The sequence below is a fragment of the Prevotella sp. RM4 genome, assembly GCF_000701965.1.
GTDB lineage: Bacteria > Bacteroidota > Bacteroidia > Bacteroidales > Bacteroidaceae > Prevotella > Prevotella ruminicola.
Genome location: NZ_KL370843.1, coordinates 1 through 115,343, shown reverse-complemented (window position 1 = coordinate 115,343; position 115,343 = coordinate 1). Strand labels below are relative to the sequence as shown.

The window sequence follows — 115,343 nt, the reverse complement described above, 5'->3', positions numbered from 1 at the left end:
CGGTTTGCTGAGCGGTATCTACAAGAGTCAGGGCGAAGGCTTTATCGATGCCAACTTTACGATGACGCGCCTGCCTCTGTCGCTGGTAAATGGATTTGTGCCCGACCAGTTGGTTGGCTTAGAGGGCTATGGCGAGGGTAGTGTAACCATTCGTGGCACCACCAGTCATCCCGAGGTGAATGGTGAGATGTACGTAGATTCGGCCTATCTGGTCAGCATCCCCTATGGCATCCGCATGCGTTTTGATAACGACCCCGTGCGTATCGTGGGCTCTAAGCTGCTGCTGGAGAACTTCGGACTCTACTCGAGCAATAACGACCTGCTGAACCTGATGGGTAACATCGACTTCTCGGATACCGAGCATATCATGATGGATATGCGTATGCGTGCCAACAACTTCCTGCTTATCAACTCTAAGCGTCAGGCCAAGAGTGTGGCATGGGGTAAGGCCTACGTTAACTTTATGAGTCGTATGCAGGGTCCGCTCGAGGCGCTGAATATGCGTGGCCGTCTGGATGTGCTGGGTTCTACCGATATGACCTATATGCTGCTCGATTCGCCTCTCTCAACTGATAACCGTTTGGAAGAGCTGGTTAAGTTTACCGACTTCAGCGATTCTACCACCACGGTAGTTACGCGTCCTGCACCATCGGGCTTGAATGTAGATCTTACCATCAACGTATCGCAAGGTGCTCACGTGGTGTGCGACCTGAATGTAGATGAGAGCAACTACGTAGATTTGATGGGTGGTGGCGACCTGCGTATGAAGTACAACGCCGAGGGTATCCACCTCACGGGTCGTTATACCTTGTCGAGTGGCGAGATGAAATACTCGTTGCCTGTAATCCCGCTCAAGACGTTTACCGTTAAGGAGGGCAGCTATGTAGAGTTTACGGGCGATCCGATGAATCCAAAACTGAACATCACGGCTACCGAGCGTACCAAGGCTAATGTAACCAACGAGGGTGGTGGCACCCGTTCGGTACTGTTTGATTGTGGTGTGATTATCACCAAGACGCTGAACGATATGGGTCTGGAGTTTATCATCGATGCCCCAGAGGATCAGACGGTGAGTGGCGAGTTGACCACCATGTCGAAGGAGGAACGTGGAAAAATGGCTGTGGCGATGCTTACCACCGGTATGTATCTGGCCGATACCAACACCAGTGCCTTCTCGATGAACTCGGCCTTGAGCTCGTTCCTGCAGAGCGAGATTAACACGATAGCAGGTTCGGCCTTGAAGACACTCGACCTGAGCTTGGGTATCGATAACACTACCGATGCTTCAGGAGCGATGCATACCGACTACTCGTTTAAGTTTGCCAAGCGATTCTTCAACAATCGTCTGCGCATAGAGTTGGGTGGAAAAGTATCGTCGGGTGCTAATGATGCGATGGGTGGTCAGAACCAGTCGTTCTTCGATAATGTCACGATGGAGTATCGCCTGAATCAGGATGCCACCAAGAACCTGAAGCTGTTCTATAACCAGAACGTTTACGATTGGCTGGAGGGCTACACAGGCGAATATGGTATAGGTTTTGTTTGGCGCCGTAAGCTGAACTCGCTGAAGGAAGTGTTTAGCTTCTGGAAGAAGGAGCAGCCCATGCTGATGCCACGAACCACCACGCCTCGCGATACCATCCGTAGGGATAGTGTTCCATCCACAAACAGAGAACGCCATGCTAAATAATATCAAGTATATACCCCTAGTGCTTTGTCTGGCTTCGTGCTCAATGACAAAGAATATCCCTGAAGGCGAGCAGCTCTTTACGGGACTTACCAAGATAGCCTACGACGATGCGAAGGAATACGATGTTGAGGCTTACGACACCCACTTGGAGAATACCAAGGTTGAGCTCGAGGCCGCCCTGGCTACCGAACCCAACGGATCGCTGTTTGGCAGTAGCTATTACACCGTGCCCTGGTCGTGGCACCTGTGGGTATATAATAAGTACGCGGGTAAGGATTCGGGCTTTGCACGCTGGATGACCAAGACGTTTGGTAAGCCACCCGTTCTGATGAGTCAGGTTAACCCCGAGCTTCGCAGTAGTGTGGCACGATCGGTATTGCGCAATAACGGCTATTTTCGTGGCGATGTAACTTACGAGCTGGTGCCACAGAAGAATGCCAAGAAGTGTAAGATTGGCTATACCGTACATCTCGACTCGCTGTTTACACTCGACTCTGTGAGCTATGTTAACTTCCCGGTTCCCATCCAGGCATTGATTGATTCAACCCGCGACGAGAGTCTCATCAAGAGCCAGTCGCCCTTCAGTATCAATAACCTCGATGCCGAGCGCACCCGTATCAGCACGCTGCTGCGTAACAATGGCTACTATTATTACAGTCCTAGCTATGCCTCGTACCTGGCTGATACCTTTGCTGTAGATAACAAGGCCCAGCTCAGGTTCCAGCTGGCACACGGCCTGCCCGATGTGGCCCTGCGCAAGTGGTATATCGGCAAGCTGGATGTTAACTTCCGCAAGTCGGCCCGCGAGGTGCTTACCGATTCGGTTCAGCGCCGTTATCTCACCATTCATTTCAATGGTAAGAAGTCGCCCATCATGCCTCGCGTGGTGTTGCGTAACCTCAGTCTGCGCCCACGCCAGGAGTATAGCTACGAGAAATATATGGAGTCGGCCAGCAGGATTAACGCCACAGGTGTGTTCAGTAGTACCGACTTCCAGTTCACGCCCCGTCCCGATTCTGATACCCTCGACCTGCGCCTGAACTGCACCTTTGATAAACCCTACGATTTCTATATCGAGTGTAATGCCATCGGACGTACCAGTGGCCGATATGGTCCTCAGGCCCGAATTGGTCTTACCCGTCGTAATGCTTTCCATGCCGGCGAGAAACTTGATTTGAACCTGCATGGTGCCTACGAGTGGCAGAAGAGTGCCGATGCTGATATGAACAGCTATCAGTATGGTGCCGATGTGTCGATTGAGTTCCCACGTATCATTGCACCTTTTGTTCATAGCGATCGTGTGCGCCGCGATAAGAATGGTCGTGTCATCCGTCGCCATTTCTATTCTACACCTACCACCTATGCCAAGGTGTCGAGCGATGTGATTCGTCGCCCCGATTATTATAAGATGCATATCGTAAGTGGCGAGTGGACCTATCGCTGGCAGTCGTCGGCCAATAGTCGCCACGAGTTCTCGCCCCTCACGCTCAAGTATCAGTTCGTAAACAGCCATACCGATAAGTTCGACTCGGTGATTGTTGAGAATCCCTATCTGGCAGCCTCGATGGAGGACTGCTTTATGCCCAAGATGCGCTATACCTATATGTACACCAGTCCGTCGTCGTTGCGCCATCCCATCCGTTGGGAGGTAACAGTCGAAGAGTCGGGCAATCTGGTGTCGCTTTGGGATTATGCGTTCGGGCGCTCTTTCAGCGAGAAGGATAAGGAGCTGTTTAAAACCCCATATTCGCAGTTTCTGCGTTTAGAGGCCGATTTCTCAAAAACGTGGAATCTCACCCCAACCTCACAGCTGATAGGTCATTTCAATGGTGGCATTATCTACTGTTATGGCAATAGCAGCGAGGCACCTTACAGCGAGTACTTCTATGTGGGAGGTGCCAATACCATCCGTGCCTTTGGCGTACGCTCCATTGGTCCTGGTCGCTTTGATGGTCGCGGGTTAGGTCGCCAGCTCGACTATCTGATACAGAACGGCGAGACAAAGCTGGTGGGTAACCTGGAGTATCGCACCAAGCTGTTTGGCGATTTGAATGGTGCCGTGTTCCTGGATGCTGGTAACGTATGGGACTTTACCGACGAGTATGTCGAGGGTGGCAAATTCCCCACATCGCTCAAGCAGTTGGTAAAGACCACGGCGCTTGGCACAGGTGTGGGCTTGCGATACGATCTGGGCTTCCTGGTTATCCGCTTAGACTGGGGCTTGGCCATCCACTGTCCGTACGATACGGGTAAGTCGGGCTATTTTAATGTGCCCAGCTTTAGTGGTGCCCATACTTTGCATTTTGCAGTTGGTTATCCGTTCTAACGTATTTTTTTTCGATTCTTTTGTGCTTAAGTCCAAAATATTTTGTACCTTTGCACGCAAAAAATTGATATAACTCAAAAAATTTTAGAAAAAAAATGAAACCGACTTTGTTTTTGCTCGCAGCTGGTATGGGTAGCCGTTACGGCGGTTTGAAGCAGCTCGACGGTCTGGGCCCAAATGGCGAGACCATTATGGATTATAGTATTTACGATGCCATCCAGGCTGGCTTTGGCAAAATTGTATGGGTTATCCGTAAGGATTTCGAGGAGCAGTTCCGCACCCAGATTCTCGCTAAGTACGAGGGTAAGGTAAAGTGCGAGCTCTGTTTCCAGGCACTCGACGCACTGCCCGAGGGCTTCAGCGTTCCCGAAGGCCGTCAGAAGCCATGGGGTACCAACCACGCTGTACTCATGGGTAAGGACGTTATCAAGGAGCCTTTCTGTGTAATTAACTGCGACGATTTCTATAATCGCGATGCCTTCATGGTTATTGGTAAGTACCTGGCAAATCTGCCCGAGGGTGCTAAGAACCAGTATGCTATGGTAGGTTTCCGTGTAGGCAATACCCTCTCTGAGAATGGTACTGTAGCACGTGGTATCTGCTCAAAGAACGAAAAGGGCCACCTGACAACTGTAGTAGAGCGTACCGAGATTGTACGTTGCGCTGAGGATGGTTCGAACGCAGGTGCCGCTAACGAGCCTGTTCGTTATAAGGACGAGGACGGCAAGTGGGTAGCTGTCGAGGATAACACTCCTGTATCAATGAATATGTGGGGCTTCACACCCGATTACTTCCAGTATTCTGAGGAGTACTTCAAGGAGTTCCTGAGCGATCCAAAGAACCTCGAGAACCTTAAGGCCGAGTTCTTTATCCCCCTCATGGTTAACAAGCTCATCAACGACGGTACTGCTACTGTCGAGGTTCTCGATACCACCAGCAAGTGGTTCGGCGTAACCTATGCAGCCGATCGCGACGCTACTGTTGCTCGTATCAAGCAGCTGGTCGACGAGGGTGTATATCCTAACAAATTGTTCTAAATGAATATAAACATTTTAGATACTAATCAGCTGGCCCTGATGGACCAGCTGATTTCTGATGCAAATACGGTACTTGTGGTTTGCCACAAGAGTCCTGATGGCGATGCTATAGGCTCGTCGTTAGGATGGGCCGAGTATATGCGCTTACGCGGAAAGGATGTTACCGTGATTGTGCCCGATCAGTATCCCGACTTCCTGATGTGGTTGCCCAATACTGATAAGATTGTGCGTTACGATAAGCATCGCGAAAAGTGCGATATGCTGTTTAAGATTGCCGACCTGGTTTTCTGTCTTGACTTCAATACCCCAAGTCGTGTCGACCAGATGGAGCAGGCCTTGGTAAGCACTAAGGCCAAGAAGGTGCTTATCGATCACCACCTGAAGCCCGATGTACCTGCCGACCTGGTAGTGTCGCAGCCCGAGGCTTCGAGCACTTGCGAACTGGTGTTCCGCATTGTATGGCAGATGGGCGCTTTTGCCCAGCTGGATAAGGCATTTGCCGTACCCGTGTATTGTGGAATGATGACCGATACAGGTGGCTTTACCTTCAACAGCACCCGTCCCGAGATTTTCCAGATTATCAGCGAGCTGCTCACCAAGCGCATCGATAAGGATCGTATCTATCGCAACGTGTATCATAACTATTCCGAGGATCGTATCCGCTTGATGGGTTATGTGATGTACGAGAAGCTGGTTTATATGCCCGAGTATCATGCCGCCTACTATTCGATTACTCGCGACGAGCTGAAGCGTTTCAACTATATCAAGGGCGATACCGAGGGCTTGGTAAACATGCCCCAGCAGATTAAGGGGCTTAAGCTGTCGATCTCGTTGCGCGAGGATACCGAGAAGAATATGGTTTGGGTTAGTCTGCGCTCTGTCGACGACTTCCCCTGCAACCTGATGGCCGAGGAGTTCTTTAATGGTGGCGGACACCTGAATGCATCGGGCGGAAAGGTTGAAGGAACCATCGAAGAGGCGATTGAAATTACCAAAAAGGCAATTTCTGCCTATGAAAACAAGTTAAAGTAGCCTAATATTGTTGGTGTTTACGAAAATATTCGTATTTTTGCACCATCAAATAGTAAATGCAAGATGAAGAAGATACTGTTTATCATGATAGCCATGGCCGCTGTTCTCAGCAGTTGTAACGACTATGAGACCTACGGCGATAAGAAGGAAAAGGAACGTAATGCTATTGCAAAGTTCATTTCCGACCGCTCGATTGTTGTTATTAGCGAGGATCAGTTTAACCAGCAGGGTTTCACCACCGATACGGTTAAGAACCAGTATGTAAAGCTTGATAAGAGTGGTGTGTACATGCAGATTGTTCGCCCAGGCTGTGGCACCCAGCTGCAGGATGGCGAGAGCACTCGTCTGGTAGCCCGATTCGCTGAGTATAATATCCTTGAGGATACCACAACTATCTGCAACAACAATCCGCGCTTGTCGTATAGTGGCATTTCGGTGGTAACACTGCCCGACATTATATCAGTATCTCGCTCAGGCAGCTCTTTCACTGCATCGTTTGAGAGCGGACTAATGTATAAGGCTTATTCGAGTGCGTCGGTACCTTCAGGCTGGTTGGTTCCCCTTACTTATGTAAAGGTGGGCCGCCCTCAGTCGCTTACCGACGAGTGCGCCAAGGTGCGCCTGATTGTGCCTCATTCTCAGGGTCATGCTACAGCTTCGAGCTATGTAACACCCTATTATTATGAGCTCACATTCCAACGTGAATCTTAAGAGAATTATAAACATATTATGACATTAATCAAATCTATTTCCGGCATCCGTGGTACAATCGGCGGACGCACAGGTGACACGCTTAATCCTTTAGACATAGTAAAGTTTACCACTGCTTATGCCCAGTTTATTGGTGGCAAAAAGATAGTAGTGGGTCGCGATGGTCGTATTTCAGGCCTGATGGTTCGTAACGTAGTAGTTGGAACCTTGATGGGTATGGGCTACGATGTAATCGATATTGGTTATGCCACTACACCAACCACCGAGTTGGCTGTACGTATGGCAGGTGCCGATGGCGGTATTATCATTACCGCCTCGCATAATCCCCGTCAGTGGAATGCCCTGAAGCTGCTCAACAGCGAGGGTGAGTTCCTTACAGCAGCCGATGGCGCCGAGGTGCTCCGTCTGGCCGAGGCCGAGGATTTTGATTATGCCGAAGTTGATCAGTTGGGTTCTTGCACCATCGACGATAGCTTCAACCAGCGTCATATCGACTCAGTGCTGGCACTTAAGTTGGTTGATCGCGAGGCCATCAGCAAGCGTAAGTTCCGTGTGTGCGTAGATACCATCAACTCTGTAGGTGGTATTATCCTGCCCGACCTGTTTAAGGCGCTTGATGTAGATTACGAGATTCTGAATGGCGAGTGCACAGGCGACTTTGCCCACAACCCCGAGCCATTGGAGAAGAACCTGCATGGTATCATGGATAAGATGAAGAAGGGTGGTTTCGACCTGGGTATCGTAGTTGATCCCGATGTCGACCGTCTGGCCTTTATCTGCGAGGATGGCACCATGTTTGGCGAGGAGTACACACTGGTATCAGTAGCCGATTATGTGCTGAGCCACACAGTAGGTAATACCGTTTCAAACCTCAGCTCAACCCGCGCTCTGCGCGACGTTACCGAGCAGCACGGTGGCCAGTACACCGCTGCAGCCGTAGGCGAGGTTAACGTAACTACCAAGATGAAAGAGGTAGGCGCCGTGATTGGTGGCGAGGGTAATGGTGGAGTAATCTATCCCGAGAGCCACTATGGTCGTGATGCCCTCGTAGGTATCGCCCTGTTCCTGTCAAGTCTGGCTCAGAAGGGTTGCAAGGTAAGCGAGCTTCGTGCCACCTTCCCCGACTATCAGATTGCCAAGAACCGCATCGACCTTACTCCTGAGACTGATGTTGACGCCATCCTGGTAAAGGTTAAGGAGATGTTTGCTAAGGATAGCAGCGCTGTAGTTAACGATATCGACGGTGTGAAGATCGACTTCCCCGATCGTTGGGTACATTTGCGCAAGTCTAACACCGAGCCTATCATCCGCGTGTATAGCGAGGCCCAGACCATGGAGCAGGCCGACGACCTTGGTAAGCAGCTCATGCAGGTGGTTTACGATATGCAATAATACATTATTAAATATGATTTAGAATCCTCGCCAGTCAGTGGCGGGGATTCTTCTATTAACCGAACTTTCAACTGCAAATATATGGATATGGTATTATATCAAACTGTACTTTACGCAGCATGCCTGGTAAATTTTCTGTTAGCACTTTTGCTGTTGTTTAATAACTACGAGTATCGTAAGTACGATATCTATCATCGTAGTTGTAAGATTACAGCCATCAACTATATCAACTTTGCCATAGGTTTCTTTATTCATGGCTATCTTACGTTGCGTTTTCAGAATCCGGTAGCAGCCTCGGCTCTCAGCGTGTCGTATTTTCACGTTGGTGCTGTTATGTTCAGCTGGAGCCACACCCCGTTGATGTGCCCCAATTATCTTACCCGCCGGATTGCCATTCGCGATATCTGTATCTTAGGCGTTGGCATCATTACCTATTGGCTGCCAATTGTTATCCCTGTGCTCAGGCCCTATAGCGAGTGGCCGTTTGCCATCTTCTTCCTGCATGGCGTGTATCTGTCGTATATGTTCCTGAGCAATTATTTTAAAACGCAGAACAGCATTGAGCAGACCACTGTCGAGGCTAACGCTCCCAGTTGGTGGACGCCCGAAACCAAGCGCCGTTTGCTTAGCAAGCACCACTCGTTTATCACAGGTTGCGTTCTCATCGTTATTTTTGGTTTGGGCAGTATCGTCATTACAGCAGCCTTTCCTACTCAGGTTTGGCCTTACACGCTGCTGTCGGGTAGCGGCATGCTGGTGTTCTGGTTCCTCTACTATGCCGTCAGCGAGTATGGTGGTGTCATCGAGATAGCCTCTTATGCCATGAAGATTAATAGCCTCGACGGTTCGCGCCGCCAGAAATAGGTGTTCTTTTCTGCCAATGTGTCACATTATCCGTGCCGTTACCCGTATTTGGCACGGTTTTGGCAGCTATCATGGCAGAAATAAAAAAGTTTAAACATAAAAAATAAAGTAGTATTATGAACATCAAACCATTAGCAGACCGTGTGTTGGTATTGCCAGCACCTGCAGAAGAGAAGATTGGCGGTATTATCATTCCCGACACCGCAAAAGAGAAGCCACTCCACGGAACCATCAAGGCCGTAGGTCAGGGCACAAAGGATGAGGCTATGATTCTGAAAGAGGGCGACGAGGTGCTCTATGGTAAGTATAGTGGCACAGAGCTTGAGTTCGAGGGAACCAAGTATCTGATGATGCGCCAGAGCGACGTCTTGGCGATTATTGAAAAATAATCGCATTTGACGATTGGACAATTTCACGATTTCACAATTTAATAGTCAAATAGTAAATAGTCAAATAGTAAAATAAAACCATGGCAAAAGATATCAAATTCAATATTGAGGCCCGCGATGCTATGAAGCAGGGCGTGGACCAGTTGGCAAATGCAGTAAAGGTAACACTTGGTCCTAAGGGCCGCAACGTGGTTATCGAGAAGAAGTTCGGTGCTCCTCAGATCACTAAGGACGGTGTATCTGTAGCTAAGGAGATTGAACTCGAGGATAAGTTCGAGAACACAGGTGCTCAGCTCGTTAAGAGCGTAGCTTCAAAGACTGGCGACGACGCTGGTGACGGTACAACTACAGCTACCATCCTGGCTCAGGCCATCGTGTCAGAGGGCTTGAAGAACGTTACCGCTGGTGCTAACCCCATGGACCTGAAGCGTGGTATCGACAAGGCTGTTAAGGCTGTTACTGAGCACATTGCTAAGAGCGCCGAGCAGGTTGGCGACAACTACGATAAGATCGAGCAGGTAGCTACCGTATCTGCCAACAACGATAAGGAGATTGGTGAGCTGCTGGCCGAGGCTATGCGTAAGGTATCCAAGGATGGTGTGATCACTATCGAGGAGAGCAAGAGCCGCGACACACACATTGGTGTAGTTGAGGGTATGCAGTTCGATCGTGGTTACCTGTCAGCTTACTTCATCACCGATAGCGAGAAGATGGAGTGCGTGATGGAGAACCCATACATCCTGATTTACGATAAGAAGATTTCAAACATCAAGGATTTCCTGCCTATTTTGCAGCCAGCTGCCGAGAGCGGACGCCCCTTGCTGGTAATCGCCGAGGATGTTGATTCTGAGGCTCTTACCACACTGGTAGTAAACCGTCTGCGTGGTGGTCTGAAGATCTGTGCTGTTAAGGCTCCTGGCTTTGGCGATCGCCGTAAGGCCATGCTCGAGGATATCGCTACACTTACTGGTGGCGTAGTTATCAGCGAGGAGAAGGGCTTGAAGCTTGAGCAGGCTACACTCGAGATGCTGGGTACTTGCGATAAGGTAACCGTAAGCAAGGATAACACCACTATCGTTAACGGTGCTGGCGACAAGCAGGCCATTCAGGATCGTATCGCTCAGATTAAGAAGGAGATCGAGAATACAACCTCGTCTTACGATAAGGAGAAGCTGCAGGAGCGCCTGGCTAAACTGGCTGGTGGCGTAGCAGTACTCTACGTAGGTGCTAACTCAGAGGTTGAGATGAAGGAGAAGAAGGATCGTGTTGACGATGCTCTCTGCGCTACCCGTGCTGCCATCGAGGAAGGTGTTGTAGCTGGTGGTGGTACAACCTACATCCGCGCTCAGGAGGCTCTGAAGAACGTGAAGGGCGACAATGCCGACGAGCAGACAGGTATCAACATCATCTGCCGTGCTATTGAGGAGCCTCTGCGCCAGATTGTTACCAACGCTGGTGGCGAGGGTGCCGTAGTAGTTCAGAAGGTTCGCGAGGGTAAGGGCGACTTCGGTTACAATGCCCGTCTCGACAAGTACGAGGATTTGCGCGAGGCAGGAGTTATCGATCCTGCTAAGGTGGCTCGTGTTGCACTCGAGAATGCCGCTTCAATCGCCGGTATGTTCCTTACTACCGAGTGCATTATTTGCGACAAACCCGAGAAGGAGCCCGCTATGCCAATGGCAGGTGCACCAGGCATGGGTGGCATGATGTAATTTTGCAAACTTTGCATAACAATTTAGGGGATGGATTCTGCAATCCGTCCCCTTTTTTAGGTATTTTAGCCAAAAAATGCGGTTTTTAATCACAAAATTTTTGTGGGTTACATAAAAACACGCTAATTTTGCAACCGCAAATAATAATTTTTTTGATTTGTTTTAGTAGATTAGTTTTTAAGTAGTTTGTTTTTCGAGAACCGGGTGTCGTGATGACAGCCGGTTTTTTGTGTTATTTTTCGTTTATTTGTTGGCTGTATGCAAAAAAGTTGCTATCTTTGCAAACTGTTACGTAACCAATAAAAGACATTTTATGAAGCAATTCCTGAAAATGACATTGGCCACTATCTGTGGTATTGTTATCCTCAGTCTGATTACCGGACTGTTCTTCGTTATTTCTTTGGTAGGCATGGTTGCCAGCGATTCGGCTGCAACTAAGGTCAAGGAAAACTCTGTGTTTGTGCTTAAACTCAGTGGTTCTGTCAACGAGCGTTCTGAAGAGGGTACACCGTTCGACGATTTCTTAGGCTTAGGCGATACAGGCTCTATGGGTCTCGACGATCTCATTGCCAGCATCCGCAAGGCTAAGGACAACGATGATATCAAGGGTATCTATATCCAGGGTGGTTCGGCTGGCTTCGATAGTCCTGCCACAGCCCAGCAGCTGCGCGATGCACTCAAGGACTTCAAGACCAGTGGCAAGTGGATTGTGGCTTATGCCAATAACTACTCACAGGCCTCGTATTATGTAGCTACCGTTGCCGATAAGATCTACCTTAATGGTCAGGGCTCGGTCGATCTGCGCGGTCTGGGTGGTAAGAGCGAGTATTATAAGGGATTGTACGATAAGCTTGGCATCAAGTACCAGGTGGCCAAGGTTGGAAAATATAAGAGCTATGTAGAGAGCAACACCCTTACTGGCATGAGCGATTACGATCGCGAGCAGCGCCAGGCTTACCTGGGTGGTATCTGGAAATACTGGCTCAAGGAGATGGCCGAGGGCCGCAAGGTAAAGGCCGACGAGCTCGACAAGCTGGTTAACGATAGCCTGCTGGCATTCACTCCTGCCGAGCAGCTCATCAAGAGCAAGCTGGTTGATAAGGTGCTCTTCCCCGAGGAGATAAAGGCCGAGATTAAAAACCGCCTCAAGCTGGGTAAGAATGATGAGATTAACCAGCTTACCCTGAGCGACATGCTCAACGTAAAGAGCAAGCAGAAGGAGAATGGCGGTAAGATTGCTGTTTACTATGCCTATGGTAGCATTGTAGATAGCGAGGCCATGAACATGCTCGAAGGCGGTGGTCACTGCATTGTAGGTAAGACCGTAGCCGACGACCTGCGCAAGCTGGCCGACGACGATGATGTGAAAGCCGTTGTGTTCCGTGTAAACTCAGGTGGTGGTAGCGCTGTGGCTTCCGAGTATATCCGCCATGCCGTTAAGCTCATCAAGGCCAAGAAGCCCGTTGTAGTATCTATGGGTGGTGCAGCCGCCTCGGGTGGTTACTGGATTAGCTCACCTGCCAACTATATCATTGCCGAGCCTACCACTATCACTGGTAGTATTGGTATCTTCGGCCTGATTCCTAACGTCAGCGGCCTGGTTACCGATAAGTTGGGCATTACCTTCGATGGTGTGAAGACCCACCAGTTTGCCGGTTACGAAACCGAGCTGGTAGCAGGTAAGGATACCCAGGAGATTATGCGCCAGATGCAGAACTACATCAATCGTGGTTATCAGAATTTCCTGAATGTAGTAGCCGAGGGTCGTGGTCTTAAGCCCGAGCAGGTTAACGAGATAGGTCAGGGCCGTGTATGGCTGGCCAGCGATGCCCTTGGCATCAAGCTGGTTGACAAGCTGGGTAGCTTGGACGATGCTGTTAAGAAGGCAGCCGAGCTGGCTAAGCTTCAGGAGTATCACACCGCCGCTTATCCTGCCGAGCCAGGATGGTTCGAGAAGCTCATGAACAAGGAGCCTAAGGGTTCATACCTCGATGGTCAGATTCGCGAGCTGTTGGGCGATGCCTATCTGCCACTCATGCAGATTCGCAACGATCTCAAGAACAATAGTCGTATGCAGGCACGTATGCTCGACGACATTCGTGTGAAGTAAAAAAGAAAATAAAGTTTTGGAAGGCGATTTCATCAAAATCAATAATAAGCTGCTGGGCCTGGCCTGGTTCTATGGTCTGGGCGTGGGTATCAGGAATCTGCTGTTCGAGATGGGCATCTTGAAGAGCCGTTCCTTCAGTACCCCCGTTATCTCTGTGGGCAATATCACTGTGGGTGGAACAGGCAAGACCCCACATGTTGAGTATCTTATCCGATTGCTGAAGGGCAAGCATAATGTGGCTGTGCTCAGTCGTGGCTACAAGCGTAAAAGCAGCGGGTTTGTGCTTTCCGATAAGGATACCCCCATGCCTATGATAGGCGACGAGCCATTCCAGATGAAACAGAAGTTCCCTGATATCACCGTGGCTGTCGATCGCAAGCGCACCCGTGGTATCAGCAAGCTCACTGCCGACGAGAGCGGGTTGGATATCGATGTGGTGCTGCTCGACGATGCTTTCCAGCACCGTTATGTCAAGCCCGGTATCAACATCCTGCTGGTAGATTACCATCGCCTGGTTATCTACGATCGCCTGCTGCCTGCCGGTCGTTTGCGCGAACCCGTCAAGGCTAAGGACAGAGCCGACATCGTGATTATCACCAAGTGCCCCAAGGACCTCAAACCCATGGAGTTCCGTGTCATCACCAAGGCCATGAATCTGTATCCCTATCAGCAGCTGTTCTTCTCAACCTTAGAGTACGATGCCCCGCGCCCCGTATTTACCAACGAGCCCAATATGGCTCCCGTGGACAGCTTAGAGGCGCTAGCAGGCAAGAATATTCTGCTCCTTACAGGCATTGCCTCGCCCGAGCAGTTGATGCACGATCTGCAGCAGTATCACTCGCAGATTACACCTCTCACCTTTGGCGATCATCACGACTTCAAACGTAAGGATATCCTGGCCATCAACGAGGCCTTTGCCCAGCTGCCCGAACCGCGACTGGTGCTTACCACCGAAAAGGATGCCACGCGCCTGATGGTGGTTGATGGACTTACCGACGACGTGAAGCGCCATCTTTATGCGTTACCGCTGCGTATTGCTATCATGCAAGGCCAGCAAAAAGAGTTTAATCAAAAAATTTTAGGATATGTATACAAAAATTCAAGAAACAGCATCCTGGCTAAAAGAAAGGATGACCACAAGTCCCAAAACAGCGATAGTACTGGGGACAGGCCTCGGACAATTAGCTTCAGAAATAACTGATACTTACGAGTTTCCTTATCAAGATATACCCAACTTCCCTGTGTCAACCGTCGAGGGTCACAAGGGTAAGCTCATTTTTGGTAAGTTAGGTGGTGTCGACATCATGGCCATGCAGGGCCGTTTCCACTTCTACGAGGGCTACTCTATGAAGGATGTCACCTTCCCCGTTCGTGTTATGTACGAGCTGGGCATCACCACCCTGTATGTGTCGAACGCAGCAGGCGGTATGAACCCCCAGTTTAAGATTGGCGACCTGATGATTATCACCGATCACATCAATCTCTTCCCCGAGCATCCGCTGCGTGGTAAGAACTTCCCCACAGGTCCCCGATTCCCAGATATGCACGAAACCTACGATCACAACCTCATTGCCGAGGCCGACAGCATCGCCAAGGATCTTAATATCCCCGTGCAGCATGGTGTGTATGTAGGCGTTCAGGGCCCCACCTTCGAGACCCCTGCCGAATATAAGATGTATCGCATCTTTGGTGGCGATGCCGTAGGTATGAGTACCGTACCCGAGGTAATCGTAGCCCACCACTGTGGCATCAAAACCTTTGGTATCTCGGTCATCACCGACCTGGGTGGCTTCGACGTGCCCGTCGAGGTAAGTCACGAGGAGGTGCAGGAGGCTGCCAACATGGCACAGCCCAAGATGACTGCCATTATGCGCGAGATGATTATCCGAGCCGAGCGTATCCAGGCTCACAACCAAGACAAGTTTAATACCGATCACCCAACTGAAGGATGGAAATAGCAAAATTAGGAGAATTCGGTCTTATCGACCGTTTAACAAAGGATATCGAAATCAAGAACGCCAGCACCGTAAAAGGTGTTGGCGATGATTGCGCCGTACTCAGCTACCCCGATAAGCAGGTACTCGTTACCACCGATATGCTGATGGAGGGCGTACATTTCGACCTTACTTATATCGACCTCAAGCACCTGGGCTACAAGTCGGCCATGGTAAACATCAGCGATATCTTCGCCATGAACGGCACACCCCGTCAGCTCACCGTTTCGCTCGCCATCAGCAAGCGTTTCAGTGTCGAGGATATCGAGGAGTTCTACAGCGGACTGCGCCTGGCCTGCGATAAGTGGAATGTAGATGTGGTTGGTGGCGACACCACCTCATCCTATACCGGCATGGCCATCAGCATCACCTGTATTGGCGAGGCTGCCAAGGAGGAGATTGTGTACCGCAATGGTGCCAAGGATACCGACCTGGTATGCGTAAGTGGCGACCTGGGTGCAGCCTATATGGGCCTGCAGCTCCTCGAGCGCGAAAAGAACGTTTACTACGGTCAGATAAACGATCTGCAAAAGAAGATAGCTGAAGCCAAAGCCGCCGGCAACGATGCAAAACTGTCAACTCTCAACTCTCAGCTGTCAGCTCTCAAGGATTTCCAGCCCGATTTCAGTGGTAAGGAGTATCTGTTGCAGCGCCAGTTGCAGACCGAGGCCCGTGGCGATATCATTCAGAAGCTGCGCGAGGCAGGCATCCGTCCTACCGCTATGATGGACATCAGCGATGGCCTCTCAAGCGAACTCATGCACATCTGTAAGCAGAGTGGGGTAGGCTGCCGTATCTACGAAAAGAATATTCCTATCGACTATCAGACAGCCGTAATGGCCGAAGAAATGAACATGAACGTTACTACTTGCGCCATGAATGGTGGCGAAGATTACGAATTATTGTTCACCGTTCCCATCGGCGATCACGAGAAGATTCAGCAGATTGATGGCATTAAGCTCATTGGTCACATTACCGATGCAAAATTCGGTCAAATACTCGTAACCCGTGATAATCAGGAGTTTGCGTTAAAAGCACAAGGCTGGAACCCTTTGGCATGAAAAAATAAAGTGTTAAAAGGTGTTTAAAAGTTTGGCGGGTTCGAAAAATAGTCGTACCTTTGCACCCGCAAAACAACGGAAGGATGTTTGCAAAACGAATTTGAAATGTTGGTGCCTTAGCTCAGTTGGTAGAGCATCGGACTGAAAATCCGTGTGTCCCCGGTTCGATTCCTGGAGGTACCACTCCTCCTTTCATTAGCCCGGTCTTGTAGTTATCTACAGCCGGGTTTTTTCGTATATATACCTAAAATGTTAATGTTTAATGTTTAATCTTTAATGTTTAATGTAACATGGGCATAGTTATTGGTATCGATGTTGGTATTTCAACTACAAAGATTGTTGGAATCAAGAATGGCAAGGTGTCAGCTCCAATCAGTATCACCGCTGCCGATCCTATCACGTCACTTTTCGGAGCCTTTGGCAAGTATCTGCACGATAATGATATCAATCTGCAGGATGTCGATCAGGTGATGCTCACAGGCGTAGGTGCTGCTTATATCGATCAGCCCATCTACGGATTGCCCACCGCCAAGAGTCAGGAGTTCGTTGCTGATGGCCTGGGCGCCCGTTTCGAGTCAAAGCTCGATCACACCATCGTTGTGTCAATGGGTACTGGTACCTCGTTTGTGCGCTGCGATGGCAACGATATGCGCCATATAGGCGGTATTGGTGTGGGTGGTGGTACCTTGGCAGGCTTAGCCCGCATTATGCTCAACACCAGCGATATCAAGCAGGTGGCCACCATGGCCAAGCACGGTAACATTCGTAATATCGACCTTACCATTGGCGATATCAGCGCCATCCCCGTGCCAGGACTCACCATGGATACCACTGCCAGTAACTTTGCCAACGCCCAGAGCGATGCCTCAAAGGAGGATATTGCAGCAGGATTGATCCATATGGTACTGCAGTCGATAGGCTCAGCCGCCTGGCTCGCCTCCATAGGCAGCGATATACGCGATTTCGTGCTCATAGGCAACCTCTCGCTGCTTCCCCAGTGTAAAGAGGTGTTCCCCGCCTTAGAAACGCTTTACAATATCCGTTTCCACATCCCCAAGTACTCGCAGTACTGCACCGCCATCGGCGCCGCCCTCGATTACACCGCCAACCACAAATAAGTAATTAGTGCATATCACAAGGAGCAGTACTGATTATCAGGTGTTTCATGGGGTGACCGCCCCATAGATTGTCGTCAAGGTACTCGAATCCCACTTTGGTATAGAGTGCCTCACCGTCGGGATTGCCTTTATCAACCAGCAGTCCCACTCTGGGCAGGTGCAACTGGTAGCCTCGTTCCCTGGTGGCCATCAGTAACTGCTGGGCTATACCCTGCCTACGATAGGCTGGTAGCACGGCCAGCGAGTCGAGATAGAGTTCGCCAGCCTGTGTTTCATCGTCCATACCAGTATGATCCTTACCGATGTACGTCTTGGCGGCCTCGATAAACGCACATCGCAACTCGTGCAGGTGGCTTCCATCGTAGCTTACCGATACGCCCACCACCTGCTGTCCGTCCATCGCCACCAGCGTGTTCTTGTAACTGTACTGCGAGTCATCACGTTCTACGAGGTGGCACATCATCCGGTAAAAGTCGTCCAATCCGTAGCCCTCACCACAGAAAAACTTACAACACTCGTCTGTCATTGCCATCATTATCAGTCGGGCAATATCCTTGTTCTGTTCCTTTATTGCGTTCTTAATCTCTATCATCTTAACCATCAATTTAGAAATAGCGCATGATATTCTTTTTGAACTCTTCGAGACTGAAAGGCTGCTCCTCTATCTCGAAGGTAAGACCTATATGCTTGAGCAAGGCATCAATCTTCTCGGGCATGATCTGCGACAGTTCGGTCATGGTGTGAGGGTGGTCGGTGCTGGCGGCATCGAGCAACCGATAGGCAATCCAGGCTCCTGTGGCAGTCTCCCAGCATACGGCATTGGTGCCGTAGCGTTTCCAGGTGGTCTGGTTGGCCACCACACTCTTCACCCAGTAGAGCCTTTCTTTTGTGTCCCAGAAAAGTATGCCCGCCTGATCCTCGCCTTTCAGGCAATGGGGCACGGGGATAGAAAGCAACTCTTCATCGGTGATGTCGGCGCCCCGTTCCAGAAAATGCTGCTGCATGCCTCGTGGGGCCTGATAGATATTAGCCGTGCCCAGCAGGTTCTCGTCGCTGTGCAGCATGGAGAGCAGTTCCTCATGGGGTACGGGCAGATAATGGCGCTCGCTGCCGTGATAGGTGAGGCGTATGGTGCCACCTTCGTCATTCAGTTGCTGCGTCACATCAATAACGTCCTGTCTGGTTCCAAACACCAACTCGGCGCGGCAACTCTCCTCGGCATACATGAATGGCGACCAGGTGCCAAATACCTCATATTCATCACTTACAGAATCGTCGTGTTCCAGTTCGAAGGCATAGTGCGGCCCCTGTGGCTTGTATCGCTGATAAACGTGTTCGAGTATGCCTGGATTGATGCCAAAGCCGAACATGATACGGCTGTGCGTAGGCCAGCACAATATCCGCTTCATTTCCTCTATATAGACGGGCGTAGATACGGTATCATCCGTTTCTATGCCGTCAGCGAAGCCAGCCACGTCGATACAGTCAAGGCCGTAGTCTATGCACATACGGGCAATCTCTATGCTGTTGGCCACCGATGTATTGACCACCACATCGAACTCATCGTGGTGACGGGGCAGAAAGTCGAAAATGTCTTGTCCTTCTTTCAAGTCGCAGATAGTCAGTTTAAAACTGTCTTGTGGCTCCTGCTCATACATTATTTTCTCAAAGGCATGGGCGATATTACCATAGCCTGCTAATAAAATTCGTTTCATAGCGTGATAATTTTTAAGACGTGAAATTAAAAATAGCGCATGATATTCTTTTTGAACTCTTCGACGCTGAAAGGCTGCTCCTCTACCTCGAAGGTAAGACCTATCTGGTTGAGCAAGGCATCAATCTTCTCTGGCATGAGCAGCGACAGCTCCGTCATGGTGTGAGGATGGTTGGTGCTGACGACATCGAGCAGCCGATAGGCTATCCAGGCTCCAGTGGCCGTCTGCCAGCAAACAGCATTGGTGCCGTATCGCTTCCAGGTGGTCTGGTTGGCCATCACGTTCTTCACCCAGTACATCCTATCGCGTGTGTCCCAGAAGAGCATTCCCACATGATCATCACCCTTGAGGCAGTGAGGCACGGGAATCTTGAGGAACTCCTCAACCGTCATTTCAGTGCCATGGTCCAGAAAGCATTGCTGCATTCCTCGTGGGGCCTGAAAGAGATAGGCCGATCCGAGCAGATTCTCGTCGCTGTGCAGCATCGACATCAGTTCTTCGTGAGGTATGGGTAGATACTTGCGTTGTTCGCCGTGATAGGTAAGGTGCATGGCGCCACCATCATCCTTCAGCTGCTGTGTAATGTAATTGATCTTATCTTTGTTTATCACGACCAACTCAGCACGGCAACTCTCCTCGGCATACATGTACGGTGACCAGGTGCCAAATACCTCATATTCATCACTCACAGCATTGTCGTGTTCCAACTCGAAGGCATAGTGCGGCCCCTGTGGCTTGTACTTCTGATAGACGTGTTCGAGGATACCGGGATTGATGCCAAAGCCACACATGATGCGGCTGCGGGTCGGACATTTCAGCAGCGGATCCAAAGCGAACAAGAAGTCCACAGACGTCGTACCATCACCCATACCTTCATCTACACCCATATCAATATAGTCCAGGCCGTAGTCGATGCACATCTGTGTAACATCACAGGTCTCGGCCTGCGACGTGTTTAATACGATATCAAATTCGTTATGATGCTCTGGCAGATAACTGAGAATCTCTTGTCCATCCTTCAAGTCGCAGGTAGTAAATGTATAACTTCCACTCGGTTCCTGCTCTTTCATGATTTGTACAAAGGCATGGGCGACATTGCCATAGCCCGCTAATAAAATTCGTTTCATTTATTATAGAATATAATATTACTTATAGTTTCTTCTTGGTTGCCTACAAGTCGGAGTGCCATCTGGCCGGTTATTTCCGACAAGGTGTCGATCTGTTGTTGAGTATATAGGGCACTGCTACAATCAGTAAATACCTCGTATAGATCGTCACGACGTGTGACGTAGGTAGATGAGTGCTCGCCTGTGAGCGATGGATCTATATGATAGGTGTTCCACAGTTTGCCGTCGATATTGATATATTCTGAGATAGTGCTGGCATTATACCCCATCTCCGCACCATCGTCGAGACCAATTTCGCGCAGCAGATGATATTCAGGGTAGATGCGGTAGCGCATGGAACAGAATATCTCACTGCGTGTCTGGCTAAGCAGTTCGGCCACAGTCTGATTTGGATCCGTATCGATGACGATAGGCAGACTGGTTAAGTAGTGACCATAGACATGGTCGGTGAGTCGCCGGTCGCCGCGCCCATGATTAAAGGTGTAGAAAGCCACACGCCTCTCGCCCGACATATAGGCTAATGCCAAGGCATAGGCGGCATAGAAAACAGTGGTGGGCGTTTGACTAATACGTCGACAGCCTTCATCGATGATAGTGGCCGACACCATGGGGTGCGAACTAATGGCAGGTCCCAATGGGTTGTCGGTCTCACGACAATAGTCAGTCACTTGCAGGCCCTCGAACTTCTTCAAATAGTATTCCCTGGCACGGCGATAGGCATCGCTGTCGTAGCTGGCGATTTCCTGACGTGTTATTTCTGCGGCAATGTCTCCCTGCTGATAGAGGGGCTTGCCCTGCAGCGCTTCTTCAAAAGCATTCCACAGTGCTCTTTGAGATATGCCGTCGAAGAAAAGGTGATGGTTTTCCATGACAACGTAGCACTTACTGTCGGTCTCTACCAGAGAGAGATGAACGCAGGCCTCGTTGAATATGTCGAAGGGTTTTGTAAACGTGGGTTCTGCAGCCTCCCATTCCGCATCGCTCATGCGATAGTAATGCACCTTGTTAGGCATCTGCCAGTCCTCACAAATCATGATGTCGTCACCCTGGCGAACTAGATGTATATGCAGGTAACGCTGCTCATCCAGCATCTGCTGCATGGCACGCTGAAAACGCTGTGCTGACGAGCGTTCGAAGGGCATACATAATGTAACGTTGTGCTGCGTCAACTCTGGGGCTTGCATAAATTCCTCATAGCACTCCCACTGTATGGCGTTCAATGGGTAAGTAATATTTTCTTTCATAATCTTTGTTTTAGGGTTATATTATTTGTTGTTTCACTTCATTTTGCTGTCCATACCACCTCCCAGTGCTTTATATAGCTGAATGTGTGCAGCTATCATTTCATAGCGGTGGGCCAGTAGTTGCAGACGGGCTTCGAGCAACGACTGGCGGGCCAGCAGCACCTGCAGGTAGTTCACGTCTTCATCGTACTGCATACGAACCTTCGAGGCATCGGCAATGCGCTGCAGCTTCTCAACTTGTTGCTCGCCCAGGCTGATGGCCCGGCGTGCGTACTGCTCTGTAGCCAGGATGTCGTTCACTTCCTGACCAGCCTCTAACACCGTCTGACGGAAGGCTACTTTTGCCGCCTCCTGTTCAGCTTTGGCACGCTGCACCTCGGCACGCAGTCGGCCTCCTTGGAAGATAGGTTGTGTAAGCGAGCCTAAGGCGCTCATCAGCACACCTGCAGGACTGACAATCTCTCCAACATCATTCGTCCACCCGATGCTACCAGAGAGCGACAGCGATGGATAGAGCGCTGCGCGTGCCTCGTTGGTGGCATAGAATGCAGCCTTCAGCTCAGCCTCGGCCTGACGAACGTCGGGACGCCGGGCCAGGGCACGGATGCTGATCGACGGCATACTGCTGATGGCGATGCACGATGAGCCCAGCGAGTCGCGGTCGATATGCTGACAGGGACGCCCCAGCACGGTACACAGGGCATTCTCGGCCTGACGTAGTTGCATGCATAGTTCCTCGAGGGTGGTCTCAGCTTCGAGCTTGGCAGCCTCCGACTGGTCGACATCGTCGCTGGTAGCCTCGCCTACAGCCAGTAGCACTTTTTGGGTGGCGATACCCTCCTCCCAACTCTGGATGATGGAGCGGGTATCGGCTATCTGTGCATCGTACATCTCCAGTTGGTAGTAGGCCGCAGCCACAGTAGCAATAAGTTCGGTGCGAACAGCCTGCTCGTAGGCCATCTGCTGTTCTACAGTGGCAGCAGCACCTCGCTTGGCATTGCGCACTCGTCCGAATGCATCAATCTCCCAACTGGCCTCTAAACCTACGTTATAGCCAGAGGATGTAGCAGTAAAATCGCTGTTTTTAAATCGCGAATTGCTCTTCTCGGCCGTCAGCCCTATGGCGGGAAACAGTTCGCCTTTTGCACCACGGAGCAAGGCTTTGGCAGCCTGTACTTGCAAGTGGGCCTGCTGAAGGTCGCTGTTGTGCAGAAGTGCTTCGTCGATTAGTGCGGCCAGACGCGGTTCGGTAAAAGCCTCGCGCCAGTCGGCAGGCAGATTGCCATCCACGCTGTCGGCAGTAGAAACACCCGCTGCATTGAGTTGCGCTTTCAGTACATCATTGGCTGTAGAGTCAGAGTGATAAGATGAGTAGGTTTTACAGCCCGACAGCATACAGATGGCGGTAAGCACAGCTAAGGTTGTCATGGCCTGACGCGGTCGTAGCCTTTCTTCCATCGTTTGGAAGAGAATGAAGAACACAGGCACAAAGAGCAGCAGGGCCAGCGTACCTACCAGCATACCGCCTACCACACATAAGCCCAGCGTAACGTTACCCATGGCACCGGCGCCCCGCTCAAAGATCATTGGCATCAGACCTACGATGAGTGTGAGGGCGGTCATCAGGATGGGGCGCAATCGTGCTTTGGCTGCATCGAGTGCTGCTGCAACGATGGTCATCCCCTCACGGCGACGTTCGCAGGCATATTCTGTAATCAGGATGGCAGTCTTGGCCAGCAGGCCGATAAGCATGATGATACCCACCTGCATATAGATATTGTTCTCCAGCTCCGCGAGATTGATGAGCAGGAAGCTGCCAACCAGTCCGAAAGGCACGCTGAACATGACGGCCATAGGAATGAGCAGACTCTCGTATAGGCAACAGAGCACAATGAAAACGAGCAACAGGCTGATGGCAAACACCCAGGCTGTGGATGATGAGGAAGCGGCTTCCTCGCGAGCCGTACCAGTGTACTCATAGCCATAGCCCTGTGGCAGGGTGGCAGCCGACACCTCGCTCACCACATCAATCACATCGCCCGAGGTGTAGCCCTCGGCAGGCGTCAGTTCTACGCTGATGCCCTGGAATAGGTTGAAGCGATTAATCGACTGAAGGCCATAGGTCTTCTTCAGCGTGATAAGTTCGGTGATAGGCGTATAGGCACCGTTCGCTGTGACGACCAGAATGTTGTTAAGGTCGTCCTTGTCCATACGCAGTCCAGGATCGGCCTGCAGCATCACGTGGTAGAGTTTTCCAAAACTGTTAAACTGCGAGGCATAGTTACCGCCGATATAACCGTTGAGCACACTGAGCACGCTGGCAGGCTCGATGCCATAGCGCTTACACAGCGAGGCATTCACCGTGACGGTATATTGCGGATAATTCACCTCGTAAGGGGAGTAAACCTCTTCTATCTCAGGTCGTGCTTCCAGTGCCTTCATAAAGCTGTCAGACACTTCCTTGAGTTTGGTAATGGAACCGCCGCCGTAGTCTTCAACATACAGTTCCACACTGTTGCTATAGCTATAGCCAAAGACGGTAGGGAGCAGGAATACAAACATCGAACCACTCTTCACTTGATGGGTGGCTGCCTCTATACGGTCGTAGATGCTGAAGATGTCGTGGCCATCGTCCTGACGGTCGTCCCAGTGCTTCAGACGTCCCATCACCAGGCCGGTGTTGGGGCCCTCGCCGCCAAGGATATTCCAGCCGGCTACCGAACCTGTGGCTCGCACATCGGGGTCGTTCTCTATGATTTCCGACATCTCTTTCACCGTCTTTTGTGTTTGTGCTAAGGTAGAACCAGAGGGTGTGGTGATATCTACAAAGACAATGCCTGTGTCCTCATCGGGTACCAGACCCGTGGGGGTGCAATAGAGCATCCATGCCAACAGGACTATGCTGACAGCCGTCAGCACACCTACGAACCAGCGGCGACGGATGAAACAGCCCATGGCCCGACTATATTTCCCTAATAGCGCATTGAAGGCCTTGTTGTAGGCATGGCGGAAGCGTACTGACCATGTTTGAGCCTGTTGTTCAGTCTCTGGGGAGCGTGGCTTCATCAACAGCGCACACAAAGCAGGGCAGAGCGTCAATGCACAGAATGTAGATATGGCTACAGCCACAGCCATCGTCAGTCCGAACTGTCGGTAATAGGCTCCGCTGAGTCCACCCATAAATGCGGCGGGAATAAACACACACATGAAGACAATGGTGGTGGTGATAATGGCAGTCGAGATGTTATGCATCGCCTGGATAGTGGCATTCTTGGCTGTTGCAGCCGGATCTTCCAGTTTCTCCTGCACCGCCTCCACCACCACGATGGCATCGTCTACCACCGTACCGATGACCAGTACCAAAGCAAAGAGGGTAATGAGGTTGAGTGTGAAACCCACCATATACATAAAGGCAAAGGTGCCCACAAGCGAGACGATGATGCTTATGGACGGAATGATGGTGGCGCGCCAGTTCTGCAGGAACAGCAACACCACGAGAATGACGAGCAGGAGGGCCTCAAACAACGTCTTGTAAACCGCATTCATCGAGGCATCGAGGAAGTCGTTGGTGTCTAAGAGCACCTTGAACTCAAACCCTGCCGGCAATTTCGGCTCCAACTCGGTCATGAGCCGGTCTATTTCATGGTTCACCTGTTGGGCGTTGGCCCCGGTAGCTGGGGTGATGATGGCAATGGTACCATTGTGAGAGTTCACCCAACTATCGCAGGCATAGGTTACCGTACCCAATTCTACGCGAGCCACATCTTTCAGGTGCAGGTAGTTAAAGCCATCGGTCTTTAAGACAATATCCTCAAACTCTGGCGGGGTTTCCAAGCGGCCGCGATATACCAGCGTATATTGATAGGTACCTTTTGAATCCTCACCCAACGTACCGATGGCAGCTTCCACGTTTTGACCTTCCAGGGCTTTGACAATATCTTCCGGATTCAGTTGGTACTGAGCCATCTTCTTCGGGTCCATCCAGATGCGCATGCCATAGACATTGCCCATCAGCTGGATGTTGCCCACACCATTAATGCGCTGCAGGCGCGGCTGCACGTTGATGTTGAAATAGTTGGTGATAAAGGCATTATCGTAGCGGTTGTCGGGACACTCCAGGGCGATGATGCGCAGCATGCCCTGTTCTTCCTTCTCCACCTGCACACCAATGTTCAGCACCTCGGCGGGCAGATAGCCTTTAGCCTCCTCTACACGGTTCTTGACACGGATCTGTGCCAGGTCGGGGTCGGTGCCAGGTCGGAAGGTAACACTGACGGTAGCCATGCCACTACTGGTTGACGATGAAGTAATATACTCCATGCCCTCCACACCATTGACAGCCTCCTCAATAGGCGTAACCACACTTTTCATCACAGCCTCGGCGCTGGCTCCAGTGTACTCCGTATTGATAGTGACCACGGGTGGTGCCACATTCGGGAACTGCTCAACAGGCAGATTGATATATCCTACAATGCCCGCCAAAAGGACAAGCACTGAAAGGGCGCAGGCAAAGATAGGACGATTGATAAAGAAACGACTAATCATGATTGTTTTCCTCCTTTCTTGACTTTCTTTTCTGTTACCTCTATTCCGTCGGTTACAAATCCGGCTCCCTCGGCAATGATAGAATCGCCTTGCTCAAGACCGGCCGTCACAACAAAGTTTTGTCCGTCATTATAAGGCAAAATTGTCACCTCCGTTTCCACTGCCTTCCCATCGACCACTTTATAGACGAGATATTTATTGTGGATATCAACGACCGCTTCCTGTGGAATGACAACGACATGGTGCTGGATGTAGGGTAATTCGATATAGCCGTTACTGCCATTACGCAATCTCTCCGTGGGATTATAGAAGGAAGCACGTATATAAGTGGCACCATTGTTCAGATCAATGGTTCCACTGATGACATCAATATGTCCCTTTTCCTCTAACTTATAGCCCCAATTGCTATAAAACGTGACAGGTGGCAGCTTTTCAAGAAGCTCGTCGGCAGAGTTACAGTTGAAGTCCTTAAGAAGTTCAGAGAGTGTCTCCTCAGAGAGGGCACCATATGCATGGAGATTGTTGTTGTCTGAAACGATTACCATGTGTAGATCACCGTCGGTTTCAACAAGATCACCCACACGGTATTCAATCATGCCAATGACACCATCGGCAGGACTACAGATCGTGGTGTAGTCCAATTGGGTACGCGCAGATTCTAATTCAGCCAGTGCCGCTTCCAACTGTGAATAGGCTTCTTCCTTAGCATGACGGGCACGAAGCAGGTCGGACTCCCCCACCATTTTTTGTGCATATAGCTGCTCCTTGCCATCTAAGTTCAACTGGGCAGAGGAGAGTGCAACGCGAGCAGTGGACACCTGAGCTTTGGCGGCATCAACAGCAGCAATATAAGGGCTTTGGTCGATAACGAATAGCGGCTGCCCCTTCTTTACATGAGCACCTTCCTTTACTAAAATCTTAACAAGTCGTCCACTGACAATTGGGCGAACATATATACTATGTAAAGATTCCATCTTCACAATAAAGTTGCGAGTCAGGGTGATGTCTTGCCGCTGCACACGCAACAGGCGGTAACAATCCTTCACCGTGGGTGTGGCCTCTTCACCACAGTTGCTGCAGAGTATCGACAGAGTCAGCACGGCAACTACAGATATAACATGGTATAATCTATGATGCATAACAGATTGTATTTAAAGTTCTTTCTTTCCTGTTTCCTGGGCAACAGCCATTCCCTCAGTCACCATTCCGGCATTCTCGGCTATGATGACATCGCCGTCATTCAGCCCACTGCTCACCACATAGTCCTCATCGTTGGCAGAAATGCCCTTCACCTCTGTAGAGACGGCTCTGCCATCGACGATACGATAAACAAAACATTTGTCCTGAATGTGGATGGTGGCATCCTGCGGTATAACAAAGACCCCATGCTTTGTGGTTGGCAGCACTACATATCCATTACTACCGTTGCGGAACATCTCCGAAGGGTTGTCAAACGACGCCCGGATAAGGACGGATCCTGTCGAGATGTCTGCTTCACCGCTAACGGCATCAATGTGTCCCTCCTGCGGAAGTTTTTCACCCCAGATGGTATAGAGCGAGATGGGAGGCAACTTTTTTAGCAGTTCGTCGGAAGTACTGCAGCCGTACTCATCGAACAAGTTCACGAGCAATTCCTCTGACAACGTGACATAAGCATAGATATGCTTGTTGGTCGCTACGGTGGCAATAGGCTGACTGCTGGTAGGGAACACGACATTATCTTCGAGAAAATTCAGAATACTAATGGTTCCGTCAACAGGGCTGTAGATGGTAGTGTAATTCAGGTTGGAACGCGCAGATGCCAGTTCCGCCTGGGCAGCCTCGAGTTGGGCCGCAGCATCTTCTTTGGCATAACGCGCCCGGAGTAGGTCATTCTCACCCACCATCTGCTGTGCATAGAGCTTCTCTTTACCATCTAAGTTCAGTTGCGCCGTGGAGAGTGCAGCACGGGCTGTCCTCACCTTGGCTTTTGCGGCATTGGCAGCAGCGATGTAGGGAGCTTGGTCGATGATGAAGAGCGGCTGCCCTTTCTTCACGCGACTACCTTCCTTCACGCAAACCTTCTTCAATGTCCCTCCAATAAGAGCACACACATCCACATTCTCTTTGCCCTCTATCTTTGCCACAAACCGGCGCTCTAACGTGTAGTTCTGTTTCTCTACGCGCAACGTCTTATATGTGTTGGCGGGGCTGGATGCTGTTTCCCCGCAGCCGGTCACCAATGTCTGTATGCACAAAAGCATCAGAAAGCTCCATAAAGTGTATCGTGAAAATCTTTTCATACTTTATTATTTTGAATGTTCTTGTAATTCTGAAGTGATTTGAATAGGATGATCACTGTTACAGTTCCAACCACGACATCGGTCACAGGCTGTGCCAGGAATACACCCATATCGGCATGATTCGTCAGGAGGCGAGGCAGGAGCCAAACAAAAGGTACAAGCAGAAGCAATGTACGGGAGATGCCTATCCAGAAAGTGAGGACGGGACGGTTCATGGCCTGCAGCGTACACTGGCTCGCAAACTGCAACGTGGCCACGAAGAACACCACGAACGAGAGGCGAACCATCGGTACGGCGTAGTCCACCATAGGACCATCGCCTACGACCAAGCGAACCACGGGCTCTGTCTGGATTATCATCAACAGGCACACCATCATGGACCATACGAATGTAAATGCGAGCAACAACTTGACATTGTCCCATACCCGCTGCCATTTTCCAGCCCCCAGATTATAACTCGTTATTGGTTGGGAACCATAAGCCATGCCACGGACAGGAAAGAAAAGGAAGTCGTGAAGCATGATGACGAGTGCCATCGTGCCAACGCCCCAATCGCCAGCCAGATGGTAGAGTGTCTGGTTGTAAACGCCCATCTGCACCGTCTCGGCCAGCATCATCGCCATGGGTGCTGTTCCCAAAGCCAGGCAAGGCACTATATGCCGCCAGTCCAGACTCAGAAGCTTCATCCGGATCCGCAGATTGCCCACACGTGCAAGCATCACAATAGCGACGACGGCAGAAGTTACCTCAGCCACAGTGGTAGCCCATGCTGCTCCGGCTATACCCCAACCAAACAGGAATATAAAGATGGGGTCGAGTATCATGTTAATCACGATACCAGACCCGATTACAAAGAGTGCTTCGTTGGAGTATCCCTGAACGAGCAGAAACGGTGCCAGCATGCTTGATATGATGCATGCCGCATTGCCGGGGGTGGAAATACGCAGATAGCACTCGGCCATGGCAGCTGTCTGTGGACTACCGCCAAAAATACGTATAAGTTCGGGGCAGAATACTTCTACTAAAAGCAAGGTGAGTATAGCTAACAAAATACTGAACGCCATCATGCTGCCAAGTGTGCGTTCGGCCTGATCGTGATGGCCCTGGCCAAGCAGCAAGCCTACACGCGATGAGATGCCCGTACCCGTCAGTTCGGCTAGCGCAATAATCATATATACAATAGGTACGCAAACCCCCGATGCCGTGAAAGCCAACTGCCCCACGTCGGGTATATGGGCTATCCAGATACGGTCCACAACATTATTCAGCAACATCAATAGTTGCTGTAACACCACTGGCACCGTCATTGATACAAACAGCCTGCGGATGGGTTCCGTGCCTAATCTCTGGTCAGTCAAAATCGTCAATCAATTAGAGCCCCTATTTGGGCGTTTTTGGTTTTGATAACAAATATAAGCAAAATAATCCAAACCTCCAAGTCAAAAGGGCATGACAGATTGTATTTTACAGTATTTAAGATAATTTTGCAAAATTTGGTGTTTTAAACGGCTGAATGTAAGGGATTATACCTTATATTTGCAAAAAATATAAATATTATGAGAAAGGTTTTTAATTGGCTGATGGCTGCCATCCTTACATTATGCGGTATGGGTGCGTTGGTGTCGTGTGGCAATAGTGATAATCGTACCACGCCCAATGTAACACCGCTCACAAAGTGGCAGGCCGGTAAAATCGTAAGTGCTGAGGCTATAGAAGCCTACGGTGGTATCGACAAGTGTTTTGCTGCAGAACCGATACCCGACGACGTTTGGGAGCGCATGCAGGGCAAAACCTACAAGGAGAACCCCTATATCGGACGCGACGACCTGCGCCATGTACGTGCCCTGCATTGGGACTACGACAACCGTATGCACGTGGGCGAGATGGTGTGCAACAAGCAGATAGCCGACTGCGTGGCTGGTATTCTGCGAAAGCTGTTCGATGCAAAGTATCCCATCCAGCGTATGCTGTTGCCCGATGTGTATGATGCCGACGACGAGACGCAGATGCGCGACAACAACTCGTCGTGTTTCTGTTATCGAAGTATCGCTGGCTCTGCCAATCTGTCGAAGCATGCCCGCGGTTTGGCCATCGACATCAATACGTTCTACAACCCCTATTATAAGGTGCGCCAGGATGGCACATTGTTTGTCCAGCCCGCCACGGCAGAGGCCTATTGCAATCGCGACTGGGACTTCCCCTACAAGATAGACCACGACGATCTCTGCTTCAAGCTCTTCACCGAGGCTGGTTTCGAGTGGGGTGGCGACTGGACCACGTGTAAGGACTATCAACATTTTGAATTAGTAGAATAACAATTCGTCCCACCATCACCAACGGCCTCGTGGCCTGCTTCGTAACCGAAACGGAGAAGTGAAAAATCCAAAAGTAGGGGCAAAAAATCGCCATTTTTATCCAAAAGTAGGGGCAAAAACACTATTTCAATAACCACTTCCAAACAGGTATGACCTCGATGGTACCGTGCTGATCGGTGATGGTTTCTTCTTCATCGTAGGTAAGTATAATACGACGGTTGCATGTCAGACGGCGAGGGAGCTTCTGGAGAGCTTCCGTCTCGCGTTTTCGGGTGTCTTCATCGTGCAGGGAGTAACTTACTTGGATAGCCAGCTCGGCTTCAGGAACATAAAAGTCAACTTCAAAGCTATCGTTATAAAAGAACACACGCTCGTTTTCTGGATCGTGGCCATAAATGCGGAACAATTGGAGGGCTACAAGATTCTCGAGCTGCATGGCGTCTTTGTCGATAAGGAACAAACCGAGTATGCCGGTGTCGATGAAATAGTATTTGCAGTTACTTTCCTTATCTGCTAATGCCGATGAGTAGTTACGCAGTCGTAGTAACAACCAGGCATCTTCGCAGTATTCTACATATTTGATAGTAGTGGCAAGGCTGAGCTTACCGCCAACACTTGAAAGCAGGTTGTTTATGCGGTTATAGGAGATTGGACGGCATACGCTCTCTGCCATTTTCCTTACCAATACACGGATACCAGAAACGTTGGTAATCTTGTTACGGGCGATGATGTCACCCATGTATATCTTTTGATATACACTGCTCAGATAGTTGCGCTTGGCTGGTAGCAGTGCAGCTGCGGGCAATCCGCCATCGTGAAGATAGTCATCGAAACAACGTATAATTTTAGCGCGTCCTTCGGTAGAGAGAATGTCTAATTCGGCAGTAGGCACCTGATGTACAGCCAAGAACTCCTTGAAACTGTAGGGATAGACTTCGGCTATTAGAAAACGCCCACCAAGGGTGGTGTTTATCTCACCCGAAAGCATCTTTGCGTTTGAACCAGTGATAAAGATGGTATATTGGCTGTCGGCCATTCTTCGTGCAAATTTGTGCCAACAATCAATGTTTTGAATCTCGTCGAGAAAAAGCATGGGGCGTTTGCCATACATCTCCTGATGACATTCCAACAGACGGTTGAAGTCGTCGGTATCGAAGTTTTCAAGGCGCTCATCCTCAAAACTGAGATATAGCATTTCGTCCCACTTATGTCCTTGGGCAAGTAATTGCTGGATGACATGATATAGCATATATGATTTGCCAGCTCTGCGCACACCAACCAGTACTCGACAGGGAAAGTCGTCGAGCTTAAGGTCTCGAGGTTCTACTACATATCGCTCCACCTCCTGTTGATTGTCCCTAAGGATCTGCTTCAAAATCTGCTTGTCCATTGTTCGTTCGTTTTATAAATCTGGGAGCAAATATACGAATTGTTTAATGAATTTGCAAATAATTCGCCATTTTTATTTAATGAATTAAACAAAATTGCACAAAAATCCAAAAGTCGGGGCAAAAAAATGCCATTTTTATCCAAAAGTAGGGGCAAAACATTTTGAGATTTCTACAAAATCCCCCAGGCTTCGATTTGAAACCTGGGGGTAATAGAGCCTGCTGCAGTATGCGAGGCGGGCCGCGCAAGTGCAGGTCCTTGGCTATTTTACATGGCGCCCATGCAGCTGGTGGCACCCAGCGCCGTTACTATCGCCGTTGCGATACTTGCAATCATCTGCACGATGAACTTCAATGTTTCCTTCTTGGTCATAATGTTTTAATGTTTAATCTTTCGCTCGGCTTTGCCGCTTGGCATCGCCAAGAATGTTTAATGTTTAATGGTCAATGGTCAATGGTCAATGGATAGGGTGGGGCTTTCGCCCCAACCCCTTAGTCTCCGATAGGCTCGTGGCTTCCACCACCGCTATTGCCACCGCCGCTATTTCCGCCGCCTCCGGTATTTCCGCCAGTGCTTGGCTGGGTGTTCTCGTTGTCCTCCACGTCGCCGCTATCGGTACTGGTCACACGCTTCACCTCCTTGCCGTCGCGGTCAAAACAGGTAATCTGCACGGCCGTCTTCGACAGCTCCTCCTTCAGATCGGTGTCGGGGGTAAAGATAATGCGGCGACTCGAAATCAGTCCGGCCTTCACCTCATCCACCTTTTCTACGCTCTTGGCGCGCAGTCCGAAACGCATGGTTCCCAGTCCTGGCAGCGCAACCGAGTGTCCCTCAGTGGCCCATGCCTTAATTACCTCGCCAGCCGCATCCCAGCAGGCCTGCATCACTCCCTTGCTCACGCCGCTGCGCAGGGCAGCCTCCTTAATCACCTTGTCCTGAGTCAGAGCCGTGTACAGCTCCGGCATCATCACGTAACGATACTTACCAGCATACTTGCCGATGTTCTGCAACTGTTCCTTAGCTTTTACCTTCAATGCCATAATCTTTAAATGTTTAATGTTTAATGTTTAATGTTTAATGTTTCTCGCTGTCTCATTTCAATCGAAAATCCGCCTCCCCCGTGGGCCCGTAAATTTTTTCTCGTGGGCGCGTATATTTCTTCTCTCAAATTGACAATGCAAAGGTACGGCATTATGGTTGCGGTTCTCGAATTCTTTCGGAATAAAATCACGTGTTTTTCGCGATAATTTTGGTGCTGGTCAAAATGGTCAAGGTCAAAATGGTCAAAATCGAAAAATCAACTGTCAAAATCCGTCACTATAATATAAATATTTATATTTATATATAGTGAGCAAATAACCGCGTTTCTGAAATCGAAAATGACCAAAATGACCTTGACCAAATGACCACGACTTTGTGTCTTTTCCTGTGTACTACCCTAGAAAAAGTTGAATGGATTTTACCTTAACCCTGCCATAGGTTGAATGCTTGTTTGATACCTTAATCCTTAACCCTGGCAAAAGTTGAATCATTCTCTCTAAACCCTTTTTTTTGTTGAACAGACTCCGCGGAAAGCCGTTCAATCATATTCAGGGTTTGCGGCTAAGGACCGTCATATTTGAAGAAAGGAAAATATCTTGGTTGGCGTAGGGTGGTTGAAGGTAAACATGAAGAGAGTGCTTACTTTACTTATTTTGATCGCGAGATAGGAATTAAAACAATTCTTGCTATGCGCAAGATGAAAAATGGCGGTCCATACAAACCATACGCGATTATTGACCAGTATACCTTTGAGAATAATGTTGGTGTATTAAAAAAAGGAACTCCGCTTTAATGGCCTTGCTTGCCGGACCAACCGGGGCTATCCATCTTAAGCGGAGTTTAAAAGTGCTTCTATTTTCATGAGTCGCTTGCCGATCCAAACGGGGCTCTCATCCTAAATAGGTTCCTTTCACGCCGCAAAGATAAGAACTTTTTCTGATAATCCAAACTATTTTGTAGATTTTATAAATAAAATGCCGAAAAACCTTACCGATTTCACTTTTTATTTGTACTTTTGCAACGTCCATACCTTTGCCCTCGTGCAAATGGGTGAGGACAACGACATATTGAGAAGCGTCATTGATGCTTTGTTTTTGACCGTTTGAACTACCACAATCAAATCCCAATCAAAGACAAATGCGGAGGTGAATGCTACGGGTGTAGTATATACTACCCGGAGTGTGCAGAGGGCGTATTATGCCCTCACGCACACTTTTCGGGTGTACATATACTTCGGCGTGGGTATTCAGACTCTGTTCGTTCTATTGGGAAGGCTGTGGTAGGCCGAAACGGGGAACGGCAGATGAGGATACCCCGCTTTTTGTATGTTGCTGGATATAAGAGAAATCATCCTGACTTCAGGGTATCAGTTGGGGAATTTGGTCACTAACCGATATGAAGTCTGACGAAGAGATAATAAAGTCATACACGAAAGCTGTTAACAAGAAGTATTCGTCTGGTGAAGCCAGCGAGCTGACCTATAGAACTCCACTGGAGAATTTTCTCTATGACATCTTTGATGGCAAATATGACATCATGGGTGAGAAGAAGTTGATGCTATGTGGTAAACCGGACATTGCTATTGTTAAAGATAGGGTTACCATTGCGGTGTTTGAAACCAAGGATATCGGTAAGGGAGATCTTGATGGCAAAGGAAAAAATCAGGAACAATTCGATAGATATAAACAGGCCATTAATCATATTGTTTTCACAGACTACATCGACTTTCATTTCTATGAGAATGGAGAACTTAAGGAGACTATTTGTATAGGCAGCCAGAAAAAGGATAAAATTGAATTTGATCAGATTAAAATAGAAGAACTCATAGCTTCTATACGTAAGTTTGTTCCTAATGGCGCTCCGGAAATACGTTCCACGAAACTGCTTGCTGATCTTATGGCGAGAAAGGCCAAACTGATGTGTGAGACTATAACCCAAGTGTTGAATGACAACACAATCAATGACGATGCCAAAGGCTTGTTGATTAGCACATATAATGAGATAAAGGATGGGCTGATACAGGGGATAGATATAAAAGGTTTTGCAAAGATATATTCTCAGACCGTTGCTTATGGCTTGTTTGCTGCCAGGCTTAACGATACCACTCCAAATGATTTCTCTCGTGCTGAAGCGGCAGACCTGATACCAAAGACCAATAGATTATTGAGAGGTATCTTTAATAATCTCGCAGGCAATAATATCCATGAAAATATATCATGGATAGTAGATGATTTAGTGAACATGTTCAGTAAAACGGAATTAATGAAGATGTTCGAAAAGGAAATAAAAAAAGACCGCGACCCACTTGTTCACTTTTATGAAGATTTCCTAACGGCCTTTGATCCTGAAGACAAAAAGAATCGTGGCGTATGGTACACGCCTATTGAGATAGTCAGGTTTATCGTAAAGTCTGTTGATGTGTTATTAAGAAACAAAATGGATGTTGTAGATGGTTTGGCTAATAGTGAATTGGTACCAAATCGAACTGTTGAAGGGAACGAGTTGGTGCCTAAAGTACAGACACTCGATCCTGCTACAGGCACCGGTACATTCCTGGCTGAAGTGATTAATCTGGTTAGTGAAGAATACGGAAATGGTTCTATGCTGTGGCAGAAGTTTGTTCACGAAAACTTGCTTAAAAGACTCTATGGCTTTGAAATACAAATGGCCAGCTATACAGTAGCACACATCAAAGTTGACATGGTTTTACGGCGAACAAAATATAAAATTAAGGATTCTGACCATTTCGGCATCTGCCTAACAGATTCTCTGCGTAGAAATATGGGGAAAGGCGATTCAAATACTGGTTATTGGATTTCAAGGGAACAAGAAGAAGCCAACCGCATCAAAGCACAATGTCCTATTATGGTAATGATAGGAAACCCACCATATAATGGTGAAAGCAAGAACAAGGGTAAAGAAATAGAAAAACTGGTTTCTGCTTATAAGTTGGAACCTGGTAGGAATGACCTCACAATTCCAGATGCGAAATGGGTAAACAACGACTATGTTAAGTTTATCGGTCTTGCCCAGCAATTTATTCACGAGAACAATGGTGGCATAATAGGCTATATCAATGCCAATAGTTATCTGGAAAGTCTCACATTCCGTGGAATGCGTTATCAACTACTTAAAGAGTTCGATGAGATTTATATTATCAATTTGCATGGTGATTCAAAAACCCGAGAGACATCTCTCCGCGGAGAGAAGGAAGAGAATGTCTTTCAGATTCAACCGGGTGTGTGCATCAATTTGTTCGTAAAGAAGCAGTTGGCAGAAGATGAAGTTAGAGCAGATGATCATATGGCAGAAGTGTATTACACAGATGTTTATGGCAGTAGAAAGAACAAATTAGCATTACTCAATGAGAACGATGTGAGTACTCTGAATTTTAGAAAAGTAGAATTGCACGCGCCAATGTATTTCTTCGTGCCAATAGATTTCTCGTATGAAGAAGAATTCTATTATGGTTTCTCTCCTGACGAGCTTTTTACTATTGGTGGTGTGGGAATATGTTCAAAAAGAGATAAGATTGCATTTCAAAAAACAGAAGAGCAGATAAGGAAAGTGATATGTGATTTCTCCGAAATGAGCGAAAAAGAACTCAAGGAAAAATATGACATTAGGACGGAGAGTAGAGATCAAAAAGTTCTTTATGCCCAAAACAATGTAAAATCTTTTGGAATGAAAAACCAATATTTCAAAAAGGCTTTATATAGACCATTTGATTTTCAATACACTTACTTCACAAATAAATCAAAAGGATTTCTTGCTTATCCTGTGTATGACATCATGCGACATCTAATACATGAAGATGCTAAGAAGAATTTAGCATTGATACTTTGGCCTGCAGGAAAAGATGTTGGGGATATGCAATGGAATTTGGTTTTTGCAGCCGACACGATCGTTGATATTCATGTATTTTATAGAGGTGCTTATGTCTATCCATTATATGTCAATACGAAAAAAGAGACATCATATGGAGATTCTTCATCACAAGAATTTGGAGATGAAAAAGATTGTATTGTCCCAAACCTCAATGAAAGAATAATGCGAGTAATCGAAATGAATCTTGGCGAACGGCCGTCACCCGAAGATTTGTTTGATTACATTTATGCCGTACTTTATAGTCCATGGTATAGAGAGCGATATAAAGAATTCCTAAAGCGTGACTTCCCCCACATACCATATCCCAAAGACACAACTACGTTTGAAAAACTCGTTGTAATTGGAAAGAAATTACGCGAGTTGCACTTGATGAAAGATTGTAGCAAATGGAATGCTCGTCACCGATTCCCATGTATAGGCGAAGGTAGCGACACATTAGAATACCGCAGATGGGAGAATGAAAAAATATATTTCAACGATACACAATACTTTGATAATGTGCCCAAAAACGTTTGGGATTTCTATATAGGTGGTTATCAGGTAGCAGACAAATGGTTGAAAGACAGAATAAACACTGATATATCATACAACGAAATTGTACACTATCAGAACATCCTTTATTCTATAGAGAATACAATTGGTTTAATGAAAGAAATAGATGAGATTTTAATTTCTTGATCTGGTAATGAATAGAATTATAGAGCTGGCTCTTATTGGTAATCCAACCTCTTCTTATAGCGAATAAACGCCCAAAATCTATGTTTGATTTGTAGAGAGGCGTTTTGATGAAAAAAAAGTTTGTTTTGAAAATAAACTACTAAATAATGGCGGTTGCTGCATTGGCAGCAATCGCTGTTTATAAAATAACCAAATAATCTGAAACACCAAGTTTTGGGGCAAAAATCACGCAATAAAAAGATAAAAAAAGATGCTGCGTTCTGGCTTTTTTATTATATCTTTGTAACCGCGATTCTATAAATTGATCGCATAACTATAACTAAATATTATCATTGCATATGAACAAACTATTATCATTACTGCTACGCGCAGTTGGGGCGCTAAAGTTAGCGCGATGCCAGCAGGCAACTAAGACTGAAACTTTGGACCAAAATCCAATATGCTTGCTGGCGAACCGAGAGGTTAATCTATTATTTGTTGTTCAGAATAATCAGTTTAATTTTATTCTGGAGAAGGATACCAACATCTGTTTTACAAACACTGATGACTATGACAAACCAAGAGAAGAAGGAGTTGATGACGGGGCTGCTACAAGGAGCTAATCTGGAACACGCACAGATAAACCTTATACTTGAGGAGGGAGCAACCATAAGCTATTCCTGTAATCAGCCAAATGACAACAAGACAACCAGCAATAGCCATCATACAAAAGATGCAATAATGGACTATGTGGGCAGGCTGAAGCCCATGGTGCGCGACAGTTATATTGATTGTTACGACCAGTTGTGGATGGGGATTCTGGAACTGAAGGAGGTGAAAATGCATGTGTACGATAGTGGCAAGCAACAAGACACAACGTTTAATCGCAATCTTGTGGCGCAAATCATACACCAGATGGCTGCAACCATTTTTGTGCCCACTGCCAACACGGTGAATATGGCGCAATATCTGGAACCAAGTAAGGGTGGCGATCACCCTGTGAGACAGAAACTGGGCGAATCGCCCGAAAATGAAATAAGAAAATCGGTTGACAAATACCTAAAACAACATATTTTTGGATAGTTTTTTGAAAGAATCATGAAAGTTGAGCTCTCGTAAATGAGGGCTCAATTTGTTTTGTATCAACATGTTACGTGTGAATGAAAGTTGCGTCCAACTTTCTTTCATTTTTTCATCGGATTATTTGCCATACTTTTGCAGCGTCGATGAGACAAGTGTTAATTTGATTTATTGATACACATTATGGAAACAAAAATCTTAAAAGTAGTACGCCAGGGCGAGGCCTTTAGCGTACAGTCATCAAAGAGTGACAACGGTACTATCCAGAAGTGCAACATTGTGCTGCGCGAGATGGGTGGTGGTAAGTTCGAAAACGAGTATGTGTGCGCCATGCTGGGTAATCTGGCGGCGTGCAGGTTCTACGAAGGTGATGTGGTGGCAGCCACACTTCGTTTCTCTACACACGAGTATCAGGGACAAACGTTCCAGGAGATACTTGCAACCGATATCGTAGTTATTAAACATTAAACATTAAAGATTCTTGCGTCCCTTCGGTAGCAAGCGCCACCCTACGGGATGTCGAGCGAAACATTAAACATTATTATGGCAAAAGACATTCAGATTTTTAAGCATGAGATGTTCGGCGAGGTTCGAACACTCACAAACGAGAACGGTGAGACTTTCTTTGTAGGTAAAGATGTGGCAGATGCGCTGGGATATACAAATACCCCGAAAGCTATTCGCGACCACGTTGACGACGATGACAAGCTGACCGAACGATTCGTTCTGTCAGGTCAAACTCGAAGCGTGATTATCATCAACGAGAGCGGTCTTTACGCTTTGGTGCTCAGCTCTAAGCTGCCGCAGGCTAAGGAGTTTAAGCGCTGGGTAACAGCCGAGGTGCTGCCGCAGATTCGACAGACGGGCGGTTACATACCAACCCGAAACCCACGTACGGGCGAGGTGATGACCGAGAGCGAGATGGTTGAGGCTGCCAACCGCATTGTGGCACGAACGATTGCTCGCAGCAATCTGCCTGCCGACGACTGCTTTACGGCTACCCAGGTGGCAGAGAGCTTGGAGGTGGATGTAAAGGTGCTGAACCACTTCCTGGTAGATAAGGGTGTGATGTATTGGAGTTACGGCAGATACAAGCTTACTGCCAAGTATGCCGATTGCGGCTATGCCGAGGAGCGCAAATTTCACTATCACGCCTTGGACGGCGCCCGCAAGCAGCGCCCCTATCTGGTGTGGACCAAGCAGGGTAAGGAATTTATCAAATCGCTTTTCCATTAAGAGAGTTAACAACCAACAGTAATTTCTGAGTTGAAGCCGAGGAGGATTTTCTCGAGTAAATGGCCAAGGAATCCGAAACTTCTTCTCGCTTAATAACTTAGAAATAATATGAAAACTAGAAAAAGTAATATCTTAGGAGAACAGGTAATGGTTGAAGGTTTGATGACCTTCGGCAAGTTGGAAACAGGACAGCGCACTCTGGATTTTGAGTGCTGCGAGGATGTGGTGGCCGAGGCTTTTAACGGACGCTTCAAGGTGCAGGGCATGCGCGATGGTAACGTGTATATGAGCGAGTTGCCTAAACGACCAAAGAACAAGCCGCTGTTTCGTGAGGATAACTGCTCGTTGTCGCACGGACGTAACGGCCGCTACTATTTTGTGTTCTCGCTGGATGAGGATGAGGTAAGGCTGTTGCCCCAAAAGCTAATGGAGCAGGCCAGCGCCATAGCGCGAAAGGTGATTCGTGAATTGATGAAAGGAGGAGGATACAGTTTATGATATCGTACTGCAAGAATGGCAAGTCGGCACAAGTGCTGGCTTGCCCTCAGGAAACGCTTAACGAAATATTCGATTCGCCCGAGGTGGCTGAGGTATGCCAAAAGCTAACCGGGGTTGACCACGATAGCGACGAGGCAAAGATGCTGAAACAGGGTTTGCCGCTGCTGATGTTTATGGCCAATTATACCGATGGACACCGACATGCTAAGAGTGCTGTGCCTACTGGGATGGCCTACTTGGATCTGGACGAGCTTAACGGCGAAGACCCTCGCGAGGTATGGAAACGACTGGTGCAGTTGCTCATCAGGCTGGAGCTGGAGCATCTGATAGTATTGGCACACGTGAGTTGTTCGGGCAAGGGGTTACGCATCGTGTATATCATCCCCAGTCAGTTCGGCATTCTGAAGCCAACGGAGCGTATTGACCAGTCGAAACAGTGGCTGGCTGCCAAATTGGGTGTAACCGATGATTCGAAAACCAAAGACCTGGCTCGCGGCTCGTTCGCGGTACCGAGAAGCTACGTGCTTTATGGCCCCGACAAGCGACTGTTTGAGGAGAGTGTGAACGCGAGTGTGAAGCAAGAGATTAATTTAGCAACGGAGGACAGGACTAATAGGGCAGAGCCGTTGCAAGAAAACTTCCCTACGCACTATCACGGCATACCATTTACGGACATTATCGCAAAGTACTGGGAGTTGAACAATCACGGGTTTGAACCTACTATTGGCGACCGTGATACGTTGACTTATCAGTTGGCTTGCGACCTGCGCCACATCTGCGCCAAGAATGCCGATTGGTTGGATCAAGTTATACCCTGCTACGATGGTTTTACACCTGAAGAGAAACGTGCGAAGATTAAGAGTGCGCTAAGTTCGGAGTACAACGGATTCCCCCTGCGCCTGCGCAATGTGCTTAATTATTTTGCCGCTCGAGCTCCGCTCGCTTGCTACCGGGGGGACGCAAGAACGGACAACAGGACTGACAAGACTGAATTTGCTGCTGATAATGGTGAAACAGAAGTCCTTGAATCGTGTTGTCAATTGCTAAAAATTTCCAAGCTTCCACAAGGAGTGAAGGACTCTATTGATGCCGTAGGCCCATCGCTGGCCATGCCAGTGGTTACGGCCATTTGTCCTTGTATCGGTACGCTGGCTACGGGCGTGCAGCTGGATGTACATGGCACCAAGCGCGGTTTGAACCTGATATCGTACATAGCCGGTGATTTTGCATCGGGCAAGGGTGGTATCGACCCCGTAGTGGAAGCTTGGATGAGCGAGGTAGCTGCGCTTGACAAGATGTACCAGCAGCAGGAAGAGGAGTGGCGCGCCAAAAAGCGTGCCGCCAAGAACCAGAAGAATCAGCCCGAGGAACCAAAGCTTCCCGTACGCTGGCTAACGCTGAACAATACTGTGGCCAACCTGGCTGAGCGCCTGGCTAACACCGAGGGTAAGCACGGCTTCTCGTTTACGCCTGAGGCTGATACGGTGGCACAGAAGTGGAAATCAACGATGTGTGACTTCTCTGTAATGCTGCGCCAAAGTTACGACGGCAGCAAGTTTGAGCGCGAGGCCCGCAGTGCCGATGCGGTAAACGTACATATTGAGCACCTGCTATGGAACGTTACGATGTGCGGCACACCCGATGCGCTGTATCGTGTGGTAAACAACTACACAGATGGATTTCAGAGTCGTATAGCGGTAGCCCGCACGCCTGACAATACCTTTGCACCGCTTGAGGATAAGCCCTACGTACTTACCGACCGCCAGCGCGACCGCATACAGCAGATTGCCCACCTGCTACCGCTGATGTACGGCGAGGTGGTGCTGCCTAAGCTAGAGGCAAAGGGTAGGGCATGGGTAGAGCGCATCCGCTTGGAGACGATGAAAAACGACGACCGCACCCGTGCCCGTCAGCGCTTCCGCGTGTGCGTAACAGCACAACGAATGGTGTGTTGCCTCATGCTGTGCAAGGTGTGCGAGGGGTTGATTCAGAAGCACGGATTGAGCGGTGCCGAGGCGCAGCTAAAACAGAAGCCTGGGCTGTGGAGGGAACTGCTGCTGAAAGCACAGACCCCAACGATGCTGGAGGCCTACGACGTGATAGCCGACTCGCTACTAGAGAACGCCCTCTACTTCTTCCGTGATCGCATAGAGAACGCTTTCCAAAGTCGCGACTATGCAGGCGGTCTGAACGGTGAACGACAGAAGCGCGGCAAGAACGACTCTATTTTTGAGCGACTGGACATCCAGTTCACCTTCCAGCAAGCTATGCAGCACTCGGTAGCGGTGAAAGGTTCCAATGTGACCCACAACACCGTTCGCCAGATGCTGAAAAACTGGCGCAAGCAGGGGCTTGTGGTGCTTGAACAGGATGGAAACTATAGAAAAGTGAATAGTTAATAGTGGTCAAAATGGTCAAAATCGAAAACAACCAAGAATGCTTTGTGAAGCTCTGGCTTAGGCTGGAGCGCACAAGGCGCCTCTTCGGAGGTCAGTGTAAGCGTTTCTGCATCCGAAACGTATTGAAGGCGTGGTTCGGTGGTGAGGCTACCGATAACTTTATTTGGGAGGTATGCCACCTGTGCGAGCAGGAAGGTTGGAACGAGCTGCCTCTGCCCAGTCTCTATCCGCGCAAGCACCGCGAACTGCTGCGCGCTATTGTAGCTGTACGTACAGGCATCAGCTTTTGGAAAATAAATCTGAAAGTTCTCGATGCTGCCTACAGCGAGGCTTTCCCCCATAGTACACCACTGAACGTGAACAAGAAGAGAAAGGTAAATTATACATTAAACATTAAACATTAAACATTAAACATTATGGAATCCATAGTTCAGTTAAACAGTAATGCAAACCTCTCCGAGCACTTCAAACTCGGGGAGATGACAAAGAGTAGTAGTCATCCCGAAGTGTATAACATCCCTAGCCATGAGGCGATTGCAAACCTGAAGCGGTTGTGCGGTTGGCTGGAGGTGCTGCGCAAGCGTTATAATGATAAATATGGAGTGGGTGAGGAACCCATCCGTATTAACTCTGGGTATCGCAGCCCGCAATTAAATAAGAAGATTGGTGGCGCGGCGGGGAGCAACCACCTCACTGGGTGCGCGGTGGATATCCGCGTGCTGGGGATGGAACAGCTGATACGCTATGCCACCATACTTCTAGATTATGCAGATGAGAGTCGTCAGGATTTTGATGAGTTGCTAATCGAGCGTAACCGCTGTGGTGCCATCTGGCTGCACTTTGCCGTGCGCCCATTCAGTAATCGCCGCAAGGTTGCGTTTATCCAAGCCTAGAAACAATCAGAGAGCCATGCCCCGCGGCACGGCTCTCTTTGTTTGTTAAGCGATAACTCTGCGAAAGGGATTACTCTGTAGGATAAGCTGTTTTCTGCCAGGTCGGGAAATCCCCTTTTGTTGCTTTGGTAAATGAAGGGTAGGTTATGGTTTCATATCGTTGAACATCGCCACTTCGGCATCGAAGCGGTTTACGATTTCATCTATTTGTGGATGATTACGAGGAACAATGAGCGCTATATATTCCTTAATAGGCTTGTTGTCGGGACCAACACCTCTTACCTCAGTGGCCTTAATGAGATAACGCTTTTGTTGCTCGTAGCCGTTGAACCATCTAAGGAATAAACGCGCGCGCTGTGCCTGCTGGCCATTGTCGGTGCTGCACATATAGAGCAATACGTCAGGATTCAGCCTGAAGAATTCCTCAATGATACAGATAACGGTTTGTGCTATCTTTATGTCACCAGGAGATTTAGTGTGCTCAGGATTTGTAAGGTTGAACCAAAAAGCAGTGTAGTATGGGTTACTATCCAATTCGAAATCTACGAGGTATTTGATGCCATTGTCGGTTTCGAAACGATATATCTCACCATCGCTCCATACTTTGTACGGAGCATAGATGTTGATGCGGGTAACGTCGAGGTTCTTCATTACTTCACTGCAATATCGTAGTAATGGGAGTCGGCAGCCTGTTGTCTCAGTCGCTCCTCCTCGGCGAATATCTCGTTAGCCCTTTTCTGGAAGGCATCCTTGCGCTCTCTGGCTTTTTGTAACCATGCCATTACTTCTTCGCGGGTGCGCTGCTTGTAGGTTGTTGTTTCCATAATCGTCGTTTTTATTATCCTTTCGGTTGCAAAGATAGGAAGAAGTTTTGAAACTTCCAAATTATTTATTCGAAATCGTCATTTTGTGATGTAGACAAAACCTTAAGGACACAAAAAAACGGCTGCCACAGAACCGTCCCTTGTCATCCCAAAAAAACGGCTGCCACAGAACCGTCCCTTGTCATCCTGTGCCTTAAATTTGTTAAACGTGATGAACACTTTTGGGGCAAATTTGTTAAACGTGATGAACACAAGAGAAATTGTGTCAATTGTTCTTATGACGATATTTGTGGTTAAATTATATAAAAAAGGTTGTAGTGTTATAACCATTTTGAAAACTTTTTGTATCCAGAAAATAAAAAAACACCCTGCTTCATGTTACTGAGGCAGGGTGTTTTGCTATTTAGAGGGCCGCGGCCTGATACTAGTACTGACGCAGGGCGGCAATCAACTCGCTGTTTTCGGTCTTGGTGCCGATGGTGATGCGCAGGCAGTTCTGACAGAGCTGCACGCGGTTGCGGTTGCGAACGATGATGCCCTGATCCACCAGATAGTTGTAGATACCGGTGGCATCGGTCATCTTGGCCAGGAAGAAGTTGGCATCCGTAGGATAAATCTTCTCGCAGATAGGGAGTATGCTGAAGGCCTGCATTACGCGGCCGCGCTCCTCCTTCAGAATCTTTACCCAACCATCTACTTCGAATGGGTCCTGCAATGCCTTGAGTGCCTGCTGCTGGGTGAGCAGGTTGACATTGTAGGGATACTTCACCTTATTAAAAATGTCGATGATGCCTTCTGATGCGAAAGCCATGCCCAGACGGATAGCGGCACAGCCCCATGCCTTCGACATGGTGTTGAGCACTATCAGGTTGGGGCGCGACCATTGACCATTGATCATGGCCCACTGGCGGAACGACGTCTGCGATGAGAAATCGCTGTAAGCTTCATCGACAATCACCAGACCGTCGAACTGTTCAATCACCTTAACCACCTCTTCGGGTTTCAGGCAGTTGCCGGTGGGGTTGTTAGGGGTGCACAGCCAGATAATCTTGGTATGCTCGTCGGTGGCAGCCAACAGTGCGTCGGCAGTTACCTGGAAATGCTCGTCGAGCAATACGGTGCGATACTCTACGTTGTTGATATCGGCACACACCTTATACATACCGTAGGTGGGCTCGATGGCCACCACATTATCCACGCCTGGCTCGCAGAAACAGCGATAGGGCAGGTCGATGGCCTCGTCGCTACCGTTGCCCAGGAAGATGCACTGGGCAGGCACGCCTTTTACTTTAGCGATGGCCTCCTTGAGCTCCAGCTGCAAGGGGTCGGGGTAGCGGTTGTAAGGCGCGTTGTATGGATTCTCGTTGGCATCGAGAAACACCCTGGCCTCGCGGCCAGCGTACTCATTCCTCGCAGAACTATATGGAGCTAAGTTCCATATATTTCTTCTCGTCAATCGTTCTAGATTAAACTTCTCTTTCATACAAATACTGAAATTTAATGTTTAATCTTTAATGTTTAATGTACGCAAGCGTACGCGCATCGCGTTGGCATGTGCTTCGAGCTGTTCGGCTTCGGCCATGAGTTCTACGGCGCGACCGATGCTGCGGATACCGTCCTCGGTAAGATGCTGGAAGGTGATCTTACGGCAGTAGCTGTCGAGGTTTACACCGCTGTAGGCTGTGGCATAACCGTGGGTGGGCAGGGTGTGATTGGTGCCGCTGGCATAGTCGCCTGCACTCTCACAGGCATACTCGCCCAGGAACACGCTACCTGCATTTACTACCTTATTGGCCACCTTGGCATAATCCTTTACCTGCAGAATGAGGTGCTCGGGAGCATAGGCATTCGAGAGGTCGATGGCCTCCTGAAGACTGCTTACCAGTACCAGACGGCTGTTGTCGAGTGCCTTGGCTGCCATCTCCTTACGGGGCAGCAAATCCAGCTGACGGTTAACCTCGGCCTGAACGTCGAGGATGACCTGCTCGGAGGTGGTGATGAGGAATACCTGCGAGTCGATACCATGCTCGGCCTGCGACAGCAAGTCGGCAGCTACAAACTCGATGTTGGCATGCTTATCGGCGATGACGCACACCTCGGAAGGACCAGCGGGCATGTCGATAGCTACGTCGTGCAGGCTAACCTGCTGCTTGGCGGCCATGACATACTGGTTGCCGGGACCGAAGATTTTATATACCTTGGGTACGCTCTGGGTACCATAGGCCATAGCGCCGATGGCCTGTACGCCACCTGCCTTGAATATCTTGCTTACACCTGCAATGCGGGCTGCCACCAGAATGGCGGGGTTTACCTTACCATCGCGACCTGGAGGGGTGCAGAGCACAATCTCCTCGCATCCTGCAATCTTAGCTGGTGTGGCCAGCATGAGTACGGTAGAGAAGAGTGGGGCGGTGCCGCCGGGAATGTAGAGTCCAACCTTCTGGATGGCTACACTCTTCTGCCAGCAAACCACGCCGGGCTGCGTTTCGATCTTCTTGCCCTTGAACTGCTGCGACTCGTGGAAGGTCTTGATATTGTAGTGAGCTACCTGGATGGCTGCTTTCAAATCGGCACTTACCAGCGCTTCGGCTTCGTTCATCTCCTCTTCGGATACAGCCAGTGTGGGCAGATCAACATGGTCGAACTTCAGCTCGTAGCCCTTTACGGCATCATCGCCGCGCTTCTTTACGTCGGCCAATACCGATGCTACGGTGTCGTTGAGCTGCGAAACATCCAAGTGCGGACGCTCTACAATCTTTGCCCACTCGCTTCTTTGAGGGTTTCTTATAATAATCATTAAACTGAAATTTAATGTTTAATCTTTAATGTTTAATCTCAAAGAATCATCTTTTCAATGGGGGTAACCAGGATGCCCTGGGCGCCCATTTCCTTGAGTTTGCCAATAATCTCCCAGAACTGCTTCTGGTCGAGTACGGTGTGAACCGAGCACCACTCCTCATCAGCCAGAGGGATGATGGTGGGGCTTTTCAGGCCTGGCAGCACGTTGATAATCTCCTGCAGGCGGGCCTTGGGGGCGTTCATACGTACATACTTCTTGTCCTCGGCATCCTTTACGGCCTTAAAGCGGAACAGCATCTGCTCGAGGATGGCTTTCTTTTCGTCGCTCATCTGCTTGTTGCCAATCAGCAGAGCCTCACTCTGCATTACAATCTCAACTTCGCGCAGATTATTGCTCACCAGGGTAGAGCCTGATGAAACGATATCAAAGATAGCATCGGCCAGACCAATACCCGGGCTGATTTCTACGCTACCTGTGATGACATGGATTTCGGCATGGATATGATGCTGCTCAAGGAAATGTCGAAGGATTCCGGGGTAGCTGGTGGCAATCTTCTTGCCGTTGAACCACTCTACTCCCTTGTAGTCGATCTCTTTGGGAATGGCCAGCGAGAGGCGGCATTTTGAGAAGCCGAGACGTGAGATGATATCAGCATCTTCGCCACGCTCAACAAACTCGTTTTCGCCCACTACACCGATGTCAGCCACTCCACTGGCTACACTCTGTGGAATGTCATCATCGCGGAGGTAAAGCACCTCCAGCGGAAAGTTGGACGACTGCACCAGCAAGGTGCGTTTTGAGGCACTAACCTTGATGTCAGCCTCTGACAACAGGTTCATGGTGTCCTCGAAAAGACGTCCTTTTGATTGTACTGCAATTCTTAACATATCGTTAAATCTAAAAAATATCGGGTGCAAAATTACAAATTTTTCGCGAAATAAGTGTCATTACTGACCAAAAAGTAGTACCTTTGCACCGTTTTTACTAACAAAATGGTGCAGATTGATGCGAAAATGGTATAAATATGTCGGTTTTGGAGCGGTTTTGCTATCGCTGGTGTCGTGTTTCGAAAAGAAGCACGAACCCATTGTGGCACCCTGGGGCGTGATAGATGATACCGTTTCGGTATCCGACGAGTTTGATCTGCATGATATCCAGACCAGTGGCGAGCTGATTATGGCCACGGTGAGCGGTCCGCATACGTACTATGAGTATCATGGTAAGAGTCTGGGCACGCAGTTCCTGATTTGTCAGCGATTTGCCGACTCGCTGGGTGTGCGCCTGCGTGTAGAGGTGTGCCGCGACAGTATGGAGTTAGTAAAACGTTTTGCCGATGGCGAGGTGGACATTGTGGCCTGGCCCACACCGGGACATATCAGTGCCGATACGGCTAAGAACGACCTGGCTAAGGAGCTGCAGGGCTGGTATCGCCCGGAGCTGATAGCGGCTGTGCAGAAGGAGGAGAACGACCTGCTGACGGTGCGCAAGGTGCATCGCCGCATTTTCTCGCCCATGCTGGATGCCAAGGGCGGCATTATCTCGCATTACGACGGTTATTTTATGACGTATGCCCGCGACATACGCTGGGACTGGCGACTGCTGGCTGCCCAGTGCTATCAGGAGTCGACTTTCGACCCGCGTGCCGTATCGTTTGTGGGGGCTAAGGGACTGATGCAGATTATGCCTGGCACAGCCGACCATCTGGGCGTGTCACGCAGTCAGCTGTACGAGCCTGAGACGAACATACGTGCGGCGGTGAAATATATCGGACAGTTGCAGAACACATTCTCGGATGTGCGCGACCAGTATGAGCGCACCAATTTTGTGCTGGCCAGTTATAATGGTGGTGCGCACCATATCCGTGATGCCATGAACCTGGCTAAGCGCGACGGCCGCAACCCACACCGCTGGAGCGAGGTGGCGCCTTATGTGCTGAAGCTGAGTCAGCCCCGCTATTATAACGACCCCATCGTAAAATATGGTTATATGCGTGGTTCGGAGACGGTGGATTACGTGCAGCGAATCCGTCAGCGTCATGCGGGTTATCAGGGTGTGAAATCGCCTCACATGGGATTCCACGGAGTAGGCAAGCCCCGCAAAGCCGAACAGCGAAAGAATAAGTACGACATAAAGAATTAGGCACGGATTAACACGGCTTTAATAAATTAAAGACACGGCTATAGTTGCAATGCTAAAGCCGTGTCTTTTTTATAAAAAAGCCGTGTTAATCCGTGCCTAAAAAATATTATTTCTGAACGGGAATCTTGTCCACGCGCTTCTGGTGGCGGCCACCTTCGAAGCTGGCGGTGAAGAACTCGTCCATAATCTTGCGAGCCATGTTATTGTCGATGAAACGGCCTGGCATTACCAGTACGTTGGCATCGTTGTGCTGACGGATGAGATGTGCAATCTCGGGAATCCAGCACAATCCGGCGCGCACCTGCTGGTGCTTGTTCAGGGTGATTGAGATACCCTCGCCACTGCCACAGATGGCAATACCGGGATAAACCTCGCCACTCTCGATACCCTCGGCCAGTGCGTGTCCGAAATCGGGATAATCTACACTGGCATCGCTCCATGTACCATAGTCCTTAACGGGATAACCCTTCTCCTCCAGGTACTGGAGCACAAACTGCTTTAAAGCGAAGCCTGCGTGATCGCAAGCAACTCCAACTGTCTTTACTTCCATAGTTATAATTTATTTAAGAGGCACGGATTAACACTGCCTTATTTTTATAAGCACACAGCTCTTTTCAAGTAGAAAGCCGCGTCTTTTTATATAAAGCCGTGTTAATCCGTGCCAAATTATTACTTAAGCAAGCAGAGCCTTTACCTGCTTGTAAACATTCTCGCCGGTGAAGCCGAGCTTCTCGTCGAGCACCTTGTAAGGAGCTGAGAAACCGAAGCTCTCCAGACCCCATACGGTACCGTCGGCACCTACCAGACCCTCGAGGTTAACGGGCAGACCAGCGGTGAGACCGAACTTCTTAACACCTGCGGGCAGTACGCTCTGCTGATACTCCTTGCTCTGGCTGCGGAACAATCCCTCAGAAGGAACGCTAACCACGCGAACCTTAACGCCATCCTCGCGGAGCAGCTTAGCACCAGCCTCGAGGGTAGAAACCTCGGAACCTGAAGCCAACAGGATTACATCGAACTTCTCATCGCTACCAGCTACAACGTAAGCACCCTTAGTGGCCTGGTTGTAGTCGTTGCCCTCAGGCAGCATGTCGATATTCTGACGAGAGAAGATAAGAGCTGTAGGAGTATCAACATTCTCCATAGCCATGCGCCAGCAAACGGTGGTCTCCTCGGCATCGGCAGGACGAACTACCAATACAGAGTTCTTACCGTGGTGGTTCTTCAGCTTCTCCATCAGACGGATCTGTGCCTCCTGCTCAACAGGCTCGTGGGTAGGACCATCCTCACCTACGCGGAAGGCATCGTGAGTCCAGATGAACTTAACAGGCAGCTCCATGAGGGCAGCCATACGTACGGCGGGCTTCATGTAATCAGAGAATACAAAGAAGGTACCGCATGCGGGGATAACACCACCGTGCAGAGCCATACCAATGCAGCAGCAAGCCATGGTGAGCTCGGCTACACCTGCCTCGAAGAAGGCACCGCTGAAGTCGCCACGAACCAGGTCGTGAGTCTTCTTCAAGAAACCGTCGGTCTTATCTGAGTTGCTCAGGTCGGCTGATGCACAAATCATGTTGGGAACCTGCTCAGCGAGAGCTGACAGAACAGTAGCGCTGGCACCACGTGTAGCAGCACCTGCCTTCTGCTCAACCTTGCTCCAGTCGATAACAGGAGCCTTGCCGCTGAACCACTCCTCGAGCTGCTTGGCCTGCTCGGGGTGACCCTTAGCCCACTCAGCCTTCTCGGCATAGCGCTCAGCTACAATCTTCTTCAGCTCCTCGGCACGCTTTGCGTACATCTCCTGAACCTCGGGGAAGATCTGGAATGGGTTCTCGGGATCGGCACCCAGGTTCTTCATGGTGTTGATGTAAGCATCGCCACCGAGAGGAGCACCGTGAGTAGCGCAGTTGCTCTCGTATGAGCTGTTGTCAGCCTTACGGGCACCCTTACCCATTACACAGTGACCGATGATGAGTGATGGGCGATCCTTCTCGGCCTGAGCCTTCTTGATGGCCTCGCGAATCTGGTCAACATCGTTACCGTTAATCTTCTGTACAAACCAGCCCCATGCCTCGTACTTCTTGGCGGTATCCTCGCAGGTAACCACCTCGGTCTTGGTAGAGAGCTGAATATCGTTAGCGTCGTAGAACATGATGAGGTTGTCGAGTCCCAGGTTACCAGCGATACGACCAGCACCCTGTGAAATCTCCTCCTGTACACCACCGTCAGAGATGTAGGCGTAGATAGTCTGGTTCATGACGTTGCCCAGACGAGCCTTCAGGAACTTAGCGGCGATGGCAGCACCTACTGCGAAACAGTGACCCTGACCAAGAGGACCAGAGGTGTTCTCGATTCCGCGCTCAATCTCGCGCTCGGGGTGACCTGGAGTTACTGAGCCCCACTGGCGCAGGTTCTTCAGATCCTCGAGAGTGTACTTGCCGATCAGGGCGAGCTGGCTGTACAGCATTGGAGCCATGTGACCTGGATCGAGGAAGAAACGGTCGCGACCCTCCCATGCGGGATTCTCGGGATCGTAAACCAGGAACTCACTGTAAAGGGTGTTGATGAAATCAGCACCGCCCATAGCACCGCCGGGGTGTCCCGACTTAGCCTTCTCAACCATCGAAGCAGCAAGGATACGGATATTATCCGCTGCCATGTTCATAACTTTGTTGTCGTTCATAATGAATAATTAATTGAAAAACGTTAAATTTGGGGGCAAAGATACAAAATTATTCCGAAACAAATCACGGTTTCGGAATAATTATTTGATTTGGAGCAAAAAATTATTGTAATTTTACACTTATTGCTTGGAAACTCCTATCTCAACCTTAGTTTTGTCAGTCAAGGATGGCATTCGACAGGTAACGGTACGTGTCTCGCCTGGGGCCAGCGTCAGGTAGTTGTCGCTCCAGTAGGCGGGGCAAATCAGCTCGCCCTGGTTCTTGGCTGTTAAGCGAATCATAAACGCCACCTTATCGGTAGGATTGCTTATTTGTACCTGGTAGCCATCGTTAGTGGGAGTGGTGGTAAGCTTTACATCGGTGGTACACAGGCTGTCGAGCATGGCATACGAGGCGTACTTGGTGATAGGGGTGTGTACCCAGGTGGTCTTGTCCCAATCGTACGTATCCTTCTCGCTTACAATAAAATACTCGTTGGTGATGTCGTCGCCCAGCTTCAGCAGCAGGAAGGCGGCAGGGGCCTGGGCCATATCGATATCAAACACCTTGGTTACCATGCCGGGGGCTATCTCAATCTCCTGGCTGTCGTCGGTGCTCTTGTCGCCTCTCAGCAGTTGCATGCGGGCTGTGGCCTTGGCGGGGTGCAGCGTCTCGTTAACGGCATACACGGCCTTGGTGTAGTAGTCGTAAATCAGCTGCACTGGGGCGTTGGCTTTCTTTACACCGTAGTAGGCGGCATTGGGCTGTTTGTAGTAGTCGTACAACTGCCAGTAAATGCCTGGGCGTGAGCTGTTCAGCATCCACTGGATGATGCCTGTGGTGTGTGGCAATCTTACTCGGAAACTCTCGAACATTGCCTTGGTGCTCTCGTAGTTCAGCATGTCGGCACGGCGCAGGTACTCGTCGATATCCTTGGCCTCGCTAAAGCGGTTGCGAATCACCTCGTTCAGCTGTTTCAGCGAGTTCATGTCGCTGCCCGATGCGGTACACAGGATGTTCCAGCGCTGGTCGATGGGGAAGAGGTTGGGGCCTAACATCTTCTGCAGCGACTCTTTTACAGGCAACTGGGCGCCGATACCCGTCTCAGTATTGAATCCGAATGCGCCTCCAGGAGCATCTGGCAGATACCAGTAGCTGGGACCCACATACTCGTACGGACCAGCCATCTTGGTGCCTGAAGGACCAGATATCTCGCTCGTCTGATCCTTGGCCGAAATCAGGTATTGGCGATCGTCCTCGGTGCTCAGGAACTGCTGATATTTTTTCTCCAGTTCGGGCTTGGGCAGCATGTCGCTACCTACAAACCAGCCGATGATGGATGGGTGATAGCGCAGCCACATCACCTGATCCTCGAACGAACGGGCTATCAGGTCGATATTCTCTGGGCTCAGTATGCCGCCGTACAGCTCGTCGCAGGGCGAGCCGATATAGTCCTCCCACTCCCAGTGACAGCTCCAGCCCACCAGGATAAAGAGTCCCAGCTCGTCGCACAGGTCGTACAGGTTCTGCGAGGTGCCCCAGAAACCCTCCAGGCGCACGGTGTTCATATTCATGTCGCGCACATACTCCAGTTGCTGGCGATTACTCTCGGGTGTGTCGCGCAGATAGATATCATCGGTCCAACCGGCACCACGCAGCAGCACGGGCTGTCCATTCAGCGAAAAGGCGCGGTAACCCTCGTCGGTGAGGTAGCTTTTTATCTCGCGAATACCAAATCGCACATCTTCGAAATCCGAAATTTTGTGGTCCTCGGCAAACTCAATGTGCAAATCACACAGTTCGGGCTTGCCCATGTTGTGGCACCACCACAATTTTGGGTTTTTGATATGTATCTCGGTAGGACTCACAAAGCGTTTCTTCTCGCCAGGAGCCAGACTTACGCGGTAGTTGAACTTCTGTCCGTCGGCAGTACCCTGCACGGTGCCTTCGACGGGCTTGTCCGACAGGTTGCGCAGTTCGGTGGCGATGGTGAGCCAGGCCTCGTTCAGCGTTTCGGTGTTTACACGCGAACGTACGGCTGAGTGCGACAGGGCCACATTGCCGCAGGTTTTTACACGCACCTCGCGGTAGATACCCATGTTCTCGTCGGCAGGGCGCGGATTCCAGTCGGCAAAACCGATGTTGGGTTCGCCGGGCTGTGCACGAAACACCTCAACCTCCAGCTTGTTTTGTTTGGCAATCTCGTTGGTTACATCAAACTCAAACTGTCGGAACGCGCCGTACATCTCCTTGCTGTTGGCTATCTGCTTGCCGTTAAGCCATACGTTGGCGCGGTAGCTGATACCGTCGAAGTTCAGCACCGCATGTTCTCCCTCGTTGAGTGGTTGCAACTCAAAAGTGGTGCGGTACTTCCAGCTTTTATCAAACTGTGTTTTGTTAATCCTGGCATAGTCGTCGGCAGTAAGTGCTTCGGGTTCTATGCCGTTGGCAGTGAGCGTACCCATCAGGGTGCCAGGCACTTGGGCTGGTATCCAACCATCGGGTGTTTCTACCTCCCAGTTCATATCCAATGTCTTATGCTCGGTACATGCAGCAGCCACAACCGCCAGCATCCCCGCCGCCAAAATAGTTTTAAATTTCATATTTTAATGTTAATACTTCGTATTGAGCCTGCTCACGCTCGACAAAGCCCAAGCAAGCTTGGCTCTGTTCTCGCTTAATCGCAGCCTTTAATGTTAATGTTTAATGTTTAATGTAAAGCTGCGGCTCCCAGCATGGCAGCGTTTGGTAAGGTTGATGGCTGGATGCGGGTGGCAGCTACGTTCTCGGGGTAGGGGAAGGTGCTGAGTTGCTGGCGCATGGGCGCTTCGTAAAGTGCGAATGCGTTGGCTATGCCGCCACCGATGATGATGGCTTCGGGGGCATAGGTAAACAGCACCGCCTTCATCAGGTTGCCTACATGCGTGCCAAACTCCTGCCACACAGCCAGTGCCTCCTTGTCGCCAGCCAAAGCCAACTTGGCAAAGTTAGCACCTGTGTCGCCATGCAGCTTACTGAAGAATCGGCTACTGCAGTAAAACTCGTAGTCGGCATCCAGATAGGGCAGCGAACCTATCTCGCCAGCACCTGTATTCACACCGTTATACAGCTTGCCATCGATGATGATACCTGCGCCAATGCCGGTACCTATCGTCAGGCCCACCATATTCTGTGTGCCCTTGCCCTCGCCATAGCGCCAGGCACCCAAGGCAAAGCAGTTGGCATCGTTGTTAACGGCTACGGGCACACTAAAGTCGTTTTCGAGAATCTCCTTCAGATGTACCTCCTGCCACGAGGGGATATTAGCCACATTATATACGATGCCCTGCTGGCAATCTACCACCGAAGGCACACCCACACCAATGCCCGTTACCTCGGGGCGCATCAGCTGGGAAATCTGTCGCTTCAGTTGGGCAAGCACCACCTCCTCGGGCTCCTGTGCGGGGCAGGGCTCTATCACGGTATCAACCACCGTGGCGCCATCGGTCAGTCCAACACGCATGTTGGTACCGCCTAAATCAATCGCTATTTTCATCTTTATAGGTTACGTTTGCTTGTTTCAAAATGTTACGATAATAGGCCGAAACATCCTTCCAATGGTAGAAGGGGTAGCAGTCGGTTGGGATGGGGATGGATGTCTCGTTCTCGTTCATCAGGAATTTAACCAGGATATCATCCGAGCCCTGCTTGCGGAAGAAGATAAGCTGCACGTTACCTGCCATGGGGATGAGTCGGAACAGGGCAAATGTGTTGTGCAGATTCTCCATATCCTGCGTGCCACCCAGGGCCTCTTTTACACCTAATATATATGAGAAAGGTAGCAGCACGCTGTCGTGACCGAAGCGAAGGCGCACCTGTTTCTTACCCGAAGCTATCATGAGGTCGGCCTCGTCGAGGAAGTTCTTCAGCAGCGGATAGATGGCGTAGTAGTTGGGGCGCGAACCAGGCATCAATCCCTCCCACAGGCACCAGCTGGCATTGTAAACATAAAAGCCGTCGATAAGTTCGTCGGTGGTAAACAGATCGTTGAACGACAGATTCAACTCGGGCAGACAATGCATGTTCGAGGCGATGTTCCATAAGCCATCAGCCAGCTTGTAGCCATCCACAAATCCTTCCAGTTGTTTGGGATCCTTAAACAGCATCTGCATCTGGTAGCGTCCGTTCAGCTTTTCGTGGCGGAACTTATCCAGCTTGTCGTACAGATGTCCGTCGATACCTTTCTTGGGGATGAAAATACTGTCGTTGGGTATCAGGTAGTACATGTCGTGTTCGCTGGCATCCATTGTGATGCTGAGCTTTGGATTCATGCTCTTCAGTTCCTGACAGAAGTTAGCCATCGAGAGCATGCAGCGACGAACGGTTGATGAGTTGGCTTTTACCTCAACGGGCTGCATCAGCAGTTGTTGGTAGTTGGTAGCCAGTCGGTGGGCTATGCCCTGATGCTGTCGGGCACCCAGCTTAGTCAGGTCGCCATCGCGATGCCATGCATCGGCAGCAGCCAGTTTTACACGTTGCAGTACCTCTACGCCTTTGGGTGTAAGCCAGCCGCGCGCCTGGGCGGTATCCATCTTGCCAATCACGTATTTGTAGGCATTGTCGTCGGTCATATAGCGGGCACCGTGACGGCCGTAATGACTCACGTAGAATGGTTCGTACCCAGCAGGTGCAGGCGTTACTGTTCCCTTGGGCAGGGGGTAATTGCAATAGTTGCCGGTAGCCAACTCCATGTTAGCCAACAGTTCGGCCTTTGATGTCTGGGCCTGCATGGGCGCACAGAGCATCGTAGCTGTAAAAGCACAGATAAAGGTTTGTTTTAAATGATTCATAAACTGTTTTGAATAGTTGATTTGTGGCGCAAATATACATTATTTTTCTATAAGGTGGTGCATTTTTTTAGTTTTTTTTGTATCTTTGCCGGCATATTATATTAATAAGGTATAAAGATTATGAAGATAGCGATTGTACAAAACGATATACGTAGCAACGATTTTTCTGAGAATCTGGAGCATCTTGAAACGTTGATAGATCAGCATCCGGATGCTGATATGTTTGTGCTGCCTGAAACCTTTGCCACAGGCTTTATGCCCGAGGGCGGTGTAGGAGGCTCGGATTATACGGGTTATGATATTTTGCAGTGGATGGGGACCAAGGGGTTTCTGTATGATGCTGCCGTAGTAGGAAGTGTGGCTACTAAGGATGACGCTGGACAGCTGCGTAACCGTTTGTATTTTGTTCGCCCCGATGGCAAGGACGAGTATTACGACAAGCGCCATCTGTTTACGTTTGCCGGCGAAACCAGGGATTACGTGCCAGGCGATCGCCGTGTGATAGCAGAGTGGGGTGGTGTGCGTTTCCTGCTGCAGGTGTGCTACGATTTGCGATTCCCTGTTTTTTCGCGTTCGCGTGGCGATTACGATGCCATCATCTATGTAGCCAACTGGCCCGAACAGCGTCAGGATGTTTGGCAAACCTTACTGAAGGCGCGTGCCATCGAGAACCAGTGCTATGTGATAGGCGTAAACCGTGTGGGTAGCGACGGCACCTGTAAGTATATAGGTGGTTCGGTGGTGATTGATGCCTATGGCCGCACCATCGCCCAGTGTGCCGATGGTGAGGAGGGTATTGCTACCGTTGAACTCGACATGGAACAGCTGCAGCGTTTCCGTAAGAAGTTCCCTGTGCTGGACGATGCCGACAAGTTTAATGTTCTCTGATGCTTTTTGGTTCTACGTGAACGGCGATGTGTGTTTCGGCGCCGTAGTGCTCGCGTAGAATGTTTTCTACCTCTTCGCTCTTGTTGTGAGCCTCGCGCAGACTGATGTCATCGTCCATCAGTATGTGCAACTCTATGGCGTAGTGGTTGCCCAAACGGCGCGTGTGCAGATCGTGTGGCTCTGTAACGCCAGGTATCGATCCTGCCAGCTGCAGAATCTCGCTCTCAACCTCATCGGGCAGCGAATGCTCCATCAGGTCGCCAATGCCATTACGCAGCAGGTCTATCGCCACCTTAATAATAAATAGGCCCACGATGATACCTGCCATGGGATCGAGCACCGTCCATCGTTCACCTAAGAAGATGGCGCCACCAATGCCGATGGCTGTGCCTATACTCGACAGGGCATCGCTGCGGTGGTGCCAGGCGTTGGCCTCTACTGCCTGCGAGTTCAGCTTGCGGGCCTGCACCATCGAGTAGTGGAACACCGCCTCCTTGAGTACAATCGACAGCAGCGCTGCCCAGAGTGCCAGCAGGCCTGGTGCCTCTAAGGTGCCGCCCTGTGCCCAATGGATAATTTTTGTGAGTGCGCTGTACACAATGCCTACAGCTACTATCAGTAGTGCCAACCCAATCAGTGTGGTGGCCAGCGTTTCGTATTTACCATGCCCGTACTCGTGCGATTTGTCGGTAGGCTTGCCGCTGATGCGCACAAACACCAGCACGATGATATCTGTGACAAAGTCGGACAGCGAGTGCACCGCATCGGCAATCATTGCCGCACTATGTCCCACAATGCCCGCCACAAACTTAAACAGCAGTAGCACCACATTCACCGCGCCACCCACCATTGTTACCTTATATATCTCTTTATTCCTTTCCATTGTAGTGCAAAAGTAGTAAATTGATAGCAAATAGCAAAAAAAACTGCGATTTATTTGTCAGATAGAAATAAAAACATTACTTTTGCAGCGCAAAATTAAATATTCGGGGTGCTGAGGCATGTGCCAAAGCTGAGAAAATACCCATAGAACCTGATACGGGTAATGCCGTCGGAGGAATGCAATATGAAAGTAAGGATTAACAACAAACAACACGAGACGCAAGCCAAAACTGTATCCGAGCTTGCCGCCCAATTGCAGTTGCCCGCCAAAGGTGTGGCAATAGCTATCGATAATGAGTTGAAACCGCGCACTACTTGGGATGACACCATCCTGCAAGAGGGCGCCACTATCACTATTATCAAAGCTGCATGCGGGGGGTAAGGGCTATGTTACAGTTTATATCTCACTACACCGATAAGTATAGCTATCTGGACAGCATCCGCCTTGCCTTGCAGGGTGGTTGCCGATGGATACAGCTGCGCATGAAGGACGCTACCGACGATGAGGTGCGCCCCGTTGCGATTGAGGCCCAGAAGCTATGTAAGCAGTATGGCGCTACGTTTATTATCGACGATCGCGTGGCATTAGTAAAGGAGTTGCAGGCCGATGGTGTGCATCTGGGTAAGAACGATATGCCCATTAGCGAGGCACGCCGCCAGTTAGGTCCCGATTATATCATAGGTGGAACTGCTAACACCATATGGGATGTAAAAGCCCATTATGCGGCTGGTGCCGACTACATTGGCTGTGGCCCCTTCCGCTTTACTACCACCAAGCAGAAGTTGTCGCCGGTACTAGGTCTGGATGGCTACCGACGGATTATCATCGAGATGCGTGCGGCGCATATCGACATACCCATTGTGGCTATCGGCGGCATTACCAAGGACGATATACCCGCCATACTGGCTACCGGCATCACCGGCATTGCCCTGAGTGGTACAGTGCTAAGGGCTGCGAACCCCATTGACGAAATGAAACACTTAACAAACATAGTTAATCATGAGTAAATTAGTAATTGCAGGACGGGAGTTTAACTCTCGTTTGTTTCTGGGCACAGGCAAGTTTAACAACAATGCGCTGATGGCCCAGGCTATCGAGGCTTCGGGATCGGAGATGGTTACCGTTGCCATGAAACGTGTGGAACTCGACGACAAGAACGACGATTTGCTGACACACATCACCCAGAACCCACGTATACAACTGCTACCCAATACCTCGGGTGTGCGTAATGCTGAAGAGGCGGTGTTTGCTGCCCAGATGGCCCGCGAGGCCTTTGGCACCAACTGGTTGAAGTTGGAGATACACCCCGACCCACGCTACTTGTTGCCCGACTCGGTTGAGACCCTGAAGGCCACCGAGCAGTTGGTAAAACTGGGCTTTGTGGTGCTGCCATACTGCCAGGCCGACCCTACGCTGTGTAAGCATCTGGAAGAGGCTGGTGCAGCTACTGTCATGCCACTGGCTGCCCCCATCGGTACCAACAAGGGTTTGAGAATGAAGGATTTTCTGCAGATTATCATCGACCAGGCCACGGTGCCTGTAGTGGTTGATGCCGGTATCGGTGCCCCCAGTCATGCTGCCGAGGCCATGGAGATGGGTGCCGACTGCGTGCTGGTGAATACCGCCATTGCCGTTGCAGGCGATCCCGTAAAAATGGCTGATGCCTTCCGTCAGGCTGTCATCGCCGGTCGCCAGGCCTTCGAGGCAGGCTTAGGAGCCATCGCCGACAATGCCGAGGCCTCAAGTCCATTAACCGCTTTTCTTAATGTTTAATGTTTAATGTTTAATTTTTAATGATAAACGATCACAAGGCCTATGCTCAGAGAGAGAAGGCCTATATGCAAGGAAATTTGTATCCTGATGTAAAGGTGGGTATGACCAAGGTGAACCTGACACCAACGGTGACGAAGGATGCCGACGGCAAAACCCACGTAGAGAAGAACGAACCAGTGTATATCTACGATACCAGCGGTCCTTATACCGACCCCAACTATACGGTTGACCTGAAGAAGGGACTGCCACCCATGCGCCAGCAGTGGATTGCCGATCGTGCTAAGAAAGGTCAGGGCATCACCCAGATGGCGTGTGCTAAGGCAGGCATCATCACTCCCGAGATGGAGTATGTGGCCATTCGCGAAAACATGAACTGCCAGGCACTGGGTATCGAGAGTCATATCACTCCCGAATACGTACGCCAGGAGGTGGCACGCGGACGTGCCGTTATCCCCGCTAACATCCATCACCCCGAGAGCGAGCCGATGATTATCGGACGCAACTTTGCGGTGAAAATCAATACCAATATCGGTAACTCGGCCACTACATCCAGCATCGACGAAGAGGTAGACAAGGCCGTATGGTCGTGCAAGTGGGGTGGCGACACGCTGATGGACCTTTCGACGGGAAATAACATTCACGAAACCCGCGAGTGGATTCTGCGTAACTGTCCTGTACCCGTAGGCACCGTGCCCATCTATCAGGCTTTGGAAAAGGTGGATGGCAAGGTGGAAGACCTCTCGTGGGAGGTGTATCGCGACACACTCATCGAACAGTGCGAGCAGGGTGTGGATTACTTTACCATCCATGCCGGCATCCGTCGCCACAACGTGCACCTGGCCGATAGCAGATTGTGCGGTATCGTGAGTCGTGGCGGTAGCATTATGAGCAAGTGGTGCCTGCTGCATGATAAGGAGAGCTTCCTGTATGAGCACTTTGATGATATCTGCGATATTGTGGCCAAATACGATGTAGCCCTGTCGCTGGGCGATGGTTTGCGCCCTGGCTGTACAGCCGATGCCAACGATGCCGCCCAGTTTGCCGAGCTCGACACCATGGGCGAGCTGGTGGTACGTGCCTGGGAAAAGAATGTGCAGGCCTTTATCGAGGGTCCCGGACATGTGCCCATGCATAAAATCAAGGAGAACATGGAGCGCCAGTTGGAGAAGTGCCACGAGGCACCATTCTACACCCTCGGACCTATTGTTACCGATATCGCTCCTGGCTACGATCATATTACCAGTGCCATCGGTGGTGCGCAGATAGCCTGGCTGGGAACTGCCATGCTCTGTTACGTAACCCCCAAGGAGCATCTGGCCCTGCCTAATAAGGACGATGTGCGCGCAGGTATCATTGCCTATAAGATAGCTGCCCATGCAGCCGACCTGGCAAAGGGACACCCCGGTGCCACCATCCGCGACAACGCCCTGTCGAAGGCCCGTTTCGATTTCCGTTGGCGCGATCAGTTCCACCTGTCGTTGGATCCCGAACTGGCGCTGCAGTATTTCACCGAGGCTGGCCATACCGATGGCGAGTACTGCACCATGTGCGGACCAAACTTCTGCGCTGCCAAGCTCACTCACGATTTGAGGAAGATTAAACATTAAACATTAAACATTAAAGATTAAACATTAAACTTTGATGGAACTCAGTCGTGAACAATGTAGGCGTTATAACCGCCACTTGATACTGGAAGGTTTCGGACCTGAGGCACAAAGCAAGTTGCTGCAGGCCAAGGTGCTGCTGGTGGGGGCAGGGGGCTTAGGCTCGCCTGTGGCCCTGTACCTGGCGGCAGCTGGTGTGGGCACCATCGGTGTGGTGGATGGCGATACTGTGAGTATCACCAACCTGCAGCGCCAGGTGCTGCACAGCACGCCCGATGTGGGGCGTCCCAAGGTGGATGTGGCCAAGGAGCGCATGCTGGCCATCAACCCCGATGTGCAGGTTGAAACCTACGAATACTATCTGAGCGAGGCCAACGCCATGGAGCTGATAGAGCCCTACGATTTCGTGATCGACGGTACCGACAACTTTGCCCCCAAGTATCTGGTAAACGATGCCTGTGTGATGCTGGGCAAGGCCTTTACCATGGGTGGTATCAGCAAATATAGCGGACAGCTGATGACCCATGTGCCCGGTTCGGCCTGCTACCGTTGCTTGTTCCCCGAGCCCCCTGCCAAGCAGGATGTGGAGACCTGCGCCATGGTGGGCGTGTTAGGCTCGATAGCTGGCATGTTAGGTACCGTGCAGGCCACCGAGTGCTTGAAATACTTAGCTGGGGTGGGCCAGTTGCTCACCAACAGTATGCTTACCTTCGATGCCCTCAGCATGCAGTGGCAGCGCTTCGACTTTGGCAAGCGTGAAAGCTGCGAACTCTGTGGCACTCACCCTTCGATACACCAGTTGAAGGAGTATGCTTTCAAACCCTGTAAATCAAAATAAACGAAAAAATGTTTAGTGACGAACTTAAAAACATTAGTTGGCAGGAAACCACCGAGCGCATAGCCAGCATGACCGATGCCGATGTGCGCCGCGCCTTAGGCAAGAGTCGCTGCGATGTGAACGACTTTATGGCCCTGCTATCGCCTGCAGCCGAACCTTACTTAGAGCAGATGGCCCGACTCTCGCGTAAATACACCGAGGAGCGTTTCGGGCGCACCATGTCGATGTTTATCCCGCTGTATATCACCAACTCGTGTTCCAACTCGTGTGTGTACTGCGGCTTTCATCGCGAAAACCCGATGGCACGCACCATCCTGACACCCGAACAGATTGAGGACGAGTACCGTGCTATCAAGCAGTTGGCACCTTTCGAGAACATCCTGCTGGTAACAGGCGAGAATCCTGCCAAGGCGGGAGTGCCTTATCTGGCAAAAGCCATCGATATTGCCAAGCGCTACTTCTCGAACATCAAGATCGAGGTGATGCCGCTGAAGATGGAGGAATACCGCGAGCTGACCCACCACGGACTGAACGGTGTGATCTGCTTTCAGGAAACCTACAACCGCGAGCACTACCAGCTGTACCACCCACGCGGCATGAAGAGCCGTTTTGAATGGCGTTGCGACGGGTTCGACCGTATGGGGCAGGCTGGTGTACACTCTATCGGTATGGGTGTGCTGATTGGACTGGAGAAAGAGTGGCGCACCGATGTAACCATGATGGCGCACCACCTGCGCTATCTGCAAAAGCACTATTGGCGCACCAAGTACAGCATTAACTTTCCCCGTATGCGCCCGGCCCAGAACGAGGGATTCCAGCCTAACTGCTTTATGACTGATCGCGAACTGGCACAAGCCACGTTTGCCATGCGTATCTTCGACCACGATGTCGACATCTCGTACAGTACCCGCGAACCCGCTTACATCCGCGACAACATGTGTACCTTAGGCGTAACCACCATGTCGGCCGAGAGCCATGTGAACCCTGGTGGCTACCACACCTATCCACAGGCTTTGGAGCAGTTTACGGTTAGCGATGAGCGTACGGCTAAGGTGATTAACACCCGATTGAAGGAACTGGGTCGCGAGCCCGTTTGGAAGGATTGGGATGCCTCGTTCGACATGTGTAAAAAGTGTGTATGATTATCGTTATTACACGCCCTGATTTCTTCGAGGGCGAAGCCGAAAAGATTGCCCAGCTGCTGCAAAGCGGCAGGGCCGATCTGGTACATATACGTAAACCTAAAGCCAGCCAGAGCGAGGTAGAGCAGCTATTATTTTCCATTCCCACAGAGCTCTACTCGCGTCTGGTATTACACGATCATCACTCGCTGGCCATCAAGTATGGCTTGCGAGGGGTGCATCTTAACAGTCGTAACCCCGAGCCGCCAGCAGGGTGGAGTGGGGCAGTAAGCATCTCGTGCCACACCCTGAGCGAGCTGTCGGAGTGCCGCCGAAAGCCTTATGCCTACATGAGTCTGAGTCCTATCTTCGATAGCATTTCTAAGCGGGGCTATTACTCTACGTTTACCCCCGACGTCATCGCTGCAGCCCACAAGGCAGGCCTGATTGATGAACGGGTGATGGCACTGGGCGGCATTACATTCGATAAAATAACTGAAGTTGAAAAAATGGGCTTTGGAGGAGCCATGATCCTCGGCGACGCATGGAGGTAGTATTATCAATAGCCGGTAGCGACCCATCGGCAGGTGCCGGCATTCAGCAGGATCTTAAAACCATCACGGCCCATGGCTGTTATGGGGCTACGGTGATTACATCTGTCACCGCGCAAAACACGTTAGGCGTACAGAGCGCCATGCCTGTGCCACCCGAAGTAGTGGGCCAGCAGTTACGTGCCGTATTGAGCGATCTGGAGCCTAAGGCCATCAAGATTGGTATGCTGCCTGATGCCGAGGTGGCTCAGGTGGTAGCCGACGAACTGCACACCTATCTGGCGCAGCACCCCGTGCCGGTGGTTTACGATTCCGTGATGGTATCCACCAGCGGCTATCCGCTGATGGCCCCCGAGGCCATCCAGTTAGTGGTTAATCAGTTGTTCCCACTCTGTACACTCATCACCCCCAACCTGCCCGAAACTAACCGCCTGCTGCAACTCATCGAAAAGCCCGTCTCCTCGTCGTTTGTACAGGTGGCTGGCGAAACCCTGGCGCGGCATTTCGGTTGCGCTTTCCTGCTCAAGGGTGGGCATGCCGATAAGCCGCAGATGATAGATCTGCTGTTTGAGTGCGATGGCAACGTGAGCACTTTTGCCACCGAACGTATCGCTACCAGCAATCTGCACGGTACGGGCTGCACGCTCTCGTCGGCCATTGCATCCAACTTAGCCTTAGGTCACCCGCTACCCGAGGCGGTGGGTAAAGCCAAGCAGTTTATTACCGAGGCTATCCGCAAGTCGGCAGCTATCCGTATCGGGCATGGTAACGGTCCGCTACAGATGCCGTAACTTTCAGGACATCAAAAAAGGACACCCTCCGTTACCGGATGGATGTCCTACTATCCCATGGATTAGAATTATATAAATCTCTCTTTTTACTTGTTCAGACCGCGGTTGTTGAGTGTGATGTTCAACAACATGAGGTACTTCTTCATCTGCTCGGCGTTCAGAACGCGTCTCATGCGCTTAACATCAGTGTTGATGGCGTCCTTAACCATAGCCTCGCGATCAGCATTACCATACTGTGCAGCATAAGTCATCTCGGTGCTGAACACGTGGTGAATGTTCTCAACGGCAGCCTTCTGCTCGTCGGCCAGCTTCAGAGCGTCAGAGAGCTTGTTGATATTGATATCCATCTTATAAGCCTCTACGTTTGCTACAGCGTTAGTGTTCTCACCCTCGGCAAATGCGGTTGTCATACTCAGCATTGCAACTAATGTCAAAATCATCTTTTTCATCTTTTTACCCTTTCTTAATTTTACTCAGTCGGCCTTTCACGGTCGGCCTACTTTAAACATTTTTGTTATCCTTTGTTTCTTTTTGACGGTGCAAAGGTACGGCGACTTTTTGAATTAAACAAGCATTTTTATCTAATTGTGTGCGAACACAACGCTTTTATTGATACAAATCAGTTTATTGATTCAGGTCAACGATAGATACAAAAAGTCCGCCTACGAATGCAGACGGACTCTCTGTTTGTTAATACTTAATACTTTATTTAGCAGTTGTAGATGGACGTGCAGGCATAGGACCGAAGCTGAATGCGGGCAGCTTCGACTTCTCGGGCTGGCCTAAGAACGAAGCCTCGGCATCCTTCTCGTCAAGCTTGAATACCATAAACTTGGTGCTCTTGGCGGTGCAAGGTGTCCAGGCACCACCCTTAGGACCGTTAGGATCGCTGTACTTTACAAAGTTGGTCCAAGCGGTAAGCATCTTCTCACTCAGATCCCAGTCGCCCTTAGTCCAGGGGCGCCAGCAGTGCTTCAGACTCTTGAATACAAACCACAGGTCGCTTGAGTGGAAAGCACCCTTCAGGCGCTGGGTTACTTCGGGATGACTGCCATCATCGGGCAATGGACGTGCAAACTGGTAGGCCCAAGCCTTACCGCCCTTCTGCTCGCGAACCTTACAGAACTCGGCAATGTTGGGTGCCATGTTACCCATATCATCCAGTGTAAAGCCAATCATATAAGGTACGTCGGCCAGTGTGCCCTGGCGGGTGGCATCGTCAAAGCTCTTCTCGCTTACGTAGCCATCAATCATAGGCATGAATGGCAGTCCGCGCATAAATGGGAAACCGCCAGCCTGCTGCTGTCCGTCGTTGTTCACCTGATAGTACAGGGTAGGCAGGGCAAAGATAGTCTCGGTACTGGCGGCACGCATCTTCTGCAGGTCGGTCAGTCCAGCCCAGTCGAACACCTTCTTGGCGTTAGCCTCGGCCTCCTGTACGGTACCGCCACTGTAGCGGCCACCCATCATGTTACCGTTGGCATCGGGAATGCTCAGTCCCTGGGCACTCATAATCACAGCCTTGTGGAACAAGCCGCGGGCCAGGGGACTCTCGCACAGTGTACGTACGCTACCACCACCGGCGCTCTGTCCGAAGATAGTTACGTTATTGGGGTCGCCACCAAACTGGGCGATATTCTTCTTAATCCACTTCAGGGCCTCAATCTGGTCAAGGATACCATAGTTACCCGATACGTGGTTGGGGCTCTCGGCTGCCAGTGCAGGGTGGGTGAGGAATCCGAATACCCCCAGACGGTAGTTGATAGATACCAGCACTACATCCTTGGCACCCCATTCCTGTCCGTCGAACTCAGGTTCCGAACCGAAACCCTCGCGATAGCCACCACCGTGAATCCACAGGGCTACGGGCAGCTTCTTGTTCACATCGCCAGGCGCCTTGGTCCATACGTTCAGGTACAGACAGTCCTCGCTAAAGGCAGCCTCCTTACCATAACCCCACTCAGTGTAGTAGCCACCGGTATATTGGATGGCCTGATAGCTGGGTCGACCGAAGGTATCACAAACCTTCACACCCTTCCAGGGAACGATGGGCTGTGGTGCTTTCCAACGGTTCTCCTTGATAGGAGGTGCAGCATAAGGAATGCCACGATACACAAAAACTTCGGGATGATCGTCGGCCAGGATGCCTTGCACCTTGCCACCTTCGATTGTTAGAACTGGGTTTTCTGCAGCACCTGCAGACACTGCTACTAAGAGCAGGAGAGACATGAATAGTTTTCTCATAATTATTGGTTTTGTTGATAATAACTAATGGTTCCTATTTTATTCAGGTTTATTTATTGACGTAGCGTGCGACAAAAGGTTTAAACCGAAAGCAAAGTTTGGCGTGTTTTTTGTCGGCCTATGGCTATCAGCTTTTCCGATTTGTCGTAGTCGAATCCGCCGTAACGGGCCATCTGTATATCCACCAGCACATCGGGCTTAGTCAACTGGGCCATCAGCAGCGAGTTCTGACGTATCATCAGCGAGCTTACACGCGACAGCATGGTGTAATAGTTAAAGTCGAGGTGGTCGGGCAGCAGGCGGTTCAGTATCTGTTGCGATAACGAGGTGCTGCGTTTGCGCTTCTCGGTTATTTCCTGCTGTATCTCCCACTGCGCTTTGTAGTCGTGACCGCTCACGTCGATGCCTACCAGCAGGTCGCCCTCGTGGCGTTCCACACGGTTAAGGGGTATGGGGTTGGTAACACCACCATCTATCAGAATCATGCCGTCGCGGCGCACAGGCTCGTAAAAGGTAGGTAGCGAGATGGATGCGCGGATGGCTTCGAACAAACTGCCTTTGCGAAACACCACTTCCTTACCCGATATCCAGTCGGTAGCCACGGCGCAGTAGGGTATGGGCAACTCCTCAATCGGCACATCGGGCACAAACTCCATGATGGCCTCGATAATACGGCTGCCTTTTACCAGGTGGTTCAGACTGAACGAGAAATCGGTCAGCTCGAGCATTTTTTTGCGGTCGATGGTTTTCATCCACTCTCTGAAGTCCTCCAGCTTGCCTGCCGCATACACACCGCCTATCAGCGCACCCATCGAGCAGCCTGCTATTGAGGTGATATGATAGCCCTCGTTAAGCAGTTCCTCGATGGCACCGATATGTGCCAGTCCGCGGGCACCACCACTCGATAGTACCAGAGCCACATCACGCTTTGTGCTTGTTGCTGTATCCTGTTTGTTCATTGCAATCATTCTAATTTCGCGACAAAAATACAAAAAATTAGGCACGAATTACACGAATTTGCGCGAATTTATTAATTTTTTCGTGTTAATTCGTGAAATTCGTGCCAAAACATTTATCTTTGCATCCTATATGACACAACAAAGTATCTTCCAGCGTCCTGTTTGGGCTGCCCTCATGGCCTTTACCGCTGCGTTTCTGTGGGGATGGGCTTACCCGTTTATCAAACTGGGCTTTGCCGAGTTCGAGATTACTGCCGACATGACGGGCAGTAAGATGCTGTTTGCCGGCATCCGCTTCTGTATCTCGGGACTCATCATCCTTTCGATAGCCCGTTTCACCCATCGCTCGTTCCAGTTCAAGGAGGCCGCCAAACCAAATCTCATCGGTAGTGCTTTGTTTCTGTTGGGTTTCACCTTACTTAATACTACGCTGCATTACGCCGCCTTCTATATCGGCCTGTCGCATAGTCAGGGCAGTCGTGCCGCCATCCTCAATTCGCTCAGCGTGTTTACGCTGGTGCTGCTGGCCTGTATGTTCTTTAAGAGCGATAAACTTACCACCCGTAAAATCCTGGGTTGCACCATCGGCTTTGGTGGTATCCTGTCGCTCAACCTGGGGGGCGAGGGTAGTGGCCAGTTCACCCTGCTGGGCGATGGTATGATTATACTCAATGCCCTGTGCGGTGCCTTTGCGGGACTGATGACACGTGGCGTAAACAAGCGTGTAGATGTGTTTGTGGGTACGGGCTATAGTCTGGGCATCGGTGGTGCCCTGCTCATCATCCCCGGCTTGCTGCTGGGTGGCACGCTGCCCCATGTAACCCTGCTCGGACTGTTCTATCTGCTCATGCTCATCGGCATCTCAACCATCGGCTTTGCCCTCTACAACAAGCTGCTTACCTGCAATCCCGTTGGTAAGATAGCCATCTGGAATTCGCTCATCCCTGTGGTAGGTGCCGTTACCTCGTGCCTCTGTCTGGGCGAGCCCTTCCTGCCCAAGTACATCCTGGCCGCCACCCTCACCACGGCAGGTATATACATTATTAATAAAGGAAAAGTTTAAAATCGTACAATAACAAACAAAACTCATAACCTTATGCCTACAACTCAATATTTACTACTGTTTGCAGTCAACCTGGCGTTTATCCTCACCAACCTGTACGGATGGATTCTTAAGTGGTACTATCGCCCCAAAGCCTACAATGCGCATTTCCACGAGCTATTTCCTGCCCAGCGGTCGGTAGGAGTGCTGTACCTGATGCAGATTATGGAGCTGCCCTACCTGTTGCAGGTGGGCGATGCCGATGCCCTGCTGTATGTAAATGCCTTTGCCGTGCTGTTTTTTTCGCTGCAGATGCTGGTGATGTGCCACGGCTATTTCTTTGCGGCGCGAAATGCGGCCCGTGCCAGCGTGCTGGATCACAAATGGTACTGGCTGTTTATGCCGGCGGCCCTTGTGCTGGCCCCCCTGTTGCTGCAGGCTCTGGGCATGGTGAAGCTGCCCGATGGTTATCGTCCTTTGGCGTTTGTGGCAGTCAGCGTGGTGTTTGCTGCCTATTTCGCCCTGTCGGTGCACATGGCACTCAAGATAGGACAGGCCGTGCGCCGTGCCAACGAGGACACCTATGCCGATAGCGATGATTTCCCCGTGCGTTTTGCCCAGTACGTCCAGTGGTTGCCCACATTTATCTGTGTGCTGATGGCTATCAACTTCTATGCTGATAATGCCATCGTGAAAGCGGTGCGCGACGTGTTTTTTACGGGTATGAACATCTGGTTCTGCATCTTTACGCTTAACCCTTGGCGACAGCCCTATGCCGACTGTACCGATGAAATCGTTAAGGCTGCAGCCGATGATATGGCTGAACCAGCACCTGTGGCAGGCACGTTCCGTTTAACCGACGAGCGCTTTATGCAGTTGAGCCGTAAGTTGGACGACCTGCTCACCAAGGAGCGTATCTTTACCGAGCAGCACATCACCAGCGACTTGCTGACGGCACGCCTGGGCACCAATGCCACCTATCTGTCGGAGGTGATACGCCGCAGCGGTTACCAGTCGTTCTACGATATGATTTGCCAGCATCGTGTGCGCCATGCCATCAGTTTGATTACTGCCAAGCCCGATGAGCGCCTGCTGGTGATAGCCGAAGAGTGTGGTTTCTCTTCGCCGGCATCGATGACCAAGGCCTTCAAGCAGTTAGGCAAGCAGTCGCCTTCGGCCTATCGCCAACAAGGGTAGGGGGCTTTCCTTTCGGCGTATTTCTTTCCTTTTAGCGTATTTCTGCTTTCCTCTCAGCATATTTTTGATGAGGGGAAAGGTCGTTTGCGGCTATCGTGTGTATCTTTGCATCCGCTAATATTAATTATTACACCTATGATGGCTTTAGAGATTCTGCTTTACGTACTTTTCGGTGTTACCGCCGTTATCGTTTTTTACCTTTTATATAAGGTAAACAGTTTTTTCAATCCTAAAGATCGCCATGATTTAACCTCTAAAAACGATAGATAATGAACAAGCAAAACATTCAGAAAACGCTGGTGCTGCTACCTACGAGTGCACTGCTGGTTGGTTGTTTGGATGCGACCGACAACCCTGCAAACAAAATCACGCCTACGCCTAATGCCGACGGCAAGTACAACATCATCTTTATCACTACCGACCAGGAAGCCTACATGGAGCAGTATCCTGCTGGTAGCGACTATGCCGCTCGCGAACGCCTGCGCCAGCTGGGAACCACATTCGAGAAGCATTACGCCTGTGCCAATGTTTCCACATCAAGCCGCTCGGTTATCTACACCGGCCGCCACATCACCGAAACCTGTATGCTGGATAACACCAACTATGCCTTTGTAAACGATATGTCGCGCGACCTGCCTACCGTAGGCGATATGTTGCGCGATGCCGGCTACTATACCGCCTTTAAGGGTAAGTGGCACATTTCTGAAGATACCGAGTCGCTTGAGGAGTACGGCTTTAGCGACTGGACCGAAGGTGATATGTACGGTTCGGTTTGGGAGGGCTATAAAGAGGATGGCACCATTGCCGACCATGCCATCGACTGGCTGAAAAACAAAGGTAAGCAGCTGAACAACGACGGCCAGAGTTTCTTCCTGGCTGTAAACTTCCTGAACCCGCACGATATCATGTACTTTAACGAAACACCGGGCACGTACATCGCAGGCGAGGCTACACCTGCACCCGACGATCCAGTTTATAAAAAGAGCTACAATGTGCCTGTTCCTGCATCGTGGAACGAGTCGTTCGACAAACCTGGTCGCCCTGCTGCACATAAGGAGTACAACAAGCAGTGGCAGGACTGGGTAGGTCCATCGCCAACCGACAGCACAGGGTGGCACACCTTCCGCGACTATTACTTTAACACCATCCAGGATGAGGACAACCACATGCTGGTGCTGCTCAAGTATCTCGAAAAAGCCGGACTGCTTAATAATTCCATCGTTATCTACACCAGCGATCATGGTGAGATGCAAGGCGAACACGGCTTGAAGGGTAAGGGTGGTAATATCTACGAGAACAACATCCACGTGCCCCTGATTATCTATCACCCCGAGATGAAGGGCGGTCGCCATTGTTACAACCTTACCTCGCATCTCGACCTGGCACCCACATTTGTTGATATTGCTACAGCTGGCAACGTGCAGCAGTTTAGTGCTATCACTCAGGAGCTCCACGGCCACTCGCTTATGCCTGCTGTGAAGAATCCCGCTACCGACATCCGTAACAGCGAGGGTGCCCTGTTCTGTTTCGAGATGATATCCATGATTGATGGCGACTACGTGATGAATCCCAGCCTGAAGCCTGCCTATCGTGCCGATATGAACAAGCGCGGTTTTGTACGTGGCATCATCACCCCCGATTATAAGTTTGCCCGTTACTTTGCACCAGTTAAGTTCAACACACCAGCCGATTACGAAGCCTTGTGGGCCGACAACGATGTAGAGCTGCTGATGTGCGGTACCGACGAGACCGAGAACCTGGCATGGCCTAAGGATAATAACGCCAACCAGCAACTGGTAGAGCTGATGAACCAGAAACTGAACGCCCTGATACAGCGCGAGATTGGTACCGACGATGGTAGCGAAACCAAGAAAGGCTATAAGGGCGGTGTAGAAATGTACGATAAGAATAAGTATGACCAGTAGTGACGACTTGCGACACTATGCCATCGAGGTAAAGCCCGTTGGTGCGGCTTGCAACCTGCGATGCCAGTACTGTTATTATTTAGCGAAGGGTGGTGGCCATGCCGCTGGCCCTTCGCTCATGACGGATGAGGTGCTCGAGAACTACATCCGTCAGGTGATAGATATCCACGGACGATATGCCGAGATAGAGTTTGCCTGGCATGGTGGCGAGCCCACTATGTGCGGTATTCCCTTTTTTGAGCGGGCCATGGCGCTGCAACAGAAATACGGCGAGGGCCGCCAAATACTTAACACCCTGCAAACCAACGGCACACTGCTCACCGACGAGTGGTGCCAGTTCTTCCGCAATCATCAGTTCCGTATCGGCATCAGCATCGATGGTCCCGAACATCTGCACAACATCTATCGCAAGGATGCACGGGGCGAGGGCACCTTCAGTCGCACCATGCACGGTCTCGACCTGCTGCTGAAGCACGGTGTCGACTTCAATACCCTTACCACCGTAAATGCCGCCAACGCCACACATGCTGCCGAGGTGTATCAGTTTCTGCGAGGCTTTAGCAACTACATGCAGTTTTTGCCAGTGGTAGAAAATCTGCCGCAGAATGATAGCCATAAGAATGTGGCTTTGCCCCCAGGCATCTATAGCCATCAGCCTCGCAACCTGGCCCCCTTCTCTGTGCAGCCCGAAGCCTACGGCAAGTTCCTCTGTACTGTTTTCGATGAGTGGAGCCGCCGTGATGTAGGTCGCAAGTATGTGCAGGTTATCGAGGCTGCCATTGGCAACCTTACCCACCGCCCAGCCGGTTTGTGTGTTCACGAATCCGTTTGCGGCCATTGTGGTGTGATTGAGAAGAATGGCGACCTGTACCGTTGCGACCGCTATGTGTTTCCCGAGTATCGCATTGGCAATATCCTGCAGGGTTCGCTCCACGATATGATGCAAACCAACCGCAAGTTTGGCGAGTATAAGCTCGACAGCCTGCCCTCCGCCTGTCTGCATTGCGATGTAGCCCATCTCTGTTTCGGTGGCTGCCCCAAGGATCGCCTGGTAGAGCGCATCACCCTTAACGGCCCCGAACGCCGCAACTACCTATGCCCCGGCTACAAAATGTTTTTCCGCTACATCTCGCAGAAAATCAAAACACTTTTTTTGCCCATTCATAAATCAATGTTTAAACGAGTTTAAAGAATTGGCAGCAAAGTTTATCATGGTTTAAAAACAATGCCATCCTGTCCACATATATACGACAAATTGGCACTGGGCACGTATATTGCACTTTGGTATGTGAGCGCTGGAGCTAAAAAGCAAAGGTGCTCATAACATTGTTGAACTAAAAGTATAATTAGGAGGTATTGATTATGTTACCAGTAATGTTTAAAAACAGTTGGTTCCCAACAGTATTTGACGATTTCCTGAACACTGATTTTATGCCTCGTGCCAACAGTACAGCACCCGCAGTCAATGTCAAGGAGAGTGAGAAGGCCTACACCATGGAACTTGCAGCTCCAGGCATAAAGAAAGAATATTGCCGTGTAGCCATCAACGACGAGGGCAACCTCACCATCGCCATTGAGAATAAGGCTGAACACAAACATGAGGACAAGCATCATCACTATCTGCGCCGCGAGTTCAGCTACTCGAACTACGAGCAGAACTACACGCTGCCTGATGATGTGATAAAGGAGAAGATTTCTGCTAAGGTTGAGGACGGCATCCTAACGATTACGATGCCAAAGACCGAACCTAAGGAGAAAGTGACGAAAGCTATCGAGGTTTCATAAAGTGATTACGTGGCATCTTAAACTATTGGGAGCAACATCCATCAGCGGTGTTGCTCTCTTTTTTTCGTTGGCATCCACATGAGTTCCGCACACCGCTGAATATCCTTTCTGGCTTTGCGCAAGTGGTTACTGCCGAGGCCGAGCGCATTTTCGATGAGTTCGTGCAGCTTAATGAATACTACGATGGTACAGGCATCGGACTCACAGTGGCTCGCAGTTTGGCACGCCGCTTGGGAGGTGATGTGGTTCTCGACACCACCTACAACGCAGGTGCCCGCTTTGTGTTTACACTCCCTTGGTGAACCATGAGCTGGGGATGCTGGTGCGCTCGGTCATCCAGTTGGTTGACGGATCTACGGCAATCATCATTGGGGCCTCGCCGATTTTGGGGAACGAGACGGTGTACATTCGGCCGTCTTTGCCGTTGGCGCGGAAGGTGATGTTGTTAGCGTCGTAGTTATAACCGGTAACTTCGAACTCAGCCAGGGCTTTCGAGTAGTCGATGTTGCCCTGTGTGTTGTACATCGTAGCGGTGTCGTAATCCGACTCACTCTTTACCCACTTGGTGCTACCGATGGTTAACTCAAAGTCGATGGTGCCGCCCAGAGCACGGATGAATGCCTTGGTGGGAGCGGTGGTAGTGCTGATAACCTCGTCGCTGGTCTTAACACCATTCTCGGATGTTACCTTATGCGTATAGACGGTGTATTCCTCTACATCTACTACCACATCGTTAAAGTCGAAGTCGCCGATGGCACCCAGGTCTTCAATCATATAGCGCTTGGCGCGGCAAGTAGTCACCTGATACTGGTTCTCGGTGATGACTTTCTCCTGAGGCACATCGGGATTACCCACAACAGCCAGCACCAGGTCGTTGTAATCGTTGTCGGTGCCATCAATAGCATCCTCGATACCAATGTACTTAGCAATGTGATCGTCGGCCAGTTCGATATCGTCGAGCTCCAGTTCTACGTTGTCGGGCACATCAATATACACGGCGTGACCATTGGTGGTACCAACGGTTGGCAGTTGTTTGTTATTCTCGTTTCTCACATTATCCAGATAAATCTCGATTGGTGTGCCCACGGGAGCCTCAATCTTTACACCACGCATATTAACGGTCTTACCATCAGGTGTGGTCATGCCGTTAATGGTCTGGAAAAAGTTGTAGTCCTTACTGAAAATAATAACAGGATCTTCGTTGCCCACTTTCACCTTCAGGTCGTAGCGATTAAGACCACCACTGAGCAAGGGGAAGATATAGAACGAGCTGGATGGTGAAACTAATGCAACTTCGTTGCCCACCCAAATTTTCTTCTCGGGTAGCTCACTATTGATAGCGTAGAATAAGTCTGCATTCTTTTGGATGCCACTTTGAATAATATCATAGTTCCATACCGCATTGCTAAACGTAAAGTGCTTGAGCTTTAGTTTCGACACATCCCCCCAGTCGACTCCTTTTTCCAAAACTTCTACGTTGATAGTAGATACACCACGGGTTTTAGCGAGATTGGGCTCGCCTTTAGTGAAATCCCACGACTGTGTGGGACTAATCTGGCCATACTTGGTCACAAAACTATTGGTGTATGCCGCTTTTTGTGCTTCTTCGTAAGTGGGGATTGTATCCTTTGTGCATGAGGATAGAATAGATGCTAAACACAGACCTGCAGATAATACTAAAATGTTGGTTCTCATATTTACAATTTTTAAATTTTTCGGCAAAAGTACGAATAATATGTCTGTATAAACGAATTTATTAAGGATTTTTACCTAATTTGTTATATTTTAACCCGATGGTTCTTATGAAAAACAAAGTAGCCAGCGTGAAGCGCTGGTTGGATTCGTAAGGAGGCTTGCTGAATAAAATCTGAATGTAAATACTACAAACATCGTTCTTATAGTTAATAAGTACTAAATTAATGCGGTTGGAAGAGCAATGAACGGGAAAATTGCCTATATTTGTACCAACTAAAAATCACCAAAAAGGAATGCTTATGACAACTAAGAACGAAACAAAAAACGAAGAATTACAGATCGACGATAAGTTAGTCGAGACCAGTACACCGAAACAAATGCCATCTATATGGTACACTTAAAGAATAAGCGCGGCACCTGCAAAAAGGTGTCGCGCTTCTCTTTTTTTTGTATGGTAAGTACGGCTTTCTTCAGATGTTTCAGACTGCTGTCGGGACCAATCATAATCTCAAAGTCGCCTGGTTCCAGCACATATTCCAACTGGCTGTTGTAGAATTTCAGCAGGTCGTCGGTAATCTCGAACTTCACTACCTTGCTTTCGCCCTTCTTCAGGTGAATGCGCTCAAAGCCCTTCAGCTCTTTTACGGGGCGGGTGATGCTGGCCACCATATCGTGGATGTACAGTTGCACAATCTCGTCGGCATCGTAGTTGCCGGTATTGGTAACCGTTACCTGTGCTGTGCGGCCGTTAAGCGTTACATCGCTATAAGCAAAGGTGGTATAGCTCAGACCGTAGCCGAAGGGGTAGAGTGGGTCGTTACGTACATCGAAGTAGTTGCTGCCGAACTTCTGGAACTCCTTGCGATCCTCGCCTACAGGGCGACCGGTGGGTAGATAGTTGTAGTAGAGTGGCTCCTGACCTGTGACCTGAGGCATAGAGGTGGTGAGCTTGCCGCTGGGCACCTTATCACCAAACAGTACGTCGCAGATAGCATCGCCTGCCTCGCTGCCACCAAACCATACCTGCAGGATGGCGGGCACATGGGCCTGCTCCCAGCTGAGCACGGTGGGGCGGCCTGCAAAGTTGAGTACCACTACGGGCTTGTCCAGTTGCAGCAGGGCCTGGAGCAGTTCGCGCTGCACATCAAACATCTCGAGTGTGGCGCGGCTGCTGCTCTCGCCACTCATCTCGGCACTCTCGCCCATAGCGCACACAATCACGTCGGCATCCTTGGCTATGGCCAGTGCCTCGCGCTTCAACAGTTCGCTATCCTTGAACGGGGTGGCGCGATAAAAACCACCATCCTTCTGCAGCGTAGAGTCGCTGGTAAAGTTGCAGCCCTGGGCATAGCTCACGGTGGCCTTACCTGCCAGCGCCTGCTCCATAGCCTCTTTCAGGGTGATGTACTTGCTGTTGTCGGCTGTAGGTGCCCAGGTGCCAGCCATATTGGCACGGTTGTGGGCCATCGGACCGATAAGGGCTATCTTGCCTTGTTTCTTGAGCGGTAGCAGCTGGTCCTGGTTCTTAAGCAGCACAAAACTCTCGGCTGCCAGATTGCGGGCTGCCTGCTTGTGTTCGGTGGTATAGATGTCGGTGGCGCGGCGTTTCTTATCAAGGAAACGGTAGGGATTCTGGAACAGTCCTAACTTGTATTTCGCCTCCAGCACACGACGGCAGGCCTGGTCGATCTCGGCCATAGTGACCTTACCCTCCTTGAGCGACTGCTCTAAGGTACCGATGAATCCCTCGGCACACATATCCATATCGGTGCCTGCCTTCAGGGCCAGTGCCGATACCTGTGGGAGATTGCCCAGACCGTGTTTCATCATCTCGGCGATGGCGCCGTAGTCGGTAACTACAAAGCCATCCCACTGCCACTGCTTGCGCAGCACATCGTCGATAAGCCAGCGGTTGGCTGTGGCAGGGGTGTAATCTACGATATTAAACGATGTCATGAACGAGCCAGCCCCAGCCTTGGCGGCTGCCTGGTAGGGTGGGAAGAACTGGTTGTACATGCGTATGTGACTCATATCTACGGTGTTGTAGTCGCGACCGGCTTCGGCACCGCCGTACAGGGCGTAGTGCTTTACGCAGGCCATCATGTTCTCAGGACCATAGTTGCCCTGATAGCCGCGTACCAATGCCTCGGCAATGCGTGAGCCTAAGAACGGGTCCTCGCCATTACCCTCGGCAATACGGCCCCAGCGGGCATCGAGGGCGATATCCACCATGGGGCTGTAGGTCCAGCAGATGCCATCGGCTGTGGCTTCCTTGGCTGCGATGCGTGCAGCCTGCTCGATGGCAGCCAGGTCCCAACTGCACGACATGCCCAGGGGAATAGGAAAAATGGTTTCGTAGCCATGAATCACGTCCATACCCACCAGCAGGGGAATACCCAGACGGCTCTTCTTGACGGCGGCATCCTGTAGCTGACGGATGCCATCCACACCTTTCTGATTCAGGATGGTGCCCAGCTTGCCCTGGGCTATCAGTTGCATCAGCGGACTGTTCTTCAGTTCGCCTGTGGTTGCCGATGTGCCTGGCAGCAGGTTCATCTGTCCTAACTTCTCCTCGACGGTCATCCTGGCCATCAGCTGGCTGATAAAATCATTCATTTTGGTGTCCTGAGCCGTAACGTGCAGCCCAGAGAGGAGCAGCAGGGCTCCTACAAGTAGTCTTTTTAGTTTCATAAATGGGTTTTAATTAAAGATTTTGGGGCAAAGGTACAAAAAAGTTGGCAAAATGTATTATCTTTGCGGCGAATAATAAAAACAAATTAATAACGATGTACAACAAATTTAATCTAAAACTACGATTGATGGTGGTGCTGCTGAGTGCTGCTTTTGCCATCCAGGCTTTGTCGCAAACCGTTTTTACACATCCTTGGCAGGGTAAGCGTGTGGCTTACTTTGGCGACTCGATTACCGACCCGCGTAACAATGGTTCGAAAATAAAGTATTGGGGCTATCTGGCCGATTGGTTGGATATCAAGCCTTACGTATATGGGGTGAGCGGACGCCAGTGGAACGATATTCCACGACAGGCGGATAAGTGCTACGAGGAGCATGGCGACAGCATTGATGCCATTATGATTTTTATTGGTACCAACGATTACAATGCGGGTGTGCCCATAGGCGAGTGGTTTACACAGAAACCCGAAAAGGTGGTGGCTGGCATACACGAACAGAAGCACCCCGTGGACCGTCTGCATCGCTATCCGGTGATGACCGACAGTACGTATCGCGGACGTATCAACATCGCATTAAATAAGGTAAAGCGCATGTATCCCACCAAGCAGATCGTACTGCTGACACCTATCCACCGTGCTGGCTTTTATGCCAACGACAAGAACTGGCAGCCTACCGAGGATTATACCAACCAGTGTGGTGAGTATGTGGATGCCTACGTGCAGTCGGTAAAACAGGCTGGTGAGATTTGGGCGCTGCCTGTGATTGACTGGGGCGCTATGAGTGGTCTGTACCCGCTGATGGACGAGCACGCGCAGTACTTTAAGAGTGCCGAGAACGACCGTCTGCATCCCAATGATAAAGGGCACGAGCGCTTGGCCCGTACCCTTTACTATCAGTTGCTTACATTGCCTTGCACATTTTAAGTGCGAGGCAATTTTTTATTTCAGCGTTACCACAACAATCGACTTAGCTGGCACCTTCATGGTAAGCATGCCCTTCTTAATCTTAGCGTCCTTGTACTCCTTTGGAGCTACTACGTTAGGATGATTAAAGTCGTTGTAGTCGGCTACATTCTTTGAGGTGAGGATGCGACCGCTAACCTGCTTGGCATTGAAACCAGCGAAGTTGAAATCTACGGTCTGATCCTTATCCAGACTTACGTTTGTGATGGCCAGAACGATGCTGCCATCCTTGGTCTTAGCTGCCGATGCAGAGAGCAGTGGGCAAGGACGTGTGGTGTTGTCGCTGGTCTTCTGCTTTTCCTTCCAGTACTCGGTGCTGCACTGCACAGTCTCGCTCTGCAGATCAACAGGCAGATAAGTAGCCTCCTGGAATGGGGTGTACATCTGGAATACGTGATAGGTTGGGGTGAGAACCATGTGGCCTGTGCCCTCCTGATCGGTAAGAATCATCGACTGCAGCACGTTAACCACCTGAGCGATGTTAGCCATCTTTACACGGTCGGTGTACTTATGGAACACATTCAGACTCAGAGCTGCTACGAAGGCATCGCGCAGGGCGTTCTGCTGGTACAGGTGGCCAGGGATAGTGCCGGGCTCCTCGTCCCACCAGGTTCCCCACTCATCAACCAGCAGGCCGATGTTGTTCTGAGGATCCTTCTCGTCCATGATGGCCTTGTGCTTCTTGATTACCTCCTCGATCTCCAAGCACTTACCCAGTGCCCAGTAGTACTGATCGTTATCGAAGTTGATGGCCGAACCCTTAGGACCATTCCAACCGGTGCAGGTGTAGTAGTGCAGAGAGATACCCTGCATGCGGCCACCAATCTTATCCATACAAACCTTGGTCCAGTTGTAGTCGTAGTCGCTGGCACCTGAGGCAATACGATAGAGGCGGTTGCCACCCTGATCGCGCAGGTAGGTGTTGAACTTACGGAACTCGTCGCTGTAGTACTCAGGACTCATGTTACCACCGCAGCCCCAGGCCTCGTTACCAATTCCGAAGTACTTTACCTTCCAGGCCTTATCACGTCCGTTAGCACGGCGCAGACGAGCCATTGGAGTATCGCCATCGCTGGTCATATACTCAACCCACTGTGCCATCTCCTTAACGGTACCAGAACCTACGTTACCCGAGATGTAAGGCTCGCAACCCAGCATCTCGCACAGGTTCAGGAACTCGTGGGTACCAAACGAGTTGTCCTCGATGGTGCCACCCCAGTTGTTGTTACGCAAAGAGGGGCGCTGCTCTTTTGGGCCGATACCGTCCATCCAGTGGTAGTCGTCGGCAAAGCAACCGCCTGGCCAGCGCAGTACAGGAATCTGCAGCGCCTTGAGAGCCTCGAACACATCCTTACGATAGCCGTTGATGTTAGGAATCTGAGAGTTCTCGCCAACCCAGAGGCCGCCGTAGATACAGCTGCCCAGGTGCTCGGAGAACTGACCGTAGATCTCCTTGTTGATTTTGGCTCCAGCCTGATCGGCATGAACCGTAGCTTTCACAGTTTCAGCGGCTGATGCCGATGTGGCAAAAGCCATTGCGATAGTCGCGGTAAAAATAAATTTCTTCATGTCGTTGATAAAATGTTACTTATTATCTACAGCGGCCTGTTCGATAGGCAGACAGCGCTTGTAGTTCTCGATATACTTCTCGAAACCAGCTACATCTTCGGCTGTAGGAGCAACCGAGGTGCCGGTGTTGCCTGCGAATACCACATCCTCGAGGTAGTCGGCCAGGTTCTTACCGTTCTTGCGGATGAGATAGCCTGCCAGCAGAGCGATACCCCATGCGCCACCTTCGCCTGCAGTCTCCATCACCGAGATAGGTGAGTTGAGAGCAGCAGCCAGCATGCGCTGACCAACCACTGGTGTCTTGAAGTAGCCGCCATGACCGGTGATGCGATCCACCTTGATTTTCTCTTCCTTCAGCAGAATGTCGTTACCAATCTTCAGTACGCCGATGGCACCATACAGATGGGCGCGCATAAAGTTTGCCAGGTTGAACTTGTCGCCAGCAGAGCGAACGAACATAGGACGACCCTCGGCCAGACCTGTTACAGGCTCGCCTGATACGTAGTTGTAAGCCATCAGTCCACCGCAGTCGGTATCGCCTTCGAGGGCCTTGTTAAACAGCTTGCCGTAGAGCTCGTTCATATCCACGGGCACACCCAGCAGCTGCTGATACTCCTTGAACAAGCCTACCCAGGCGTTGATGTCGCTGGTGCAGTTGTTGCAGTGTACCATGGCTACAAGCGAACCATCAGGTGTGGTCACCATATCAATCATCTCGTAAGGCTTAGAGAGGGGCTTCTCGAGCACAATCATCGAGAATGATGAAGTGCCGGCAGATACGTTACCTGTGCGCTGCTTAACGGCATTGGTGGCTACCATACCTGTGCCTGCGTCACCCTCAGGAGGACATACGGGGCAGCCTGGCTTCAGGTGGCCTGACACGTCGAGCTTCATGGCACCCTCGGGGGTGAGGAAACCGGCATTCTCGCCTGCGTTCAATGACTTAGGCAGAATGTCGAGCAACTTCCATGAGAACCCCTTGGGGGCGATCAGCTCGTCGAACTTGCGAACCATCTCGGCATCGTAGGTCTTGGTAGCGGGATCTACAGGAATCATACCTGAAGCATCGCCTACACCCAGTACAAACTCGCCTGTCACCTGCCAGTGAACATAACCAGCCAGGGTGGTGAGGTACTTGATGTCGGCTACGTGCTCCTCGTTGTCGAGAATGCACTGATACAGGTGCGAGATGCTCCAACGCAGGGGGATGTTGTAGTTGAAGAGCTTAGAGAGCTCGGCAGCAGCCTTGCCGGTGTTGGTGTTACGCCAAGTGCGGAAAGGTACCAGAATCTGCTGGTCCTTGTTGAAGGCCATATAGCCGTGCATCATGGCGCTGAAGCCGATGGCGGCCAGGGCTTCGATCTCGCAGTCGTACTGCTTCTGTACGTCCTTGCGCAGTTCGGCATAGCAGTCCTGCAGACCGTACCATACAGCCTCGGTAGAGTAGGTCCACAGACCATCTACCAACTGGTTTTCCCACTCGTGTGAACCCTGTGCGATGGGCTCGTTGTCCTCGTCGATGAGGACAGCCTTTATGCGGGTAGAGCCAAACTCGATACCGAGAACGGCCTTACCTGCCTGAATAGTTTCTTTTGCTGTCATATTGATCATTTTTTTTGCAACGGACCACAGGACTTTAGGATTATTCTTCCAATTATAATCAATCCTGTTAGTCCTGTTGTCCGTTGCTAATTATTATTATCGAAGCGCCTTATTAAGCATGTAATATACCTCGTTGTTGCGGAGAGTCTGCTTGAAGTCGGCGATGTTTGTCTGCTTGTTGATGCGAACATACTCGATGCCCAGCATCTCGGCGAAATCCTCCCAGTACTCCTCGGTGATGTCGTAAGAGAAAGCGCTGTGGTGAGTACCACCTGCCAGAATCCAGGCTGCAGCACCAATCTCGAAGGTGGGCTGTGGAACCCAGAGAGCCGAAGCTACGGGCAGCTTTGGCATGGGCTGTGGCTCGATGCACTCTACCTCCTGAGAAATCAGGCGGAAACGGTTACCCAGGTCAACAACTGTAGCCTTGATACCAGCACCTGTCTTTGAGGTGAATACCAGACGGGCTGTCTGCTGCTTGCGGATACCGATGCCCAGGAAGTGAACCTCGAGTTTGGGCTTGTCGGTAGCAATCAGAGGACAAACCTCAAGCATGTGGCTCTGCAGACAAGAGCTCTTGTCGCCAGCGAAGTTCAGAGTGTAGTCCTCGAGGAATGAGCAACCTGTAGGCATGCCCTGCTGGATAACCCACAGTGTGCGATACAGGCAGGCTGTCTTCCAGTCGCCCTCGGCACCGAAACCGTAACCCTCCTGCATCAGGCGCTGTGAAGCCAGACCAGGAATCTGGTCGAATCCGCAGAAGTTTGGATCGTCGATGTTGGCATCGCCCAGGTCGTCGAAGTTGGTAGTGAAGGCTGTAGCGCCCTCGTCCTTCAGAACACGGCGCAGGGCAATCTCGGCCTTGGCTGCATTCTTCACCTTTTCCCAGTAAACCTTCTCGCCACTCTCATCAATCTTGATGGTGTAGAGTTTCTTGTACTCCTCAACCAGTTCGTCAGCTTCCTTATCGGTAACCTTCTTGAAATACTCCATCAGCGAGCTAACGGGATAGTAATCCACGTGGTAGCCCAGGCGCTGCTCGAACTCTACGCGGTCGCCATCGGTTACGGCTACGTTGTTCATGTTCATACCGAACATCAGGCAGCGCACGTTGTGAGCATCAGCCACACCTGCTGCCACGCGAGCCCAAACGGCAATCTGTTTCTGAGCCTTCTCGTCCTTCCAGTAGCCGCAAACCACCTTACGGGCTACACGCATGCGAGTGCAGATATGTCCGAACTCGATGTCGCCGTGAGCACTCTGGTTCAGGTTCATGAAGTCCATGTCGATCTCGTTCCAGGGGATTTCGGCATTATACTGTGTGTGGAAGTGGCAGAGGGGCTTCTGCAGCTGCTGCAGACCCTTGATCCACATCTTGGCTGGTGAGAAGGTGTGCATCCATGTGATGATACCCACGCACTTCTCGTCGTTGTTGGCAGCCAGCATCACCTGCTCTACTTCCTTTGAGCTGTTGGCTGTGCCTTTATATACAATCTTTACGGGGATGTTGCCTGAAGCGTTCAAACCCTCAACCATCTCCTTTGAGTGACTGTCAACTGCAACTACAGCGTCGCCTCCGTACAGAAGCTGTGCGCCAGTTACCCACCAAATTTCAAAATTCTCAAAACCTTTCATATTCTTAAGTTGTTATTAGTTAATAATGTATGATTCTTTTTAATGTTTCTGTCCCTTTTGGCCATAGTACGCGTTGGGGCCGTGTTTGCGCATGTAATGCTTCTCAACCAGCAGCGGATTCATGGTGAGGTTGGGATTAACCGAGAAGGCTACGAAAGCCATCTTGGCGCACTGCTCCATCACCTTGGCATTGTAAACGGCATTGTCGGGTGAGGTTCCCCATGAGAATGGACCGTGATTCTTCACAAGCACAGCGGGCGTGTGATCAGGGTTTATCTTACGGATGTTCAGAATCTCATCTACAATCACGTTACCTGTCTCCAGCTCGTAGTTTCCCTTTACCTCTGCCTCGGTCATATCGCGGGTACAAGGGATATCCTTGTAGAAATAGTCGGCGTGAGTGGTGCCGATGTTGGGGATATCCTTACCAGCCTGTGCGAAAGCTGTGGCATAGGTAGAGTGGGTGTGAACCACGCCCTGGATGTTAGGGAATGCCTTATATAATACAAGGTGTGTAGGGGTATCCGACGAAGGGTTGAGATCACCCTCGACTACCTTACCACTCTCGAGATCAACAACAACCATGTCGCTGGCTTTCATTACATCGTAGTCAACACCAGAGGGCTTGATAACTACAAGACCCTTTTCACGGTCGATACCTGAGACATTACCCCAGGTAAAGATTACCAGGTTCTGCTTCACAAGGTCGAGATTGGCCTTGAATACTTTTTCTTTCAGTTCTTCTAACATTGTTCTTACAGTTTGAAATTTGAATCTTCGTTATAAGCGCGCTTATTAAAACGATAGAGATAAGCGCCGCGTTTTGAACTTTTCTTGTCAATCAGTTCGGTCTTCTCAATGAAGTCCATCTCCTTGACACGCTTGCGGAAGTTGCGCTTGTCGAGCTCGGTGCCATAAACGGCCTCGTAGAGCGTCTGCAACTGGGTGAGCGTAAACAGATCGGGTAGCAGATTGAAGCCTACGGGTTCGTGCGACATTTTCTGCTGAACCAGCTTGCGAGCCTTGCTTACCATCTCGTTGTGGTCGGAATAAAGCTGGGGAATCTCCTCAACGTCGATCCACTCGGCTCCATGCTCCTGGCGCAGCTTGTCGTCGTAATCCATCACATTAATCAGGGCGTAGTACGAAATTGATACTACGCGCTCGCCTGGGTCGCGGTCCACCTTACCAAAGGCACCAATCTGGCGCATGTAGATGTTACGCAAGCCTGTCAGCTCAAAAAGTGTACGCGAAGCAGCTTCGTCCACACTTTCGGTGGCGCCAACGAAGCCTCCGTAGAGGCTCCATTCGCCACGTCCCGGGTCCATCTTGCGGCGACCGATCAATACCTTCAGCTTCTTTTCATCGAAACCGAAGATGATACAGTCGACCGACAACCAGACTTTTGAATGTTCGTTATAAAATGTCATTTGCTTATTACTATTTTACCAGAAATAGAAGTAGAACGATGCACACAGGCCGATAACAACGAGAGTTCCGATGATATCGAATGCACCCCAGCTCTCCTTGATCGACTGTTTGAAGTCGGAAGAGAAGGTGATGGCATCAATCTGCTCTTTCGAAGGTGCAGGTGTGAAGAAGCTTACAGCCACCATCAGCACGATGATGAACAGCAGCAGCCAGCACTCGAAAATGAGCCAGTTGGTCTGCCAGAACCATGTGGTGGCATCCCAGAAAGCACCATCCATGGCTGCCTTACCCGATTCGGTAACAACGTTGGTAACCAAACGAACCATACCAATCAGGAAACCGCCAATCAGTCCCCACTCACCAGCCTTTGGTGTAATCTTCTTCGAGAAGATACCCAGGGTGAATACTGCTACCATCGCAGGAGCAATGAGCGACTGGATATCCTGCAGATAAGAGTAGAGGTTACCCATGTTCATCATGATAGGCATCCAAGCCAGACCCAACAGCACTACAACAACGGTAGCGCAGCGACCTACAAATACGTAGTGAGCCTCGCTCATACCCTTCTTCATGGGCTTGTAGAAATCCTCGGTAAACAAGGTGGCGCAGCTGTTGAAGAATGCGGCCAGCGAAGCTACCAGTGCACATACGAAACCGATAGTTACGATACCCTTGATACCGGCAGGCAGAATGTTCTTAACCATCATGGCGAAAGCACCGTCAGTAGATTCGTGGTTCATGATATCCATCTCGATACCGCTACCACTCTTCAGCGAGAGGGCATAGGCAATCATACCAGGAATCAGGAACATAAAGCAAGGCAGAATCTTGAAGAAACCGGCTGCGATAGTTCCGCGGCGGGCACGCTTCATCACCTCCTTATTGTCCTCGCCAGGAACCTGACCAAGTACACGCTGAACGATGTGCTGGTCGGTACACCAGTACCAGAAACCAATGATCGAGGCACCCAGGAATACCACGTAGCCAGGGAACTGAGGATACATAGGATCGGCTGGGTCGGGGTGGAACATGTGAGTGGTTCCGAAACCATCGTGGGCTGCGTTACATACGCGCATCATCTCGCTCCATCCTGCGGTGATGCTGCCATCGCCCAGCATGTTCAGTCCGAGGAACAGAACCAGGAACGAACCAACAATCAGGATAGGAGTCTGGATGGTTGAAAGGGTCATCACACCCTTCATACCACCGAATACGGTGAACACGGCGGTGATGGCAATCAGACCAATGGCACCATACCAGAAAGGTATGCCCAGCAAGAACTTGAAGAAGATACCACCGGTGAAAGCGGTTACCGACACCTTAGTGAGCACGTAGGCCACCAGGGTGATGATACTGAGCCAAGAACCTGTGCGCTGAGTGTAGCGGAACTTCAGGAAGTCGGGCATCGTGATAATCTTACCCATCTTGTTGATGAGCAGCTGATAGAAAGGTACGAACAGCCAACCCAGAATCAGGATCATCCAACCCTGCATCTCCCAGTGAGCCATACCCACACCATCCTTTGCTCCTGTACCGGCCAGACCTACCAGGTGCTCTGAACCGATGTTGGCGGCAAAGATGGCCATACCAATTACATACCATGGCTCACCCTTACCAAAAAGGTAAGCCGAAGAATCCTCGCCCTGCTGGGCTTTCTTGTCTTTCCAGATGGCATACCATACGGCTGCCACCACTCCACATAGGCCGACGATGAGTACAACCCAGTCGAGCCAGATAAATTCATGTGAACTCCAATTCATGGAAATAAAATTTGATATTAGTTAATAATTAATAGAATTGTCAATTATCAATTGTCAATTGCCAACAGCTACAAGTTCTCACTTAATTGAGAACTTGTAAGCTGCATGACTGTAATACTTCTCGCCTGGGTTCAGGGTTGGCTGTACCCACTCAGGATGGTTAGGTGAGTCGGGATACTTTTGGCTCTCCAAGCAAACACTCACGTGCTTTGGATAGGTGATGCCATGCTTGCGGGCGATGTCCTTATCGGCACCTACACCCTGGAAGTTACCGCTGTAAACCTGTACACCTGGCTCGTTGGTAAACATCTCCATCAGGATACCTGTCTTGGGGCTGTAGAGGCTGGCGCAAACCTGTGTGTCGTCGCCCTTACCGTCCTTGAAGGTGTTCAGGCAGTAGTTGTGGTCGTAACCTGTAGCGTTCTGAATCTGGTCGAACTGCGAGTTGATGCTGTCGCCCAGAGCGTGTGGCTGACGGAAGTCCATTGGAGTGCCCTCAACCGACTTGATCTCGCCTGTGGGGATATAAAGCTTGTCGCTGGGAGTAAAGTTATCAGCGTTTACATACAGTACCATGTCGTAAGCGGGCTGTGTAAAGTCGCCGCTAAGGTTGTAGTAGTTGTGGTTGGTCTGGTTAATGATAGTTGGCTTGTCGGTCTCAGCCTCCCAAGTCATATCCAGCACATTGTCGGCTGTAAGCTTGTAGGTGGTAACAGCCATTACCTTGCCGGGGAATCCGTTTTCGCCATCAGCAGCTACGATGGTAAGCTTCAGGATTGAGTCACCAATCTGCTCTGCCTCGTAAACCTGGTGCATCCAACCGGTGTTGCCACCGCCGTGCAGCGAGTTAGGACCATCGTTGGTGCGCAGCTGTACGGTGTCGCCCTTCAGCAGGAACTGTCCGTTTTTGATGCGGTTAGCATAACGACCTACGCTTGAGCCGTAATCAGATGGGGTGTTGATGGTATCGGCATACTGAGCGATGTTGTCGAATCCGAGAACAACGTCGGTTGGCTTACCATCCTTGTCGGGAACTACCAGCGATACGATACGGGCACCGTAGTTAGTGATGCAAACCTCCATACCATTCTCGTTCTTCAGTGTGTAAAGCTTAACTGGCTTTGACTGAATAGTAGTGTCGAACTTGGCTGGGTTCAAACCCGATACCGTGAGCTGTGGAGCCTGCTGGCTTCCTGCACATGAGAGCATCAGTGCAGCTGCACCAACTCCCATCAATGTTGCTTTCAATGCTTTCATTGTTGTACTTGTTTTTAATTATTACGTTATTGTTAATGCTAATTTGGGTGTAAAATTACAATTATAATTTGAACTAACAAACAAAAATGCAAAAAAAATAAGGAGTAAGGTGTAAAAAACACACCTTACCCCCAATATTTAACCTTTATAAACACAAAAATGTGTTTTTTTGTTGGTTCGGAGTTAGCAAATTCTGCGTGAACCGTCGCCGATTACTACATCGTAAACCTTTGGCTCGTGTCCGTACTTAGCGTTGAACTTTGCCTTAGCGTCGTCGATGAACTTCTTGTAAAGATCGTTGCGAACCAGGTTGATGGTGCAGCCACCAAAGCCGCCACCCATGATACGTGAACCGGTTACACCATTCTCCTTAGCGATATCGTTCAAGAAGTCGAGCTCCTCGCAAGATACCTCATAATCCTTCGACAGACCAGCGTGAGTCTGATACATCAGCTCACCAACCTTCTCGTAGTCGCCCTCGTTCAGTGCGTCGCAAACTGCCAGTACGCGGTCCTTCTCACCGAGAACGAACTTAGCGCGCTTGTAGTCCTCTTCGCCTACCTCGGCACGAACCTCATCCAGCTGCTCCCATGTGCAGTCGCGCAGGGTCTCGAACTTACCCTCTGGGTGCTTAGCCTGAATGTGCTTTACTACGTTCTCGCAGCTGTTGCGGCGATCGTTGTAAGGCGAACCTGCCAGCTGGTGCTTAACTACTGAGTCGAGCAGTACCAGACGGTAGCCATCGGGCTTGAATGGGAAGTACTCAAACTCGCGGCTGCGGCAGTCGAGACGCATCAGGCAACCAGCCTTACCGAATACTGAGGCAAACTGGTCCATGATACCACAGTTAACACCACAGTAGTTGTGCTCGGTAGCCTGACCGGCCAGTACCATATCCCACTGCGAAACCTTGTTGTCGCCGAAGATATCGTTCAAACCACAGGCAAAGCAGCTCTCCATAGCGGCTGATGATGACATACCAGCACCAAGGGGAACGTCGCCGGCAAAAGCGATGTTGAAGCCCTTAACGGGAACACCCAGCTTCTTCATCTCCAGAGCGATACCATAGATGTAACGAGCCCAAGAGGCCTTAGGACCTGCAGGGTCAGAGAGCTTGAAGTCAACGCGGTCCTTCAGGTCGATAGCGTATGCCATCACAGTGTCGTCGGTACCATTAGCACGCATTTCGGCTACAATACCTTTATCGACAGCACCTGGGAACACGAAACCACCATTGTAGTCGGTGTGCTCACCAATCAGGTTAATACGTCCGGGAGATGCATATACGTTACCAGTCTTTCCATCAAAGTGCTTGATGAAGCGGCTTCTTACAAATTCAATGTCCATAAGCTTTAAAATTTAAAGGGTTAATATTAATCGACTTTGATGTCCTGATTCACGTTCTTGCAACCTACGAGGGCGTAGAACAGAATATAGGCCAACATAGCGATGACTAGCCAGTAGCTGAAGATAGGACCGGCTGACTTGGCGATAGCCTCCTGAAGGAGAGGCATCACGCCACCACCAACAACCATTGTCATGAAGATACCCGAGGCAGCCTCAGTGTACTTGCCCAGTCCCTCAACCGAGAGGTTGAAGATACCACCCCACATGATTGAGGTGCAGAGACCGCAAGCAGGAATCAGGAAGGCCTTGGCAGGTACGTCGTGTCCGCTGAACGAGATGGTTACGCTCTCAGGCATAAAGATAGCTACTACGAGCAGCAGGATAGCAACAGCGCTAACTGTTGACAGCTGCAGCTTGGTAGAAACCTTACCAGAGATAGCACTCGAGCAAGCACGACCAATCATCATGAGCAACCAGTAGGCAGCAGCCAGTGTACCACCGATGGCGGCTGCACCTTCGAAACCAAGATCGGTTACGTAGAAGTTCAGCTCCATAGGAATTCCAATCTCGATACCTACATAGAAGAAGATAGCGATAACACCCAGCACGCAGTGGCGGAATGCCAATGGGCTGCGCTCGTACTTAGGAGATACCTTTCCGAGGGTGGGCTCTGGAATTGTAACACGGCTGATGATAACGAACGAAATGGCGAATACGGCAATACCGATAAACAGCAGTGGAGCAACGTCGCCCATGCTGGTCTCGGCTGTTACAGTACCTACCAGGATACCTGCCAACAGCGGTGTGAGTGTACCGGTGAGTGAGTTCAGAGTACCTCCCACCTGAATGAGCTGGTTACCCTTGTTACCGCCACCTCCAAGAAGGTTCAGCATAGGGTTAACTACGGTGTTGAGCATACATACGCAGAAACCGCAGATGAATGCACCAAGCAGGTAGATTACCAGGTTGAGGGCTACAGGAATGCTATCGTATGTGAATACGTAAGTACCTGCGCCTACCAGGCTTGAGAGATACTGGAAACACAAACCAACGATACCCACGATCAGAGCAATCAGGGCTGTCTTTTTGTATCCGTATTTCGTAAGCATTTTACCTGCAGGTATTCCCATAAACAGGTAAGCCGCAAAGTTCATCAGGTTACCCCAAGCTTTGGCAAAAGGATACTCGAAACCCCAGATGTTGCCAAAGGGAGCGCCCATGTTAGTTACAAAGCTGATCATCGCGAAGATGAAGCACATAGTGATAATGGCAATCACCTTGCCATTCTTGTTTGTTTCAGTCATATTTGTCGTCTATTTGTTTAAAATGTTGGATAATTTCTACTCTACCACTCCAAAGCGGTATACGGTCTTCTGCTTGTAACGCTGTCCTGGATTCAGAACCACACTTGGGAAGTATGGACGGTTAGGTGAATCGGGGAAGTGCTGTGCCTCGAAGCAGACAGCTGAACGATATGGGAAAGTGCAACCATTAGCGCCCTTATAGCCGCTCAGGAAGTTACCTGTGTAAAGCTGCAGGCCTGGCTCGGTGGTGTAAACCTCCATAGTACGGCCGCTCTTTGGGTCGGTAACCTTGGCAGCGAATGAGAGCTCGCCCTCTTCCTGCTTGTTCAGTACGTAGTTGTGGTCGAAACCGTGTCCGAACTTAATCTGCTCGTGATCGGCGTTGATGTCCTGTCCGAATGCCTTTGGCTTGCGGAAGTCGAATGGAGTACCCTCAACCTTCAGGATTTCACCTGTTGGGATAGCAGTAGCGTCGGTAGGCAGATAGAAGTCGGCATTGATTTCGCAAATCTGATCGTCGATGCCAGGTGTAGGATCGGCAGTACCAGCCAGTGAGAAGAAGGCGTGGTGTGTCAGATTAACGATTGTCTTCTTGTTGGTAGTAGCCAGGTACTCGATTACCAGTTCGTTGTTGTCGGTAAAGGTAAATTCTACTGTTACATCCAGCTCGCCTGTGAAACCTTCCTCACCATAAGAAGAGATACGGTGCAGAGCCAAAGAGCGAGGACCCATCTGACGGGCATCCCAAACCTTAGCGTTGAAACCTACTGAACCGCCGTGCAGGTGGTTAGGTCCATCGTTAAGAGCCAGCTGGTACTCCTTGCCGTTCAGAATGAACTGGCCTTTGCAGATACGGTTACCCCAACGGCCGATCAGAGTCGACAGATAAGGCTCGTTTCCGCTGGTCAGCTGCTCGATGCTGTCGTGGCCCTGGATAACGTTAGCTACTTTACCATCCTTGCCGGGAACCATAATAGCACAAATGGCACCGCCATAGTTTGAGATGGCAACTTCGAATCCTTTACGGTTTCTAAGAATATACAAGTCGGTTTTTTTACCGTTGATTGTGGCCTGGAAGTTCTCACGCTTCAAGCCGCACAGATTCACTGTCTCTGTAGTGTTCGCCATATGAATATGTTTATTAGTTAAAAATTAATTTTCTGCAAAGTAACAGAAAAAAAATCAAACTAACGAACGTTTCAGCGAAAAAAAAGTTTTTGCAGTCTTAAAAAATTCTAAATACAGTTCTTTAGCAGGTCTGCTACCACATAACTGCTACCTCCAACGAACACAAAGTCGTTATTCTCGGCTGCAGCTTTAGCTGCCTCGTAAGCCGATTTTACATCGGGATAGGCCTCGCCTTGCAGCTCCATGGTCTGGGCATAGAGCTTCAGAACGTTCTCCGAAACGGCACGTTTATTGTTCGCTTTTGTAAAATAATAGGTAGCATTCTTGGGCAGTAATGCCAACACACCCTGTATGTCTTTATCGTCAACCATACCGAATACAATGTGCATGTGATTGCACTTAACCGACTTGAGCTGCTCGCTCAGATAAGTCCAACCTGGCACATTATGACCGGTATCGCAGATGGTAAGCGGTGCCTCGCTGATCTTCTGCCAGCGTCCCTTCAAACCTGTCAGGCTGCAAACATGCAGGAATCCCTGTCGCACCTCGCGGTTCATACAGGGCTTATTAGTCTCGCATGGGCATGCGTGCATGTAGCCCAGAGCCTCCAGCTGCTGTACGGCGCAAAGGATGGTATTGGTGTTCTTTTCCTGATAGCTGCCACCCAGCTCGCCCTTGATAATGCCAAAGTCCTTGGTGTTGTACTCAAAGCCAGCAGCACTGTTCGAGGCCGAGATAATCTGGTTCTGATCCTCGGCAAATACGATGGGCGCGTGGTTCTCAACGGCAACCGTCTCGAATACCATACGTGTTTCGGGTGTGGTCTCGCCAATAACTACGGGCACATCCTTCTTGATGATACCTGCTTTCTCCATGGCAATCTGTTCGAGCGAATTGCCCAGGAACTGCGTGTGGTCCATGCCGATATTGGTGATAACGGATAGGGCAGGGGTGATGATGTTGGTGCAGTCTAATCGGCCGCCCAAACCCACCTCAACTACGGCGATATCCACCTTCATCTCAGCAAAATACTTAAAGGCCAGTGCTGTGGTAAGCTCAAAGAACGAGGGCTTGATGGGCTCGAAGAAACTCTTCTCCTTCTCCACAAAGTCAATGACGTACTCTTCGCTGATGGGCTGACCGTTAACGCGGATGCGCTCACTGAAGTCAACCAGATGTGGCGATGTGTACAAACCTACACGATAGCCGCACATCTGCAAAATAGCAGAAAGCGTGTGAGCACACGACCCCTTTCCGTTAGTACCAGCCACATGAATAGTAACATACTTTTGATGTGGATGGCCGAAATGTTTGTCGAGTGCATGACTGTTTTCCAGTCCTTCCTTATACCCGCCTGCTCCCTGACGCTCGAACATGGGTAGCTGACTGTAAAGGTATTCACACGTTTCCTGATAAGTCATAGCTTTATACCTTATTATATATTAATTAAAGTAATTCTTGAATTTCTGGAAGATCGAGTCGCGTGTCTGCTTGTCGCCCTTGAAGTTGTCGCTGCCCTTGAACTGCTCAATGGCCTGCTTCTCCTCCTTACTCAAGGTCTTAGGCACGTAAACGCTGATGTTCACCACCAGGTCACCACGACCGCTACCATAGCCCTGAACCACGGGCAATCCCTTACCGCGCAAACGCAAGGTCTTACCAGGCTGGGTACCATTCTCGAGTTTTACCTTGAGCTTGGTTCCCTCGATGGTAGGAATCTCAATCTCGCCTCCAAGTGCAGCTGTTGGGAAGTCAAGCAACAGGTTGTAAATCAAGTCGTTACCATCACGTATAAATGTCTCGTGTGGCTCCTCGGCGATAAACACCTGGATGTCGCCCGATGTACCGTTGTGCTTGCCGGCATTACCCTTGCCAGGCACGTTTACAACCATACCCTCGGCTACGCCAGCTGGGATGTTAATCTCTACAACCTCTTCGCCCTTCTCAACGCCTGTGCCGCCGCAGTGCTTACACTTGTTCTTAATCACCATGCCTTCGCCACCGCAAGTGGGGCAAACGCTCTGCTGCTGCATCATACCGAAGATGCTCTGGGTGGTATGAGTGATGTAACCCTGACCGTGACAGGTGGGGCACTGCTCCTTCTGACTGCCAGCCTCGGCACCAGTACCGCTACAATGTGGACAAGGGATATCCTTGCGAACCTTGAACTTCTTGGTAACACCAGTATTGATCTCCTCGAGTGTAAGTTTCACCTTCAGGCGCAGGTCGCTGCCGCGATGCTGCTGTGGGCGACGCTGTCCACCGCCAAAGCCACCAAAGCCGTGACCGCCGAAGATATCGCCGAACATCGAGAAGATATCGTCCATGTTCATATTGGTCTCGAAGCCACTGAAACCGCCGAATCCGCCGCCCATATTAGGTCCGTCGAATCCGAACTGGTCGTACTGCTGACGTGTCTTTGGGTCGTGCAGCACATTGTATGCCTCGGCCGCCTCCTTAAATTTTTCCTCGGCTTCCTTGTCGCCAGGATTACGGTCGGGGTGGTACTTAATGGCAATCTTACGATACGCTTTCTTAATTTCGTCTTCTGTGGCGCTTTTTTGTACGCCCAGCACCTCGTAGTAGTCTCTTTTTTGTGCCATATTGTATTATTGTCCAACTGCCACTTTGGCGTGGCGGATTACTTTGTCGTTCAGTTTGTATCCCTCCTGAAGGCAGTCGATAACCTTACCTTTCTTGTCGTCGCCCATGCCAGGAACCATCGCTACGGCTTCGTGCAGGTCGGTGTCAAAGTCGGCATCTTTGGTTTCAATCTTGCTCACGCCCTGACCTTCAAGTGTCTTTACGAACTTGTTGTAAATCAGTTCTACACCCTCGCGCAGTACCTGTGGATCGTCGGTTTTGGCACCATTGGCAATGGCACGCTCCATATCATCGAGTACTGGCAGAATGGCCGAGATAACCTTCTCGCCACCGTTCAGAATCAGCTCGGCACGCTCTTTCAGTGTGCGCTTGCGGTAATTCTCAAATTCGGCAGCCTTGTAGAGCAGTTGTGTCTTCAGCTCCTCAATCTCCTGCTGGGCTTTTGTCAGAGGATCCAGCTCTTCAGCCTCTTCGGTAGCAGCCTCAGTGTTCTCTGTGCTCTCAGCATTCTCTGCGTTTTCAGCGTTCTCTGTGTTCACCTCTTCGAGGTTCTCTTCCTCGTTGATGTTAATATCTTTTTCTTCCATAATAGCATTGTTTAATAGTTCTGCTTCATCAAGAGCAAAATCCGTGCCAATTGTCAATTATCACTGGTACATCTTTTCCTTCTGAGCCTTGATGGTCTCGTCGTAGATGTATTCGTCGTAAGTTGTCAGCTTATCGATGGTGCCCTTTGGAGTGAGCTCGATAATGCGGTCGGCCACAGTGTTGATAAACTCATGGTCGTGCGATGCAAACAGAATGTTACCCTTAAAGTTAATCAGGTTGTTGTTGAATGCCTGAATACTTTCCAGATCCAAGTGGTTGGTTGGGGTATCCAGAATCAGACAGTTGGCATTCTTCAGCTGCATACGAGCAATCATACAACGCATCTTCTCACCTCCTGACAGTACGTTTACATGCTTCAGTACGTCCTCTTCCTTAAACAGCATTCGTCCCAGGAACGACTTCATGGTTACCTCGTTACCTGGTCCCCACTGGCTCAGCCAGTCAACCAGATTCATTTCGCTCTGGAAGAACTCGGTGTTATCCAATGGCAGATAGGCGGTGGTGATGGTAACACCCCACTTGTAGGTACCTGCATCGGCCTGACGGTTACCGTTGATAATCTCGAACAAGGCGGTCATAGCCTTTGGATTGTGCGAGAGGAATACGGTCTTCTGTCCCTTCTCGATGGTGAAGTTCACGTTGTCGAACAGTACTGTACCGTCGCTGTCAACAGCCTTCAGTCCCTCTACCTCCAGAATCTGTGTTCCAGGCTCACGCTCCATCTGGAAGATGATACCTGGGTATTTACGTGTTGATGGTGTAATCTCTTCTACATTCAGCTTCTCCAGCATCTTCTTACGCGAGGTGGTCTGCTTTGATTTTGCTACGTTGGCGCTGAATCGACGGATAAACTCCTCCAACTGCTTCTTCTTCTCCTCGGCCTTCATCTTCTGGTTCTGAGCCTGGCGCAGAGCCAACTGCGAACTCTCGTACCAGAACGAGTAGTTACCCGAGAACAGGGTTACCTTACCAAAGTCGATATCTACGGTCTGTGTAGAAACGGCATCCAGGAAGTGACGGTCGTGCGATACAACCAGCACGCACTGCTCCAGGTTGCTCAGGTATTCCTCCAGCCACTGAACGGTATCCAGGTCGAGGTCGTTAGTAGGCTCGTCGAGCAACAGGTTGTCGGGGTGTCCGAACAGGGCCTTAGCCAGCATTACACGTACCTTCTCGTTGTTCGAGATCTCACTCATCTGCTTGTAGTGCTGACTCTCGGCAACGCCCAGGTTCTGCAGCAGCTGTGCAGCCTCGCTTTCGGCCTCCCAGCCGTTCATCTCGGCAAAAGCCATCTCAAGGTCGGCGGCACGTACACCGTCTTCCTCGCTCATTTCGGGTTTTGCATACAGAGCCTCACGCTCTTTCATGTTTTCCCACAGTGGCTGATGTCCCATCAGCACAGTGTTCATCACTGAAAACTCATCATACTTAAAGTGGTCCTGCTCCAGCACGCTCAGGCGCTCGCCTGGCTGCATCTCGATGGTACCCTTGTTGGCCTCGAGCTCGCCGCTGATGGCACGCAGAAGGGTTGACTTACCAGCACCGTTTGCGCCGATAATACCGTAAATGTTACCACTTGTAAACTTCAGGTTCACATCCTTGTAGAGAACCTTCTTTCCAAACTGGATTGCCAGATTTGTAACTGTAATCATCTTAACTTCTTAAACCTTTATGTTATTTGGGCTGCAAAGGTACGAAAAAAATCTGAAATTACCAAATTTTCTACAACATTCCCTTCGTTGAAGGGAGTTCGTAGTGATAAATGTCGCGGCGTACAGCCATTTTCAGAGCTCTTGCCAATGCTTTAAAGATACCTTCGATCTTGTGGTGCTCGTTCTGGCCTTCGGCCTTGATGTTCAGATTCATCTTCGATGCGTCGCTCAGACTCTTGAAGAAGTGCAGGAACATTTCGGTAGGCATTTCGCCGATTTTTTCGCGATGGAATTCGGCATCCCAAACCAGCCAGGGGCGACCACCGAAATCCAAGCAGGCCGAACACAAGCAGTCGTCCATCGGCAAGCAGTAACCATAGCGCTCAATACCACGCTTATCGCCCAGAGCCTGCAGGATACATTCGCCTAAGGCGATGGCAGTATCCTCGATGGTGTGGTGCTCGTCAACCTCCAAGTCACCCTTGGTGTGGATGGTCAGGTCTATCATGCCATGCTTGCCAATCTGCTCCAGCATGTGATCGAAGAATCCCAGACCAGTGCTGATGTCGCACTTACCCGATCCGTCCAGGTTTACTTTTACCCAGATGTCGGTCTCTTTCGTGGTGCGCTTAACTTCAGCTGTACGCTCGCCGGCAAACAGCAGTTCAGCTATCTTGTTCCATGTGATACCATCGTCGCTCAGAATCAGCGATTTGCAGCCGATGTTCTGGGCAAATTGTCGGTCGGTTTCGCGATCGCCAATCACGTACGAGTTGGCGATGTCGTAATCTGGATTGTTAATATATTTTTCAACCAATCCGATGTTGGGCTTACGGGTTGGTGCGTTGTCTTCAGGGAAGTGAGGGTCAATCAGAATCTCGTCGAAGGTAATGCCTTCGCCCTCGAGTGTTTGCAGGATGAAATTATGTACGGGCCAAAAAGTATCTTCGGGGAAACTCTTTGTTCCTAAGCCATCCTGGTTACTAACCATTACAAACTCAAAGTCCAGTTTCTCGCGGATAAAGGCCAGGTTGCGTATCATTCCTTTTACAAATTTCAGCTTCTCAAAACTGTCGATCTGCTCATCGGCAGGCTCCTCAATCAGCGTTCCGTCGCGGTCGATAAATAAAATCTTTTTCATATTGTTTTTTTGTTGAATTCTTCTTTCTCTTTGTCCTGCATGTACATCGAAATCTTAACCAGATACAAGGGCAGCGCCATCGTCAGCCATACGTAAGCTTGGATAAATCCGGCTATGGTAAACACTGCGATACTCAGCCATTTTACGTTCTCGGGCATGCCTGATGGGTCGCCGTAAAGCATGCCTACCTGCGACTGCCAGTTGGCAGTAATCAGTATCACCGTAGGCAGGGTGGTTAATAGTGCTAGAGCGGCTACGATAACCAGACATACTATGCTTACTAACAGCAGCTTGCCTACGTGTGCCAGCCACGAGCCGTAGCGCAGGGTAACGGGTTTCAGCATCTGCAACTTCTTCAGGCGCCATTTGGCTGCGGCCAGCCAGAGGCCTACGGCTACTATAGCCAGTATCGAGGCGGGTAAGAGTAGGGTAGGTGAAATCAGTACAGGCAAAGCCTGAGCCACAGCCGCCAGGAGTGCAAAGCCGATGGCCAGCCACCAGGTGGCACGGAATATCTTTCTAAAGTTAGCACTGTACAACTGGTAGCCGTCGCGAATGCACGCCTGACTGCTACGCACCTTCATTTCTATCTTTTTTTTCTCTGTATCCATTGCAAATATCATTTTTTCGCGTGCAAAGATAACGTTTTTTGGCACGAATTACACGAATTAACACGAAAAAATAAATAAATTCGCGAAAATTCGTGTAATTCGTGCCTATTTTTTAGTATCTTTGCAGCAAATTTTTTAATAATGAAGTTATTAAGATGGGGTTTTATAGGCTGTGGTGAGGTGACCGAGAAGAAGAGCGGTCCCGCTTTCAGCGAGGTTGAAGGCTCGAGCGTGGTAGCTGTGATGAGTCGCACCGAGAAGCATGCGCGTACTTATGCCGTACAGCATGGTATTGCCAAATGGTACACCGATGCGCAGGAGATGATTGATGATCCTGATGTGAATGCCATTTATGTGGCCACACCGCCCTCCAGTCATGCCACTTATGCCATTATGGCCATGAAGGCCGGCAAGCCTGTTTATGTTGAGAAACCGCTGGCTGCCAGTTACGAGGATTGTGCCCGTATCAACCGCATTAGCGAGCAGACCGGCGTGCCCTGTTTTGTGGCTTATTATCGTCGCTATCTGCCTTATTTCCAGAAGGTAAAAGAGATTGTCGAAGGTGGAAGGATTGGTAAGATACTGAATGTGCAGATACGCTATACAGAACCCCCACGTCAGGCCGATTTGGAGGCGATTGCCAATCACGAGCCGTTGCCTTGGCGCTTGCAACCGGATATTGCAGGTGGTGGCTATTTTTACGATATGGCGCCCCATCAGCTTGATATCCTGCAGGATTTGTTTGGTGTGATTCTCGAGGCGCGAGGTATCTGTAGCAATCGTGGCGGACTGTACAAGGCCGAGGATTCGGTGAGTGCTTGTTTCCAGTTCGAGAATGGTTTGCCGGGTAGCGGTTCGTGGTGTTATGTGGCCCACGAGTCGGCTCGCGAGGATTGTATCGAGATTATCGGAACCGAGGGCCAGGTAAGCTTCTCGGTATTCGATTATACCCCCATCCGCTTGCAAACCAATCAGGGCGAAGAGCGCATCACGGTGCCCAATCCGCCTTACGTGCAATATCCGCTTATTAAGAATATGATTGAGCATTTGCAGGGCCTTGGCGTTTGCGAGTGTACCAGTGTGTCGGCCACGCCTGTTAACTGGGTGATGGACCGTATTCTGGGCAAATTCTGATTTTTTTTCTTGATATGAAGAAGGGACTGATGGTGTTGTTATGGATGATGGTGGGGCTGAGCGCTTTGGCTGCTGGGCCCGACACGCTGTCCGTTGATACCGTCGGCACCAAGGAAGAGTTGGGTCTGATTCGCCGAACCGTACGCGAATTCGACCGCCTGAACGATGAATATATCGAGCCCCAGCACTACGAGTTTACGGTGATGGGACAGATTACCCGCACTTACGAGAGCTTTATTTTGAGTAGCAACGGTCAGCAGATTAAGCTGTCGCCCGACGGACTTACCAAAATCGGTCCTTACTTTGGCTGGCGTTGGTTCTTCCTGGGCTACACGTTCGATATCAAGAATATCGGCTTTAGTCAGAGTGGCTTGCGTAAGGAGTTCGACCTGAGTATCTACTCGTCGCAGGTGGGTGTCGACATCTTCTATCGCCGTACGGGTAACGATTACAAAATACGCGATGTGCGTTTGGGCTACGGTATGAATGGCGACTTGTTCGAGGGTGTGCCTTTCGATGGCGTGAATGTGGGTATCACCGGTGCCAGTGCCTATTACATCTTTAATCACGGACGCTTCTCTTATCCGGCAGCCTTCAGTCAGAGTACCTGTCAGAAGATTAGCTGCGGTTCGTGGATGGCGGGTATCGGCTTTACCAGGAACACGCTCGATATGGACTACGATAAGCTGCAGACCACACTCAAGTCGCGCATGGATCGTAGTCAGGAACTGAAGCTGGACTCAGGCTTGATGTTCAAGGATATCAAGTACAGCGACTTCATGATATCGGGTGGCTACGCCTATAACTGGGTGTTTGCCAAAAACTGGTTGTTCTGTGCCAGCGCCCAGCTTGCCCTCTGCTATAAGTCGAGCTATGGTGAGATAGCCGACGAGAAGAAGGGCTTCAGCTTTGATAAGGTGAATATGGATGGTATCGGCCGATTTGGTATGGTTTACAATAATACCCGCTGGTATGCCGGTTGGAGTGCTATCCTGCGCACCAACAACTATCGCACCTCGCGATTCACAGCCAATAATATCTTTGGCTCGTTCAATGCCTATATAGGCTATAATTTTTTGTTGAAAAAGAAATATCGTAAAGCATGAAACGTATCATATATATCATCATAGGTATTACCGCCTGCCTCACATCTTATGCCGCAGGTTTTGGCAGCGTAAAGGCACTGCCTCAGGATAGCGCCACTATCTGCCGCTTGCTGGCCGAGGCCAAGAAGCAGCCCGCATCTACCTGTATGCCGCTGTTTTTTGCCCAGAAGTTTGTGGGCATTCCCTATGTGGCTCATACCCTCGAAGGCGATAAGCAGGAGCGCTTGGTGGTAAACACCCGTCAGCTGGATTGCACCACACTGGTAGAAACCGTTACAGCCCTTACCCTCTGTGCCCAGCGCAAGGATTACTCGTGGCTGGCCTATCAGCAGGCGTTGGTGGGTTTGCGCTATCGTGGTGGCGTGATTAATGGCTATCCCAGCAGGTTGCATTACTTTACCGAGTGGATTACCGATAATACCAAGGCGGGTGTGGTAAGCGAGGTTCAGACCCCCAATCCGCCCTTTACTGCTGTACAAACCGTCAAGGTTAACTATATGAGCACCCATCCCAAGAGCTATCAGGCCCTGAAGGAGCATCCTGAGTATGTAAGCGCTATCGCCAAGCAGGAGCGCCTGGTGTCGGGTGCCAAGTACCGCTATATCCCCAAAAAGCTGGTGGGGAAGAGTCAGATGCTGCGTAAGGCTATCAAGGATGGCGATATTATTGCTATCACCTGTAATAAGGCCGGACTTGATATCGCCCACTTGGGTTTTGCCGTATGGCGTGCCGACGGACTGCATCTGCTAAATGCCTCGCAGTTGCATCACAAGGTGGTGTTAGAGCCCATGACGCTCTATCAGTATCTTAAGAAACATTCCTCGCATACTGGAATCAGAATTATCAGAATAACAAAATAAAATAGTAACTTAACCAAAGGAGAGTAAAAGATGGAATTACCCGATTTTATGAGTTATGCGAACAAGTTTTCGCAGACAGAATTTGCCGAGAAGATTGCGCGTATTGCTAAGCGCGCTGGTGCCAAACTGGTTTATGCGGCACTGATACTTTATTACACCCTGCAGAGCGACAAGGTGAGCAAGGCCGACAAGGCTATCATCATTGGTGCTCTGGGTTACATGATCAGTCCGCTCGACGTGATTCCCGATGCCATCCCCATTGCCGGACTTACCGACGACTTGGCCGTGCTGCTGTACGTGCTGAAGAAGGTTTGGACAGGTATCGACCCCGAGATTGTTGAGCAGGCCAAGAGTAAGCTTAGTCGCTGGTTCGACGAGGAAGAAATCGAAGAGATTGGCGATATTCTCGCACCTGAAGATTAAGCATCAGGGCACAAAAAAATCCTCAGCGTTTGCTGAGGATTTTTCAGAGGTGCCTGGCGGATTCGAACCGCCGTAGACGGTTTTGCAGACCGTTGACTAAGCCACTCATCCAAGGCACCAGGTAAAAAGAATGACTGACATTTTCTCAAATGCGGGTGCAAAGGTACTGAGATTTTCTGAGACTACCAAATTTTTTAGCTACTTTTTCGTGCAGCAACTGCTTTTTTTCTGTTTCTTGCACTGTTTTGCGTGTTCTTTCAGCTCTTTTAGCTGGCATCCGTCGCAACCTTCGCACGGATCATTGGCTTTTTGCAGCCGCTGGTAAACCCACCACGCGGCATAGACAATCGCGCAAGCTAAGATGAAATAAACAACAATCTGCTGCATAATGTTCAATGATCAAAGTTTTGTAAGTTTACGTAGCAAAACTTTGTTGATTACCTGAATGCGGTGCCCTTGTCGCTCAATGTCCTCGCGTACATTATTTATATTATTAAAGAAGTCGCTAAAGGCATTCAGTACAGCATTAGGCTGTCCGGCATCCTCTTCAGCCTCAGGATTAATCAGTATCTTAATACCCTGTGGTTCAATGTGTACATCTATCTCGGCATCCGTCATAATCGGGTCGCCATCGTAGTGTATGGCACCTGGCTGCTTACGGGAGATATGCAGCGTTTTGGTGCGGAAAGTCTTAATCTTCGAGTTGTTATGCATGGTTTTCATAAACAGGTCGGCGGCAATCTGTGGTGCGTCGAGTGCTGTAAATGGCTCCATGATAATCACGTCCATCTCGCCATCCTTCATGGTGGCGCCTGGGGCAATGTAAGCATTATTACCATACTGCGAGGCGTTGGCGCAGGCAATCAGGAATGCCTTGTACTTCTTGGCGCCCGTATCGTCGCTCACCTCGTAGGTCTCGGGTTTGTATTTCAGTCCCTCTTTCAGCACGTTCTCTACGTAGGTGATGGGACCGCGCTTGCCTGCTTCGGCAAACTTCAGTGATATAAAGGCGTCGAAACCCATGCCGCAAGTGCAGAAGAAGGGCATGCCGTTAATTACACCATAATCAAACGAATCAATCTTACAACTGTTAATCATGCCGATGGCTTTCTTGATTTCCATGGGCACACATAGATGACGGGCCAGGCCGTTGCCGCTGCCGCAGGGCACAATGCCCAGTGCGGTATTGGTGTGTACCAGCGATCGTGCCACCTCATTTACGGTGCCGTCGCCACCCACAGCCACTACTATGTCAACGCCTTCTTCGGCCTTATGTTTTGCTATCTCAGCAGCGTGTCCTCGGTATTCAGTAAAGCATATTTCGGTGTCGAACAGATCCTTGTCGATAATCTGTCCTATCAAGGCAGGAACCTCGGCCTTCGAAGTGGTTCCCGATTTAGGGTTCAAAATAAATGTAATTTTTCTCTTTTTCGTCATAATTATGGTGCAAATTTACGAAATTTGGGCGAAAAAATACCCCTAAAGACAAGAAAAATAGCAAAAACTAACTATTTCTTAGTAAAAACTTGCACGTTTTACCGAAAAATGTGTATCTTTGCACCCTGAAATTTAGAAAATAATAGACTATACCTATATCGGAATGGGACAGTTACAAGAAAGATTCAAGCATTATCGTGAGCCACAGAAGTTTATGGAGGCTGACGTATATCCCTATTTCCGCGAGATTGAAGGAAAGCAGGGAACGGAAGTTGAGATGGGTGGCCACAAGGTGCTGATGTTCGGCTCTAATGCCTATACAGGCTTGACTGGCGACCAGCGTATTATTGATGCAGCTAAGGCAGCACTCGACAAGTATGGCTCTGGTTGTGCCGGAAGCCGATTCCTTAATGGTACACTCGATCTGCATGTTAAGCTCGAAAAGGAAATCTCAAAGTTTATTGGTAAGGACGATTGTCTGTGCCTGTCAACAGGTTTCTCAGTAAACCAGGGTGTTATCCCTGCTCTGCTGGGTAAGGACGATTACGTTATCTGCGATGATCGCGACCACGCATCTATCGTTGATGGACGTCGTTTGGCTTTCGCCCGCCAGTTGCACTACAAGCACAACGATATGGCCGACTTGGAGCGCGTGCTTCAGAAGCTGCCTCAGGAGGCTGTTAAGCTGATTGTGGTTGATGGCGTGTTCTCTATGGAGGGCGACCTGGCTAACCTGCCTGCTATCGTTGAGCTCAAGCACAAGTACAACTGCTCTATCATGGTTGATGAGGCTCATGGTATCGGCGTATTCGGTAAGCAGGGACGTGGTGTTTGCGACCACTTCGGACTTACTGACGAGGTTGACCTTATCATGGGTACATTCTCTAAGAGTTTGGCTTCTATCGGTGGTTTCATCGCTGCTGATTGGGATACCATCAACTATCTGCGTCACACTTGCCGCACTTATATCTTCTCGGCATCTAACACACCTGCTGCTACAGCTGCAGCTCTCGAGGCTCTGCACATCATCCAGCAGGAACCCGAGCGCATCCAGGCTCTGTGGGATGTTACAAACTATGCCCTGAAGCGTTTCCGCGAGGAAGGATTCGAGATTGGTGAGACCGAGAGTCCTATTATTCCTCTTTACGTGCGCGATGTTAATAAGACATTCCTGGTAACCGCTCTGGCTTTCAAGGCTGGTGTGTTTATCAACCCCGTAATTCCTCCTGCATGTGCACCTCAGGATACACTGGTGCGCTACGCTCTGATGGCAACTCACACTAAGGAACAGGTTGATCGTTCTGTAGTTGCTCTGAAGAAGATTTTCGTAGAGCAGGGGATTATCAAGTAATTGACAATTGATAATTTACAATTGATAATTAGCCTCCCAAATTGGGAGGCTTTTTTGTGTTTTGGGGGATGAAAATGGCTTATTTGTTAAAATACGTAAATAAATACCACTTTTTGGCTTTGATATTTTTGTATTCCAAATTTTCTTCGTACCTTTGCACCCGCAAAACAAAAACGAGGTGTAGCGCAGTTGGTAGCGTTCCTGGTTTGGGACCAGGCTGTCGCAGGTTCGAGTCCTGTCACCTCGACCAAAACAAAATGGTTTTAACCGCTAGCTATTTATAGTTGGCGGTTTTTTTTGTATTTACCGGCTAAATTTTGAATAACTATAAATAAAGAGTAAAATGAAGAAAACCCTATTGCTGGCATTCATGGCTGTTGGATTAACTGTCAGTGCCCAGAGTGAGTACCAGATTACCGTTCAGAGCAAAAAGCCGTCGGGCATCATCGATGAGATGCTTTACGGACAGCTTTTTGAGCACATCTACTTCAGTGCCAACAATGGCGTGTGGCAGGAGTTGATACAGGAGCGCTCGTTCGAACCCGAGCAGTATCCAGGCATCCATCCGCGCGATGGCTACTTTGATGGTTGGTTTATGGACGATCATCAGGTGCTGCACTCGCCAACCCGCTACGAGCAGCCGCTCAAGATCGACAGCATCGGCACCAGCGATTTTAATCTCACGATGGATGTAAATTGGCGCGCCTATAAGCTGGCCCGTCGCAGTTGGAGTGGCGGACTGATGGATATTCGCTTTGCCTTCCGCAACAAGGCCGATGGCACACCTTATTATCTACGCATACACGATCCTTATTACGAGAGCAGGATGTTCACTCCCGCCCAAACACAGGCTCAGATCCAGGCTGCCAAAGAGGCCGAAGCCCGTGCAGCCCTCCAGCAGCAGGCCGCTACAGCCGATTTCTCTATCTGCCGCATGGAAGAACGCGAGGTGCCAGGCTGGGGCGGTCGTACCCGTCGTATCAACACGCTCGTACCATTGGTGTCGGCCCCTGCCACCAAGGAGCAGGTTAACGAGAGTCAGCAGTGGCACAAGCTGCGTATCGAGAGTCGTGGCAGCCGTGTTACCGTGTTCTGGGACGATGTGCAGGTGCTCACCTACGATGGCTTAGAGGTAGCCGATCGTAATTTTATTACCTTCTGGGTAAACTATACCGAGGCCACCTATCGCAACATCCAGCTTACCGCTACCGATGGCAAGGTGCTGTTCCAAGGTACCCCTGGCGATGTGCAGATACCCGCCGTTGCCCAGCAGTGGACGGCCTTTGGCGATGGTGGACAGTACCGATTGGTGAAGGACGATGCCATCAACATGCGCTATTCGCAGCTGATTACTGCCACCAAAGGCCAGGCTGGCATCTTCCAAGGGCCTCAGAATATTGTTAAGGGCGAAAAGTATGTTGGCTCTATTTATGCTAAGGGTAAAGGCGAGCTGATTGTTGGTTTGCGTGATACCAATGGCAGGTTTGTGGCCCGCCAATCGCTGGGTAAGGTAGGTAAAAGCTGGCAGAAGTACGCCTTTACCTTAGAGCCCGAAACCAACTGCGACGGCGATTTCGCCATCGTGGTTAACAATGGTAGCGTACAGGTTGATATGGCCACCATGACCACCCAGAGTGGTATCAACCTGGGTGGATTCCGCCCCGATATCCTGCAGGCCGTTAAGGAGCTTCATCCCACCTGTCTGCGCTGGCCTGGTGGCGGTTATGTGGCCCAGTACGACTGGCAGTGGGGTATCGGTCCGCAGGAGAACCGTCAGCGTTGGGACCACTGGATGTGGATGGATTACGATCAGAACTGCTTTGGTACCGACGAGTTTATCCGTTTCTGTCGCGAGGTTAACTCCGAGCCTGTCATCGTGGTAAGCGTTAAGTTCGAGCGCCCTGCCAGCGAGTACAATCAGATACTGCAGGATGCCGTTAACTGGTTGCGTTACTGCAATGCCCCTGCTACTGATGAGTGGGGTGCCAAGCGTGCTGCCAACGGTCATCCCGAGCCTTACAACGTGAAGTACTGGGAGATTGATAATGAGATGTGGGAGATGGGTATCGAGCGCTACGAGCAGTGTGTACGCGATTTCAGCACCGCCATGCGTAAGGTCGATCCCAGCATCAAGATTATCGCCTGTGGTGGTTTCCGCGAGGACGAGCAGTTCATCCAGCGTAGTGGTCAGTATTTCGATTACCTCAGTCTGCATCATTACGAGCAGCAGGGCGGCTATGCCAGCGGTCCCGTTCGCCTCGGTCAGCAGTACGACAACTACGCCAAGATGATTGCCAACGGTCCTAACCCCAACATCAAACTCTTTATCTCCGAGTGGAACCTCAATAGTATCGACTGGCGTACAGGCCTCTTTGCAGGCGGTTTCCTCAATATGTGCGAGGCGCGCGATGTAGTGGCCATGGGTGCTGCAGCCCTGTTTATCCGCCGTACTGATGCCCCCGACTGGAACAATGCCTTTATCAATTTCGACTATAAGGACCTGTTCAAGGCCCCCAACTGTCAGGTTACCGAGCTTTGGTACAATCACTTCTCAAAGTACCGTCTGGCCTATAGCGGCGAAACGGGCGATGTAAGTGTAAGCACCACGCTCTCCGAGAATGGCGCCGATGTCATCGTCAAGGTGGTTAATCCTACCGATTCTGCCGCCACGCTGCGTATCAAGGGCGATTGGGCTGGGGTAGAGCGTGCATCGTTCGAGTATTATGCCCCCGGCTCGCTTACCATTGCCAACAGTATGGATAACAAGCACGCCGTAGCCCTCAAGCAGGCCCAGGCTCAGGTTGAAGGCACCGATGTAGTGCTGGCCGTACCCGCTTTGTCGGCTGGTGTGCTCGTCATCCACAAAAAATAAGTAGGTAACTTTCGCTGGTTTTTCAGAAATAAGTAGTATCTTTGCACCCGGATTTAACAAAAGCATAATAAAAATGGAAAAAGAGATTTACCTGGCTGGAGGTTGCTTCTGGGGTACAGAGCACTTCTTTAAGCAGATAGAAGGTGTGATCGAAACCGAAGTGGGCTTTGCCAACGGCCACACCGATAACCCAACCTATAAGGAGGTTTATACCGATACCACAGGCCACGCCGAAACCGTTCGTATCAAGTACAACGATGCGGTAGTTGGTCTCGAGTTCCTGTTGCAGATGTTCTTCAAGGCCATCGATCCTACCAGTCTGAATAAGCAGGGCCACGACGAGGGTACCCGCTATCGTACAGGCATCTACTATCAGGATGCCAATGATCTGCCTGTCATCGAGAAGGTTTTTGCCGAGCAGCAGGCCCAGTACGCTGAGCCATTGGCTGTAGAAAAACTGCCTTTGCAGAAGTTCTATTCGGCCGAGGAGTATCATCAGGACTACCTGGATAAGAATCCCGATGGCTACTGCCACCTGCCCCTCGAGCTCTTTAAGTTTGCCAAGCAGGCCAAGGATAAGAGCAAGCAGCAGTAATACATGCAAGTAAAGCTTACATATAGGTTTACAAGCCGATTATCCATGCGCATCGCCAAAAATGGCGATGTGCATGTTTCTGCACCTATCGGTCTGCCCAAGAAGACCGTCGAGAAGTTCATTGCCGAGCATCTCGACTGGATTGAGCAGGTCCGTAAGCGCACCCTCCAGCGCCAGCAGCAGCGCGCCGCCTTCTACGGTCAGCTGCCACTTAAAACCCGCAAGGAGCGTACCGAGGCCATTGCCCGCCTTAAAGCCATTGTCGAGCCTATGGTAGAACGCTATTCGCAGCAGATGGGTGTAACTCCATCCGCCATCACCTACAAGGCCATGATATCCCGTTGGGGCATGTGCAACATTAAAACCCATGCCATCTGTTTCTCTATCTACACCCTGTTGCTCCCCGAGTGGTGTATCGAGCATGTGGTGGTTCACGAGCTCTGCCATTTGTTAGAGCCCACCCACAACGCCCGTTTCCACGCCCTCATGGATCAGTATTTCCCCCGTTGGCGCGCCGCCCGCAAGGAAACCCGCCTTATACAATCATAATACATTTATAGGTACAGCAGCTGATAGCTGTATCCGTAAATGGCTGGTTATCATGTGTTTTTAGATTTTAAGCTGTTTTATCATGAGGGTTAATTCATGATACAACTGCTATATGCCTTGTGTTATTATCCCGATTGCTATACCTTTGCACCATCAAAAAACTTATAAAACTGAATATTATCTATAATAAGCAACAATGATGAAAACAAAAATTCTACTTTTTGCGATGGCCTGTGCGTTAACCGTTCAGGCATCGGCTCAGTCGGGAAGTGTTAAGTACAACGATTTCGTGGTTACCAACCCTTCAAACATCAAGCAGGGCGTTCTCGCCAATGGTTTCCGCTATTATTTATGCGACAACGGTGTTCCTGTTAACAAACTTGAAATGCGACTCATCCAGAAATCAGGTACCGACGACGAGGGTGATATCCCTGGCATCGCGCTTTTATTACGCCGGATGCTTTGCTCCGAGAACCTCACTGCCGGCACTGCCGGTGTGCTGAAGGATAAGCTCGACGAACTAAATCTGCAGTCACTCCCCGATTTCCGTGCCGTTAATGGCCTTGTGCCCAATGTGGCCGCCTACTGTTCCGAAATAGAGAACAGGTGCACAGAGTATAATCTGTTCCGTTTAAATAACGAGCGCACCTACGCGGCGTCGTGTATGGGATTGCTGGCCCAGATTGCAGGCAATGCCCGTTTCTCGACTGCCGAGTTGGAGCGCCAGAAGCAGTTGGCCATCAACGAAATCACCAACAGCCGTTACAATCTTGCCCTGTCCGAGGCCAACTACTTCAAGGCTGCCTTCGTAGATGGATGTACCCTCGATGAACTGATGAACAAACAAATCGCCAGCATCCGCAGTATTACCCTCCAGCAGCTTCAGTCGTACTACCAGCGCTGGTATGTGCCGCAGAATCAGTGTCTGTATGTGTTTGGCAAGGCGCCCGCCAATATTGTTGATATCATCAAGCAGCAGTTCGGCAGCCGCCCCAGTATGCCCGCTCCCGAATCAGCCCCTAACCAGCTGAGCAACCAGTTGGTGCTGATGATTCAGCAGGATGTGCCTGCATGTATTATTCAGTTCTGTTTCCTGAAGCCTCGTGTGGCGCCATCCGATACAAAGAATCTCGATGATCTTCGTAAGGCAGCGGCTTACAATCGTCTTGGCGAAGTGATTGGTACAGCTTTTAATGCACGTGTCGTGTCGGCGTTCGATGATAACCACAAGCTTTTCAACCGCCAAGTATTCACCTTGACTGTCGTAAAGGGCTTAGAGCCTAATGCCGACCAGCAGCAGTTTGGCGATTTTGCTGATGAGGTTATTCAAAATCTCAATGATGTCATGCGTAACGGCGTGCAGGCCCATATTACCCAGTTGCCCATCGAAAAGCGAAAGCAGCTTCAGCAGCAGGAGTTAGCCCGTGTTCGTAACTATACGGTGCTCGACACTCATACCTGTATTAAGAACAATTTCGTGTATGGCAAACCACTGCTCAAGGAGACTATGCCTTACCAGTATTTCAAGCACGAGGTGAGCGATCAGGATATCCGCAACTGCTGCCAGGAACTGTTCAGCAATGCCGATCTGCGCGTTGTGTGCGTCACTCCAAATGGCTATCCCGATGCCGACATCAAAGCCAAGCTCGAAGCTTTCTTGTCAGGAAAGTAAGCACTAAAGCGAGGTGAGGCGGTAATTATCCATGCGTGGAAAGTAATCGCCTTGCCCCTCGCTGAATATTCTTGCTGTTTCCTGTTCGGCTTGGTATTGCTCCAGCATATCCTCCCATGCGCCAATGGGGTCGTCGTAGTAGCCGTCGTACTTTTCGGCAAACAGGTAATAATAGCTGGTGCCAAAGTTGGTGCTGGTAAGCCGTTCGGTCCGCTCGTCCCACCAGGCATACTCCTTAAAACCTAACTTTCCCCAGAGGTCGGCACATCTGCGTTCAAGTAGCTCATACTCTGTTTCCGATACCACATCGCGAAGCTTCACCCGGTTGTTGTCGAACCATACATACCGCCAGTCGTCGTAGTCCTTGCTCTCTATCTGCATGGCGGTAAAGCGCCAAACCTTTCGCGCCCACCCAAAGTGCCCCGTTTCGGCACACAAATCACCTATCCGCATGCCACGTTTGTACTTCACCTTGCAACTCTCGGCACAGCGTATCGGGTGAATCTCCCTGTTTACAATCTCCCTCAACAGCCGTGCTTCAAGATGCGTCACAACACCATCGGGCATGCATCTGCACACCCGATAAGGAATCTTTCTTCTCATATCAACTAAAAACCGATTTTTGCTTTCTGACGTGGAACCTCGATGGGTACGACATCCTCTGGCATAATAAGGCGCCAGTTCTGCTTGCCCTCAGGCTGCTCTATCACGCATCGTGTGGCATGCTGTATGTAGATGCGCTCCAGCTGGTTGGCCACAAATCGCGCATTACCCCACGTTTGTGGATCACGGATCTGATACGCCTGCGCCATCATGTTGCGATACTTTTCCCAAGCCCCATCAGTAAACTGGTACTCGTAGTCCTTAATCCTGCTTTTGGTTATCTCCAGCAGTTCGTTCACGCTGAAGTCCTGAAACTCGAACTTGTTTGGGAATCGCGACTGCAGTCCTGGGTTCATGTCCAGCAGTTTCAGCATCTGGTCCTTGTAGCCGCATAGCACGATGGCGATATCACGCTGCGTTTCGTCGGCCAGGATGTTCATCAGCAGTTGTATCACCAGCTTGCCCGGGTCGTTCTCGTTCTTGCCGTTCAGCAGATAAGCCTCGTCAATCATCAGTACGCCACCCATCGCCTTTTCTATCACCTGTCGCAGCGATCGTTCCTCGTCGCCCCATAGCGTGCCGATAAAGGTGCCGCGATCGCACACCACTACATGTCCTTTCGATAAGGCACCCGTGTAATGTAGCAGCGAACCGAATATTTTGCAAACGGTGGTTTTACCTGTGCCCGGACGACCTAAGAAGATGCTGTGCAGCGATACCTCGTGCTGCTTGCTGTTGGGAAACATCTCCTGCATGGCCCTGTTGTAGCAGGTGAGTGCTACCAGCTCGTCCATGCGGTGCTTAATGTCGTCGCATCCCACCAGTTTGTCCAGTTCTTCGCGAGGGTTGTCAATCGGAGGCAGCACCTTTACATTCACGCTCAGTCCCAGGTTCTGGTCTATCGTTTCGCTCTGCTTCGGCGTTGCTTCAGGTTCCTCTTTCGCTGGCTCCTCCTCCTCTTCCTCGTCTACCTCGTCGTAGTCGTAAGTACCATTTATAAAGTCGCGTACGGCCTTTTCAAACTCCTCGTCATCCCCATATTCGCTCTTGATTTTCTTCGTCCGTTTCAAATCAAGTTTTTCGTCGGTCACAATGTCGAAGTACACCTTTCCTGCCAGGTCGTCATCGTCGTTTACATCAGCCTTGCGCAGGTTCAGATGACTGCAGTTGCTAATCACCTTGATGTGGTTCTTCTCCCAGTCATCCTCCAGTTCAAACGCATTGTTGATAGCATCCTCTGTTATCAGAATCCCGTACACATTCAGGCTGGCCAGTGCATTCTCCAGTCTGCCTTTCATGATTTCCATCGTTTCCTTCAGCTTCCAAACAGTACTTTCGCGCGGTTCGCAGCCAGGTTCGTAAATCATCATGTCAATGTTCTGCGTCTCGTCGTAACACTGCTTTTGGCGGTGCTTGTTGCTGTCCACGCATACCACCACCATGTTTATCGAGTCGGCATAAATATAAATATCGCAGTTGTATAAGTATGGGGCAAAGCCCTTAATCCTATTAGAGTAGACGGCATAGTTAACCGCCATAGCGTTCATGTGCTTCCAGATAGTAAGATAAGTCTGATTTCTAAAGTCGTTAATCAGTCTGTTCAAGTTTCTCATAAAAACATCTTCATTGCATCGTTCATATATATAATAGGTATACCCCGTGTGTGATGGGGCGCAAGAGTCATCGGGCCAGATGCTTTTACACACCTGCCCCTTAGTATTATAGAGGTTTCTTTTCAGATTTCTCTATCACATCGTTCAAACAATTGTAGCAAAATGTCAAAGAACGCATTTACTCCTCGAGGCGCAGCCTCAAAGATCGCAAGGCGACAACGCACAATCCACCTGTCGATTCTCAGATTCGGTTTTACCCTCGTCTTAGAACCGCTCGGCACATGATTGCATCGATTGTCATTCTGTTCATTTTGCTTTTAAAATTTTGTTTGTTTTGTGATAGAATTATGTTTATCGGCGGCAAATGTAGATAATTTCCCCGAAACTTCCAAATTTTTTCGCAAAAATCGGTCGAAAAAAGAGTTTTAATAGATGGTCAAGTACAACATAAACAAAATCGAGGGTGTGCCTGTTGTTTAGCACGCCCTCGATTCTTACTTACAAGCCCATGCAGCTCGTGGCGCCTAGGGCCGTTACAATCGCTGTGGCGATACTCGCTATCATCTGTACGATGAACTTTACTGTCTCTTTCTTACTCATAATCTTAATGTTTCATTGGTTAATAATTTGGCACGGATTACACGGCTCTCTTTTTTGAGAAACGCTGCTCTTTTTCATTGATAACAGCCGTGTCCTTTATTTAAAAGGCCGTGTTCGCTCGGCTTTGCCGCTTGGCTCGTCCAAGAATCCGTGCCTAAAACTTAATCGCCGATGGGTTCATTGTGCTCGCCACCGGTGTTACCACCCTGGTTTCCGCCACCATTGCTTGGCTGATTGCCACCCTGATTGGTGTTGCCACCATTCTCGTTCTCAGGATCCTCCACGTCGCCGCTGTCGCTACTGGTTACACGCTTCACCTCCTTGCCGTTGCGGTCGATACAGGTAATCTGGATAGCGGTGTTAGCCAACTCCTCCTTCAGCTTAACCGTTGGAGTAAAGATGATACGACGGGTGGTAATCAGTCCGGCCTTAACCTCGTTCACGTTCTCAACCGCCTTACCGCGCAGTCCGAAACGCATGGTACCCAGTCCGGGAATGGCAACCGAGTGTCCTTCGGTGGCCCAGGCCTTGATTACCTCGCCAGCAGCATTCCAGCAGGCCTGCATCACGCCTTCCATCACACCGCTGCGACTGGCAGCCTCCTTGATTACCTTGTCCTGATCCAGACTCGAGTACAGGTCGGGGCTCAGTACATAACGATACTTACCTTCTTTCTCTTTGTCAAACTTAAGCAGTCGCTCAACTGCCTTTACTTTAAGTGCCATAATTTTGTTTTAAATTAAAGGGTCTGTTATAATCTTTCCTTTTCCTTAAAACCTCTTCCTTAGTCGTGTTTGAGCGGGTGTAGCCATCTAAAATTTTCTGGTAGGCCTACTGAAAATTTTTCTATGGCTTAATCGCTCTTTTTGTTGCCTTTCAACAACATTGCAAAGGTACAAAAAATATTTGAATTGTGCAAATATTTT

The 115,343-nt window shown here is 50.1% G+C and carries 98 protein-coding genes, 3 tRNA genes, 1 pseudogene and 1 riboswitch (1 of these 103 running past the window's edge); of the genes and pseudogenes, 52 read left to right on the top strand and 50 right to left on the bottom strand.

What is annotated here, in order from left to right:
- From T499_RS0113700 to coaW, 15 genes are all read left to right on the top strand, one after another.
- Positions 1 to 1,690, top strand: partial view of a translocation/assembly module TamB domain-containing protein gene (locus T499_RS0113700; RefSeq protein ID WP_033151427.1) — the final stretch only. It extends 3,029 nt beyond the left edge of the window; the window shows 1,690 of its 4,719 coding nt (coding positions 3,030–4,719); the start codon falls outside the window, past its left edge; the stop codon is at positions 1,688 to 1,690.
- A gap of 43 nt (positions 1,691 to 1,733) precedes the next feature.
- Positions 1,734 to 4,016, top strand: coding sequence for a translocation and assembly module lipoprotein TamL (locus T499_RS0113695; RefSeq protein WP_232221114.1), 2,283 nt, complete (start codon positions 1,734 to 1,736; stop codon positions 4,014 to 4,016).
- Positions 4,017 to 4,111: 95 nt separating this feature from the next.
- Complete coding sequence (locus tag T499_RS0113690) at positions 4,112 to 5,053, top strand: glycosyltransferase family protein (RefSeq protein WP_033151425.1); 942 nt, start codon at positions 4,112 to 4,114, stop codon at positions 5,051 to 5,053.
- Positions 5,054 to 6,085, top strand: a complete 1,032-nt coding sequence (locus T499_RS0113685; protein ID WP_033151424.1) for a DHH family phosphoesterase — start codon at positions 5,054 to 5,056, stop codon at positions 6,083 to 6,085.
- Between the two features lie 63 nt (positions 6,086 to 6,148).
- On the top strand, positions 6,149 to 6,796 hold the full coding sequence (locus T499_RS0113680; protein WP_033151423.1) for a DUF4827 domain-containing protein: 648 nt from the start codon (positions 6,149 to 6,151) through the stop codon (positions 6,794 to 6,796).
- Positions 6,797 to 6,814: 18 nt separating this feature from the next.
- Entirely contained in the window at positions 6,815 to 8,188 is a 1,374-nt protein-coding gene (gene glmM / locus T499_RS0113675) for a phosphoglucosamine mutase (RefSeq protein ID WP_013063379.1), read from the top strand.
- Positions 8,189 to 8,275: 87 nt separating this feature from the next.
- On the top strand, positions 8,276 to 9,052 hold the full coding sequence (locus T499_RS0113670) for a hypothetical protein (RefSeq protein WP_157054631.1): 777 nt from the start codon (positions 8,276 to 8,278) through the stop codon (positions 9,050 to 9,052).
- Positions 9,053 to 9,168: 116 nt separating this feature from the next.
- Entirely contained in the window at positions 9,169 to 9,441 is a 273-nt protein-coding gene (locus T499_RS0113665) for a co-chaperone GroES (RefSeq protein ID WP_013064936.1), read from the top strand.
- An 80-nt stretch (positions 9,442 to 9,521) separates the two neighbouring features.
- Complete coding sequence (groL, locus tag T499_RS0113660) at positions 9,522 to 11,153, top strand: chaperonin GroEL (protein WP_013065434.1); 1,632 nt, start codon at positions 9,522 to 9,524, stop codon at positions 11,151 to 11,153.
- A 313-nt stretch (positions 11,154 to 11,466) separates the two neighbouring features.
- Positions 11,467 to 13,263 (top strand): signal peptide peptidase SppA, encoded by a 1,797-nt coding sequence (sppA, locus tag T499_RS0113655; RefSeq protein WP_033151421.1) that lies wholly within the window; start codon positions 11,467 to 11,469, stop codon positions 13,261 to 13,263.
- A gap of 16 nt (positions 13,264 to 13,279) precedes the next feature.
- Positions 13,280 to 14,464, top strand: coding sequence for a tetraacyldisaccharide 4'-kinase (gene lpxK / locus T499_RS14525; protein WP_033151420.1), 1,185 nt, complete (start codon positions 13,280 to 13,282; stop codon positions 14,462 to 14,464).
- The gene (locus T499_RS0113645; protein ID WP_052173774.1) at positions 14,349 to 15,221 is read left to right on the top strand and encodes a purine-nucleoside phosphorylase; all 873 of its coding nucleotides are present in this window, start codon (positions 14,349 to 14,351) and stop codon (positions 15,219 to 15,221) included. Before lpxK ends, T499_RS0113645 begins: the two co-directional genes overlap by 116 nt.
- Positions 15,212 to 16,318: a thiamine-phosphate kinase gene (gene thiL, locus T499_RS0113640; RefSeq protein WP_013063349.1), complete on the top strand. Its 1,107-nt coding sequence runs from the start codon at positions 15,212 to 15,214 to the stop codon at positions 16,316 to 16,318. Before T499_RS0113645 ends, thiL begins: the two co-directional genes overlap by 10 nt.
- 110 nt (positions 16,319 to 16,428) lie before the next feature.
- A tRNA-Phe gene (locus T499_RS0113635) sits at positions 16,429 to 16,501 on the top strand.
- 107 nt (positions 16,502 to 16,608) lie between these two features.
- A complete protein-coding gene (gene coaW / locus T499_RS0113630) occupies positions 16,609 to 17,436 on the top strand; it encodes a type II pantothenate kinase (RefSeq protein ID WP_013064480.1) in 828 nt (275 codons plus the stop codon).
- Between the two features lie 4 nt (positions 17,437 to 17,440).
- Here coaW and T499_RS0113625 read toward each other — a convergent pair whose 3' ends face one another.
- From T499_RS0113625 to T499_RS0113590, 8 genes are read right to left on the bottom strand one after another with little or no spacing between them, the layout of a single operon-like run.
- Complete coding sequence (locus T499_RS0113625) at positions 17,441 to 18,028, bottom strand: GNAT family N-acetyltransferase (RefSeq protein WP_033151471.1); 588 nt, start codon at positions 18,026 to 18,028, stop codon at positions 17,441 to 17,443.
- Between the two features lie 13 nt (positions 18,029 to 18,041).
- Positions 18,042 to 19,151, bottom strand: a complete 1,110-nt coding sequence (locus T499_RS0113620) for a hypothetical protein (RefSeq protein ID WP_084163211.1) — start codon at positions 19,149 to 19,151, stop codon at positions 18,042 to 18,044.
- 26 nt (positions 19,152 to 19,177) lie between these two features.
- Complete coding sequence (locus T499_RS0113615) at positions 19,178 to 20,278, bottom strand: hypothetical protein (protein ID WP_084163209.1); 1,101 nt, start codon at positions 20,276 to 20,278, stop codon at positions 19,178 to 19,180.
- The gene (locus T499_RS0113610) at positions 20,275 to 21,522 is read right to left on the bottom strand and encodes a condensation domain-containing protein (protein WP_084163207.1); all 1,248 of its coding nucleotides are present in this window, start codon (positions 21,520 to 21,522) and stop codon (positions 20,275 to 20,277) included. Before T499_RS0113610 ends, T499_RS0113615 begins: the two co-directional genes overlap by 4 nt.
- A gap of 33 nt (positions 21,523 to 21,555) precedes the next feature.
- Positions 21,556 to 26,067 (bottom strand): efflux RND transporter permease subunit, encoded by a 4,512-nt coding sequence (locus tag T499_RS0113605; protein ID WP_198021312.1) that lies wholly within the window; start codon positions 26,065 to 26,067, stop codon positions 21,556 to 21,558.
- Positions 26,064 to 27,206, bottom strand: a complete 1,143-nt coding sequence (locus T499_RS0113600) for an efflux RND transporter periplasmic adaptor subunit (protein ID WP_084163205.1) — start codon at positions 27,204 to 27,206, stop codon at positions 26,064 to 26,066. The genes T499_RS0113605 and T499_RS0113600 overlap by 4 nt, the downstream gene beginning before the upstream one ends.
- Before the next feature lie 12 nt (positions 27,207 to 27,218).
- A complete protein-coding gene (locus T499_RS0113595) occupies positions 27,219 to 28,349 on the bottom strand; it encodes an efflux RND transporter periplasmic adaptor subunit (protein ID WP_084163203.1) in 1,131 nt (376 codons plus the stop codon).
- Positions 28,346 to 29,707 carry an MATE family efflux transporter gene (locus T499_RS0113590; RefSeq protein ID WP_157054630.1) on the bottom strand — a complete coding sequence of 454 codons (1,362 nt, stop codon included), beginning with the start codon at positions 29,705 to 29,707 and terminating at the stop codon, positions 28,346 to 28,348. The genes T499_RS0113595 and T499_RS0113590 overlap by 4 nt, the downstream gene beginning before the upstream one ends.
- A gap of 198 nt (positions 29,708 to 29,905) precedes the next feature.
- Between T499_RS0113590 and T499_RS0113585 the strand changes: the two genes are divergently transcribed.
- Positions 29,906 to 30,664, top strand: coding sequence for a M15 family metallopeptidase (locus T499_RS0113585; RefSeq protein WP_232221113.1), 759 nt, complete (start codon positions 29,906 to 29,908; stop codon positions 30,662 to 30,664).
- Between the two features lie 121 nt (positions 30,665 to 30,785).
- Here the strand turns inward: T499_RS0113585 and T499_RS0113580 are convergent, their stop codons facing one another.
- The 3 genes from T499_RS0113580 to T499_RS0113575 form a co-directional block, all read right to left on the bottom strand.
- Positions 30,786 to 32,054: an ATP-binding protein gene (locus T499_RS0113580; RefSeq protein WP_033151414.1), complete on the bottom strand. Its 1,269-nt coding sequence runs from the start codon at positions 32,052 to 32,054 to the stop codon at positions 30,786 to 30,788.
- A 266-nt stretch (positions 32,055 to 32,320) separates the two neighbouring features.
- A complete protein-coding gene (locus tag T499_RS14770; RefSeq protein WP_157054458.1) occupies positions 32,321 to 32,425 on the bottom strand; it encodes a smalltalk protein in 105 nt (34 codons plus the stop codon).
- Positions 32,426 to 32,544: 119 nt separating this feature from the next.
- A complete protein-coding gene (locus T499_RS0113575) occupies positions 32,545 to 33,093 on the bottom strand; it encodes an HU family DNA-binding protein (protein ID WP_033151413.1) in 549 nt (182 codons plus the stop codon).
- A 578-nt stretch (positions 33,094 to 33,671) separates the two neighbouring features.
- On the opposite strand from T499_RS0113575, the gene T499_RS0113570 reads away from it, so the two are divergent.
- The 9 genes from T499_RS0113570 to T499_RS0113525 all read left to right on the top strand — a co-directional run bounded on the left by T499_RS0113570 (position 33,672) and on the right by T499_RS0113525 (position 43,745).
- Positions 33,672 to 33,887, top strand: coding sequence for a hypothetical protein (locus T499_RS0113570; RefSeq protein ID WP_033151412.1), 216 nt, complete (start codon positions 33,672 to 33,674; stop codon positions 33,885 to 33,887).
- Between the two features lie 602 nt (positions 33,888 to 34,489).
- Positions 34,490 to 37,660 (top strand): type ISP restriction/modification enzyme, encoded by a 3,171-nt coding sequence (locus T499_RS0113560; RefSeq protein WP_033151410.1) that lies wholly within the window; start codon positions 34,490 to 34,492, stop codon positions 37,658 to 37,660.
- 549 nt (positions 37,661 to 38,209) lie between these two features.
- On the top strand, positions 38,210 to 38,722 hold the full coding sequence (locus tag T499_RS0113555; RefSeq protein ID WP_157054629.1) for a hypothetical protein: 513 nt from the start codon (positions 38,210 to 38,212) through the stop codon (positions 38,720 to 38,722).
- A 180-nt stretch (positions 38,723 to 38,902) separates the two neighbouring features.
- A complete protein-coding gene (locus T499_RS0113550; RefSeq protein ID WP_033151408.1) occupies positions 38,903 to 39,187 on the top strand; it encodes a hypothetical protein in 285 nt (94 codons plus the stop codon).
- Between the two features lie 75 nt (positions 39,188 to 39,262).
- On the top strand, positions 39,263 to 39,955 hold the full coding sequence (locus tag T499_RS14520) for a BRO family protein (protein ID WP_157054628.1): 693 nt from the start codon (positions 39,263 to 39,265) through the stop codon (positions 39,953 to 39,955).
- Positions 39,956 to 40,063: 108 nt separating this feature from the next.
- A complete protein-coding gene (locus T499_RS0113540; protein ID WP_157054627.1) occupies positions 40,064 to 40,453 on the top strand; it encodes a hypothetical protein in 390 nt (129 codons plus the stop codon).
- Positions 40,450 to 42,852, top strand: a complete 2,403-nt coding sequence (locus tag T499_RS0113535) for a DUF3987 domain-containing protein (RefSeq protein ID WP_052173770.1) — start codon at positions 40,450 to 40,452, stop codon at positions 42,850 to 42,852. The genes T499_RS0113540 and T499_RS0113535 overlap by 4 nt, the downstream gene beginning before the upstream one ends.
- Before the next feature lie 11 nt (positions 42,853 to 42,863).
- A complete protein-coding gene (locus T499_RS0113530) occupies positions 42,864 to 43,256 on the top strand; it encodes a hypothetical protein (protein ID WP_157054626.1) in 393 nt (130 codons plus the stop codon).
- Between the two features lie 12 nt (positions 43,257 to 43,268).
- The gene (locus tag T499_RS0113525) at positions 43,269 to 43,745 is read left to right on the top strand and encodes a D-Ala-D-Ala carboxypeptidase family metallohydrolase (RefSeq protein ID WP_052173768.1); all 477 of its coding nucleotides are present in this window, start codon (positions 43,269 to 43,271) and stop codon (positions 43,743 to 43,745) included.
- 144 nt (positions 43,746 to 43,889) lie between these two features.
- On the opposite strand, the gene T499_RS0113520 is transcribed toward T499_RS0113525, so the two are convergent.
- The 5 genes from T499_RS0113520 to hisG form a co-directional block, all read right to left on the bottom strand.
- A complete protein-coding gene (locus T499_RS0113520) occupies positions 43,890 to 44,396 on the bottom strand; it encodes a DUF6169 family protein (RefSeq protein ID WP_033151405.1) in 507 nt (168 codons plus the stop codon).
- On the bottom strand, positions 44,396 to 44,569 hold the full coding sequence (locus tag T499_RS14890; RefSeq protein WP_198021311.1) for a hypothetical protein: 174 nt from the start codon (positions 44,567 to 44,569) through the stop codon (positions 44,396 to 44,398). Before T499_RS14890 ends, T499_RS0113520 begins: the two co-directional genes overlap by 1 nt.
- 424 nt (positions 44,570 to 44,993) lie before the next feature.
- A complete protein-coding gene (gene hisC, locus T499_RS0113510) occupies positions 44,994 to 46,052 on the bottom strand; it encodes a histidinol-phosphate transaminase (RefSeq protein WP_033151403.1) in 1,059 nt (352 codons plus the stop codon).
- 21 nt (positions 46,053 to 46,073) lie between these two features.
- Positions 46,074 to 47,366, bottom strand: coding sequence for a histidinol dehydrogenase (hisD, locus tag T499_RS0113505; RefSeq protein ID WP_033151402.1), 1,293 nt, complete (start codon positions 47,364 to 47,366; stop codon positions 46,074 to 46,076).
- Positions 47,367 to 47,404: 38 nt separating this feature from the next.
- Positions 47,405 to 48,256, bottom strand: a complete 852-nt coding sequence (gene hisG / locus T499_RS0113500; RefSeq protein WP_033151401.1) for an ATP phosphoribosyltransferase — start codon at positions 48,254 to 48,256, stop codon at positions 47,405 to 47,407.
- 118 nt (positions 48,257 to 48,374) lie between these two features.
- Here hisG and T499_RS0113495 point away from each other — a divergent pair, with 118 nt between their 5' ends.
- Positions 48,375 to 49,508, top strand: a complete 1,134-nt coding sequence (locus T499_RS0113495) for an MltF family protein (protein WP_052173766.1) — start codon at positions 48,375 to 48,377, stop codon at positions 49,506 to 49,508.
- Between the two features lie 106 nt (positions 49,509 to 49,614).
- Here T499_RS0113495 and rpiB read toward each other — a convergent pair whose 3' ends face one another.
- The 5 genes from rpiB to T499_RS0113470 form a co-directional block, all read right to left on the bottom strand.
- On the bottom strand, positions 49,615 to 50,058 hold the full coding sequence (gene rpiB / locus T499_RS0113490; protein ID WP_028907954.1) for a ribose 5-phosphate isomerase B: 444 nt from the start codon (positions 50,056 to 50,058) through the stop codon (positions 49,615 to 49,617).
- A gap of 123 nt (positions 50,059 to 50,181) precedes the next feature.
- Entirely contained in the window at positions 50,182 to 52,194 is a 2,013-nt protein-coding gene (locus T499_RS0113485) for a transketolase family protein (RefSeq protein ID WP_157054625.1), read from the bottom strand.
- 120 nt (positions 52,195 to 52,314) lie between these two features.
- The gene (locus tag T499_RS0113480) at positions 52,315 to 54,777 is read right to left on the bottom strand and encodes a glycoside hydrolase family 2 protein (RefSeq protein ID WP_033151399.1); all 2,463 of its coding nucleotides are present in this window, start codon (positions 54,775 to 54,777) and stop codon (positions 52,315 to 52,317) included.
- A gap of 107 nt (positions 54,778 to 54,884) precedes the next feature.
- Positions 54,885 to 55,709, bottom strand: coding sequence for an ROK family protein (locus tag T499_RS0113475; protein WP_013063626.1), 825 nt, complete (start codon positions 55,707 to 55,709; stop codon positions 54,885 to 54,887).
- Positions 55,693 to 57,003, bottom strand: a complete 1,311-nt coding sequence (locus T499_RS0113470; RefSeq protein ID WP_052173764.1) for a histidine-type phosphatase — start codon at positions 57,001 to 57,003, stop codon at positions 55,693 to 55,695. The genes T499_RS0113475 and T499_RS0113470 overlap by 17 nt, the downstream gene beginning before the upstream one ends.
- 120 nt (positions 57,004 to 57,123) lie before the next feature.
- On the opposite strand from T499_RS0113470, the gene T499_RS0113465 reads away from it, so the two are divergent.
- On the top strand, positions 57,124 to 57,891 hold the full coding sequence (locus T499_RS0113465) for an amidohydrolase (protein ID WP_033151398.1): 768 nt from the start codon (positions 57,124 to 57,126) through the stop codon (positions 57,889 to 57,891).
- Here T499_RS0113465 and T499_RS0113460 read toward each other — a convergent pair.
- The gene (locus T499_RS0113460; RefSeq protein WP_033151397.1) at positions 57,878 to 58,774 is read right to left on the bottom strand and encodes a cation diffusion facilitator family transporter; all 897 of its coding nucleotides are present in this window, start codon (positions 58,772 to 58,774) and stop codon (positions 57,878 to 57,880) included. The two genes, T499_RS0113465 and T499_RS0113460, sit on opposite strands and share 14 nt — an antisense overlap.
- Positions 58,775 to 58,868: 94 nt before the next feature.
- Positions 58,869 to 58,971: riboswitch (TPP riboswitch) on the top strand.
- Here T499_RS0113460 and thiS point away from each other — a divergent pair.
- The 8 genes from thiS (at position 58,958) to thiD (ending at position 65,452) form a co-directional block, all read left to right on the top strand.
- Positions 58,958 to 59,155, top strand: a complete 198-nt coding sequence (thiS, locus tag T499_RS0113455; protein WP_013063548.1) for a sulfur carrier protein ThiS — start codon at positions 58,958 to 58,960, stop codon at positions 59,153 to 59,155. It overlaps the preceding riboswitch by 14 nt.
- Before the next feature lie 5 nt (positions 59,156 to 59,160).
- The gene (locus tag T499_RS0113450; protein WP_139294819.1) at positions 59,161 to 59,781 is read left to right on the top strand and encodes a thiamine phosphate synthase; all 621 of its coding nucleotides are present in this window, start codon (positions 59,161 to 59,163) and stop codon (positions 59,779 to 59,781) included.
- Complete coding sequence (locus T499_RS0113445; protein ID WP_033151396.1) at positions 59,774 to 60,547, top strand: thiazole synthase; 774 nt, start codon at positions 59,774 to 59,776, stop codon at positions 60,545 to 60,547. Before T499_RS0113450 ends, T499_RS0113445 begins: the two co-directional genes overlap by 8 nt.
- A 20-nt stretch (positions 60,548 to 60,567) precedes the next feature.
- On the top strand, positions 60,568 to 62,154 hold the full coding sequence (thiC, locus tag T499_RS0113440; RefSeq protein WP_033151395.1) for a phosphomethylpyrimidine synthase ThiC: 1,587 nt from the start codon (positions 60,568 to 60,570) through the stop codon (positions 62,152 to 62,154).
- Between the two features lie 34 nt (positions 62,155 to 62,188).
- The gene (locus T499_RS0113435; protein WP_033151394.1) at positions 62,189 to 62,989 is read left to right on the top strand and encodes a HesA/MoeB/ThiF family protein; all 801 of its coding nucleotides are present in this window, start codon (positions 62,189 to 62,191) and stop codon (positions 62,987 to 62,989) included.
- An 8-nt stretch (positions 62,990 to 62,997) separates the two neighbouring features.
- Complete coding sequence (thiH, locus tag T499_RS0113430; RefSeq protein ID WP_013065566.1) at positions 62,998 to 64,131, top strand: 2-iminoacetate synthase ThiH; 1,134 nt, start codon at positions 62,998 to 63,000, stop codon at positions 64,129 to 64,131.
- Complete coding sequence (locus T499_RS0113425; protein ID WP_033151393.1) at positions 64,128 to 64,664, top strand: thiamine phosphate synthase; 537 nt, start codon at positions 64,128 to 64,130, stop codon at positions 64,662 to 64,664. The genes thiH and T499_RS0113425 overlap by 4 nt, the downstream gene beginning before the upstream one ends.
- Complete coding sequence (gene thiD / locus T499_RS0113420; protein WP_033151392.1) at positions 64,655 to 65,452, top strand: bifunctional hydroxymethylpyrimidine kinase/phosphomethylpyrimidine kinase; 798 nt, start codon at positions 64,655 to 64,657, stop codon at positions 65,450 to 65,452. Before T499_RS0113425 ends, thiD begins: the two co-directional genes overlap by 10 nt.
- An 86-nt stretch (positions 65,453 to 65,538) precedes the next feature.
- Here thiD and T499_RS0113415 read toward each other — a convergent pair whose 3' ends face one another.
- The 3 genes from T499_RS0113415 to T499_RS0113405 all read right to left on the bottom strand — a co-directional run bounded on the left by T499_RS0113415 (position 65,539) and on the right by T499_RS0113405 (position 68,655).
- Positions 65,539 to 65,901 (bottom strand): hypothetical protein, encoded by a 363-nt coding sequence (locus T499_RS0113415; RefSeq protein WP_013065539.1) that lies wholly within the window; start codon positions 65,899 to 65,901, stop codon positions 65,539 to 65,541.
- 256 nt (positions 65,902 to 66,157) lie between these two features.
- Entirely contained in the window at positions 66,158 to 67,696 is a 1,539-nt protein-coding gene (locus T499_RS0113410; protein ID WP_033151391.1) for a carboxylesterase/lipase family protein, read from the bottom strand.
- An 80-nt stretch (positions 67,697 to 67,776) separates the two neighbouring features.
- A complete protein-coding gene (locus tag T499_RS0113405) occupies positions 67,777 to 68,655 on the bottom strand; it encodes a patatin-like phospholipase family protein (protein WP_033151462.1) in 879 nt (292 codons plus the stop codon).
- Positions 68,656 to 68,785: 130 nt separating this feature from the next.
- On the opposite strand from T499_RS0113405, the gene T499_RS0113400 reads away from it, so the two are divergent.
- The 6 genes from T499_RS0113400 (at position 68,786) to T499_RS14515 (ending at position 74,906) form a co-directional block, all read left to right on the top strand.
- Entirely contained in the window at positions 68,786 to 69,718 is a 933-nt protein-coding gene (locus T499_RS0113400; protein ID WP_033151390.1) for a DMT family transporter, read from the top strand.
- 33 nt (positions 69,719 to 69,751) lie between these two features.
- On the top strand, positions 69,752 to 70,894 hold the full coding sequence (locus tag T499_RS0113395; RefSeq protein ID WP_084163200.1) for an AraC family transcriptional regulator: 1,143 nt from the start codon (positions 69,752 to 69,754) through the stop codon (positions 70,892 to 70,894).
- Positions 70,895 to 71,163: 269 nt separating this feature from the next.
- Positions 71,164 to 72,819: a sulfatase-like hydrolase/transferase gene (locus T499_RS0113390; protein WP_033151388.1), complete on the top strand. Its 1,656-nt coding sequence runs from the start codon at positions 71,164 to 71,166 to the stop codon at positions 72,817 to 72,819.
- Positions 72,809 to 74,008: an anaerobic sulfatase maturase gene (locus T499_RS0113385; protein WP_052173763.1), complete on the top strand. Its 1,200-nt coding sequence runs from the start codon at positions 72,809 to 72,811 to the stop codon at positions 74,006 to 74,008. The genes T499_RS0113390 and T499_RS0113385 overlap by 11 nt, the downstream gene beginning before the upstream one ends.
- 173 nt (positions 74,009 to 74,181) lie before the next feature.
- On the top strand, positions 74,182 to 74,604 hold the full coding sequence (locus tag T499_RS0113380; protein WP_157054624.1) for an Hsp20/alpha crystallin family protein: 423 nt from the start codon (positions 74,182 to 74,184) through the stop codon (positions 74,602 to 74,604).
- Between the two features lie 50 nt (positions 74,605 to 74,654).
- Positions 74,655 to 74,906: a sensor histidine kinase gene (locus T499_RS14515; protein ID WP_198021309.1), complete on the top strand. Its 252-nt coding sequence runs from the start codon at positions 74,655 to 74,657 to the stop codon at positions 74,904 to 74,906.
- Here T499_RS14515 and T499_RS0113370 read toward each other — a convergent pair.
- Together T499_RS0113370 and bglX are read right to left on the bottom strand one after the other, a co-directional pair.
- A complete protein-coding gene (locus tag T499_RS0113370; protein WP_157054623.1) occupies positions 74,890 to 76,299 on the bottom strand; it encodes a hypothetical protein in 1,410 nt (469 codons plus the stop codon). The genes T499_RS14515 and T499_RS0113370 overlap by 17 nt on opposite strands.
- Positions 76,300 to 76,683: 384 nt before the next feature.
- Positions 76,684 to 78,990, bottom strand: coding sequence for a beta-glucosidase BglX (gene bglX, locus T499_RS0113365; RefSeq protein WP_232221111.1), 2,307 nt, complete (start codon positions 78,988 to 78,990; stop codon positions 76,684 to 76,686).
- Positions 78,991 to 79,085: 95 nt separating this feature from the next.
- On the opposite strand from bglX, the gene T499_RS0113360 reads away from it, so the two are divergent.
- On the top strand, positions 79,086 to 79,913 hold the full coding sequence (locus T499_RS0113360) for an SGNH/GDSL hydrolase family protein (protein WP_033151385.1): 828 nt from the start codon (positions 79,086 to 79,088) through the stop codon (positions 79,911 to 79,913).
- 15 nt (positions 79,914 to 79,928) lie between these two features.
- Here the strand turns inward: T499_RS0113360 and T499_RS0113355 are convergent, their stop codons facing one another.
- From T499_RS0113355 to T499_RS0113280, 16 genes are all read right to left on the bottom strand, one after another.
- Positions 79,929 to 81,521, bottom strand: coding sequence for an alpha-N-arabinofuranosidase (locus T499_RS0113355; protein WP_033151384.1), 1,593 nt, complete (start codon positions 81,519 to 81,521; stop codon positions 79,929 to 79,931).
- Positions 81,522 to 81,536: 15 nt separating this feature from the next.
- Entirely contained in the window at positions 81,537 to 83,132 is a 1,596-nt protein-coding gene (locus T499_RS0113350; protein WP_033151383.1) for a xylulokinase, read from the bottom strand.
- Positions 83,133 to 83,219: 87 nt separating this feature from the next.
- A complete protein-coding gene (gene araA, locus T499_RS0113345; protein WP_033151382.1) occupies positions 83,220 to 84,758 on the bottom strand; it encodes an L-arabinose isomerase in 1,539 nt (512 codons plus the stop codon).
- A 39-nt stretch (positions 84,759 to 84,797) separates the two neighbouring features.
- Positions 84,798 to 85,508, bottom strand: coding sequence for an L-ribulose-5-phosphate 4-epimerase (locus tag T499_RS0113340; RefSeq protein ID WP_028908421.1), 711 nt, complete (start codon positions 85,506 to 85,508; stop codon positions 84,798 to 84,800).
- Between the two features lie 5 nt (positions 85,509 to 85,513).
- Complete coding sequence (locus T499_RS0113335; protein WP_013064006.1) at positions 85,514 to 86,188, bottom strand: NUDIX hydrolase; 675 nt, start codon at positions 86,186 to 86,188, stop codon at positions 85,514 to 85,516.
- 15 nt (positions 86,189 to 86,203) lie between these two features.
- Positions 86,204 to 87,949, bottom strand: a complete 1,746-nt coding sequence (locus T499_RS0113330; protein WP_013064465.1) for a sodium:solute symporter — start codon at positions 87,947 to 87,949, stop codon at positions 86,204 to 86,206.
- Between the two features lie 78 nt (positions 87,950 to 88,027).
- Positions 88,028 to 89,206: an aldose epimerase family protein gene (locus T499_RS0113325; RefSeq protein ID WP_033151381.1), complete on the bottom strand. Its 1,179-nt coding sequence runs from the start codon at positions 89,204 to 89,206 to the stop codon at positions 88,028 to 88,030.
- Between the two features lie 183 nt (positions 89,207 to 89,389).
- Positions 89,390 to 90,553: a galactokinase gene (gene galK / locus T499_RS0113320; protein WP_013064299.1), complete on the bottom strand. Its 1,164-nt coding sequence runs from the start codon at positions 90,551 to 90,553 to the stop codon at positions 89,390 to 89,392.
- A 26-nt stretch (positions 90,554 to 90,579) separates the two neighbouring features.
- Entirely contained in the window at positions 90,580 to 91,857 is a 1,278-nt protein-coding gene (locus tag T499_RS0113315) for an MFS transporter (protein WP_033151380.1), read from the bottom strand.
- 36 nt (positions 91,858 to 91,893) lie between these two features.
- Positions 91,894 to 92,985, bottom strand: coding sequence for an aldose epimerase family protein (locus T499_RS0113310; RefSeq protein WP_033151379.1), 1,092 nt, complete (start codon positions 92,983 to 92,985; stop codon positions 91,894 to 91,896).
- A 107-nt stretch (positions 92,986 to 93,092) separates the two neighbouring features.
- Positions 93,093 to 94,406, bottom strand: a complete 1,314-nt coding sequence (locus T499_RS0113305) for a bifunctional folylpolyglutamate synthase/dihydrofolate synthase (protein ID WP_033151378.1) — start codon at positions 94,404 to 94,406, stop codon at positions 93,093 to 93,095.
- A 21-nt stretch (positions 94,407 to 94,427) separates the two neighbouring features.
- Entirely contained in the window at positions 94,428 to 95,588 is a 1,161-nt protein-coding gene (gene dnaJ, locus T499_RS0113300) for a molecular chaperone DnaJ (protein WP_033151377.1), read from the bottom strand.
- A 6-nt stretch (positions 95,589 to 95,594) separates the two neighbouring features.
- Complete coding sequence (locus tag T499_RS0113295; protein ID WP_198021308.1) at positions 95,595 to 96,176, bottom strand: nucleotide exchange factor GrpE; 582 nt, start codon at positions 96,174 to 96,176, stop codon at positions 95,595 to 95,597.
- Positions 96,177 to 96,236: 60 nt separating this feature from the next.
- Positions 96,237 to 97,850, bottom strand: coding sequence for an ABC-F family ATP-binding cassette domain-containing protein (locus tag T499_RS0113290; RefSeq protein ID WP_033151376.1), 1,614 nt, complete (start codon positions 97,848 to 97,850; stop codon positions 96,237 to 96,239).
- A 70-nt stretch (positions 97,851 to 97,920) separates the two neighbouring features.
- The gene (hisB, locus tag T499_RS0113285; RefSeq protein ID WP_033151375.1) at positions 97,921 to 98,991 is read right to left on the bottom strand and encodes a bifunctional histidinol-phosphatase/imidazoleglycerol-phosphate dehydratase HisB; all 1,071 of its coding nucleotides are present in this window, start codon (positions 98,989 to 98,991) and stop codon (positions 97,921 to 97,923) included.
- On the bottom strand, positions 98,988 to 99,602 hold the full coding sequence (locus T499_RS0113280; protein WP_033151374.1) for a hypothetical protein: 615 nt from the start codon (positions 99,600 to 99,602) through the stop codon (positions 98,988 to 98,990). The genes hisB and T499_RS0113280 overlap by 4 nt, the downstream gene beginning before the upstream one ends.
- A gap of 141 nt (positions 99,603 to 99,743) precedes the next feature.
- On the opposite strand from T499_RS0113280, the gene T499_RS0113275 reads away from it, so the two are divergent.
- The 4 genes from T499_RS0113275 to T499_RS0113260 are packed head-to-tail and all read left to right on the top strand — an operon-like array spanning position 99,744 to position 103,125.
- Positions 99,744 to 100,736: a Gfo/Idh/MocA family protein gene (locus T499_RS0113275; RefSeq protein ID WP_013064251.1), complete on the top strand. Its 993-nt coding sequence runs from the start codon at positions 99,744 to 99,746 to the stop codon at positions 100,734 to 100,736.
- A 14-nt stretch (positions 100,737 to 100,750) separates the two neighbouring features.
- The gene (locus T499_RS0113270; RefSeq protein ID WP_232221110.1) at positions 100,751 to 101,842 is read left to right on the top strand and encodes a DUF4421 domain-containing protein; all 1,092 of its coding nucleotides are present in this window, start codon (positions 100,751 to 100,753) and stop codon (positions 101,840 to 101,842) included.
- Positions 101,839 to 102,702, top strand: a complete 864-nt coding sequence (locus T499_RS0113265; RefSeq protein WP_033151373.1) for an N-acetylmuramoyl-L-alanine amidase-like domain-containing protein — start codon at positions 101,839 to 101,841, stop codon at positions 102,700 to 102,702. The genes T499_RS0113270 and T499_RS0113265 overlap by 4 nt, the downstream gene beginning before the upstream one ends.
- Before the next feature lie 30 nt (positions 102,703 to 102,732).
- Positions 102,733 to 103,125 carry a YkvA family protein gene (locus T499_RS0113260; RefSeq protein WP_013064268.1) on the top strand — a complete coding sequence of 131 codons (393 nt, stop codon included), beginning with the start codon at positions 102,733 to 102,735 and terminating at the stop codon, positions 103,123 to 103,125.
- Between the two features lie 47 nt (positions 103,126 to 103,172).
- Here T499_RS0113260 and T499_RS0113255 read toward each other — a convergent pair.
- From T499_RS0113255 to T499_RS0113245, 3 genes are all read right to left on the bottom strand, one after another.
- Positions 103,173 to 103,244 (bottom strand) — tRNA-Cys (locus T499_RS0113255).
- A 79-nt stretch (positions 103,245 to 103,323) separates the two neighbouring features.
- Positions 103,324 to 103,512 (bottom strand): FeoB-associated Cys-rich membrane protein, encoded by a 189-nt coding sequence (locus T499_RS0113250; RefSeq protein WP_157054622.1) that lies wholly within the window; start codon positions 103,510 to 103,512, stop codon positions 103,324 to 103,326.
- Positions 103,513 to 103,524: 12 nt separating this feature from the next.
- Positions 103,525 to 104,562, bottom strand: coding sequence for a diacylglycerol/lipid kinase family protein (locus T499_RS0113245; RefSeq protein ID WP_033151372.1), 1,038 nt, complete (start codon positions 104,560 to 104,562; stop codon positions 103,525 to 103,527).
- A gap of 163 nt (positions 104,563 to 104,725) precedes the next feature.
- On the opposite strand from T499_RS0113245, the gene T499_RS0113240 reads away from it, so the two are divergent.
- From T499_RS0113240 to T499_RS0113215, 6 genes and pseudogenes are all read left to right on the top strand, one after another.
- Entirely contained in the window at positions 104,726 to 105,913 is a 1,188-nt protein-coding gene (locus tag T499_RS0113240; protein ID WP_033151371.1) for a serine palmitoyltransferase, read from the top strand.
- A 174-nt stretch (positions 105,914 to 106,087) separates the two neighbouring features.
- Positions 106,088 to 106,163: transfer RNA gene (locus tag T499_RS0113235), tRNA-Pro, on the top strand.
- A gap of 93 nt (positions 106,164 to 106,256) precedes the next feature.
- Positions 106,257 to 108,785, top strand: coding sequence for a 3-keto-alpha-glucoside-1,2-lyase-like domain-containing protein (locus tag T499_RS0113230; RefSeq protein WP_232221109.1), 2,529 nt, complete (start codon positions 106,257 to 106,259; stop codon positions 108,783 to 108,785).
- Positions 108,786 to 108,861: 76 nt separating this feature from the next.
- Positions 108,862 to 109,380 (top strand): annotated as a pseudogene (msrA, locus tag T499_RS0113225) (peptide-methionine (S)-S-oxide reductase MsrA); the annotation flags it as partial.
- 45 nt (positions 109,381 to 109,425) lie between these two features.
- On the top strand, positions 109,426 to 109,929 hold the full coding sequence (locus tag T499_RS14360) for a M48 family metallopeptidase (RefSeq protein WP_052173759.1): 504 nt from the start codon (positions 109,426 to 109,428) through the stop codon (positions 109,927 to 109,929).
- A 196-nt stretch (positions 109,930 to 110,125) separates the two neighbouring features.
- Positions 110,126 to 111,601, top strand: coding sequence for a M16 family metallopeptidase (locus T499_RS0113215; RefSeq protein ID WP_084163194.1), 1,476 nt, complete (start codon positions 110,126 to 110,128; stop codon positions 111,599 to 111,601).
- Between the two features lie 3 nt (positions 111,602 to 111,604).
- On the opposite strand, the gene T499_RS14765 is transcribed toward T499_RS0113215, so the two are convergent.
- The 4 genes from T499_RS14765 to T499_RS0113200 all read right to left on the bottom strand — a co-directional run bounded on the left by T499_RS14765 (position 111,605) and on the right by T499_RS0113200 (position 115,142).
- A complete protein-coding gene (locus tag T499_RS14765; RefSeq protein WP_157054621.1) occupies positions 111,605 to 112,204 on the bottom strand; it encodes a hypothetical protein in 600 nt (199 codons plus the stop codon).
- Between the two features lie 5 nt (positions 112,205 to 112,209).
- Positions 112,210 to 113,817 (bottom strand): AAA family ATPase, encoded by a 1,608-nt coding sequence (locus T499_RS0113205; RefSeq protein ID WP_084163192.1) that lies wholly within the window; start codon positions 113,815 to 113,817, stop codon positions 112,210 to 112,212.
- A 498-nt stretch (positions 113,818 to 114,315) separates the two neighbouring features.
- On the bottom strand, positions 114,316 to 114,417 hold the full coding sequence (locus T499_RS14760; RefSeq protein WP_157054620.1) for a smalltalk protein: 102 nt from the start codon (positions 114,415 to 114,417) through the stop codon (positions 114,316 to 114,318).
- A 161-nt stretch (positions 114,418 to 114,578) separates the two neighbouring features.
- Positions 114,579 to 115,142 (bottom strand): HU family DNA-binding protein, encoded by a 564-nt coding sequence (locus T499_RS0113200; protein ID WP_033151366.1) that lies wholly within the window; start codon positions 115,140 to 115,142, stop codon positions 114,579 to 114,581.
- Positions 115,143 to 115,343 lie beyond the last annotated feature (201 nt).

Coding starts and splice junctions, on each gene's coding strand:
- T499_RS0113240 (WP_033151371.1), top strand. CDS start 104,726: ATGGGACAGTTACAAGAAAGATTCAAGCATTATCGTGAGCCACAGAAG.
- rpiB (WP_028907954.1), bottom strand. CDS start 50,058: ATGGAAGTAAAGACAGTTGGAGTTGCTTGCGATCACGCAGGCTTCGCT.
- T499_RS0113620 (WP_084163211.1), bottom strand. CDS start 19,151: ATGAAACGAATTTTATTAGCAGGCTATGGTAATATCGCCCATGCCTTT.
- T499_RS0113575 (WP_033151413.1), bottom strand. CDS start 33,093: ATGGCATTGAAGGTAAAAGCTAAGGAACAGTTGCAGAACATCGGCAAG.
- T499_RS0113525 (WP_052173768.1), top strand. CDS start 43,269: ATGGAATCCATAGTTCAGTTAAACAGTAATGCAAACCTCTCCGAGCAC.
- T499_RS0113305 (WP_033151378.1), bottom strand. CDS start 94,406: ATGACTTATCAGGAAACGTGTGAATACCTTTACAGTCAGCTACCCATG.
- T499_RS0113215 (WP_084163194.1), top strand. CDS start 110,126: ATGATGAAAACAAAAATTCTACTTTTTGCGATGGCCTGTGCGTTAACC.
- T499_RS0113535 (WP_052173770.1), top strand. CDS start 40,450: ATGATATCGTACTGCAAGAATGGCAAGTCGGCACAAGTGCTGGCTTGC.
- T499_RS0113310 (WP_033151379.1), bottom strand. CDS start 92,985: ATGGCGAACACTACAGAGACAGTGAATCTGTGCGGCTTGAAGCGTGAG.
- groL (WP_013065434.1), top strand. CDS start 9,522: ATGGCAAAAGATATCAAATTCAATATTGAGGCCCGCGATGCTATGAAG.
- T499_RS0113580 (WP_033151414.1), bottom strand. CDS start 32,054: ATGGACAAGCAGATTTTGAAGCAGATCCTTAGGGACAATCAACAGGAG.
- T499_RS0113670 (WP_157054631.1), top strand. CDS start 8,276: ATGGTATTATATCAAACTGTACTTTACGCAGCATGCCTGGTAAATTTT.
- T499_RS0113595 (WP_084163203.1), bottom strand. CDS start 28,349: ATGAAAAGATTTTCACGATACACTTTATGGAGCTTTCTGATGCTTTTG.
- T499_RS0113290 (WP_033151376.1), bottom strand. CDS start 97,850: ATGATTACAGTTACAAATCTGGCAATCCAGTTTGGAAAGAAGGTTCTC.
- T499_RS0113270 (WP_232221110.1), top strand. CDS start 100,751: ATGAAGAAGGGACTGATGGTGTTGTTATGGATGATGGTGGGGCTGAGC.
- T499_RS0113470 (WP_052173764.1), bottom strand. CDS start 57,003: ATGAATCATTTAAAACAAACCTTTATCTGTGCTTTTACAGCTACGATG.
- T499_RS14360 (WP_052173759.1), top strand. CDS start 109,426: ATGCGCATCGCCAAAAATGGCGATGTGCATGTTTCTGCACCTATCGGT.
- T499_RS0113340 (WP_028908421.1), bottom strand. CDS start 85,508: ATGTTAGAAGAACTGAAAGAAAAAGTATTCAAGGCCAATCTCGACCTT.
- thiL (WP_013063349.1), top strand. CDS start 15,212: ATGGAAATAGCAAAATTAGGAGAATTCGGTCTTATCGACCGTTTAACA.
- T499_RS0113275 (WP_013064251.1), top strand. CDS start 99,744: ATGAAGTTATTAAGATGGGGTTTTATAGGCTGTGGTGAGGTGACCGAG.
- T499_RS0113480 (WP_033151399.1), bottom strand. CDS start 54,777: ATGAAATTTAAAACTATTTTGGCGGCGGGGATGCTGGCGGTTGTGGCT.
- T499_RS0113325 (WP_033151381.1), bottom strand. CDS start 89,206: ATGAAAGCATTGAAAGCAACATTGATGGGAGTTGGTGCAGCTGCACTG.
- T499_RS0113415 (WP_013065539.1), bottom strand. CDS start 65,901: ATGAAAAAGATGATTTTGACATTAGTTGCAATGCTGAGTATGACAACC.
- glmM (WP_013063379.1), top strand. CDS start 6,815: ATGACATTAATCAAATCTATTTCCGGCATCCGTGGTACAATCGGCGGA.
- T499_RS0113395 (WP_084163200.1), top strand. CDS start 69,752: ATGCCTACAACTCAATATTTACTACTGTTTGCAGTCAACCTGGCGTTT.
- T499_RS14760 (WP_157054620.1), bottom strand. CDS start 114,417: ATGAGTAAGAAAGAGACAGTAAAGTTCATCGTACAGATGATAGCGAGT.
- T499_RS0113245 (WP_033151372.1), bottom strand. CDS start 104,562: ATGACGAAAAAGAGAAAAATTACATTTATTTTGAACCCTAAATCGGGA.
- T499_RS14520 (WP_157054628.1), top strand. CDS start 39,263: ATGGCAAAAGACATTCAGATTTTTAAGCATGAGATGTTCGGCGAGGTT.
- T499_RS0113295 (WP_198021308.1), bottom strand. CDS start 96,176: ATGGAAGAAAAAGATATTAACATCAACGAGGAAGAGAACCTCGAAGAG.
- T499_RS0113680 (WP_033151423.1), top strand. CDS start 6,149: ATGAAGAAGATACTGTTTATCATGATAGCCATGGCCGCTGTTCTCAGC.
- araA (WP_033151382.1), bottom strand. CDS start 84,758: ATGAAAGGTTTTGAGAATTTTGAAATTTGGTGGGTAACTGGCGCACAG.
- T499_RS0113560 (WP_033151410.1), top strand. CDS start 34,490: ATGAAGTCTGACGAAGAGATAATAAAGTCATACACGAAAGCTGTTAAC.
- T499_RS0113350 (WP_033151383.1), bottom strand. CDS start 83,132: ATGATCAATATGACAGCAAAAGAAACTATTCAGGCAGGTAAGGCCGTT.
- T499_RS0113250 (WP_157054622.1), bottom strand. CDS start 103,512: ATGCAGCAGATTGTTGTTTATTTCATCTTAGCTTGCGCGATTGTCTAT.
- T499_RS14770 (WP_157054458.1), bottom strand. CDS start 32,425: ATGACCAAGAAGGAAACATTGAAGTTCATCGTGCAGATGATTGCAAGT.
- T499_RS0113265 (WP_033151373.1), top strand. CDS start 101,839: ATGAAACGTATCATATATATCATCATAGGTATTACCGCCTGCCTCACA.
- T499_RS0113390 (WP_033151388.1), top strand. CDS start 71,164: ATGAACAAGCAAAACATTCAGAAAACGCTGGTGCTGCTACCTACGAGT.
- T499_RS14765 (WP_157054621.1), bottom strand. CDS start 112,204: ATGAGAAGAAAGATTCCTTATCGGGTGTGCAGATGCATGCCCGATGGT.
- T499_RS0113335 (WP_013064006.1), bottom strand. CDS start 86,188: ATGACATTTTATAACGAACATTCAAAAGTCTGGTTGTCGGTCGACTGT.
- hisB (WP_033151375.1), bottom strand. CDS start 98,991: ATGAAAAAGATTTTATTTATCGACCGCGACGGAACGCTGATTGAGGAG.
- T499_RS0113475 (WP_013063626.1), bottom strand. CDS start 55,709: ATGAAAATAGCGATTGATTTAGGCGGTACCAACATGCGTGTTGGACTG.
- T499_RS0113550 (WP_033151408.1), top strand. CDS start 38,903: ATGGAAACAAAAATCTTAAAAGTAGTACGCCAGGGCGAGGCCTTTAGC.
- T499_RS0113230 (WP_232221109.1), top strand. CDS start 106,257: ATGAAGAAAACCCTATTGCTGGCATTCATGGCTGTTGGATTAACTGTC.
- T499_RS0113280 (WP_033151374.1), bottom strand. CDS start 99,602: ATGGATACAGAGAAAAAAAAGATAGAAATGAAGGTGCGTAGCAGTCAG.
- T499_RS0113465 (WP_033151398.1), top strand. CDS start 57,124: ATGAAGATAGCGATTGTACAAAACGATATACGTAGCAACGATTTTTCT.
- T499_RS0113625 (WP_033151471.1), bottom strand. CDS start 18,028: ATGATAGAGATTAAGAACGCAATAAAGGAACAGAACAAGGATATTGCC.
- T499_RS0113200 (WP_033151366.1), bottom strand. CDS start 115,142: ATGGCACTTAAAGTAAAGGCAGTTGAGCGACTGCTTAAGTTTGACAAA.
- T499_RS0113645 (WP_052173774.1), top strand. CDS start 14,349: ATGTATACAAAAATTCAAGAAACAGCATCCTGGCTAAAAGAAAGGATG.
- T499_RS0113685 (WP_033151424.1), top strand. CDS start 5,054: ATGAATATAAACATTTTAGATACTAATCAGCTGGCCCTGATGGACCAG.
- galK (WP_013064299.1), bottom strand. CDS start 90,553: ATGGACATTGAATTTGTAAGAAGCCGCTTCATCAAGCACTTTGATGGA.
- T499_RS0113435 (WP_033151394.1), top strand. CDS start 62,189: ATGGAACTCAGTCGTGAACAATGTAGGCGTTATAACCGCCACTTGATA.
- coaW (WP_013064480.1), top strand. CDS start 16,609: ATGGGCATAGTTATTGGTATCGATGTTGGTATTTCAACTACAAAGATT.
- thiS (WP_013063548.1), top strand. CDS start 58,958: ATGAAAGTAAGGATTAACAACAAACAACACGAGACGCAAGCCAAAACT.
- T499_RS0113445 (WP_033151396.1), top strand. CDS start 59,774: ATGAGTAAATTAGTAATTGCAGGACGGGAGTTTAACTCTCGTTTGTTT.
- thiH (WP_013065566.1), top strand. CDS start 62,998: ATGTTTAGTGACGAACTTAAAAACATTAGTTGGCAGGAAACCACCGAG.
- T499_RS0113400 (WP_033151390.1), top strand. CDS start 68,786: ATGACACAACAAAGTATCTTCCAGCGTCCTGTTTGGGCTGCCCTCATG.
- hisG (WP_033151401.1), bottom strand. CDS start 48,256: ATGTTAAGAATTGCAGTACAATCAAAAGGACGTCTTTTCGAGGACACC.
- T499_RS0113385 (WP_052173763.1), top strand. CDS start 72,809: ATGACCAGTAGTGACGACTTGCGACACTATGCCATCGAGGTAAAGCCC.
- T499_RS0113690 (WP_033151425.1), top strand. CDS start 4,112: ATGAAACCGACTTTGTTTTTGCTCGCAGCTGGTATGGGTAGCCGTTAC.
- bglX (WP_232221111.1), bottom strand. CDS start 78,990: ATGAAACTAAAAAGACTACTTGTAGGAGCCCTGCTGCTCCTCTCTGGG.
- T499_RS0113520 (WP_033151405.1), bottom strand. CDS start 44,396: ATGAAGAACCTCGACGTTACCCGCATCAACATCTATGCTCCGTACAAA.
- T499_RS0113540 (WP_157054627.1), top strand. CDS start 40,064: ATGAAAACTAGAAAAAGTAATATCTTAGGAGAACAGGTAATGGTTGAA.
- thiC (WP_033151395.1), top strand. CDS start 60,568: ATGATAAACGATCACAAGGCCTATGCTCAGAGAGAGAAGGCCTATATG.
- hisC (WP_033151403.1), bottom strand. CDS start 46,052: ATGAAAGAGAAGTTTAATCTAGAACGATTGACGAGAAGAAATATATGG.
- T499_RS0113410 (WP_033151391.1), bottom strand. CDS start 67,696: ATGAGAAAACTATTCATGTCTCTCCTGCTCTTAGTAGCAGTGTCTGCA.
- T499_RS0113665 (WP_013064936.1), top strand. CDS start 9,169: ATGAACATCAAACCATTAGCAGACCGTGTGTTGGTATTGCCAGCACCT.
- T499_RS14890 (WP_198021311.1), bottom strand. CDS start 44,569: ATGGAAACAACAACCTACAAGCAGCGCACCCGCGAAGAAGTAATGGCA.
- T499_RS0113600 (WP_084163205.1), bottom strand. CDS start 27,206: ATGCATCATAGATTATACCATGTTATATCTGTAGTTGCCGTGCTGACT.
- T499_RS0113330 (WP_013064465.1), bottom strand. CDS start 87,949: ATGAATTGGAGTTCACATGAATTTATCTGGCTCGACTGGGTTGTACTC.
- T499_RS0113485 (WP_157054625.1), bottom strand. CDS start 52,194: ATGAACGACAACAAAGTTATGAACATGGCAGCGGATAATATCCGTATC.
- T499_RS0113370 (WP_157054623.1), bottom strand. CDS start 76,299: ATGAGAACCAACATTTTAGTATTATCTGCAGGTCTGTGTTTAGCATCT.
- T499_RS0113605 (WP_198021312.1), bottom strand. CDS start 26,067: ATGATTAGTCGTTTCTTTATCAATCGTCCTATCTTTGCCTGCGCCCTT.
- T499_RS0113610 (WP_084163207.1), bottom strand. CDS start 21,522: ATGAAAGAAAATATTACTTACCCATTGAACGCCATACAGTGGGAGTGC.
- T499_RS0113585 (WP_232221113.1), top strand. CDS start 29,906: ATGAGAAAGGTTTTTAATTGGCTGATGGCTGCCATCCTTACATTATGC.
- T499_RS0113450 (WP_139294819.1), top strand. CDS start 59,161: ATGTTACAGTTTATATCTCACTACACCGATAAGTATAGCTATCTGGAC.
- T499_RS0113425 (WP_033151393.1), top strand. CDS start 64,128: ATGATTATCGTTATTACACGCCCTGATTTCTTCGAGGGCGAAGCCGAA.
- T499_RS0113460 (WP_033151397.1), bottom strand. CDS start 58,774: ATGGAAAGGAATAAAGAGATATATAAGGTAACAATGGTGGGTGGCGCG.
- T499_RS0113260 (WP_013064268.1), top strand. CDS start 102,733: ATGGAATTACCCGATTTTATGAGTTATGCGAACAAGTTTTCGCAGACA.
- T499_RS0113315 (WP_033151380.1), bottom strand. CDS start 91,857: ATGACTGAAACAAACAAGAATGGCAAGGTGATTGCCATTATCACTATG.
- T499_RS0113360 (WP_033151385.1), top strand. CDS start 79,086: ATGTACAACAAATTTAATCTAAAACTACGATTGATGGTGGTGCTGCTG.
- T499_RS0113530 (WP_157054626.1), top strand. CDS start 42,864: ATGGTCAAAATCGAAAACAACCAAGAATGCTTTGTGAAGCTCTGGCTT.
- T499_RS0113695 (WP_232221114.1), top strand. CDS start 1,734: ATGACAAAGAATATCCCTGAAGGCGAGCAGCTCTTTACGGGACTTACC.
- T499_RS0113495 (WP_052173766.1), top strand. CDS start 48,375: ATGCGAAAATGGTATAAATATGTCGGTTTTGGAGCGGTTTTGCTATCG.
- T499_RS0113380 (WP_157054624.1), top strand. CDS start 74,182: ATGTTACCAGTAATGTTTAAAAACAGTTGGTTCCCAACAGTATTTGAC.
- T499_RS0113205 (WP_084163192.1), bottom strand. CDS start 113,817: ATGAGAAACTTGAACAGACTGATTAACGACTTTAGAAATCAGACTTAT.
- T499_RS0113355 (WP_033151384.1), bottom strand. CDS start 81,521: ATGAAGAAATTTATTTTTACCGCGACTATCGCAATGGCTTTTGCCACA.
- hisD (WP_033151402.1), bottom strand. CDS start 47,366: ATGATTATTATAAGAAACCCTCAAAGAAGCGAGTGGGCAAAGATTGTA.
- T499_RS0113615 (WP_084163209.1), bottom strand. CDS start 20,278: ATGAAACGAATTTTATTAGCGGGCTATGGCAATGTCGCCCATGCCTTT.
- T499_RS0113555 (WP_157054629.1), top strand. CDS start 38,210: ATGACAAACCAAGAGAAGAAGGAGTTGATGACGGGGCTGCTACAAGGA.
- dnaJ (WP_033151377.1), bottom strand. CDS start 95,588: ATGGCACAAAAAAGAGACTACTACGAGGTGCTGGGCGTACAAAAAAGC.
- T499_RS0113405 (WP_033151462.1), bottom strand. CDS start 68,655: ATGAACAAACAGGATACAGCAACAAGCACAAAGCGTGATGTGGCTCTG.
- sppA (WP_033151421.1), top strand. CDS start 11,467: ATGAAGCAATTCCTGAAAATGACATTGGCCACTATCTGTGGTATTGTT.
- thiD (WP_033151392.1), top strand. CDS start 64,655: ATGGAGGTAGTATTATCAATAGCCGGTAGCGACCCATCGGCAGGTGCC.